This is a genomic window from Streptomyces sp. NPDC048424, assembly GCF_040651555.1.
Lineage (GTDB): Bacteria > Actinomycetota > Actinomycetes > Streptomycetales > Streptomycetaceae > Streptomyces.
The window spans coordinates 1-105,465 of the sequence record NZ_JBEZKE010000025.1; the positions used below are offsets into that span (position 1 = coordinate 1).

Sequence of the window (105,465 nt, forward strand, 5' to 3'; positions counted from 1 at the left end):
CGCTGTACCTCGCGGCGGCGGCGGAGGCCCGTATCGGCGGGGATTTCTACGAGGTGGTCGACACGCCGTTCGGGGTGAGGCTGCTCATCGGTGACAAACGCCGGCGGGGCTGGATCGGCCGGCGTTTGAGGCGCGGGGGCTGGGGCGGAGCCCCGAGGGCGGGCGGAGGCCGGTTCAGGTCGTGCCGAGCCAGGTGCCCACCGCGTAGGTGACGGCCATGGCCAGCGCGCCCCCACCCACGTTCCGCGCAACCGCGCGAAGCGGCGGCGCCCCGCCGAGCCGTGCGCTGAGCACCCCGCACAGGGTCAGCGCCGCGACCACCGCCACCACCGTCACCGGTACCCGCGCGGACGGCCCCGGCAGGAGGATCGCCAGCAGCGGCAGCACCGCCCCCACCGTGAAGGCGATGAGGCTGGCGAAGGCCGCGTGCCACGGGTTGGCCAGCTCGTCGGGGTTGATCCCGAGCTCCACCCGGGCGTGCGCCCGCAGCGCGTCCCGCCGCGTCAGCTGCTCGGCCGCCTCCCGGGCCACTCCCCGGCTCAGCCCCCGCTCGGCGAGCAGGTCGGTGAGTTCGTCGAGCTCCGCCTCCGGCTCCTCGGCCAGTTCCCGCCGCTCCAGGTCCAGCGCGGCCCGCTCGGAGTCCCGCTGCGAGCTGACGGAGACGTACTCCCCCGCCGCCATCGACAGGGAGCCCGCGAGCAGTCCGGCGACCCCCGCCGCCAGGATCGCGGAGCGGGAGGTGGTTGCTCCGGCCACGCCGACCACGAGGCCGGCGGTGGAGATGATCCCGTCGTTGGCTCCGAGCACCCCCGCGCGCAGCCAGTTGAGCCGGGTGCTGATCGCGGCGCTCTGCGTGCCGTCGCCCGTTCCGTGCGCCTCGATGTGCGCCCGGCTGGGCGCCTTCCGCGAGCCCTCGTTTCCCGTCACGCCACCACTTTCCCGGCACGGGCCGTACGAGGCCACCCGGCGGGCCGGTCCGGGGTGCGCGGGCCGGGCCCGCGTACCAGGGTGGAAGGGTGAGACGCGGACGCGAGGAGCCTGGCAGGCTGCGCGGGGAGCCGCCGCCGCGCTGGGCCCGGATCGCGCCCGCGGCGGCCCTGGTGGGGCTCGTCCTCGCGCAGGCGCTCACCCCGGGCGCCGAGCTGGGCTTCTTCCTGGCGGGCCTGCCCCCGGTGGCCGCCTTTGCGTACGGGGCGGCCGGGACCGCGGTCTTCGCCGCCGTCGTCCTCCTGCTGCTGGGGCTGCCGGCCCTCGGCGTCGGCCATGCCCGCGGCACGGACCTGGCCACGGTGGCCGTCGTCGGGCTGCTGAGCGTGGTGATCGCCTGGGTCCGCCAGCGCCGGGACGCCCAGCTGGTCAGCGTGCGGACGGTGGCCGAGGCGGCCCAGATGGCGGTGCTCCCGCCGGTGCCGGAGCGGGTGGGCGCGGTGCGCTGCTCGGGGCTCTACCGGGCGGCGCAGCGCGGCACCCTGGTCGGCGGCGACCTGTACGACGTACGGGCCGGGCCGTACGGCGTACGGGCGCTGGTCGGGGACGTGCAGGGGCACGGCCTGGCGGCGGTGGGCACGGTGGCGGCGCTGCTCGGGGCCTTCCGCGAGGGCGTGATCGACGACCGCGGACTGGCGGCGGTCGCGGGCCGGCTGGACCGGCGGCTGGTGGCGGACGCGAAGGCGGCTTCCGTCGAGCACCCGGAGCTGTTCGCGACGGCGGTGCTGCTGGAGTTCCCGCCCGGGCTGGACCTCGTACGGATCGTGTCGTGCGGGCATCCGCCGGCCCTGCGGCTGCGCGGGGCGGTGGTGGAGGAACTGGTGGTGGAGCCGGGCCCGCCGCTGGGTCTGGGGCTCGCGGGGCCGCCGCCGGCGGTGGCGGAGCTGCCGCTGCGGCCCGGGGACCAGCTGTTGCTGCACACCGACGGCGTGACCGAGGCCCGGGACGCGGCGGGGCACTTCTACCCCCTGGCCGCCCGGGTGCCCGTGCTGGCACGGGACCCGGGCGGCCTGGTCGGGGCGGTGTGGCGGGACCTCGCGGCCTTCACGGACGGCGGTCCGCGCGACGACGTGGCCCTGCTGCTGCTCTCCCTGGACGGATCGGGATGAGCGGCGGATGCCCTGGCACCCCCGGCAGGCCCGGCTTACGACTCCTTGATGAACGCGCGCACCATCTTGCAGGTGACGTTCGACGGCCGGTGGATCCCCGTCCGGACGGCCATCGTCCGGATCTTCCGGTTGGTGGCGCGCCGGGGGTCGTACGTCCCCGAGTCGAGCAGGGATATCGCCAGCCGCATCGCCTTCAGGCGGCGGTTGTGGCTCTCGTACCACTCGCGGGGCAGGCCCGCCGGCAGCGGCTTCTTCTTGACGGGCTGGACGGTGGTGGCAGTGGCCATCTACAGCCTCCCAAACGGTAGTTGGCTTCCTGTCGTTCTTCCTCGATTTTACCGGGGACCACTGACAAAAGCCCCTGGCCAGACCGGCCCTGGTTAGGGTTGGCGGCATGGAGATCTGGATCAATCCCGCCTGTTCCAAGTGCCGCAGCGCACTGACCCTGCTGGACGCCGAGGGCGCCGAGTACACCGTGCGGCGCTACCTGGAGGACGTGCCCTCCGAGGACGAGATCCGCGAGGTGCTCGGCCGGCTCGGGCTGGAGCCGTGGGACATCACGCGCACCTCGGACCCGCTGGCCAAGGAGACCGGCGTACGGGAGCTGCCGCGCGAGGCGACCGACGCGGCGCGCGGGCAGTGGATCGCCCACCTGGCCGCGCACCCGAAGCTGATCCAGCGCCCGATCATCACCGCGGAGGACGGCTCGGCCGTGGTCGCCCGCTCGGAGGAAGCGATCCGCGAGGCCCTCTCCCGCAAGCCCTAGGTCCGGAGCATCTCCGTCATGGGCGACTGCGTCGGGATCAGGCCCGGCAGCAGCCAGGGCTGGAAGAGGCTCAGTACCGCCAGTACGAGGAAGGCGGCCCCGACGACCTGCGAGAAGACGGGGCCCAGCCGCCAGAGCTTCTCCACGAAGATCACCACGGCCACCGCGGCCATCGCCAGGACGTTCATGACGCCCAGCGGGACGAGCACGACCATCAGCCCCCAGCAGCAGCCCACGCAGTACGCCCCGTGGTGCGCCCCGACCCGCAGATCGCGGGCCCGGGGCCGGAAGCCCGCGTAGCGTACGAGCTGACCCATCGGGCTCCGGCAGTGCCGCAGGCAGAGGTCCTTCCACGGGCCGAACTGGTACAGCCCGGCGAGCAGGAACGCGCCGGCGCCGATCCAGCGCCCGGCGCCGGGGTGTTCGTCCACCAGGGCCCCGGTCCCGGCGAGGAGCCCGTAGGCGATCAGGCCGAAGGCCGTCCAGGCCAGCAGGTACCCGACGGCGAACTGGGCGGTACGAGCCACCCGTACGACTCCCGTGGGTGACTGGCGCCCGATGGTCCGCGCCCAGGTGAGGGCCACCGGGGCCACCGACGGGAACATCATGGCGATCATCATGACCAGCCACAGCAGCAGGAACAGCGGGACGCCCATGCCCATGGTTCCCGGCTCGACCCCCACGTCACGGGCCTGGTCGACCACCAGCACCCAGGCGAGGAGGGCGATCGACGCCATCACCGACCAGGCGAACGCGAGCTGTCGGGCCGACAGCAGATTCGCCGGACGCAGAGGGGGTGACAGGGCCTTCCGGTCGAGGCGCACACCTCCAGCACATCACGGCGGACCTGCGTGCGCGCGGGAACGTGTGTACGCGTGTTCGTGTGTACGCGTGTACCTGGAACACATCTCCTCCGGGTGACCCCTGCGGTGGGACAATCGGGGTGCATACCCGTACGACCCGGGCGTGGGCCGGCGATGGTTCCCGGGGGCTCCGCCGTCCTCCCGAGACCGACGTCCCGGCACGGTCACGAGGAGGCAGGGAGATGTCCGAGACGACGGCGACCGTTCCCCGGTGGCACGCGGCGGGCGACTGGTTCGACACCTGCAAGTGCGACGTGCCCTGCCCCTGCTCGTTCGCACAGCTGCCCACCCACGGCGATTGCGACGGCATCCTGGCCTGGCACATCCGCGAAGGCCGTTACGGCGACGTAGGGCTGGACGGCCTGAACGTCCTGATGCTGGCCTCGTTCGTCGGCAACATCTGGGCCGAGCACACGGACACGTACGCCGCGGTCTTCGTCGACGAGCGTGCCGACGGCCCCCAGCGCGAGGCCCTGCAGATGATCTTCGGCGGGCAGGCCGGCGGTTGGCCCGCCGAGATGGTGACCATGATGGGCGGCGAAATGCGCGGCATGGAGTTCGCCCCCATCGAGATCGAGGTCGCCGACGACCTCGCGAGCTGGCGGGCCGTGGTACCGGGCCGGGTCGAGGCGAGCGCGGCCGCGCTCACGGGACCCACGACCCCGGAGGGTGCGCGCGTCCAGTCGACGAACCTGCCGGGTGCGGAGACCGGACCGGGCCAGGTCGCGACCTGGGGCCGCTCGACGGCGGACCGCGCCGACGCCCACGGCTTCTTCTGGAGCCGCGAAGGCCGCTCCAGCAAGCACATCACCTTCGACTGGACCGGGCCGGCCTAGCGGGTTGCCTCCGGCGGTTCGGCAGGGGTGTGCGCCGATTGGCTGCGCCGCTCGGGCCGGGTGCGGTGGGGGCCGGTTGTGGCGGGGTCGGGCGCCGGTTGGCTGCGCCGCTCGGGCGGGGTACGGGCGGGGCCGGTTGTGCCGAGGCCGAGCGGGCGGGGGGGCCGGTTGGGGCGGGGCCGGGCGCGCCAAATTCAGCCTCGCCGGCGTTTGAGGCGCGGGGTCCGGGGCGGAGCCCCGATCTTTGAGCGGCACCGTCCGGCTTCGCGGCACCACCTCCGGCTTCGCCGCACCACTCCAGTCTCGCCGCACCGTATTCAGCCCCTCCGGCGATTGAGGAGCGGGGTTCGGGGCGGAGCCCGGTATTGCAGCCGCACCAGATTCAGCCTCGCCGGCGATTGAGGCGCGGGGTGCGGGGCGGGGCCCCGGTTACAGGCGGCGGGCGAGCTCGGCGGCGGCCGTCAGGGGCAGCGCGTGGTGCGCGACCCCGGGCAGCACCTCGACGCACGCACCCGGCAGCGCCGTACGGGCCGCCCGAGCCGCGCCGCCGCCGTCGTGGCAGCGGGCCCGCTCCGCGAACAGGACCTCCACCCGCGTCCCCCCGAGCGCGGCCACGGCCGGGCGCGGCCCGGTGACCGGGCGTACGGAGGGGAAGCCGGCGCTCTCCTCCTGCAGCCGCAGCCAGGCCGGGTCGAGGGCGGCTCCTCGGCTCTCCCAGGCGAGGAAGGAGCGGATCCGCTCCGGGGTGGGCCGCACCAGCGCGGGCAGCGCGCGCAGCACGTACCCGGGGCGGAGCCCGGCGAAGACCTGGGTGGGGTCGATCAGCACGAGGCGGCCGAGCCGGGCCGCCCGCGCGGCGGCGTAGTGGGCGGCGATCCACGCCCCGTACGAGTGGCCGCCGAGCACCACCGGCCCGTGCGCGCCGAGCCCGTCGAGGACCGCGTCGAGCCAGCCGACCAGGTCCGGAACGGACCGGATCGCCCGCCCGGGCGCGGGGACGCTGAGCCCGGGGCCGCCCACCAGGTCCACGGCGTGCATCCGGTGCGTGCGGGCGGCCCCGGCGGCGGCGAGGGCGCCCCACACGGTGGAGGTGGACCCGCCGCCGGGCAGCAGCACCAGCGGCGGGGCGTCGGCCGGGCCGCAGCTGTTGACGCGGGTGCTCCCGTACGGGGTGGGCACGTCGACGGATTCGACGGGCCCGGGCCACTGGCCGAGCGCCTCGTCGTAGGCGGCGCGGAAGGAGGACGTCCGTGGCCGGGCGGGGGACATGGCGGGCTCCAATGTCTCGCTGGGCGATAATCTCGCTCAGCGAGAGATCCTAGACGGAGGCGATGTGACCGACAACCAGGAACCCGACAACCTTCGGCTGGTGCACCTCCTGCGGGCGGTGACCGTCGAGTTCGGTCTGCGCCAGGCGGAGTTCGCCGCCCGCAACGGCATGCACGCCACCGACGTACGGGCGCTGATCTGCCTGCTCGACGCGGCCCGCGCGGACGAGCCGGCCACGGCCGGCCTGCTGGGCGCCCGGCTCGGCCTCAACTCGGCCGGCACCACCGCCGTGATCGACCGGCTGGAGCGGCTCGGCCACGTGGCCCGGGTCCGCGACGAGCGAGACCGGCGGCGGATCCTGCTGCGGGTGGAGCCGGCGGCGATCCGTCTGGGCCGCGAGTTCTTCGGCCCCCTGATCGACGGGGTGCTCCAGGTGCTCGACGGCTTCGACCCCGCCGAACGGGACACCGTACGCCGCTTCCTGACGGCCACCCACGCCGTGTTCGCGGGGGCGGGCGCGGCGGCCTTCATCTCGCCCCCACCCGGCACCTCGTAGGGTGGCTTGCGTACCAAAGCTGGACGAAGCACACCAAAGGACCCGTCGTGAACGAGCAGCAGCAGCCCCAGCCGCAGACCGGCCCCGGCGCAGATCCTGTCGCGCCGCGGCGGCGGGGGGCCGACTGGATGTTCGGCGGGGTGTACGGGACGGTCCTGGCCAGCGGTCTGCTGGCCGCGCTGGACCAGAAGGGCGGGGACTTCACCCCCTTCTACGACGCCAGCTGGGTGCTCGTCACGGCGGCCACGGCCGCGCTCGCGCACGGCTACGCGCACCACATGGCCTCCCACCGGAAGGACTCCGCCTCACACCGGTGGCGGCTGCTGGTCCTGGCGCTGTGGCACGAGTGGCCGATGATCGCGGCCACCCTCCCCACCGTGCTGCTGCTGGTCGTCTCCGGGCTCGTCGACTGGGACTCCTACGGGGTGACCGCCGTCGGGCTCGGCCTGAACACCGCGCTGCTGTTCGCGTGGGGTTCGGTCGTGGCGCTGCGCGTGGGCTACCGGATGACCTCGGCCCTGCTGATCGGCCTGGCCGACGCCACCATCGGCCTGGCCATCATCGTGGCGAACGCGGTCATCAAGTAGGGCGGCCGTCGAGCGGCGCGGCCGTGGGGCCGCGGCCATCGGCTGCCGCGGCCCTCACCTGGCGCGGCCCTCACGTGCCGCGCGGCCCCACGTCACCCGGGGAGCTGTGCCTCCGCCTCGGCGAGGATCTCCGTCAGCCGGGCCCCGAACTCCGCGCCGCGCGGATCCGGCACGCCCGTGCGGGCGGCGGTGAGGAGCGCGTCCAGGGCGCGGCCGTAGGCCCCCGGTACGTCGCTCCAGCCGGGCAGCTCGTACACGCCCTCGGTGCCGCGCAGTTGCAGGCCCACGCCGGCGGCCGCGCGCGGCGCGCCCAGGCTGAGGACGGCGGTGCTGGCCGCGCCGGAGGTGTGCCGCAGCGCCAGCTGGACCACGTCGGAGGGGCCCCGGGTGGCGCTGACCTCGGTGACCTCGCCGAGGACCGGGATGAGTACGGAGAGCGCGTGCGGGCCGACGTCCCACAGCCCGCCCTTGGCCTTGCGCCAGGGCGAGTCGGCGTACGCGCTGGGTGTGCCGTCGGGCGGGAAGACGGCGCCGAGCCAGTGCGCGCCCGCGGTGAACCAGCCGGAGCGTGCGGCCTGTTCCTCGACCCAGCCTGCGGTGGGCTCGGCGAAGCGCAGGGTGAGGAAGACGACGGAGGCGACGGCGTGGCGGGCGGCCGCGTCGGCGACGGCCCTGGCCTCCTCGACCGTCGTCGCGACGGGTTTGTCGAGCAGCAGGTGACAGCCGGCGGCGGCCGCGCGCACGGCGAGCGGGGCCTGGACGTCGGGCGGCAGGGCGAAGGCCACGGCGTCACATTCGGCGAACAGTTGGTCGGGGTCTTCGTACACCTTCACGTCGTGCGCGCGCGCCAGCTCGGCCGCGGCCTCGGGCCGGCGGCCCCACACGCCGGCGAAGTCGGAGCCGGGGTGCGCGGCGAGGGCGGGCGCGTGGGTGCGGTGCGCCCAGGGGCCGGTGCCGAGCAGTCCGACCCGCGGTCGGGGCTCTCCGATGGGGTTCAAATCAGACGAAATGCTCACCCGCTCAGTCTGCCCCACCCGGACGGGCGTTCCACCCCCGACCCGCTCGTGGCCCGCACAGCCCACCCGACCTGCGGCGTAAACCTCGGTAACACGGGGTTCACACATGGGCAACGGAAGGGAAATCGCGGGCGGGCACGCTGCGGTCATCACCGCAGCGAAGAAGCAGCGACCAGCAGCACCCGCAGAGTCTGAGGATGGGGCCCGTGAGCTACAAGGCTGAGTACATCTGGATCGACGGCACCGAGCCGACGGCGAAGCTTCGCTCCAAGACGAAGATCCTCTCGGACGGCGACGCGCTGCCGATCTGGGGCTTCGACGGATCGAGCACCAACCAGGCCGAGGGTCACGCCTCGGACCGTGTGCTCAACCCGGTGTTCTCCTGCCCGGACCCGATCCGCGGCGGGGACGACGTCCTCGTGCTGTGCGAGGTCCTGAACATCGACATGACCCCGCACGAGTCGAACACGCGCGCGCTGCTGCGTCCGGTCGCCGAGAAGTTCGCCTCGCAGGAGCCGATCTTCGGCATCGAGCAGGAGTACACCTTCTTCGACGGTTCCCGCCCGCTCGGCTTCCCGGTCAACGGCTTCCCGGCCGCGCAGGGTGGCTACTACTGCGGCGTCGGCTCGGACGAGATCTTCGGCCGCGAGATCGTCGAGAAGCACCTGGACCACTGCCTCGCGGCGGGCCTGAGCATCTCCGGCATCAACGCCGAGGTCATGCCCGGCCAGTGGGAGTTCCAGGTCGGCCCCGTCGGCCCGCTGGAGGTCTCCGACCAGCTGTGGATCGCGCGCTGGCTGCTCTACCGCACCGCCGAGGACTTCAACGTCTCCGCGACGCTGAACCCGAAGCCGGTCAAGGGCGACTGGAACGGCGCGGGCGCGCACACCAACTTCTCCACGAAGGCGATGCGCGAGCAGTACCCCGCGATCATCTCCGCGTGCGAGGCCCTGGGCGAGGGCAGCAAGCCGCTCGACCACGTGAAGAACTACGGCGCCGGCATCGACGAGCGCCTGACCGGCCTGCACGAGACCGCCCCCTGGAACGAGTTCAGCTACGGCGTCTCGGACCGCGGCGCCTCGGTCCGCATCCCGTGGCAGGTGGAGAAGGACGGCAAGGGCTACATCGAGGACCGCCGCCCGAACGCGAACGTGGACCCGTACGTGGTGACCCGCCTCATCACGGACACCTGCTGCACCGGCCTGGAGAAGGACGGCCTGGTCTGACCGCCGCCTCCCCCGCACCACCCAACGCCCGCCGGCCCCACAGGCCCGGCGGGCGTTGTCAGTCCCCCGTGCCACGGTGAGCCCATGATGGCGATCAGGATCCAGACGGAGCGCGACGAGTCCTACGAACGTCCCACGCGCGGCACTTTGTCCCAACTCGTGGAGCGCATCGGCGCGGACAGCGACCACTTCGTGATCGTCGAGCGCCTCACCGCCGACCCGGACGTCTACATACAGGTGTGGCACGACGCGGGGGACGACTACCAGCTGGAGCACCGGGACGGTTCCGCGGACCGCCACTTCCAGGCGTACCTGCCCACGGCGGCCGAGGTCGTCGAGGTCATGGCCCGCTGGGCCCGCCAGGAGAAGGCCTGGGACCTCGGCCCCACCTGGCGGCGTCTGGACCTCCCGGTGGAGGAGGAACCGACGCTCGATGCCCGCACCGGAGGGTGAGGGGCCGGCGTGGGGCTCGGGTGGGTGTGGGGTGGGAGTGCCCACGATGCGATACGGGTCGTGGGGTTGGACTGGGTTAAGCGGCTGGGGGGTTGATGGGAATGTACCGGTTTGGCTTGGGTTTGCGGCGGAATATGAGATTCCGATCCATGATGTGAGACATGGCCTGCCCGGGGGACATGACATCTGCTTGAATGGGGCCATGGCCAGCCACCCGCACACCTCGTCAGGTCGCAGCGACCTCGAGCCGTTCTGGCCCTCCCGTCAGGATCACGATTTCGACCGGGAGTGTTGCCGCGCGAAGAACGCGCCGGCCCTCTAAAGCCTCCGGGAACTCCCCTCTGACCTTCCCTCAGGCCTTCGGTCTGCGCGGTGCGACATCGATGACGTACGTACGTCTCCCTGCCGACCCTTCCGCGTGAAAGAGCTGACCACTCATGGCGAACACCCGCACCCTCACCTCCGCCGCCTCCGCTGCGACCGCCTCCCTGCCCTATCCGCCCCATCCGCGCCACCGGCTGCGTTCCGTGGACCGGGACGAGGTGGCTCGGGTCGTGGACCTGCTCCCGCCGGGGGCCACCTGGCTGCCCGCGCCCCAGCACACCCTGCCGACGCTGCCCGGCCAGCCGCCGATGATCGGCTACCTGGTGCTCGTACCGGCCGACCAGCAGCCGCCCATCGGCTTCGCCCCACACACCGTGGCCGCCCCGGCCGCGCCCGCCGCGGTCCCGGCCCCGCCCGCGGCCGCGGCCGCACCGGCGGGTGACGCCCTGGTCCGCATCGACTCGGCGCAGCGCACCGCCGAGGTCGACGGCCGGGTGCTCGACCTGACGTACCTGGAGTTCGAGCTGCTGGCCCACCTGGTGCAGCATCCGCACCGGGTGCACAGCCGGGACCAGCTGGTCACCACGGTCTGGGGCTACGGCCACGTCGGCGACGGCCGGACCGTGGACGTCCACATCGCCCGGCTGCGCCGCAAGCTGGGCGCGTCCCACCGCGGTGCGATCCAGACGGTGCGCCGGGTGGGCTACAAGTACGCGCCCTGACCGGCCTTGGCTACCGTACGCGGCGGGCCCGTACTCCCGGGTGGAGTACGGGCCCGCATGCGTCGGACGGTCAGGCGGTCAGGCGGTCACGCAGCCGGGGCGGCCGGAGCGGCCGCCTTGGCGCGGCGGCCCGCGACGAAGCCCAGCAGGACGTCGACCACGAGGAAGACGGCCAGGCTGATCCCGAGCAGCGGGATGAACCAGCCGACCACGGCCGTCACCGCGACCAGCGGCAGGATCGTGGTCACCGGCAGCTTCCGCCAGGCGCCGCGCGGCTGCGCCCGGCCCACGGACAGCTTGCGGTCCTTCGTCGGCCGGCGCAGCCACCACATCCGGTAGCCCCAGAAGACGAGGAACATCACGGCGACGGCGAGCGCGGCCAGCGCGATCTGGTTGGCGAGGCCGAACGTCTGGCCCATGTGCAGGTCGATGCCGAAGCGGGTCATCTTGGCGAGCAGGGGGTAGTCGGCGAAGCGCAGTTCGTCCATGACCCGGCCGTCGGCGGGGTCGACCGCGACCGCGTCGAAGTGCACCGGCACCTGCTTGTCCTGCTCCTTGACCACGTACCCCTTGCCCTTCGCGGGCAGGGTCACGCGGACGGCCTCGGTGACTCCGGCCTCCCGGGCGGCGGCGACGGCCTGGTCGAGGCCGACGTCTGCGGTGGGCGCGGGCGGCGGGGCCATCGGCGTGCCGTCGGGCATGGTGTGCCCGGCGTGCTCGTCGGACCCGGAGTCCGCGCCGGCGGTCAGCTTCGCGGAGACGGCGGGCGTGGCCCCGCCCAGGCTGTCCTGGAGCTGCCCGATGTTCTCGCCGGCGTACTTGGACCAGGTCAGGCCGGTGGCGGAGAGGACGACGAGTCCGGCGACGGCCCACAGGCCGACGGCCCCGTGCCAGGACAGCGTGCGGCGGCGGCCGGTGGCCTTGCGGTCCGGGAGGACGAGCTGCGCCTTCCGCTTGCGGCGGCGGCCGATCCACAGGGCGAGACCGCCGAGCGCGACCACCCACATCCAGCTCGCGGCGAGTTCGCTGTAGTTCCGGCCGAACTCCCCGAGCTGGAGGCTGGAGTGGAACTCGCTCAGCCAGGCCCGCAGGGGCAGCGCGTCACCGGCGGTTTCGAGCTGCCCGCGCACCTCGGCCGTATACGGATCGACGAACACGGTGAGGGTCTGGCCCTCCGCGAGCCCCTCGCTCTCCATGATCACCCGGGTGGTGGCCTCGGCGTCGGGGGCCGGCCACACGGACACGACCGAGCCCTCGGGGGCGGCGCCCTTGGCGGCCGCGACCTGGGCGCTGAGCGGCAGGGCGCTCTCGCCGACGCGGGCGACGGTCAGCTCGTCGGCGTAGACGATCTTCTCGGCCTGCCAGGAGGCCGCGTAGAGCAGGCCGGTGGCGGCGGCGAGGAAGAGCAGCGGGGCGATCAGCAGGCCCGCGTAGAAGTGCATGCGCAGGAGCAGCGGCCGCAAGGCGGACCAGCCGCCGCGGCTCTTGGATATGTCGGCTGGATCGGCGTCCGGGGTGCGGACGTCCTGAACCTCGTCAAGAGACATGGGGGTTCCTCGGTGTTGGCGAAGACATGGGGACATCGGCCCCAGGTCTCGCCATCCCTCTTGCCGAGGGAGCGCCGGGTCAGGCGCGAGCAGGACGGCCGGGGGCCGTGAAGCGGGGGAACGACCCAGGCCCGGGCGGCCCGCGGCGCACGACGGCATGGGCGTGCACGGCCCCGCGCAGGCCGCGCGGCCGCTCGTAGGGGGCGGGGAAGACGGGCGGGACCGGTACGGCGGCCACCCGCGCCCGCACCAGGGCGAGTGCGCGGGCGAGCGGCCGGGCCGCGTGCAGCGCGGCGGCTCCCAGGACCCGGGCCAGCCGGAAGACGGCGGCCTCGCCGCGCGCGAGCCAGGCGGCGCAGAGCAGTCCCGCGAGCAGGTGTGCGGCGATCATCCCGGCGCCGCCGTGGGCGGCCGTCCCGGCCACGTCGGCCATGCTCGCCATGTCGGCCATGCCCGCCATGTCAGCGGTCCCGGGGACGTCGGCGATCCCTGCCGCGTCCGCGATCCCCGCCGCGTCGGCCATCCCGGCGACGTCCGCCGCCCGGGCCGCGTGGGCGATGCCCTCCGCGTCCGGCATCCCCGCCATGTCCGCCGTACTCGTCATCTGCGCCTCGGCGGCGGGCACGTGGTGGTGGTGCCCCTCCGTCGCGGCGGGCGCGGCGGCGACGTGCCCCGCGGCCTGGCTGCCCGAGAAGAGGAGGTGCAGCACCCCTTGGACGGAGAGCACGGCCGCGGTGATGCCCACGGGACCGCGCCGCCGCCCGGCGGCGAGCCAGGCGAGCGCGCCGGTCACGGCGAAAGCACTCAGAAGGCCAGCCAGGGGAACATCCGTGCCGGACATGTACGAATGCCCCGCCGCACCCAAAGCGACACACATCGCCGCGAATATCGCGGCCCGCGTGGCGCGCAGGGGCGCGGATTTCTCAGACATGGCCGAGACATGTTCGCACGGGGCCCGCCGGTGTCCGCCAGAGGGCGGTATCCGATCATGGGTGCGTGAACGCAATTCCCCTGGGAGCGGTGTACGCCGGCGGAGTCCAGCTCGGGGCGTACGCCCTGGAGCGGATCGGGCCGGCCGAGCGGGAGCGGCTGCTCCGCACCTGCTCGACGAATGTCGACAACCTCGCCGCCGGGCGCTGGGAGACGCTGCTGAGCAGCGCCGTCGTCGTCGAGGAGCCGATGCCCCTGCCCTACGCCCTGCTGCTCGTCGCCGTCCTCGGGTACGCCGAGTACGCGTACGGCGCCTGGTGGACGGCCGCGGTGTTCCTGTTCGGGCACGCCACGGCGACCCTCCTCGTGTACGGCGCCCTGCGCAGGACGACCGATCCGCAGACCCGGCGCTCCCTGGACGTGGGGACGAGCTACGGCTTCAACGCCGTGCTCGGCGCGCTGACCTCGGCCCTGCCGCGCGGGAGGGTCCGTACGGCCGCCCGGGCCGGTCTGCTCGTGCTCGCCGCGGCGCCCGTGGTGAAGCGCGGGCGCACCTTCACCGACGCCGGCCACCTGGCCGCGCTCGGGATCGGCATCGGGGTCTCGCTGGCCCTCGATTGTCTTTCCGGGACGAAACATCAGAAAATTGCCTGAATCGCCGCATGACCGTACCGCTGGAGCCGCCACGATGACCGCCACCCCCTCCACCACCGTCGCCAACCTCCGCGACCTCGGTGGCACCCCGCTCGCCGGCGGCCGCACCGTCCGCCCCGGCCTGGTGCTGCGCTCCGGCCAGCTCGACCGGCTCGACCTCGACGCCGATCCGGTGGTGGCCGCCCTGGGCGTGCGGACCGTCATCGACTTCCGCACCGACGCCGAGCGCGCCGACCACCCCGACCGGATACCCGACGGGGCCCGGCTGCTGGTCGGCGACGTCCTCGCGGACAAGCTGCGGGAGGCCGGCAAGAAGCCCGCCGCCTCGCAGCTCAAGGACCTGCTGTCCGACCCGGCGGTGGCCGAGGAGCACCTGGGCGGCGGCAAGGCCCAGGCGCTGTTCGCCGAGACCTACCGGTCCTTCGTGAACTCCGTCTCCGCGCAGGCCGCGTACCGGATGCTGCTCACCGAGGCCGCCGACCCGTCGGCGGGCCCGCTGCTCTTCCACTGCACGGCCGGCAAGGACCGCACCGGCTGGGGCGCGACGGTGATCCTGACGCTGCTCGGCGCGGACGACGAGACCCTGATGGCCGAATACCTCTCCGTCAACCCCGCGGTGAAGCAGGCCTTCGCCCCGATGATCGAGGGTTTCACCGCCGCCGGCGGGGACCCGGACATCGCGCTCGCGCTGATCGGCGTCTTCCCCTCGTACCTGGAGGCGGCGCTGGACGAGGTGGAGACGCGTTACGGCTCCATGGAGAAGTACGTGCGCGAGGGGCTCGGCGTCCCCGACGAGACCGTCGACGCGCTGCGCGCCCGCCTGGTGGCCTGACCCCGTACCCCGGGACAGTGCACTCGAAGGGGACCCCTCCGGACGGGTGACCATCCGACGATTCGCTCGTTCTGCTGAACGTGACTGCGCCGGATACCGCCACCCGCCCCCTGCCTCCCGCATCTCCCGTGCCGCCGGACGTCGAGCAGGCCGAAGCCGCGATCGTCGAGCACTACCCGCGGCTGGTGCGGCTCGCCTATCTGGTGCTGCCGCCCGCCCTCGGCCGCAACCGGCGGGTGCTCACCGCCCACTCGCTGGTCCAGCGGGCGCTGCCGCGCGGGCGGCGGGACACGGCGGCGGCCGCGGCGGCCGTGCAGGGAGGGGTCCCCGGCCAGCGGGCCGGCGCGGACGATTCCGGTTACGCCTACGTCCGGCTGCGCGTGCTGCGCGCCGCCCTGGAGGCGGGGATCCCGCTGACCTTCCGGGCGCTCCCCCGGCGCGCGCAGCTCCCACCGCTGCTCCCCCAGGTGTGGGGGCTGCGGCTGTTCCCCCGCTCGGGCGGGGCCGAGGAGCTCGCCCTCGACCAGTGGCTGGCCACCCTCGACGGGCCCGGCCGGGCCGCCTGCGTGCTGCGGGCCCTGGAACGGCTGCCCGAGCCGGAGGTGCTCCGGGTGCTCGACGAGGCCGGGGTCCCGGACCCGGCCGCCGCCGTCGCGGAGTCCGGGGATCCGGCGAACGACTCCCTGTTCGCCTCCCCCGAGTTCGACCCCTGCGTGCTCCAGGCCCGGCCCACCGACCTGCTGCGGCGGCGCCGGCTCGGCCGGGCCGCGCTGGCCGCCGCGGCCGCCCTCGCCGTGTGCGGGGCGCTGCTCGCGCTGCCCGGCGGGGGCTGGGGCTCGGACGGGGCCGCGGCCCCGCTGTACTCGCGCAACGCCGCGGCCGAGCAGGCCCTGGATCCCGGGAAGCTGGTCCGGGCCGCGCCCGCGCTCTGGCACACGTCCTCCCGTACGGACTTCTCCACCTGGCCCGCCCGCGGGGACCGCGCCGACGACGCCGCCCTGCTGCGCCGGGCGCTGGCCGTCTGGGCCCGGCCCGGCTCCTCCGTGGTCGTCTCGGCCACCCCGGGGAGCCCCGCCGGTCCGCCGATGGGACCGGCGCAGCTGCTGTTCGCGGGCACCGTCGACCAGGCCGTCGTGGTCCTGTTCCACGACGGCCTGCGGGTGGTCCGCTACGCCGAACCGCGCACCGGGACCGCCGGCGCCGCCCTCGACTTCGCCCGGACCGACGGCGCCTCGGCCGACACCGCGACCGCGCTGGTGCTCAGCCGGGTCGACGGCAACGTCCGCTACCTCACCGCGCCCTGGGTCACCGGCGTCTCCCTGCGGGACCTCCTCAAGCCCGGCACCCCGGCGGCGGTGCTGAAGCCGGCCCCGGACGGGGTGACCCCGCCGGTGGCGGGCCCGGCCCCGGCTGGCAGCTGTACGAGCTGGAACGCGCTGGCCCTGACCGGCGACGGCACCACCCGGCTGATCACCGACCTCGGCGAACTGACCCCGGCCCGGCTGACGTCGGGCGCTCCGGGCGCCGAGCGCGACGTTACGGAGGCCGCGGAACTGGGCGACTGGTCGAAGATCGCCTGCCTGCTGCCCTCGGTCCGTTCGCACGGGGTCCGTACGGTCAACGCCTGGACGTACGCGAAGCAGCCGCTGCCGGAGGGCGACGGTACGGCGACCTGGCTCTGCACGCGGGCGGAGACCTGGCAGGGCGCGGCGGACCGGGTGCAGGCGCAGTTCCTGGCCCCGGGCGGGGCGGTGGCGGCGCAGGCGGCCAAGTCCGAGGGGTCCGCGGCGTGCGGGCCGCGGGAGCCGCGGGTGCTGGCGGGCGTGCTGTGGAAGTCGCGTGCGGGCCAGTGGTACGTACTGGCGGCGGGCAGTGCGCAGTTCGCCTCGCTGTCGGTGTCGGGCGGCGGGGTGAGCGGGTCCGCGAACGGCAACCGACTCGCGGTCAAGGCGCCGGCCGGCGCGCAGGTGGACCTGTCGGGCAAGCTCACGGACGGCACGAAGGCGGGGACGCTGCGGTAGGCGTAGGCGGAACGCTGCGGTAGGCGGGGACGCCGCGCACGCAGGCGGGACGGGCCGGGACACGGCGGCGGGTGAAGATTCAACGACCAAGCGCGGTCGCGGAGTTGGCGGGATCCGGACATGACGGTCGTAGCGTGCACATGGCATGATCGGATTCCGGTTACCGCCCGGTAATCCCCCACACCCCTCACCCGCCTGAAGGTCAACCACGTGCGCATGCTCGCCCGCCGCCTCCTCCTCCCCGGCCTGACCGCCCTCGCGCTCGCCGCCACCGGCTGCTCCTCCACACCCCACACCCGTGCCGCCGAACCGGCCGCCCCCGCCACCCTCGCCCCGTCCGGCGACGGCACGTCGCAGCAGCTCGACGTGGCCGCGGCGCCGCAGGGATCGCCCACACCGGCCGCCGTGTCCCGCGGCGACGGAAAGGGCAAGACCGAGAAGTCCTCGCTGAAGGTCGCCTCCTACGACAAGGAGAGCGGACGGGCCGTCATATCCACGGCCCCCGAGGGCCCCACCCGCACGCCGTCCCCGGGCAAGTCCCCCGAGGCCGCCGCCAAGCCCGTCGCGGCGGGCGACGTCATCGCCAGCGCCCCGGCGCCGGGCGCTCCGAACGGCCTGCTCGCCAAGGTCACCGAGGTCGTCGGCAAGACCGACAAGGGCACCGAGGTCAAGACCGCCGCCACGACGCTGAACTCCGTCCTGGGCGACGACAAGGCGGACGGCAAGGTTCCCGTCGACCCGTCCTCGGTCATCGTCGAGCCCCTGATGAAGGGCGTCACCTTCTCCTGGGCCAAGAGCCAGGGTCTGAAGTTCGGCCCCCAGGGCGCGAAGCTGCCGCTCGGGAACCTGCGGCTCGACGTCGACGCCTCCGTCGACACCGCCCCGGACGGCCCCGCCTCGGCCGGCGCCTCGGTGACCGGCTTCGTCCAGCTCGCCCCGCAGGTCGAGTTCTCGTACGACGGCACCCCGGGCGGCGGCGCCGGCCCGCGCGGCGCCTTCCTCGGGATGAGCGGCGACTGGTCCTCGCAGTGGAAGCTCCAGGGCCGCGCCGCCGCGAGCACCGGGGCCCCCAAGCGGATCCCCTTCGCCAAGCTGCACAGCTCTCCGGTCATCCAGGTCGGCCCGGTTCCGGTCGTCGTCAACCTCGAACTGACCTGCTACATCCAGGTGGAGGCCGACGGCCGCGTGACCCTCGACGTCCAGCAGGACGTCAAGGGCGACTTCAAGGTCGGCGGCAGCTACGCCGTCGGCAAGGGCTGGACGCCGGTCAGCCAGTCCAACGTCAAGAGCACGCCGGTCACGGCGACCGTCACCGCCTCCGGCAAGGTCAAGGGCGCGCTCGGCGCCGAGGCGTCCGTCGGCCTCTACGGCGCCGTCGGCGTCACCGCCGACTTCGCCCCGTACCTGCGCGGCGAGGCCGACGTCAAGGCGAGCGCGTCCAGCGACGGCAAGACCTCCGTCAGCGGCGCCTGGGCGCTGTACGGCGGGTTCGACCTGAGCGGCAACCTCCACCTCCAGCTGTCCCTGTTCGGCACGCCCCTCTTCGAGCGCAAGATCCCGCTGGGCACCCTGAACCGCGAGTGGGCGCTCGTGAGCGGAAGCACAGGGCGCTAGCCCACCGCCCGCCACCGACCACCCCCGACCGCCACCGTCCAGCGGTGGCGGTCGGGCGCGGGCGCGAGAAGTCGGCGCAGGGGGCTTCTCACCCCCTGTACCCATCAGTACATTGACGCCATGTCTAATACGCCGCTCGCGCCCGCCCCCGTGGCGTCGGAACACGTGGACCTGAGGCCCCGGAACGTGTCCTTCGGCTGGGAGGACACCCCGCTCCACTGGCTGCCCGGCGAACCCTTCGCCGGGCACATGATCAATGTGCTGCACCTGCTGCTCCCCGCGGGTGAGCGCTGGTTCGTGCACGTCTACAAGCAGGTGCTCCCCCACATCACGGACGAGCGGCTGCGGGCGGACGTGGTCGGCTTCATCGGCCAGGAGGCCATGCACGCCGCCGCGCACGACGACGTACTCCCCCACCTGAAGCGACTCGGGCTGGACCCCACCCCGTACACCGCGCAGGTGGACTGGCTGTTCGAGAAGCTGCTCGGCGACCGCACCCTCCCACCGGGCCGGGCCCGGCACTGGTGGCTGATGGAGCGGGTCGCCATGATCGCGGCGATCGAGCACTACACGGCGTTCCTCGGCGACTGGGTGCTGAACGCCGAGGCCCTGGACCGGCGGGGCGCCGACCCCACCATGCTGGACCTGCTGCGCTGGCACGGGGCCGAGGAGGTCGAGCACCGCTCGGTGGCCTTCGACCTCTTCATGCACGTGGACGGCAACTACCGCCGCCGGGCCCGGACCTGGGCCACCGCCTTCACGGCGCTGGTCTTCCTGTGGCAGCGCGGGGTCCGCTTCTTCATGGAGAACGACCCGCACCTGGACGCCGCCAAGGCCTCCTTCGGGCAGTTCTTCCGGGCGGGGCGGCAGGGGGTCCTGCCGACCAGCGGCGCCATGCTGAAGTCCATACCGAAGTACCTCTCCCGCACCTACCACCCCTCCCAGGAGGGCTCGACGGCCCAGGCGGTGGCCTACCTGGCCGCCTCCCCCGGCGCGAACGGCGGGGTGCGGGCATGAGGCGCGCCCTCGCGGTCACGGCGGTCGCGGGCGCCGCCTGGGTGACCCGGCGCGCCCTGAACCGCCGCATCGGCAGATCCCCGCTCTGGCCCCTGCCGGCCCTGGAGACACCGGTCTCGGGCCACTCCCCGCGCCGTGCGCTGCGCGCCCTGATCGTCTCCCGTACGCAGCCGGCCGAGGGCGTACTGCAACTGACCCTGGAGTCACCGGACCTCCCGGCGTGGACCCCGGGCGCGCACGTGGACGTGACCCTGCCCTCGGGCCTGGTCCGCCAGTACTCCCTGTGCGGCGACCCGGCGGACGGCGGCCGGTACACGATCGCGATCCGGCTGGTCGAGGACGGCCGCGGCGGCTCCCGCGAGGCGCACGAGCAGCTGGTCGAGGGCGCCGAACTGGAGCTGCGCCCGCCGCGCAACCGCTTCGAGCTGGTCCCGGCGCCCTCGTACGTCTTCGTCGCGGGCGGCATCGGCATCACCCCGATCCTGCCGATGCTCCGGGCCGCCACGGCGGCCGGCGCCGACTGGACCCTCCTGTACGGGGGCCGCTCGCGCGCCTCGATGCCCTTCCTGGCGGAACTGGCCGCCTACGGGGACCGGGTCACGGTGGTCCCGGAGGACGAGGCGGGCCGGCCCGACCTGACACCGCTCACCACGGCGGGGCCGGGCACGCCCGTCTACTGCTGCGGCCCCGAGCCCCTGATGCTGGCCGTCACGGCGGCGGCCCCGGACCCGGCGGCGGTCCACCTGGAACGCTTCGCCCCGGCGGCGGCCCCCGGCCCGGCGCACCCCTTCACGGTCGAACTCCGCCGCTCGGGGCGGGTCGTCGAGGTCGCCGCGGACGAGACCACCCTGGCCGCGGTGCGCCGGGAACTGCCCGCCACCCCCTACTCCTGCGAGCAGGGTTTCTGCGGGACCTGCCAACACCGCGTGCTGGCGGGTGCGGTGGACCACCGCGACGAGCTCCTCACGGACCAGGAGCGGGCGGACTCGATGCTGTTGTGCGTCTCGCGCGCGAAGGGGGACCGCCTCGTCCTCGACCTGTGAACGCTCCCCAGTAGGGTGTCCGCATGACAACCGGGGTGCGACGCAGGATGGGTGTCGAGGAGCGGCGGCAGCAGCTGATCGGGGTGGCCCTGGAGCTGTTCAGCCACCGGTCGCCCGACGATGTGTCGATCGACGAGATCGCGGCGGCCGCCGGGATATCCCGGCCGCTCGTCTACCACTACTTTCCCGGCAAGCTGAGCCTGTACGAGGCCGCGCTGCGCCGGGCGGCCGACGAGCTGGCGGCGCGCTTCGTCGAGCCCCGGGAGGGGCCGCTCGGGGCGCGGCTGCTGCGGGTGATGGGGCGGTTCTTCGCGTTCGTCGACGACCACGGGCCGGGTTTCTCGGCGCTGATGCGGGGCGGTCCGGCGGCCGGCAGCAGCCGGGCCAACGCGATGATCGACGAGGTCCGGCAGGCGGCGTACGAGCAGATCCTCACGCACCTGGGCATCGGGCTGGAGGATCCCCCGGCGCGGCTGGAGCTCGTGGTGCGGTCCTGGGTGTCGCTGGCCGAGTCCACCGCGCTGATCTGGCTGGACGGGCGCCGGATCCCGCGGGCCGAGCTGGAACTGCAGCTGGTGCACGACTTCGCCGCGCTGGCCGCGGTGAGCGCCGCCTACGACGCGGAGATGGCGGGGATCCTCGTACGGATCCTGGCCGACGAGCCGGCCGACGGGCCGTTCGGAGAACTGGTCGGGCGTCTCGGCGGGCTCGTTCCGGGCCCTTGACCATCGACGGCCCGTGCCCATCGGCAGCCCTTGACCATCGGCGGCCCGCGCCCATCGGCGGCCCTTGATCACCGGTGACGCCCGATCACCGATAATGCCCGCGTGATCATTGACGACGGGATCTTGTTCCGGCGGGCCGCGGAGAAGGACGCCGGAACGCTGGTGCGGCTGTACGACCAGGCCGCCCGCTGGATGCAGAAGCACGGGATCGACCAGTGGAAGCCCGGCGACAAGGACGCCGCCCACTTCCGCGCGCGGATGGGCGACGGCGAGGTGTGGCTCGGCGGCGACTGCGACGGACGGGTGGTCGGGGCCTACGAGCTGTGGTGGTCCGACGAGGACGCCTGGGGCGTCCAGCCCCCGGTGGCCGGCTACGTCCACCGGCTGATGGTCGAACGCGAGGCCGCCCCCGCCGGCGCCGGGCGCCGCCTGCTCGAACATGCCGAGCGGCGGATCGCCAGGACCGGACGGGAGCGGGCACGGCTGGACTGCGTCTCCACCAACCCCCGGCTGCTCGCGTACTACCGGGGCGCGGGCTACCGGGTGGTCGGGGAGCTCCCCAACAAGGCGGGGAAGGACGGCAGGACCTACGGGGTGATCCTGCTGGAGAAGCGACTGGACGAGCTCAGCCTCGTGTGAAGACCGAGACGGTGCGGGCGGGGACGGTGAACTCTCCTGTCGTCGTGTCGTACGCGGACCGCTTGACCGTGGGGTCGGAGCCTGCGGCCTGGACCGGGTGCAGCCGGTAGGCGGTGCCGGCGAGGGCGGGGACGCGCTGGGGCTGGGCGGTGGGGGTGGCGTTGAAGACCACCACCAGGTCGCCCAGGGTCATGGTGATCACGCCCGGGGTCTCGTCCTTGCCCGAGAGGGGGAAGGCCAGCCGGGACTGGACCGCCTCCGCCGTGGTCAGGGCGAACTCCGGCGCGGTGGTGCGGATCTTCAGCAGGTCGCGGTGGGCCGCCGCAGTGGCCGTGATGTCCGCGCAGGTGGGGGCCGGGCCCGTCAGGAGCGGCTTCGCGTAGGGCCACTTCGGGGCGTTGTCGGCGGCCGGGGGCAGGCCCCGGCCGAAGCCGTTGCCGCTGCGGCAGTCCCACTGGATGGCATTGAACCAGTCGCCGCTGTCGTAGGAGTTGCGGTCCAGGGACTTGGAGCGCAGCAGGTCCGTGCCCGCCTGTGAGAGGGACGGGCCCTGCGACAGGGTGGCCGTCGCCATGGCCAGGACCTGCATGCGGGCCTTGTCGGCGTTGCTCGTGGCCGGCGGGAGCTTGTAGGTCAGGGCGTCGGCGAGGGTCTCGTTGTCGTGGGCGTCGGCGTAGGCGAGGGCGTCGCCGGGGGCGGCCGCGTAGCCGGCCGGCGCTCCGTTGTAGTCCACTTCGGAGCCCTTGGTGCGGCGGCCGGTGGTGTCGGTGAAGGCGTACGAGGCGAGGTTGCCCGACAGGCCCACCTTGATCAGGTCCTGGGCGTGCAGCAGGCTGGCCTTCTGCTCGGCCGGGGTGCCGTTGGCGGGCGAGGAGTTGGGGCTGGTGAACAGGCCCGAGGCGAAGCCCTGGACGCGCGGGTCCTCGTCGAAGGGGCCGCCGCCGCGGACCGCGTCGCGCGCCCGGTCGGAGAAGGTGGCGATGCCGGTCCCGGCCATGTTCTTCTGCGTGGCCTGCAGGAAGCGGGCGTCGTCGGCGATCTCGCCGAAGTTCCAGCCCTCCCCGTAGAGCACGATCTTCTTGCCGTCGACCCCGTCCTTGGCGGGCGTCAGGCCGTCGAGGGCCTTGCGGACGGCCAGGATGTTGGCCTTCGGGTGGTGGCCCATCAGGTCGAAGCGGAAGCCGTCGACCTTGTACTCCTTCGCCCAGGTGACGATCGAGTCCACGACGAGCCGGCCCATCATGGCGTTCTCGGGGGCGGTGTTCGCGCAGCAGGTGGAGGTGGCGACGGAGCCGTCGGCCAGCAGCCGCTGGTAGTAGCCGGGGACGATGCGGTCGAGGACCGACTTGTCCGACTGGCCGGCGGCGACGGTGTGGTTGTAGACCACGTCCATCACCGTGCGCAGCCCGGACCCGTTGAGGGACTGGACCATCCTGCGGAACTCGACCGTACGGGCCGTGCCGTTCGGGTCGCTCGCGTAGCTGCCCTCGGGGACGGTGTAGTGCAGCGGGTCGTAGCCCCAGTTGTACGCGTCCTTCGCGGCCGCGGCGGCCACGCAGGCCTGCTGCTCCTGCGAGTCCGGCGCGTACACGGTGAGGTCGCAGGCGGGCTGGGTGCGGTCGGCGGGCTTCTCCGGGATGGTGCCGATGTCGAAGGCCGGGAGGAGGTGGACGTACGAGGTTCCGGCGGCGGCCAGGTCGCGCAGGTGCCGCATGCCCGCCGAGGAGGTGTCGGTGAAGGCCAGGTACTGGCCGGGGTGGGTGCTGGTGCGGTCCGCGACGGAGAAGTCGCGGATGTGGAGCTCCTGGATCTGCGCGGAGGTGAAGGGGACGGCCGCGGGCTTGCGCAGTTCCTTCCAGCCGGGCGGGGCGAGCTTCGGGTCGGCCAGGTCCACGGCCAGGCTGTGGGTGGAGTCCGCGGTCAGGGCGGTGGAGTACGGGTCGGTGACCAGGTTCCGGACGATCTGCCCGGTGGTCGGGGCCCAGACGGTGACGGCGTAGCGGTACGGCTTCCCGGTCCAGGAGCGCTCGCCGCGCACCGACCAGACGCCGGTGGCGTCGTCGCGGTGCATGGCGACCGTGCGGCCGTCGAGTTCGAGGGCGACCTGCTGGGCGGTCGGCGCCCAGACGGAGAGGGTGGGGCGGCCGTCCTTGAAGGCCGGGCCGAGGGTCGCGGTCGTCGCGTACAGGTCGTCGAGGACTCCGGCGAGCTGGACGCCGGTGGCGGCGAGGACGGCCCCGTTGGCGGCGCGGGCGCTCGCGACGAGCTGGCCGCGCAGGGCCTCGCGGACCCGGTCGCGGTCGCGCGGGTCGACGGTGTACGCGCCGTACGCGGCCAGGTGCGGGAACTTCTGCTTCTGGGCGGCGGTGAGTTCGGTCCGGGCGCCCAGGCGCAGCCACTGGGCGCGGCCGGTCAGGGTGCCGTTCTCGGCCTTGACGGCGCCTTCGCGGGAGGCGAGGAGCTGTACGGAGGCGGCGGTCGCGGGGGCGTTCCAGGCGAGGGTGTCGCGGTCGATCCAGACCGCCTGGGCCTTGGTGAGGTCCAGGGCGGCGGAGGAGCCGGCGGGCTGGGGCAGGAGGTACTTCTCCTTGCCGCCCAGCATCCAGACCTCGTGGCCGGTGGCCTTCAGGTCCAGGGACTGGTCGGAGGGGAGGTCCTTCTCGTCGCCCTTGTGGAGGATGTAGCTGAGGCTGGTGGCGCCGGCCGCGAGCGGGACCTCGTAGACCGCGCCGTAGGAGTCGGTGCGGACGGGGAGCAGCGGCTTGGACCAGTCGGTGGGGGTCGCGGCGCCGGTCCAGACGTGCAGGCCCCAGCCGTCGTAGGCGCCGTCGGGGCGCTGATAGTGCAGGACGGCCTTGGCCTGGTCCTGCGGCGGGTAGGCCGGGCGGTCGGTGCGGGCGGGCTCCTTGCCCTGCTCCAGCCAGATCTCGCCGGTCTTCGTCACGTCGATGGTGCGGTCCGCGGCGACGTCCTTGTTGCCGTCCTTGTCGATGACGAGGTAGCCGACGGAGGAGGCGCCGGGCTTGAGCCTGACGTAGGCGAAGGCGCCGTAGGCGTCGCGGCCGGTGAAGCCGTGGCCCTCGGGCCAGGGAGTGGCTTCGCCCTCGGCGAGGTCGCCCCAGGCGTAGAGCCGCCAGTTCGTGTAGTCGCCGTCGGGGCGGTTGTAGTGGACGACGGCGTAGTCGCGCTGGGTGGCGCTGGGGACCTCGGTGGGCGGGGCCTGGCCGGCGACGGACTCGGCGAGGGCGCTCGCGGTGCGGCCGGCGGAGTCGACCACGACGGCCTTGTAGCGCAGGGCGGTGCCGGCCGGGGTCTTGGCGTCGACGTGCTGGGTGACCTTGTAGGGGGCGTGGTCGGCGGAACCGAGCACCTGCCACTTGTCGTTGCCGCTCTGCGCGGCGAAGACGACCCGGTTCAGGCCGCCGCCGGTGACGTCGGCGGAGAGTTCGACGGTGCCGGTGGCGCCGGGGGCCGGGGCCTTGAGGGTGAGGGCGGGCTTGGCGGTGGGCTGGGCGGCGGGCGCGAGGGCCTGGAGGACCACGGAGCCGAGGGCCGGGACGGGGACGGTGAGCTTGCCCGCCGCGGAGGCGCGGAGCAGGGCGGTGCCGCCGTAGAGGGTGCGGTACTGGGCGCCGGCTGGGGCGTCGATCTCGACGGTGCGGGAGTCGGCTCCGTTGTTGGCGGCGACCAGGTACTCGGTGCGGCTGCGGGCGTCGGTGCGCGCGAAGGCGTAGACGGAGCCGTCGGCGAGGCGCTCGCTCTGGATGCCGTCGCGCAGGGCAGGGTGGGCCTTGGTCAGCTTCGCGAGAGCACTGATCTGCTGGTAGAGCGGGTGTCCCGGATCGTAAGCGTCGCTCGCGTGCGTGCGCACCGTTCCGAGTTGGTCGTCGTCCAGGTAGTCGGCGACCTGCGAGGCGAAGAGCGGCTGGCGGGCGTCCTTGTCGCCGCCCGCGCCGGTGAAGCCCTGCTCGTCACCGGAGTAGATCACCGGATTGCCCCGGGAGAGGAACATCAGCTCGTTGGCCAGCCGGTAGCGGCCCAGCAACTCCTGCTCCCCCGCGCCCGGCCGGTCCTGCTTCAGGAAGGTGCCGAAGCGGCCCATGTCGTGGTTGCCGAGGAAGGTCACCTGCTCGTAGGCGTTGGCCTTGTCGCTGGTGTACCGGTAGTCGTCGGCCAGGACGGAGGCCAGCCGGCCGGCTCCCGCGCCCTGGGAGGCGTACGCGCGGATCGCGTCCTGGAGCGGGAAGTCGAGGGTGGCGTCGAGGCGCCCGCGGGTCACGTACGGGGAGGTGACGGCGGTGTCGGCGGAGTAGACCTCGCCGAACATGAAGAAGTCGTCCCGGCCGCGCTTCGCCGCGTACGCGTCGAGGGCGGTCGCCCACTGGGTCCAGAAACCGGTGTTGACGTGCTTGACGGTGTCGATCCGGAAGCCGTCGATCCGGAAGTCCTTGACCCACTTCTCGTAGATCTTCTCCATGCCCTCGACGACCTCGGGACGCTCGGTCCACAGGTCGTCGAGGCCGAAGAAGTCGCCCTGGTCGGAGGATTCGCCGGCGAAGGTGGAGTCGCCCCGGTTGTGGTACATCGTCGGGTCGTTCAGCCAGGCCGGGACCTTGAGGTTCTTCTTCGCGTCCGGCACGAAGGGGGTCCTCGGGAAGGACTCCCCGTCGACCTTCGGGAACTTCCCCTTCCCGTCCCCGTAGTCGGCGTCGTCGAAGGGCACGCCGTCCTTCGTCAGGTACGGGAACGCGCCCTTCGACAGGTACGAGTAGGAGGCCTCGCGGTAGTCGACGACGTCGGCGGTGTGGTTGGTGATGACGTCGAAGAAGACCTTCATCCCCTTCCCGTGCGCCGTGTCGATCAGCCGCTCCAGGTCGGCGTTGGTGCCGAAGTGCGGGTCGACCTGGGTGAAGTCGGTGATCCAGTAGCCGTGGTAGCCGGCCGAGACGTCGTCGCCCTTGCCCTGCACCGGCTGGTTCTTGAAGATCGGCGCCATCCAGATGGCGGTGGTGCCGAGCCCCTTGATGTAGTCCAGCCGGTCGGTGAGCCCCTTGAGGTCGCCGCCCTGGTAGAAGCCCTTGTCGGTCGGGTCCAGGCCGGTCTCCAGGCGGGAGCCGGTCAGGCCGCCCCGGTCGTTGCGCGGGTCGCCGTTCGCGAACCGGTCCGGGAGCACGAAGTAGAACTGCTCCCGGGTCAGGTCGTGCCGGGCCGGCTCGGCGGCCAGCTTCGCGTCCGAGGGCGGGGCGGGCGGCTTCGCGGCGGCCGCGGCCGCGGCGGGGAGGGCGGGCAGGAGCGTCACGGCCAGGGCGGCGGCGAGCACTCCTGCGGCAGGGCGTATCAAGGCGGGTCTCCTTGTGTACGTGTCGCACGGATGAGGGCCGCCCGGCGGTGGCGGGGAGATGGGTGCCGGGCGGCCCTGGTCGGTGGAGCGGCGACTCAGGCGCGCCAGGTGTCGGTCAGCGTGACCTTGCCGCTCGCGGGGACGGTGGCGGTGCGGTTCGCGCCGCTCTCCCAGGTGACGTTGCCGGCGGCGTCCTTGCGGACGTACTTGTACGCGAAGGACGTGCCGGCCGGAAGGGTGACGTCGAGCTTCCAGACGGGGTAGGCGGCCGGGTCGAGCTTGAGGGCGGCGGCGGTGTTCCAGGCGCCGAGCTCGGCCCGGTCTCCGGTGACGTAGACGTTCTGGCCGGGGACGGTGGTGGCGTTGACGGCGAAGGAGGCCCCGGCGGGTCCGGCCGGGGTGCCGGCGCAGGTCCGGGCGTTGACGTGCAGGGCGAGTGCGGTACCGGCGCCGAGGGTGGCGGTGAACTGACCGCCCGCGCCCACGGTGACCGTGCGCCCGCTCTGGACGTCGCAGTAGTCGCCGGCGGGAAGGGAGGTCTGGAAGGTGCGGGTGAGGGCGGAGCCCTCGTGGTTGAGGGCGACGTACGCCTTGGAGCCGCGTCCGAAGGCGATCTGGTCGCCGCCGTTGTCCCACCAGTTGGTGACGGCCTGGCCGCGGGCCGCGTTGCGGAAGCCGACCATGGAGGAGATCTCCCGCCAGGCGTGCTGGCACTTCCAGCCGTCGGCGTAACAGGCGCTCACCGCGCCGCCGTTCGGCGGGCCGGCGTCCTTGTCGGTCCACTCGTAGCCGGAGTGCACGTCGGGGGAGCCGTAGGGCCAGGCCAGCATGAAGACGTTGGCGAGGGTGTAGGCGGAGCCGTCCTTGTAGCTGAGGGTGTCGCCGACGCGCTCGGTGTCGTGGTTGTCGACGAAGACCCCGGCCTGGCCGCTGGGCATGTGCCCCCAGGCCTCGCCGAAGTTCTTCAGGTAGGCGAGGTTCTCGTTCTGGAAGACGCGCTTGAGGTCCCGGGCGTACCGGAACTCCTGGACGTCCCCGTTGCCGAGGTACTCGCTCGGCGAGACGGCCTCGCCCGCGCCGTGTATCGCCTCCTGCTTCCAGTAGACGCCGGGGTTCGTCAGCCGGGACTTGATGTTGGCGAGGTCGGCGGCGGGCATGTGCTTGGCGGCGTCGATCCGGAAGCCGTCGACGCCGAGGGAGAGCAGGTCGTTGAGGTACCCGGCGATCCGGCCCCGCACGTAGTCCTCGCCGGTGTCCAGGTCGGCGAGCTGCACGAGCTCGCAGTTCTGGACGTTGGCGCGGTCCTGGTAGTTCGAGATGGTGGCCCGGCAGTCGTCCATGTCGGAACCGGAGTACAGACCCGGGTAGTTGTACTTCGTGTACGAACTCCCGCCGGTCCCGGTCCCGTCCCCGGCGGCCATGTGGTTGATGACGGAGTCGGCGACGACCTTCACCCCGGCGGCGTGGCAGGTGTCGACCATGGCCTTGAAGGCGGTGCGGTCGCCGAGCCGTCCGGCGATCTTGTAGCTCACGGGCTGGTACGAGGTCCACCACTGGGACCCCTGGATGTGCTCCTGCGGGGGCGAGACCTGCACGTAGCCGTATCCGGCGGGCCCGAGCGCGTTGGTGCAGGCGGCGGCCACGGAGGCGAACTTCCACTCGAAGAGGACTGCGGTGACGTCCTTGTCTCCGGGCGCGGCGGCGGTCGCCTGCGACCCGACGGCCGTGAGGGTGGCGGCGGCAAGTGCGGTGGTGGCGAAAAGGGTTGCAGCTCTGACGGCTCTGGCAGGCATGCGGGGGGCCTCCTGGCGGGAGAGGTGGGGATGGGGGCGACCGTAGGGGCCAGGTAGGAGCGCTGCAAGAGTTTGCGCAAGAGATTGCAGAATTGTTTCCGAGGCGTGTCCTGCCGGACAGGTGGGGCGGGTAGATGCGGGCTACCCGGCCCGCACCAACACACCGCCGTGAGCGGCGTCTTGCCGGCAGCGGCACATCCCCGCCACTTCCCGACCGCGCCCGGTCCCGTACGCGGTCCGGGACCACGGATCCGGCCACTCCGGGCGCCCCGCGCCGCCCGGGGTCGGGCCGCTCCGGCCTTCGCCCGGAGGTTGATTCCCGCAGGCGGAACGGGGGTTGTCCGGAATTCACCCCATGACCATTTTCGCTCGATGATCATCTTGCGGCGGCCGCGTAGTTTCACCATGCACCGGAAAGATCATTCATTTCCGCGACTCAGGGAGACCTCAGGTACATGTCGGAGAAAAGCGCGAAGAGTGATGTGGGCAAGGCCTATATCAACGACGTGTTCATGCGCCACCCGCTCACCTCGCGGAACCAGGACGAGCTCGAAATCCCGGCCAAGGCCGAAGCCATCCTGGAGCGGAACAAGCGGCGGGGCGCGCTGAAGAGGACCCCCGAGGGAGGCGGCGAGCCGATCAGCCCCATCGGGTTCTCGTTGAACAAGAAGCGCTACGGCGAGTTTCCCGAGGACGAGAAGACGGCGCAGGAGCGCGGGTGGCGCGCGTTCATGAACATGGGCGTACCGGTCGTCGAGGAGCGGAGCGACATCACGCAGCCCCCGCCCGACATGATCTCCAAGCAGACCTACATCAACGGAACCGACCCCGTCAAAATAACCGTGACGGACACGGTCGAGTTCTCCGTATCGAACACCGTCAGCTGGTCGCTCCAGGGCGAGGTGAAGCTCACCTTCGGGGCGAAGTCCATCACCTCGCTGCAGCAGGAGATGCAGAAGAGCATGGCGATGCATCAATACCAGAAGACCACCCTGAAGAACAGCAAGGACAACCAGGGCGTCGACCAGGAGTCCCAGACGGACGCGACGAGCACGACGACGGCCACGACCACCGCCACGGGCACCGGTGAGCTGTGGGCGGACCTGCTGCTCGGCGTCACCGCCTCCGTCAGCGGTTCGCTGACCACCGAGTGGAAACACCAGTCGTCGGTCAGCCTGGAAGTGATGAGCCGGGCGGACGTCATGGCCACGACCCGCCGCCAGGTGCGGCAGTTCGACTACGAATTCCCGGTCACCTTCGGCGGTTGGGTCGCCTTGTACTACCCGAAGCCGGTGGAGGTCAGGGGAACTCCCCCGCAGGCCAAGGAGCCGAAGTACTCCCGGGTCGTCGCATGGAAACTCGGCGACTCCGTCGAGGACGGCGGCAACTTCGATCTGGCCGACGAAGGCAAGAGGTTCCTGCAGAAGGGGTCGGCCGAAATCGTGGCCGTCCGCACCGGGGAACACCGGGTCTTCCAGCCCGAAACACTCGACTACGAGAGCCAGAAACAGCCTCTCTGAAAAGGCGACCACCCACCGGGCAGGCCAGAACAGCCACATCAGGAGGAACTCTCGTGTCATTCGGAAACATCTTCGACGGCGGCGGCAGCGGAGCCGACTCCGCCAAACAGTCCGGTGAGGCACTGGGCAAGGACACCCCCGGCGCCGGCGACGTCTCGGAAGCCGTCCGCAAATTGGAGAGCGAGCGCGACCCGTGGCTCGTGCGTCAGACGGCGCACGGGGCGTTCGACGTCATGGGTTTGCTCAATCCCCTCTTCCAGAAATTCCATGACGCGGCCGCCGATCAGCGTCAGGTCGCCGAGAACCCCGGTTCGACCTCCGCCATGGCCTCGTCGACCCTGAAGGCGGCCGGACCGCCGAAGGTGAGCATCGGCGAGGACGACATGCCGAAGCTCGAAGACCTGTCGAAGCTCATGGCCACCAGGCGGAGCTTCGCCCTCATCGCGACGGGCCTGGGCATTTCCGAGGGCCTCGCGGTGGACCCGGCGCAGAACACGGCGTACGTCGCCGACCGGGGCGGCCAGAAGCTGTCCGCGGTGAAGATCGCCACGGGCGCGCAGCGCGTGGTCGCGAGCGGCCTGGGTGACATCTGCGATGTGAAGCTGGACGGGAAGGGCAAGGTCTACGCCGCCGACTACGGCGCCGGGCGCCTGCTCGCGGTGGACCTGTCCACCGGCACCTTCAGCACGGTCGCCAGTGTCCCGGGCGCGTACGGGCTCGCGCTGGACGGGGCGGGCAAGGCCTACCTCGTCAGCCACAGCGAGGGGAAGCTGACGGCGGTCGACCTGCGGAACGGGCAGAAGACCGCGGTCGCCACCGGCCTGCCGGTCGGCGCCTCCGCGGTGGCGCTGGACGGCAAGGGCAAGGCGTACGTCGGCCAGAAGGACCACGGCTACAACCTGTACGAGGTCAACCTGGCCGACGGCGCGAAGCGCCTGGTGACCACCCTCCCCACGGCGAGCACCATCCGCGTGGAACTCACCGGCGACGGCAAGGCGTTCACCCTCGACCACGTGAACGGCCGCCTGTACGAGATCACCCTGGCCGACGGCTCGCAGCGGGTGGTGGCCAGTGGCCTGGCGAGCTGCGAAGGCCTCGCACTGGACATAGCGGGCGGCCAGATCTACGTCAGCAACCGTGAGGCCCAGCTCTGGCAGATCTCCCAGCGCGACACCCAGCCCATGGGCGGCGTGGGCAAGGTCTCGGCGTAGGACGCCCTCCACGGCCGGGCGGGCACGGGCAGGGGGTCGCCCGCGCCCGCCCGCGGCGTGCTGCCGGTCCTACGGCGCCTGGGCCGTGGAGCCCCGGACCACCAGTTCCGGCTGGAAGACGTACTCCGTGCGCTGGACCGGGGTGCCCGAGACGGCCTCCAGGAGGGCGCCCACCGCGGCCGTGGCCATCGCGCGCACCGGCTGGCGGACCGTCGTCAGCGGCGGGTCCGTGAACGCGATCAGCGGGGAGTCGTCGAAGCCGACCACCGACACGTCCTGCGGCACCCGCAGCCCTCGCTCGCGCGCCGCGCGGATGACGCCCAGCGCCATCGGGTCGCTGCCGCACACGATGCCCGTGCAGCCCCGGTCCAGCAGGGCCATGCCCGCGGCGTGGCCGCCCTCCACCGTGAACAGGGTGCGCTGGATCAGGCCTTCCGCGTCCGCGTCCGGTACGGCGGCGAGGAACCCCTGCTCCTTGCGCGCCGACGGCACGTACCGCGTCGGGCCGATCGCCAGGCCGATCCTGCGGTGGCCCAGGTCCTCCAGGTGCCGCACCGCCATGTCGGCCGCAGCCCGGTCGTCCGGGGAGACGAAGGGCGCGCTGATCTGCTCGTTGAAGCCGTTGATCAGCACGAAGGGCACCCCGCGCGCGGCGAGCCGCTGGTAGCGGGACGGGTCCGCGTGGGAGTCCGCGTGCAGGCCCGACAGGAAGACCATCCCCGTGACCCCGCGCTCCTCCAGCTGTTCCACCAGCTCGTCCTCGGTGGCCCCGCCCGGGGTCTGCGTGCACAGCACCGGCGTGTACCCGTGCCCGGCCAGCGCCTGCTCTATGACCTGCGCGAAGGCCGGGAAGATCGGGTTGGTGAGCTCGGGGATCAGCAGCCCGACCAGGCCGTTGCTGCGCCGCTTGAGCCGTACGGGCCGCTCGTAGCCGAGCAGGTCGAGCGCGGCCAGCACCTTGTGCCGGGTGCCGGCCGCGACGCCCGCCTTGCCGTTGAGCACGCGGCTGACGGTCGCCTCGCTGACCTGGGCCTGCGCGGCGATGTCCGTCAGCCGGAGGGGGGAGGTCACCCCGCCGTCACCTGCCACCACACCGTGGTGTCGGCCGGCAGGACGCCGTCCTCGACCGCTTCGCCGCTGGAGAGCAGGGCCTCGCCGGCGACGGGGAACCGTACCGCCGTGCCGGTGGTGTTGGCGGTGCAGAGGAAGTCCCCGCGGCGGAAGACCAGGACGCCGGCGGGAGCCTCCTGCCAGTCCACCGACTCGCCCGCGCCCAGGTCCGGGCGCTCGCGGCGCAGCCGCAGGGCGGTCCGGTACAGCTCCAGGGTGGAGGAGGGGTCGCCGGTCTGCGCCTCCACGCTCAGCCCCGCCCAGGAGTCCGGCTGGGGGAGCCAGCTGCCGCCGGTGCCGAAGCCGTACGGGGCCGTCGTACCCGACCACGGGATGGGGACCCGGCAGCCGTCGCGGAAGCCGTCCTGTCCCGCCGCGCGGAAGAACGACGGGTCCTGGCGGACCTCGTCCGGCAGGTCGGTGACGTCGGGCAGGCCGAGCTCCTCGCCCTGGTAGACGTACGCCGAACCGGGCAGCGCCAGCATCAGCAGGCTCGCCGCGCGGGCCCGCCGCAGGCCGAGCTCGCGGTCGCCCGGCTCGCGCAGCTGGGTGCCGAGGCCGGCGGGGTTGGCGAAGCGGGTGGCGTGCCGGGTCACGTCGTGGTTCGACAGCACCCAGGTGGTGGGGGCGCCGACGGGGCGCATCGCGGCCAGCGAGCCGTCGATGACCTCGCGGAGCGCGGTCGCCTCCCAGTCGCTGGTCAGGTACTGGAAGTTGAACGCCTGCTGCATCTCGTCGGGGCGGACGTAGCGGGCCGTGCGCTCGACGGTCGGGGTCCAGGCCTCGGCGACCAGGACGCGGTCGCCCTCGTACTCGTCGAGGATCCGGCGCCAGGAGCGGTATATCTCGTGGACGCCGTCCTGGTCGAAGAAGGGCATGACGTCGTTGCCGAGCAGCTTGAGCTGGTCCTTGGCGCCGAGGTCGGGCAGGCCGGGCGCCTTGACCAGGCCGTGGGCCACGTCGACGCGGAAACCGTCGGCGCCGAGGTCGAGCCAGAAGCGCAGGATCGAGCGGAACTCGTCCTGGACGGCCGGGTGCTCCCAGTTGAAGTCGGGCTGCTCGGGTGCGAAGAGGTGCAGGTACCACTCTCCGTCCGCGACCCGGGTCCAGGCGGGACCGCCGAAGATCGACTCCCAGTCGTTGGGCGGCAGTTCGCCGTTCTCGCCCTTGCCGGGGCGGAAGTGGAAGCGCTCCCGCAGCCGGGACCCGGATCCTTCGCGCAGCGCCTGCTTGAACCATTCGTGCTGGTCGGAGCAGTGGTTCGGGACCAGGTCGACGATGATGCGCAGGCCCAGTTCGTGGGCCTCGCGGATCACGGCGTCGGCGTCGTGCAGGGTGCCGAACATCGGGTCGATGGCCCGGTAGTCGGCGACGTCGTAGCCGGCGTCGGCCTGCGGGGAGGCGTAGAAGGGGCTGAGCCAGACGGCGTCGACGCCCAGCTCCTTGAGGTAGGGCAGGCGGCTGCGGACGCCTTCGAGGTCCCCCATGCCGTCCCCGTTGGAGTCGGCGAAGCTGCGCGGATAGACCTGGTAGATCACCGCGTCTCTCCACCAGCCGGGCAGGGTGCCGGTGGAGGTGGGAAGTGCGTCGGCGAGGTGCTGGGTCATGTCGTCCTTGGAGAGGTCGGGCCGGTGATGCGGGAGCAGGCGGGTGGTCAGCCCTTGGTGGCGCCTGCGGTCATCCCGGCGACGAGGTGGCGCTGGGCGAATACGAAGAAGATCGCCGCGGGGATGGCGATGAGGACCGAGGCGGCGCTCATCGCACCCCAGTTGGAGGTGTACTGGGTGACGAAGGTCTGCAGACCGCCGGCCAGGGTGAGGTTCTCCTCGCCGACCATGAAGGCGGAGGCGTACGCGACCTCGCCCCAGGCGGTGATGAAGGCGTAGAAGCCCGTGACGGCGAGGCCGGGCTTGGCCAGCGGCAGGATCAGCCGCCAGAAGGTGCCGAAGGGGTTGAGCCCGTCGACGCGGCCGGATTCGTCGATCTCCACCGGGATGGTGTCGAAGAAGCCCTTCATCATCCAGGCGCAGAACGGCACGGCGATGGTGAGGTAGGTGATGATCAGGCCGATCGGCTGGTTGAGCAGGCCGAGGTCGCCCATCAGGTTGTAGAGCGGCACGATGAGGATGGCCATGGGGAACATCTGCGTGATGAGCAGGGTCCACATGAGCGGCTTCATGCCGGGGAACTTGAAGCGGCTGACCGCGTATCCGGTGGTGGCGGCGATGAACACACCGAGGACGGTGGTGACGCCGGCGACCAGGACGGAGTTCCCGAACCAGCTGAGGAAGTGGCTCGACTCCAGCAGGTACGTGTAGTTGCCGAGCGACGGTTCCTTGATGAAGTCCGTGGTGACCGCGTGCTCGGCGGGCTTGAGCGAGGTCAGCAGGATCCACAGCACCGGGAACACGGCGATGACGGACGCGCCGAGCAGGGTGAGGTGCAGGCCGACGGAGGCGAGCGGGGAGCGGCTGCCCCGGGTACGGGCGTTGGTCACGGTCACCACACCTCTCCCTGCTTGCGCAGCGAGCGCCGGTAGACCAGCGCGAAGATCATGAGCAGCAGGAGGATCAGGACGCCCCACGTCGCGGAGCCGGCGAAGTCGCGCGGGCTCGACACGAACGCCTCGCGGAAGGCCTGGGTCACCAGGATCTCGGTGGAGTCTCCCGGTCCGCCCCGGGTGAGCAGGAAGATCACCGGGAACATGTTGAAGGTCCAGATGGTGGAGAGCAGGATCACCGTCATGCTCACCGCGCGCAGCCCGGGCAGGGTGATGTGCCGGAACCGCTGCCAGGCGCTCGCGCCGTCCATCTCGGCGGCCTCGTAGAGCTCACCGGGGATGGACTGAAGTCCGCCGAGCAGGGCGACCATCATGAAGGGGACGCCGAGCCATACGTTGACGGCGACGACCGAGAACTTGGCCCAGGTCGGGTCGTCGAGCCACGGGACCGCGGCGATGCCGCCGCCGTCGAGGATCTTGTTGAGGATGCCGTTGTCGCGGTTGAAGAGGAACCGCCAGGCGAAGACGGAGACGAAGCCGGGGACGGCCCAGGGCAGGATCAGCGCCATCCGGTAGGCGGCGCGGCCCTTGAAGTCCCGGTTGAGCATGTTGGCCAGGACCAGGCCGAGCGTGAAGGTGATCGACACGCACGCGACGGTCCACATCACCGTCCACACCAGCCGCTGCAGGAACACCGGGTCGCTGAGCACGTCCGCGTAGTTGTCGAGTCCGACGAACTCGTACGTGGCCTCGATGTGGCGGGCGCCGATGGTGCGCGAGACGTTGCGCTCGTTGGCATCGGTCAGCGACAGGTAGATGCCGCGGACCAGGGGCCAGCCGATGATCACGCCGAGGACGAGCACCACCGGGGCGATCATCGTCCAGGCGTACCAGTGGGTGGCGAGGGCGCGCCTCAGACCACCTGTGTTCCTGCTGTCGCTGTCAGTCCAGCGGCTCCGGCCGCGGGCGGCGGTGTCGTCTCCGACTCCGTCGCCCGCGGCCTTCGCCACCGACTGGCTGGTGTGAGCAGCCATGGTTTCGTTACTTCCAGCCCTTGAGGATCTTGCGGAACTCGACGCCGGCCGACTTGGCCGCGTCCTCCGGGCTCGACGCCCCGGTGATCGCCTTGGTGTATTCGACCTTCAGCGGCTCGAAGAGGGAGCCGTTCTCCGGGATCCAGGCGCGCTCGACGGCCTTGTCCACGGCCGGCTTGAAGAACTGGACCATCTCGCTGCTCTTGACGTCCGGCTGCTCGTAGGCGGCGGTACGGGTCGGCAGCAGGCTCAGGTCCTTGGCGGACTGCACCTGGACCTCCTGCGAGGTCATGTACTCGACGAAGGCGTGCGCGGCGGCGCGGTTCTTGGAACCGGCGTAGACGCCGAGGTCGTGGCCGCCCTGCGGGGCACCGGCCTTGACGGAGCCGGCCGGGACGGCGGCGACGCCGAGGTTGGCCTTGTCCTTGAACTGGTCACCGGCGTAGGTGTCGGCGACGGCCCACGGACCGTTGATCATCATGGCGGCCTCGCCGGACTTGAAGGCCGTCTGCATGTTGGTGTAGCCGTCCGTGGCGTTGGTGATCGCCGCACCGGAGGTGACCAGGTCACGAGCGGTCTTGAAGGCCTTGACGCCCGCCGCGTTGTCGACGGTGACCGCCTTGTTCTTCGCGTCGACGAGGTCGCCGCCCTCGCCGTAGATCAGCGGGAGGAACCAGTAGGAGTCGTCGCCGCGCAGGTAGAGGCCGGCCTTGCCGGACTTCGCCTTGATCGCGGCGGCGGTGGTCTTCAGCTCCTCCAGCGTCTTGGGGGGCTGGACGCCGGCGTCGGCGAGCATCTTCTTGTTGTAGAAGAGGCCGAGGGTGTCGATGACCTGCGGCACGGCGTAGGTCTTGCCCTCGAACTTGCCGCTGGCCGCGGCCTGCGGCAGGAACTCGGCGTCGACCTTCTTCGCCGTCTCGGCCGGGACCTCGTCGAGGTAGCCCAGCGAGGCGAAGTCGGCGACCCAGCCGACGTCGGCGCGGATCACGTCAGGCGCGTCGGAGCCGCTGCTGAAGGCGTTCTTGACCTTGTTCTGCGCGTCGCCGTACGGGACGTTGACGTACTTGACGGTCACCTTCGGGTGCTTCGCGGTGAACGCCTCGGCGATCTTCTGGAAGCTGGCCTTCTCGGCGTCGTTCGAGGTGTCCCACCACGTGACCGTGCCGGAAAGCTCGCCGCCGGCGCTGCTCCCACCGTCGTCCTTGGTGTCACCGCCGCAAGCCGTCGCCGCGAGCGCCAGGGTCGCGACCAGCGCGGTGGCCGCTATGCCACGCCGCATATGAACTCCTTCGATGATCCCGGCCGCGCCCTCGCGGTCCCGAGTTGCCAGGAACGTAACAAGACTGAAAGAGGACCGAAAGACCTTGCGCAAACTTTCTGCAAGCGGAGGGGATCGTTACATCCGTGTGTCCGTACGGTTGCCGCAGCTTGCTGTTAGTTCGAGTCACCTTCGACTGCCCGGGCCCGCAACCATGGGGTGTGTACCCGCGTTGACCCCGATATGACCCACGAGTCGACGGCCGTCCAGCTTGCAAGCTCTTCCAGCAACGCGACCGCGAGCGGTGGCTGGTGGCGCGATGCAGTCATCTATCAGGTGTACGTGCGCTCCTTCGCAGACAGCGACGGCGACGGGGTCGGCGACCTGCGCGGGGTCCGCTCGCGCCTCCCCCACCTCGCCCGTCTCGGGGTCGACGCCGTGTGGCTCACCCCCTTCTACGTCTCCCCGCAGGCGGACGGCGGCTACGACGTCGCGGACTACCGAGCCGTCGACCCCCTCTTCGGGGACCTCTCCGACGCGGACGAGCTCGTCCGCGCGGCGCACGCGCTGGGGCTGCGGGTCATCGTGGACGTGGTGCCGAACCACACCTCCGCGGAGCACCCGTGGTTCCGTGCCGCGCTCGCCGGGGAGCCGGGGGCCCGTGCGCGCTACCACTTCCGCCCGGGCCGGGGGCCGGATGGCGCCGAACCCCCGAACGACTGGGAGTCGATCTTCGGCGGCCCGGCGTGGACGCGGGTCGCGGCGCCGGCAGGCGATGGGGGCACCTCCCAGCCGGAGGCCGGGGGAGACTGGTACCTGCACCTCTTCGCCCCCGAGCAGCCGGACCTGGACTGGGACCACCCGGAGGTCGCCGCCGAGTTCGCGTCCGTCCTGCGGTTCTGGCTCGACCTGGGCGTCGACGGCTTCCGCGTCGACGTGGCCCACGGCATGGTCAAGGCCCCGGGCCTGCCGGACATCGGCCGCGGCGCGCAGGCCACCCTGATCGGGACCGAGCCGCTCCCCTTCTTCGACCAGGACGGGGTCCACGAGATCCACCGCGGGTGGCGCCGGCTCCTGGACTCCTACGAGGGCGAGCGCATCGGCGTCGCCGAGGCGTGGGCCCCCACCTCGGAGCGCCTCGCGCTGTACGTACGCCCGGACGAGCTGCACCAGGCCTTCAACTTCCGGTTCCTCAATTGCCCGTGGGACACGGCGGCGATGCGCACCGTGATCGACGAGTCCCTGGCCGCCACCACCTCGGTCGGCGCCCCGACCACGTGGGTGCTGTCCAACCACGACGTCGTGCGCCACGTGACCCGGTACGGGGGCGGCGCCCGCGGCCTCGCCCGCGCCCGCGCCGCCGCCCTCCTGATGCTGGCCCTCCCCGGCTCGGCGTACCTCTACCAGGGCGAGGAGCTGGGCCTCCCGGAGGTCGAGGACCTCCCGCCCGAGGCCCGCCGCGACCCCGCCTTCCGCCGCGGGCGCCGCCGGCAGCCCCCCGAAGCCGGCGCCCAGGCCGCCCCCGCCCCGGGCACGAGCCGTACTTCTGCCGCGCAAGCGGCCACGCCCCGGACCGCGTCCGTCTCCACCCCCATCCCGAAGTCCCAGCCCCCCACCGAGCCGGGCTCCGGTCCGCAGGCCCAAGCACACGCCGGTGCCGGGCCGGAGGCCGGAGCGGGCACCGGGCCGCAGGCTCGCGCGCGGGTCGGGGCCGGGCCGCAGGACCGAGGGGGTGCCGGGCCGGAGGCCGAGACGCAGACCGGGCCAGGGGCCGAGCGGCAGACCGGGCCGGAGGCCGAGCGGCAGACCGGGCCGGAGGCCGAGGCGCGGTTCGGGTCAGGGGTGAATCCGCAAGCCGGGCCGGAGGCCGACGGGCAGGAGGGGTTGCGTGATGGGTGTCGGGTGCCGATTCCGTGGTGCGGGGCGGAGCCGCCATACGGCTTCGGGCCGACCGGGAGCTGGCTCCCGCAGCCGCCCGGCTGGGGCGCGCTGACCGTCGCCGCCCAGACGGGCGACCCGCACTCCACCCTGGAGCTCTACCGCGCCGCCCTCGAGCTGCGCCGCGCGATGCCCGGCCTCGGCGCCCCCGAGGCCGGTACCGGTCCCGCCGCCGAGGCCCCGTACCGCTCCGGTATGTGCTGGCTGCCCGCGCCCGAGGGGGTGCTCCTCTTCACCCGCCCCGGTTTCGCCTGCACCCTCAACAGCCGCCCCGACCCGGTCGAACTTCCCGCGCCCGGACGCCCCGTACTCTCCAGCGCCCCCGTGGAGACGGACGGCCGCACCGTCCGCCTCCCGCCGGATTCGTGCACGTGGTGGGCAATTTGAGCCAGCGCCCGGTACAGTCCAATCCCGTGACCGCACGGCTAGCCGACATCGCAGCCCAGGCGGGGGTCAGCGAAGCCACAGTCAGCCGCGTGCTCAACGGCAAGCCCGGTGTGGCCGCCGGCACCCGTGAATCCGTACTGGCCGCCCTCGACGTCCTCGGCTACGAACGCCCCGTACGCCTGCGCCAGCGCAGCGCGGGTCTCGTCGGTCTGATAACGCCCGAACTGGACAACCCGATCTTCCCGGCGCTCGCCCAGGTCATCGGCCAGGCCCTGACCCGGCAGGGGTACACCCCGGTGCTGGCCACGCAGACGCCCGGCGGGTCCACCGAGGACGAGCTGACCGAGATGCTGGTCGACCGCGGGGTCTCCGGGATCATCTTCGTCTCCGGTCTGCACGCCGACACCACCGCCGACATGGGCCGCTACGACCAACTCCGCGGGCAGGGCGTCCCCTATGTCCTCATCAACGGCTTCTCCGACAAGGTGCAGGCCCCCTTCGTCTCCCCCGACGACCGGGCCGCGATGCAGCTCGCCGTCACCCACCTCACCGCGCTCGGCCACACCCGCATCGGCCTCGCCGTCGGTCCGAAGCGCTTCGTGCCCGTCCTCCGCAAGATCGAGGGCTTCCGGCTCGGGATGAAGGAGCGGCTCGGACTCGACGAGGCCGAGGTCGAGGAGCTGATCCAGCACTCCCTCTACACCCTGGAGGGCGGCCAGGCCGCCGCGGCCGCGCTGATCTCGCGCGGCTGCACCGCCGTGGTGTGCGCGAGCGACATGATGGCGCTCGGCGCGATCCGGGCCGCCCGCCAGCAGGGGCTGCGGGTGCCGCAGGACGTGTCGGTGGTCGGCTTCGACGACTCCCCGCTCATAGCGTTCACGGACCCGCCGCTGACCACCATCCGCCAGCCCGTGCAGGCGATGGGGCAGGCCGCGGTGCGGACCCTGCTGGAGGAGATCGGCGGTACGCCGGCCCCGCACAGCGAGTTCGTCTTCCTGCCCGAACTGGTCGTGCGCGGCTCCACGGCCTCCGGCCCGGGGCAGCGCCGCGCGGCGTCTCGTACCTGAGACGGACCGGCTGCGCCGAAGACCGTCCCGAGGGATGATCGGAGGCGGGAACGCATCTGGCAGACTCTCTCCCCATGGGTGAATCGAGCGTGAAGACACTGGAAACCCGGACGGATGTCTCCTCACCCACCGTGGTCGAGACGGAGACCCGCCCGGGTTCCGACCGCACCCTGCTCTCCCGGCTGCGCACCCCCCGCCGGCCTCGGATCTGGTTCGAGGTCCTGCTCATCGCGGTGAGCTACTGGACGTACTCGCTCATCCGCAACGCGGTGCCCGAACAGAAGACGGTCGCCCTCGCGAACGCCGACTGGATCTGGGGCGTCGAGCGGCACCTCGGCATCGCCGTCGAGCAGTCGGTCAACCACGCCATCAACTCCGTGACGTGGCTGATCGTGGGCATGAACTACTACTACGCCACGCTCCACTTCGTCGTGACCATCGGCGTGCTGGTGTGGATCTACCGTTTCCATCCGGGGCGGTACGCCGCCACGCGCCTGGTCCTCTTCGCCACCACCGGTGTGGCCCTGGTCGGCTACTACTTCTATCCGCTCGCGCCGCCCCGGCTGATGAACGGACAGGACTTCGTCGACACCGTGCTGGTCCACCACACCTGGGGCTCCATGGCTTCCGGGAACCTCAAGCAGATGTCGAACCAGTACGCTGCGATGCCGTCCATGCACATAGGGTGGTCGCTCTGGTGCGGGCTGACGATCTTCGCGGTCGCCTCGGCGCCCTGGGCCCGCATCCTGGGCCTGCTCTACCCGACGGCCACCCTCGTCGTCATCGTGGCCACCGCCAACCACTTCTGGCTCGACGCCGTGGGCGGCATGATCTGCCTCGCCTTCGGGTACGCGGTCTCGCGTACCTGGTACGGCTCCTTCGCCCACCGCCTGCCCCGGCACCCCGAGCCCGTGGGCCCGCACCCGGCCGCCGAGCTCGTGGGGCGCTTCCGGCGCTAGTCGCCCCCGCCGCCGCTACAGCGGAAGGGAGAGCGCCACCGCGTTGTACGGGAGCTCCGGCTCCGGAGGCTGCGGGAAGCGGGAGTTGGGCAGGTAGAGCCGGTTGCCGTGGACGGCCGCCGCGCAGGGGGTCTCGAAGCGCGGATCGGTGACCATGCGGGCCAGGCGGGCGTTGTGACCGGTCGGGTCGAGGCGCAGGACCGCGAGGTCGTTCATGCGGGGCGCGTACAGGGTGCGGCCGTGCACCAGGATGCCGTTGGTGGTGGGCAGGGTGACCCCGCCCAGGTCGATCCGCCGGGCGGCGCCGGTCGCCGGGTGGACCCGGAACAGGCTGCCGCCGTGGGCGTGGATGTTGACGACGACGAGCGCGGAACCGTCCGGGGTGGCCGCGATGCCCGTGGCGGTGAGCCCGTCCGACGGGCCCTGGACCCACTCGCCGCCCAGCCGCAGGGTCACCACCTCGTCACGCGCCGGGAGCGCCCCGTGCGGGCCGAGCGGCAGGGCGAACAGCTGCCCGTTGAAGGAGTCGGTGAACCAGGCCGCGTGCGGCGTGAGGACCACGTGGTCGACGAACGTGTCGGCGTTGCCGACCTCGTACGTCTCGATGACCTTCCCGGTGATCCCGTCCACGACGGTGATCAGCCGTCCCCAGCCGCCGGCGACGAACACCCGCTGCCGCTGGTCCACCTGGAGCCCGACGGCGTAGTACCCCTCCCCCAGACCGGGATTGATCACCTTGCCCTCGCCGGTGAGCAGGCAGGCCCGGTAGACCGCCCCGCCGAGCAGCGAGCCGAAGTAGGCGTACGGCGCCGGGCCGATGCCGATGCCGGCCGGGTGGAAGCCGTTCGGCAGGTTCAGGACATCCGGATATCCGGCACGGCGACGGCTTCGTTCGGCGGCGACCGCCGTACCGCCCCCGCCCGTGGCGCCGAGCAGCACGGCGCCGCCCACTGCCGCGCCGATGCCGAGGAACCGCCGTCGTGCCATGTCCGTGCTGTGCATTGCGCCCCCTGTCGTACGGTTGTCGGCGGCAGTGTGGGGCGGGGTGCTCGGACATCGCTCGAATCCGGCCAGGGTGCCGCTCGGATCACGTTGACAAGATCCCGGAGCGCTCGCTCTAATGAGGGACGTGGCGCGTGGCGCCGGCCAAAGAGAACTGGGCCGGCCGGTGACCGGGCGACCACCTGCACATCAGGGACGATCTCATGCGTTCTCTTCTCCCAGGCTCCGCCTGATCCAGGCGCCTCCGCGCGCCCGCACCGCCGCTCCTGCCGGCCGTGCCGTTTCCCCCGCGTCCCGTACCTGTGTTTCCGGTACGTCTGCCGCCGGCACCGCTGCCCCGGCCCGGGCCGATGCGCACGCACGCGTCCTCTCTCCTCTCCCCTCCTTCCTTTCTTCGCCGCGTCCCCTCACCTAGGGAGTCCGACCCCGTATGTCCTTCAACCAGTCCGTCATCGACGAGTTCCGTGCCAACCAGGGAAAGGTCGGCGGCTACTTCGAGGGCAGTGACCTGCTGCTGCTCACCACCACCGGCGCCAGGTCCGGCGAGGAGCGGACCGTCCCGCTGGGCTACGTGCGCCACGGCGACGAGCTGCTGATCGTCGGCTCCAATCTGGGCGGGCCCAAACACCCCGACTGGTACCACAACGTGCTCGCGCACCCGCTGGTGCAGGTGGAGATCGGTGCCGACTCCTTCGAGGCGGTCGCGGTGCCGGCCGAAGGCGCGCACCGCGACCGGCTGTTCACACACGTGGTGGCCTCGGAGCCGGGCTACGGCGAGTACCAGGAGAACACCAGCCGCGTCCTGCCCGTGGTGGCGCTGCAGAAGAGCGACCCCGCTCCGGGCGAGGGGCCGGCCGAGGTGCGCAGCCTGGCCGACAAGCTGGTCGAGGTGCACGTGTGGCTGCGCGGGCAGCTGCGGCACGTGAGTGCCGAGGTGGACGCGTACTTCGAGACGGCGGCCGCGCACGAGGGCGACGGGGCCGCGCCGGCGGTGGGGCTCGGGCTCCAGATCCGCCAGCACTGCCTGGCCTTCTGCCAGACGCTGGAGTTCCACCACACCGGCGAGGACGCCCACATGTTCCCCGCGCTGGCCGCGCAGAACCCGCACTTGAAGGACGTCTTCGACCGGCTGCGGACCGAGCACGTCACGGTGGCGCGGCTCCAGCAGGAGCTGAGCTCGCTGCTCGCCGACATCAGCGGCGCCGATCCGGAGCGGTTCCGCAAGGAGCTGGCCCGGATGTCCTCGGAGCTGAACGCCCACCTCGACTACGAGGAGGAGTCGCTGCTGCCGCTGCTCTCCGCGATCCCCTTCCCGCCCGGGCCGCCGCCGGCCGCCTGAACGCGATCGCCCCGGCCGGCCCCTCCAAGGAGGGGCCGGCCGGGGCGGCGAAGGCCGGTCTACCGTCCGGCGGGTCCGGCGGGCAGTGCCCGGGCGGCGTAGGCACTCGCGTTGGGCCCGAACTGGAGCACGATGTGCCCTGCGGCCGAGTGGACGTCCCGCCACAGCCGCTGGAGCGGCGAGCTCTCGCTGTGCCCGGCCGTCCCGGACGCCCGGAACAGCCGGTCCACGGCCCCGACGAGAAGGTCGGCCACCAGCGCGCAGTCCCGCTGGGCGCGCGCCGTCTCCAGCGCGGTGATCTCCCGGCCGGAGTCGGCCACCCCCGCGATCCGCTCCAGCAGCAGGCGGGCGGCGTCGATCGCGCCCGACGCCCGGGCCAGGGTCTCCTCGTAGAAGGCGCGTCCGGGGCCCGGGCCCCCGGATTCCTGGGCCCGCAGCTGGCCGGTCGCGTACGCGGACCAGTGGGCGAGGGCGCCCTCGGCGGCGCCGAGCATCGGCAGGCAGAAGAACAGCCCGTTGACGGCGGCGAGCGGCACGGCCGCGGCGGCGGCTCCGGTGTCGGCATCGGTATCGGCGCCGGGAAGGCGTCCGGCCATCAGGTCGTCCACCGGGAAGGACAGCACCTCGGGCACGTGGACGTCGACGACCGTGAGGGTGTGGCTGCCGGTGGCCCGCATCCCGATGTCGGACCAGGTCCGCTCGATGGAGTACGCGGAGCGCGGCAGCGCGAAGATCCGCCGCTCGGCCGGGGCGTCCGGGGCCTTGGCCAGGCCCAGGACCAGCGCCCAGTCGGAGTGTTCGACGGCGCTGACGTACGGCCAGGTCCCGGTCAGCTGCCAGCCGCCGTCCTTCGGCAGGGCCCGGCCGCGGGGCGAGACCGAACCGACGACCAGGGCGTCCGGGCCGTCCTGCCAGAGCCGTTTGCGGCCCTCCTCGGGCAGGAAGGCGGCCATCCGGGACAGGCTGAGGGCGATGGACGCGCACCAGGCGGTGGCCGGGCAGGCGGCCCCGATCGTGGCGACCGCGTCGGTGACGGCGGTGAAGCCGCCGCCCCGGCCCCCGTGAGCCACCGGCACGAAGTGGCGGGCGAAGCCCGCGCCGACCAACTCCCGTACGACGTCCGGGTCCAGCGAGCGGGCGGATTCGGCGGCCGTGGCCCGGCCGGCGGCGAGCACGCTCACGGCCGCCACCGCGGGGGCCGGGGACACTGACGGGCTCTGAGGGGACATCAGGCGGCTCTCCTTGCGGTCGGTGCGAGGAGACACCGTCGGCCGGGCCGATCGGGCACCGGTACAGGCCCGCTACAGCATCGCTAGAGCCGCATCCCGGACGTGGGACATGTCACAACGGGACTTGACGGACCGTGCGCGACCGCGGTCGGCAGGGTGTGCGGACCGGTCGGTACGGGCCGCGCGGACGTCCGGTAACCATCCCGGCGCGCTTTACCACAAGGCGGCGGGCGGGGCGAATCGGACGCCTGTCGCGGTCGCCGGAGAACCCCGTCGAGCGTTCGGACTTTGCTTGATCTTGGGTTGATGGCGCCGTAGCCTTTGCCGGACATGGGACCGGTCGCCCACGGGCCGCTCCCTTTCAACGGGGGTTTTGTAGAATGTCAAATAATTCTTCTCGACCGCCGGAGTCGCTGCCGTTCGCGGAAATAGGCGTACTCGGGCCATTGAGCGTCAAAATCGACGGACAGTCCATCGTGCCCACGGCGGGAAAACCGCGACAATTGCTCGCCCTCCTGGCCCTGCGGTGCGGCCGGGTCGTCCAGGTGCCGACCCTCATGGAGGAGGTGTGGGGTGAGGACATCCCCCGCAGCGGGATGACCACCCTTCAGACCTACGTCCTCCACCTGCGCAGACTCATCGTCGAGGCCCTGCCGGAGGGTACCGGGCGCACCCCCAAGGAGCTGCTGGCCACCCGCTTCAACGGCTACCAGCTCACCGTCAAGCCCAAGTCTTTCGACTTCGTCGAATTCGAGTCACTGGCCGGATCCGGCGACAATGCCCTGGAACGCGGGGACGCTGCCGCCGCTTCGAAGTACCTGCACCAGGCGCTGGAATTGTGGCGCGGTCCGGCATTGATGGACGTACCGGTGGGCCGGGTGCTCTCCATGGAGCTGATGGGCCTCAACGAAGTGCGAATGCGAGTTCTCGAACAGCGCATTCTCTCTGATCTTTGGCTCGGAAAGAGCGCAACTCTCGTTCCGGAATTGCGCAAGCTGGTGGAACAGCATCCGCTGCACGAGAAGCTGGCCGCCTGCCTGATGATCGCCTACCAACGGTCGGGGGCGGGCTGGCGAGCCCTGGAGGTCTTCCGCGACCTGCGCAAGGCCCTGATCGGAGAGCTGGGCGTCGAACCTTCGGGGCGGCTCCAGAACCTCCACCGCGAGCTGCTGTCGAACGCCACCGACCTGTCGCTGCGCGACTACGTCCTCACGTGAGCGCGGGCATGGGCATGGGCGAGGACGGCGGCGGGAACAAGGGCGGGGTGCTGGACGAGGTCGCGGACGGGGTGTTCGCCTACGTCCAGCCGGACGGCAGCTGGTGCGTGAACAACGCCGGGCTCCTCGTCTCGCAGGGCCGGGCCGTGCTGGTCGACACCGTGGCCACCGAGGCGCGCGCCCGCCGGCTGCGCACGGCGGTGCTGGCGCAGGGGCGGCCGGTCCCGTCCGCGGTGGTCAACACGCACTCGCACGGCGACCACACCTTCGGCAACTTCGTCTTCCCCGAGGCGGTGGTGTACGCGCACCACGAGACGCGGCGCGAGATGGCCGCAACCGGCCTGCACCTGACCGAGATCTGGCCGGAGGTGGAGTGGGGAGCGGTGGAGGTGGTGCTGCCGCAGGCCACCTACCGGAGCGAACTCACCCTCCACGTGGGCGGGCTGACCGCGGAGCTGATCCACTTGGAGGTGGCCCACAGCACCAACGACACCGCCGTGTGGGTGCCCGAGCGGCGGGTGCTGTTCACCGGCGACGTGGTGATGTCCGGAGTGACCCCCTTCCTGCCCATGGGCTCGGTGGCGGGTTCGCTGCGGGCCATCGCGCGGATGCGGGCGCTCGACCCGGCCGTCGTCGTCGCCGGGCACGGCGTGGTCGGCGGCGCCGAGGTGCTCGACACCACGGAGGCGTACCTCCGGTGGCTCCAGGACCTGGCCCGGCAGGGCGTCGGCGCCGGGCTGACTCCGCTGGAGGTGGCGCAGGAGACGGACCTCGGTCCCTTCGCCGCCCTGCTGGATCCGGAGCGTATCGTGCCCAACCTGCACCGGGCGTTCGCCGAGGAGCGGGGCCGGGCCCACGGCGCCGCCCTGGACATGTCGGCCGTGATCCTCGAGATGGGGGCCGTCTTCAAGGAGATGGCCGTCTACCGCGGGTCCCGGCCGGCCTGCCACGCCTGACGCGGCGGCCCGTGGGCTGCGGCCCGCGGCTGGACGGTGCTTCGAGCGGGTCTTGAGGACCGGCTCACAGGATCGGCGCTCGCGGGCGCCCCGGCGCACATCCCGTGTGCCCGGGCGCCCGCTCCGTCGTTCCCGAGCCCGTCTGGAGTACCCGATGACGTCCGCCGGCAGCACCTTCGCCGATCTCTACACCGCGGTCGGGCAGCACTACGCCCGCCAGGTCCAGTTCCTCGACAGCGGCAGGTTCGAGGAGTACGCCGACACCTTCACGCAGGACGGCGAGTTCCAGCACACCCCCGGGGTCGCCCCGGCCCGGACGCCCGCCGGCATCGTCGCCGAACTCCACGCCTTCCACGAGCGGTTCGCCGACGACCCGGTGCAGCGCCGGCACTGGTTCAACATGATCGACCTCAGCCCGCGCGAGGACGGCGACTACGACGCCGTCTTCTACGCCCTGGTGCTCACCGTACGGCCCGGGGTCAAGGAACCGCAGGTCGGCCCCAGTTGTCTGGTCCGCGACGTGCTGGAGATCAAGGACGGGGCGGTGCGCAACCGCTCGCGCCGGGTCGCGCACGACCAGCACGCCGAGCACGCCGAGTCCGTCCGGCCCGCGTCCCGTTGAGCGGCCGCCCCGCCCGGCCCGCCCGCCCCTCGAAGGGAGAACCCTCCACCATGCCCCGCAAGCCCGTCGCCCTGGTGACCGGATCCTCGTCCGGGATCGGCGCCGCCGTCGCCCGCAGACTCTCCGCCGAGGGGATGGCGGTGGTGGTCAACGCGGCCCGGAGCGCCGACGCGGGCCGCCGGCTCGCCGAGTCGCTGCCCGACGCACGCTTCGTCCGGGCCGACATCTCCGACGAAGTGGAGGTCCGGCGGCTGCTGGACGAGGTCTCCGAGGAGTACGGCGCCCTCGACCTGCTCGTCAACAACGCCGGTGTCACCCGGGCCGTTCCGCACAAGGACCTCGACGCGGTGACCGGGGAAGTGTGGCGCGACATCCTCGACGTCAACGTCGTCGGCACCTGGCAGACCACCGTGGCCGCCATGCCGCTGCTGCGTGCCTCGGGAGCCGGCCACGTCGTCAACATCTCCTCGGTCGCCGGGGTACGGCCGGCCGGCAGCTCCATCCCGTACGCGGTCAGCAAGGCCGCCGTCAACCACATGACCCGGCTGCTGGCCGCCGCGGTCGGCCCCGAGGTGCGGGTGAACGCCATCGCCCCCGGGCTGATCGACACCCCGTGGACGGAGGGCTTCACCGAGATCCGCGCCCGGGTGCGGGAAGCCGTGCCGCTGCGCCGCACCGGTACCCCCGAGGACGTCGCGGAGCTGGTGGTGGGCCTGCACCGGGCCGCGTACACCACCGGCGAGGTGGTGCTCGCCGACGGCGGCGCCCACCTGCTGATCTGAGAGGACGAACACCGTGAAGCTTGGCGTGAACCTGAGTTACCAGGGCGCCGCGGAGCTGGCCGTCGCGGCCGAGCGGCTGGGCTACGACGTGGCGCTGGCCCCCGAGGGCTACCGCTCGGACGCGGCCAGCGTGCTCGGCCTGGTCGCCGGGCGGACCGAGCGGATCGCGCTCGGCTCCGCCGTGATGCAGATCCCCGCCCGCAGCCCGGCCTTGGCCGCGCTGACCGCCGCGACCCTCCAGTCGCTGTCCGGCGGACGGTTCCGGCTGGGGCTGGGCGTGTCCAACCCCGATGTCTCCGAAGGCTGGTACGGGGTGCCCTTCGCGGAGCCGCTGGCCCGGACCCGGGAGTACGTGGAGATCGTACGGAGGGCGCTGACGGGCGAGCCGGTCCGCTACTCGGGCCGGCACTACCGGCTGCCGTCCTCCGGATCCGGCGCGGCCCCGCTGCACGTGATCACCGAGTCCGCGGGTACGCCCGTACCCGTGTACCTGGGGGCGGTCGGCCCGGGGAACCTGGCCCTGGCGGGCGAGATCGCCGACGGGTGGATCGGGGTGTTCGCCGCCCCCGAGCAGGTCGCCGAGTCGGTGGCGCACATCGCGGCGGGCCGCGCGCGGGCCGGCCGGCCCATGGCGGGCTTCGACGTCATGCCCTGCCTGGCCACCGCGATCGGCGAGGACCCCGACGGCTGCGTGGACCTGCTGCGGGCCCACTACGCCTACCTGATGGGCATCGGGGCACCGGAGCGGAACTTCTACATCTCGCTCGCGACCCGGCTGGGCTTCGGCGCGGCGGCCGCCGAGGTGGGCAGGCTCGCGGCCGAGGGCGACCGGGCGGGGGCCGCCGAGGCGGTGCCGGCCGGGTTCGTGGAGCTGACGGCGCTGACCGGCCCGGTGGACCGGGTCGCGGAGCGGATGCGGCAGTACGCGGAGGCGGGCGTCACCACGCTCGGCATCATGATCTCCGCGATGGCCGGCGGCCTCGAGGAACGGATCACGGTCCTGGAGCGGGCGATGGCCGCGCTGGAACGGTCCGGCGTGCGGGGCTGAGGCGGCCGCCGGAACGGAAACGGAACGCGCCGCGGGCGGGGCACCTGGCAACGGTGCCCCGCCCGCGGCGCGTTCGGGTGTGCGGTGCAGCGCCCTCAGGCGGCCGCTCCGGCGGTGATGCGCTCGATCAGCTCGGCCGGGGACGGCTGCCCGGCCATCTCGCGGCGGACCTGCCCGGCCGCGTGCCGGAAGGAGTCCTCCGTGAGCAGGCGTACGGCGGCCGCGGCGATCTGGCCGGGGTCCGCCGTCGCCGGTGCCAGGGCCAGGCCCACCCCGCGCTCCACGACCCGGCGGGCGCAGAGCTCGTTGTCCGCGCCGCTGGGGACGAGCAGTTGCGGCACTCCGTAGTGGAGGGCTGCCGCGGTGGTGCCCGATCCGCCGTGGTGGACGACGAGCGCGCAGTCGCGCAGGATGCCGGAGAGCGGGACGAAACCGGCCGGGACGAGGTTGGCGGGCAGCGGTCCGAGCGCGTCGAGGTCTGTCTCGTCGTCGGCGAGGACCACCTCCGCGTCGAGGGCGGCGAGGGCCTCGATCAGCAGCCGCAGGGCGTCGGTGCCGCCCGGCAGCAGGGGGGCGACGGTGCCGAGGGTGAGGCAGATGCGGGGCCGGTCCGGCCGGCGCAGCGCCCAGTCGGGCAGGACGGCGCCGCCGTTGTAGGGCACGTAGCGCATGGGCAGCCAGGGCACGCCGTCGTGCGGGTCGGCCTCCTCGTGCTCCAGGCCGCCGAGGCTGGGGGCGCGCGGGTCGATCCGGCCGAGGAGGTCGGGTTCGCGTTCGCCGAGGCCTAGTTCGGCGCGCAGCCGCAGGACGACGGGGCTGTCGTCCGGGACGACGCCGAGACGGGCGTTGGTCCGGGCGGCTTCGCGCACGCCCGGGTCGCGCATCGACCAGGACACCCGGTTGCCGACCTCCAGGGCGGGTACCCCGAGGGCCACGGCGGCCAGTTTGCCGGCCTGGTGGTCGGAGCAGTAGACGACGAGGTCCGCGCCGAAGTCGCGGCCGGCGTCGACCGTGCCCTTGGTCATGGCGAGGGTGAACAGGTCGAACGGGCGCATGGCGCGGGCCAGTTCCCAGTACCCCTCGGGCACGTCGGCGGCGCTGTCGGCCCCGGGAGGGGGGCCGTCCGGGCCGGCGACCAGGTCCTCGCCGACGTCCCGGCCGGGGAACACGTCGACGACCTGTGCCCCGGACCAGGCGGCGGCCTTCGCCATGTGGGCGGTGGTGGCGATCAGGACTTCGTGGCCCGCCGCGCGCGCCGCCCAGACGAGCGGGACAAGGGGCAGCATCAGGCCGTACCCCGGTGCGGCCGGGAACAGGATCCGCATGGCGCAGGACTCCTTCAGATTCGCATGAGGGTGTGGTTCACAGAATTCGGTCGGCGCTTCGGAAAACCGCTTCGACGAGCCTGCGGATTCGGCTGTCCATACTGCCCATCACCGCGGATCCCATATTCGGGACATAGCCGAATGCCAACTCCCGCTCCGGGTCGGCGAAAGTGAAGACGCCGTTCGCTCCACTGAGTCCGAAAGAATTCTTCAGTCCGGCGTCGGCGGGGAATACCGCGCTGTCGGCGAGCTGCACGCCCAGCCCCCAGGTGAGCGGGGTCAGCATGACCTCGCAGGTGCCGCTGGAGTGCGGGCGGGCCATCTCGGCCGTGCGGTCGGGGCCGATGAGGCGGATGCCGTCGACCTCGCCGACCAGGGCGGCGAAGAGCCGGGCCAGCGCGTGGGCGCTGGCGAGGCCCCCGTACGAGGGGTCCTCGACGGCCGGGTCGGCCGGGTCCTGGGACATGCTGCCGATGGTCGCCCGGTAGGTGAGCGTGGTGGGTTCGCGCAGTTCGACGACCTCGCCGGGGTCGGCGCCGCCCATGAGGGCCTCCGCTTTGGACTCCAGCATGGTCGCGAGGTGGGCGTCGGATCCGGTGGCCAGCCCGATGTGGGCGTCCAGGCCCAACGGTCCGGCGAGGTGGCGGGCGAAGTAGCGGCCCGCCGTCAGGCCGGTCCGGCGCCGTACGAGTTCGCTGAGCAGGTGCCCGTAGGTGGTCGCGTGGTAGCCGTGCGCCGTGTCCGGATCCCACTCAGGTCGGGCCGCGGCGAGCGCCTCCGCCACCGGCGTGTGCGCACGCAGCGCGGCCAGCGACAGCGGGGCGTGGTCCAGGCAGACGACCCCGGAGCGGTGAGAGAGGATCATGCGGGGCGTGATGGCGGCCTTGCCGTGGGCCGCGAACTCCGGCCAGTGCGAGGCGACCGGCTCGTCCAGGTCGAGGCCCTGCTCCTCCCACAGATGCAGGAACGCAGCGGTGACCAGCGCCTTCGTCGGCGAGGCGAGGACGCCGACGGTGCCGGCGCGCCAGGGGTCGGTGCGTTCGGGGTCGGCCCAGCCGCCCCACAGGTCCACCACCGGACGGCCCCGGTGGTAGACGCAGACGGCCGCGCCCACCTCCTCACCTGACGCGAAGTTCTCCTCGAAGGCGCGTACGACGTCGGTGAACGCGTCCTCGGCCCGGCCTGCCTGGGGGTATGGGTGCACAGTCTTCCGTCCTTCGCGCGGGGAGTGCGACCGCCTCGGCAGTCGGCTTCGACCTGTGATGATGCGGCCGCCACTCGGGCCCCGCTCGAATGCCGGTCATGTTCCGCTCGTAAGGGAATACAGAGCCCCGGGCGGGGTGACCCCGATGGAAATCCTCTGGCAGGATCGGCGCCATGCGATTCCGCACAAAGGCTGTTCTCCTCGAAGACCGAGCATTCCCCCCGGGGAATGGGAGGGGATTTTCCGCACGGAAGGTGGCCACATGTTCTCCGAAATAGCCGAATTCCACGACTGGTACGCCGGGCGTCGTCGCGCGCACGGCTACCGGGTGGACCGGATCCCGCTCGATGCCCTCGACGGCTGGCGCACCGACCCCGACTCCGGCAACCTCGTCCACCGCACCGGGCGGTTCTTCAGCGTCGAGGGGCTGGACGTCGCGGACTCCGGCCGGGAGGTCGACGCATGGCAGCAGCCGATCATCGTCCAGCCCGAGCAGGGCGTCCTCGGCATCCTGGTCAAGGAGTTCGCGGGCGTCCCGCACTTCCTGCTCCAGGTCAAGATGGAGCCGGGCAACGTCAACGGCCTGCAGCTCTCCCCGACCGTGCAGGCGACCCGGTCCAACTTCACCGGGGCGCACGGCGGCCGGTCGGTGCCCTACCTGGAGTACTTCGCCGCCCCCCGCTCGGGCCGGATCCTGTCCGACGTCCTCCAGTCCGAGCAGGCGTCCTGGTTCCTGGCCAAGCGCAACCGCAACATGATCGTCCAGGTCGATGGGGACGTCCCGCTGCTGGAGGACTTCTGCTGGCTGGACTTCGAGCAGATCGCCGTGCTGCTGCGCGAGCCGAACCTGGTCAACATGGACACCCGTACGGTGCTGGCCGGCGCCGCGTCCTGGCGGGACCGCGGCGCCGACCTGGTCGCGGACACCTTCCGGGGCGCGCTGGCCCGGTCCTGGGCCCCGGGCACCGTCGCCCTGCACGACACCACGCAGTTGCTCAGCTGGTTCACCGAGGCCAAGAACCGCTGCACCCTGACACGGGAGCGGATCCCGCTCACCAAGGTCGGCGGGTGGAGCCGGCGGGACGGGGCCCTCGTCCACGACCGGGACCAGCACTTCGCCGTCATCGGGGTGTCCGTCGACACCGACAGCCGCGAGGTCGCGCACTGGCAACAGCCCATGTTCGAACCGCGCAGCCAGGGCGTGATCGCCTTCCTGGTCCGCCGCATCGGGGGCGTACTGCACGTGCTGATGCAGGCCCGGACCGAGACGGGCGCCTTCGACGGCGTGGAGATGGCCCCCACCGTGCAGTGCCAGCCGGACAGTTACCGCGGCCTGCCCGAGGAGCGCCGGCCACGGTTCCTGTCGGAGGTGCTGGACGCGCCCACGGAGGCCATCCGCTTCGACCGGGTCCACTCGGAGGAGGGCGGCCGCTTCTACCACGCGCAGAACCGCTACCTGCTGGTGGAGGTCGGGGACGGGTTCCCGCTGCGGGTCCCCGACGACTACGCCTGGATCACCCTGCGCCAGCTCACCGACTTCGTGCGGTACGGCAACCACCTGAACGTCGAGGCCAGGAGCCTGCTGACGTTCGCGGGCTTCTACAAGGAGGACGACAAGTGACCATCCATGTCTGGGACTACCTCGCCGAGTACGAGACGGAGCGGGAGGACGTCCTCGACGCCGTGCAGCAGGTCTTCGCCAGCGGCCGGCTGGTGCTGGGCGACAGCGTGCGCGGCTTCGAGGACGAGTTCGCCGGCCACCACGGCCTGCCGCACTGCGTCGGCGTGGACAACGGCACCAACGCGGTGCAGCTGGCCCTGGAGTCGCTCGGCGTGGGACGCGGGGACGAGGTGATCACCGTCTCGAACACCGCCGCCCCGACCGTCGTCGCCATCGACGCGGCCGGCGCCGTCCCGGTCTTCGTGGACGTCCGCGCCGAGGACTACCTGATGGACACCGACCAGGTGGCGGCGGCGATCACCCCGCGCACCAAGGCCCTGCTGCCGGTGCACCTGTACGGCCAGTGCGTGGACATGGAGCCGCTACGGCGCCTGGCCCGCGAGCACGGGCTGGCGATCGTGGAGGACTGCGCGCAGGCGCACGGCGCACGGCACCACGGCGCGCTCGCCGGGACCATGGGCGACGTCGCGGCGTTCTCCTTCTACCCCACCAAGGTGCTGGGGGCGTACGGCGACGGCGGTGCCGTACTGACCGGCTCCGCCGACACCGACCGGGCGCTGCGCCGGCTGCGCTACTACGGCATGGAGGAGGTGTACTACGTCGAGCGGACACCCGGGCACAACAGCCGGCTCGACGAGGTCCAGGCGGAGATCCTGCGCCGCAAGCTGACCCGCCTCGACGCCTACGTGGCCGGTCGCCGCCGGGTGGCGCGCCGCTACGCGGAGGGGCTCTCGGACCTGTGCGGGCCGGGCGGACTGACCCTGCCGGCCACGGCCGCGGGCAACGAGCACGTGTACTACGTGTACGTGGTGCGGCACCCGCGCCGCGACGAGATCATCAGCGCCCTCAAGGAGCGCTACGACATCTCGCTCAACATCAGCTACCCGTGGCCGGTCCACACGATGCGCGGGTTCGCGCACCTCGGCGTGGAGGCCGGCTCCCTGCCGGTCACCGAGCGGCTGGCCGGGGAGATCTTCTCGCTGCCCATGTACCCGTCGCTGCCCGAGGCCGTGCAGGACAAGGTCATCGACGCGCTCCGCGAGGTCCTGCGGACCCTGTAGGCCGCCTCTTCGCCGACCACGCCGACCACGCCGCCACCCCACCGCCCGATCGAAAGGCTCCACCCATGCCTGCCAGCACGGACACCCTCATCTACCACCGCGCCGACGTCTACCACGACTTCTACCGGGGCCGCGGCAAGGACTACCGGGCCGAGGCCGCCGTCGTGCGCGAGCTCGTCGAGCAGCGCGCCGCGGTGGCCCCGGCCGCCGGATCGCTGTTGGACGTAGCCTGCGGCACGGGCTCCCACCTGGCCGAGCTCAGCGGGTTCTTCGCCGAGGCCGCCGGGGTGGACCTGTCCGCCCCGATGCTCGCCGTCGCCGCCCGCACCAATCCCGGGGTGCCGCTGACCGAGGGGGACATGCGCGACTTCCGGCTCGGCCGCACCTTCACCGCCGTCACCTGCATGTTCAGCTCGATCGGCTACCTGGGGACCACCGGCGACCTGGACGCGGCGGTGGCGAACCTGGCCGGGCACCTGGCTCCGGGCGGCGTCCTCGTCGTCGAACCCTGGTGGTTCCCGGAGAACTTCCTGCCCGGCTGGGTCGGCGCCGACGTCGTCCAGGCAGGCGGGCGGAGCATCGCCCGGGTCTCCCACACGGTGCGCGCGGAGCGGGCCAGCCGGATGGAGGTGCACTACACCGTCGCGGCCTCCGACACCGGCGTCGAGCACTTCACCGACACGCACGTCATGACGCTGTTCGAGCGGACGGAGTACGAGGAGGCGTTCCGGCGGGCCGGCCTGGACGTCGAGTACCTGCGCCACGAGCTGTACGGCCCGGGCCTGTTCGTCGCCACCCGCCCCGGTGGCTCCGCGTGAAGGTCCGCGAGCTGGGCGTCGACGGCGCGTACGTCTTCGAGCCCGAGGTCTTCCACGACGAGCGCGGCTCGTTCCGCTCCCCGCACCAGGAGGCGGCGTTCGGCGCGGCCCTGGGCGGGCCGCTGTTCCCGGTCGCCCAGGTCAGCACCAGCAGGTCGCACCGCGGGGTGGTGCGCGGGGTGCACTTCACCGCCACCCCCGGCTCCATGGCCAAGTACGTGCTGTGCACGGGCGGTCGGGCCCTGGACGTCGTGGTCGACGTCCGGCTCGGCTCGCCCACCTTCGGGCACTGCGAGCGGGTGGAGCTGTCCCCGGAGGCGGGCACCGCGCTCTACCTGCCGCCGGGCGTGGGCCACCTGTTCACCGCGCTGGAGGACGACACGGTGATGGTGTACTTGCTGTCGGCGGCCTACCGGGCGGACAAGGAGCGGGCGGTGCACCCGCTCGACCCCGAGCTGGATCTGGAGCTGCCGGACGGGCCCGCGTCGGTGCTGTCCGAGCGCGACCGTTCGGCTCCGACGCTGGCCGAGGCCCGGGCGCGGGGTCTGCTGCCGCGGTACTCGGACTGCGTGGCGGGCGGGGGCGGCCGGTGAACGCGCCGCGTCAGGTCGTCGTGCTCGGCGCCTCCGGGTTCCTCGGCTCGGCCGTGGTCCGGGCGCTGGCGGCCGACCCCGGTGTCCGGGTGCGTGCGGTGTCCAGGCGGCCGGCCGTGCTCCCCCGGTCCCTCGCCGGGCGGGTGGAGGTGTGCACCGCGGACCTGACCGAACGGGGTGCGCTGGACCGGGCGGTGGCCGGCGCGGACGCCGTGCTGCCGTTCACGGCGCGGATCCGCGGTGCGTCCGGGTGGCGGCTGTCGGAGGACGACACGGAGGCGGAACGGGTCAACGTGGGCCTGGTCCGGGACCTGGTGGCGGTGCTCGCCGAGCGGGCGCCGACCGCCGGGGGCCCGCCCGCGATCGTCTTCCCGGGCAGCAACACCCAGGTGGGACGGGTGACCGCCGGGCGGATCGACGGCTCCGAGCCGGACCGGCCCGCAGGGGTGTACGACCAGCAGAAGCACGCCGCCGAGACCGTGCTGAAGGAGGCCGCCGCGGCGGGCCTGGCCCGGGCGGTGAGCCTGCGGCTGCCGCCCGTGTACGGGCCGGGCTCCCCCACCGCGGAGGACCGCGGGGTGGTGTCGACCATGGTCCGGCGGGCGCTCGCGGGGCAGCCGCTGACGATGTGGCACGACGGTACGGTCCGCCGTGACCTGCTGTACGTGGAGGACGCGGCCCGGGCGTTCACGGCGGCCCTGGCCCACGCGGACGCGCTGACCGGCCGGCACTACCTGGTCGGGACCGGGCGGGCGCGGCCGCTCGGCGAGGTGTTCGAGGCGGTGGCGCGCGCCGTCGCCCGGTACGCGGGAACCCCCGCGGTGCCGGTGGTGTCGGTGGAACCGCCCGCGCACGCGGACCCGACCGACTTCCGCAGCCTGGAGGTGGACCCCTCGGCGTTCTCGGCCGCGACGGGCTGGCGGGCACTCGCCGTACGGGACGGGGCGCTGGACGAGGCCCTGGACCGCACGGTGGCTGCCGTGGCCGCCGCTCACGCGGAGGCCGTGTCCCGGTCCTGACGAGAGGAACGGCCCCGCCCGGTCCGGGCGGGGCCGTTGCCGTGCGCGGTCCGCATCATGCCCGCAGCGACTCCAGTACGGACACCACCCGGTCCGGTGAGGGCTGCGCGGCGATCTCCGCGCCGATCTCCGCCGCCCGCTCCCGGGGCCGGGACCCGGCCAGCAGTTCGGCCGCGGCCCGCGCGATGCGCGCGCCGGACTGCTCGCCCTCGGCCAGCACGACGGCCGCCCCGCGTTCCTCGATGCGGCGGCACGGCTCCAGCATCTTCGGGATCGTCGGCACCAGCAGCTGGGGCACGCCCGCGTGCAGGGCCGTCATGGCGGTCTGCCCGCCGCCGTGGTGGACGATGAGGTCGCAGGTGGCCAGCAGGGTGTCCAGCGCGAACCACCCGGCCCGGACCCCGGGCACCGCGGCGGTCAGCGCGTCCGCCACGTCCTGCGGTGCGGCGACGACCAGCTCCCCGTCGAGGCCCTCCACGGTCCGGGCCAGTTCGACCAGTTCGGCCACCCCGTCCGCCCCGGTGACCCGGCTGCCCGCGGTGACGCACACCCGGGGCCGGCCGGCCCGGCGCAGCATCCACGGCTCCAGCGGCCGGCGCAGGTTGGCGGGGACGAACCGCATCGACTGCCGCCGGCCCGGGGCCAGGCGGGCGGCGCGCAGGCCGGGCGGGCAGATGTCCACCCAGAGCGCGGGCACGGGCAGGGCGGGCAGCCCGGCCGCGTCGAGCTCGGCCGCCAGTTCGGCGGCGGCTCCGTCGTCCATCCCGGGCGGCTCGCCGAGGTCCCAGGTGTGCCGCACCCACGGCACCCCCAGTTCGTGGGCGAGGAGCGGTGCCGCGTAGCAGAGCGATCCGCCGACGACGAGGTCCGGAGCCCAGTCGGCGGCCAGGGCCCGCAGCCGGGGCAGGGTCGCGGCGGCCAGCCGCCCGAAGCCCTCCCCGTTGAAGCGGATCCGCTCCAGCGGGTCGGCGGGGATGGACAGCGCACGGCCGGCCCGGTCCTCCAGCATGAACCGGCTCATGGTCCCGTCGGTGACGGGCAGGACGGGGAGCCCGGTGCCGGTGACGTACGGGGCCATGTCCTCGGGGGACGCGACGAGGACGTCGTGGCCGGCGAGGCGGGCCGCCGAGGCGAGCGGGGCGAGGGCGAAGACGGTCGCGGGACTCCCGCCGGTGACAAAGAGGATCTTCATCGCACGGAGGGTGCACGGCGGCGCTCAAGAACCGCTGGACCGGCCCACGGCCCCTGAGCGGACATCGAGTGCCTCTTGAGCGGAGGTTGACCGCCCCCGCCTACCAAGAGAGCCGGCCGGGGGTCCCCCCGGCCCTACCGAGTCACCTCTTCGAGAAGGAAACCGATTCGATGTCCCGTCGTGTCGTGATAACCGGTATGGGGGTGCGCGCACCGGGAGGAAGCGGCACGGAGGAGTTCTGGTCGCTGCTGGCCGCGGGTCGTACCGCGACCCGCCGGATCAGCTTCTTCGACCCCACCCCCTTCCGTTCCCAGCTCGCGGGCGAGTGCGACTTCGACGCGGGGGCCGAAGGGCTCACCCCGCGGGAGACCCGCAGGATGGACCGGGCGACGCAGTTCTCCGTGGTCTGCGCCCGCGACGCGGTGGCGGACAGCCGCCTCGACTTCGGGGCGCTCGACCCGTCCCGGACGGGCGTGAGCCTGGGCAGCGCCGTCGCCGCCGCCACCAGCCTGGAGAACGAGTACCTGGTGCTGTCCGACGCCGGGCGGCAGTGGGAGGTCGACCCCGGCTATCTGTCGCCGCACATGTACGACTACCTGACCCCCGGGGTGATGGCGGCCGAAGTGGCCTGGACGGTGGGTGCGGAGGGGCCGGTGTCCCTCGTGTCCAACGGCTGCACCTCGGGGCTGGACGCCGTCGGCAACGCCGTCCAGTTGATCGAGGACGGCACCGTCGACGTGATGCTCGCCGGGGCCGCCGACACCCCGGTCACCCCGGTCGTGGTGTCCAGCTTCGACGCCATCAAGGCCACCACCAACCGCAACGACGACCCTGCGCACGCCTCCCGGCCCTTCGACGCCTCCCGCAACGGGTTCGTCCTGGCCGAGGGCGCGGCGGTGTTCGTCCTGGAGGAGCTGGAGCGGGCACGGGCCCGCGGCGCGACGATCTACGCCGAGGTCAGCGGGTACGCCACGCGCCTCAACGCGTACCACATGACCGGGCTGAAGACCGACGGCCGGGAGATGGCCGCGGCCATCTCGGCCGCGCTGGACCAGTCCCGGCTGAACGCGGACGCGATCGACTACGTCAACGCGCACGGTTCGGGCACCGTGCAGAACGACCGGCACGAAACGGCCGCGTTCAAGCGGGCGCTGGGCGACCACGCCTACCGCGTCCCGATCAGCTCGATCAAGTCCATGGTGGGCCACTCCCTGGGGGCCATCGGTTCCGTGGAGATCGCCGCGTGCGCGCTCGCCATGAAGCACAACGTGGTGCCGCCCACGGCCAACCTGCACCGGGCCGATCCCGAGTGCGACCTCGACTACGTGCCGCTGACCGCCCGCGAGCAGCGGGTGGACACCGTGCTGACCGTGGGGAGCGGGTTCGGCGGCTTCCAGAGCGCGATGCTGCTGCGGCGGCCGGAAGGAACGTCATGACGACCACAGTGTTCACGGGGCTGGGAGTCGTCGCCCCCAACGGGCTGGGCACCGAGGAGTTCTGGTCCGCGACGCTGGAGGGCCGCAGCGGCATCGCGGCCGTCACCGGTTTCGACGCCTCCGGCTACCCGGCCCGGCAGGCGGGCGAGGTACGGGACTTCGACCCGGCCGCGCACCTGCCGAACCGGCTCCTCCCGCAGACCGACCGCTCCACGCGGTTCGCGCTGACCGCCGCCGGGCTGGCGCTGGCCGACGGCGGTGTGGAACCGGGCGCGCTCGTCGACTACGACATGGGCGTGATGACCGGCAATGCGTTCGGCGGCTTCGAGTTCACCCACCGCGAGTTCGCGAAGCTGTGGTCGAAGGGCCCGCAGTTCGTCAGCGTGTACGAGTCCTTCGCCTGGTTCTACGCCGTCAACACCGGCCAGATCTCCATCCGCCACCAGCTGCGCGGCCCGGGCAAGGCCCTCGTCGCCGAGCAGGCGGGCGGGCTGGACGCCCTCGGCCACGCCCGGCGCGCCGTGCTGCGGGGCGAGGCGAAGCTGGTCGTCACCGGTGGCGCGGACTCGGCCCTGGACCCGTGGGGCTGGGCCGCGCAGTGGTCCGGCGGCCGGGTCACCACCGGCGAATACCGGCCGTTCGACCGGACGGCGAGCGGGCACGTGCCCGGCGAGGGCGCCGCGATCCTGGTCCTGGAGGACGCGGCGGCGGCCCGCCGGCGCGGCGCACCCCGGGTGTACGGCGAACTCGCCGGGCAGGCCTCCACCTTCGACCCGCCGCCCGGCTCCCCGCGACCGCCGGCGCTGCGCCGGGCCGTCGAGCTGGCGCTGGCCCGGGCCGGGGTGGCGCCGTCCGAGGTGGACGTGGTCTTCGCGGACTCGGCGGGCCTGCCCGGCCCGGACCGTCTGGAGGCCGAGGCGCTGCGCGGGGTGTTCGGCGAGCGGGGTGTCCCGGTGACGGCCCCCAAGTCCCTGACCGGGCGGCTCCAGTCCGCGGGCGGGCCGCTGGACGTGGTGGCGGCGCTGCTGTCGCTGCGCGACGGGGTGGTCCCGCCGACCGCGAACACCGACGAGACGCCGGAGGAGTACGGCATCGACCTGGTCCGCAAGTCCCCGCGGGAGGCCCGGCTGGCGACGGCCCTGGTCCTCGCCCGGGGCGCGGCGGGCTTCAACTCGGCCGCCGTCGTGCGGGCGCACCACCACCACTGAACCGACCCACAAGAAGGAAGAGGAAGAAGGAACGATGAGCGACGACACCACCGCAACCCCCATGACCCTGGACGACCTGCGCCGGATCCTGTCGGAGTCCGCCGGCAGCGAGGGCGGCCAGCTCGACGGCGACATCCTCGACACCGCCTTCACGGAGCTGGGCTACGACTCGCTGGCGCTGCTGGAGACCTCGGCCGTCATCCAGCGCGAGTACGGGGTGGAGGTCCCGGACAAGGTCGCCACCCCGCGCGAGCTGCTGGACTCCGTCAACGGCGCTCTCCCCGCGGTGGGCTGAGCCATGCGTCGGCACACCCGGCACGCGCTGACCTCAACCGCACAGCCGCAGGCGTTGTACGACCTGGCCGCCGACGTCGGTCGCTGGCCGGCCATGTTCGCGCCCAGTGTCGCCGCGCACTACCTGGAGCGCGGCGAGCTCACCGAGCGGTTCCGACTGTGGGCCTCGGTGGGCGGGGAGGTAAAGACCTGGGTCTCGCGCCGTGCGCTGGACCCGTTGAACCTGCGGATCCGCTTCGACCAGGAGGAGAGCGCGGCGCCCATCGCCTCGATGGGCGGCGAGTGGATCTTCGAACCGCGGGAGGACGGCGGGACGGACATCGTGCTGCTGCACGACTTCACGGCGGTCGGGGACGACCCGGACACCGTGGAGTGGATCAACGCCGCCCTGGACCGCAACAGCCCGGTGGAACTGGCCGCGCTGGCGCGGATCGCCGAGCTCGCCGCGGAACACGGCGCGGCCGTCGGCGACCTGATGTTCTCCTTCAGTGACACCGTCGCCCTCGACTGCACCGCCGAGCAGGCGTACGCGTTCGTGCACCGCGCGGACCTGTGGCCCGAGCGGCTGCCGCACGTGCGGCGCGTGGAGCTGAGCGAGGACGCCGCGGGGGTGCAGGAGATGGAGATGGACACCGTCACCGCCGACGGCTCGGCGCACACCACCCGCTCGGTGCGGGTCTGCCGGCCGGGCGAGCGGATCGCGTACAAGCAACTGGTCCCGCCGCGGCTGCTGCTCGGCCACAGCGGGGTCTGGGAGTTCACCGGCTCGGGCGCGGGGGCGCAGGTCACCGCAGAGCACACCGTGGTGATCGACCCCGCCGCGGTACCGCAGGTGCTGGGCGCGGGAGCCACCCTCGCCGACGCGCGCCGGTACCTGCGCGATGCCCTCGGCGGGAACAGCCGCACCACGCTGGAGCTGGCGGCGGCCCGTACCTCCGCCTGACGGCACGACCGCACGACCGCACGACGCCATCGGCCTCCAGGACCCGGACGGGTCCTGGAGGCCGATGGCGTAGGGGCGGGCGGCTCAGGCGGAGCGGCGCCAGAAGACGCTGTACTCGTCGATGGCCTCGACCTCGTCGGTGATGCCGTGCTTCTCGCGGAACTCGTCCACGGCCTTGCGGCAGGCCGGGATGAAGTAGTCGTCGATGACGACGAAGCCGCCGGTGGAGAGCTTCGGGTAGAGGTTGTCCAGCGCGTCGAGGGTGGACTCGTACAGGTCGCCGTCGAGCCGCAGGACCGCGAGGCGCTCGACGGGGGCGGTCGGCAGCGTGTCCTTGAACCAGCCCGGCAGGAAGCGGACCTGGTCGTCGAGGAGCCCGTACCGGCCGAAGTTCTCCCGGACGGTGTCGGCGCCGACGCCGAGCACGTGGTTGGAGCGGTGCAGGGCCATCTCCCGGTCCATGGGGTGGCCCTCCTCCCCGGTGTCCGGGATGCCCTCGAAGGAGTCGGCGAGCCAGACGGTGCGATCGGTGATCCCGTGGGCCTTGAGGTAGCCGCGGGCGAAGATGCAGACGCCGCCGCGCCATACGCCGGTCTCGATGAAGTCGCCGGGCACCCCGTCGGCGACGACCCGGTCGAGGAGGGTACGGATGTTGCGGATGCGCTTGAGGCCGACCATCGTGTGCGCGACGCTGGGCCAGTCGGTGCCCGTCTCGCGGTTCTCGGGGCGGAAGTCCCGCTCGGGGAACCACTCGTTGGGGATCGGGGCGTCCTCGTAGACGAGGTTGGTGACGACCTTCTCCAGGAGGTCCAGGTACAGCTCTGTCGTGTTCTCCACGGGAGTGTGTCCTTCCGGGTGTGCGGCGGGATGCGGTGCGGTGCGGTCGGTCAGTAGTTGCCGAGGCCGCCGCAGACGTTGAGGGCCTGCGCGGTGACGGAGGCCGCCCCCGGGCCGACGAGGTAGTCGACCATCGCGCCGACCTCCTCGGGCAGCACGTAGCGGCCGATCGGCACCCGGGCGCTGACCCGGGCGTGGGCCTCGTCGACGGTGACGTCCCACAGGCCGGCGTACGTCTCGCGCACGCGTGCGGCCATCGGGGTCTCGACGAAGCCCGGGCAGACGGCATTGACGGTGACTCCGGTGCGCGCCAGCTCCAGGCCCAGGGACTTGGAGAAACCGACGACGCCGTGCTTGGAGGCCGAGTACGGGGCGCCGTGCAGGACGCCCTGCTTGCCTCCGGTGGAGGCGATGTTGATGATCCGGCCCCAGCCCTGCTCCAGCATGCCCCCGTGGTTGAGGACGTCCTTCGTCATCAGGAACACGCTGTTCAGGTTGGTGTTGATGACGTCGAACCAGAGCTCGTCGGAAACCTCGCGGGTCACCCCGCCGCCGGAGCGGCCGGCGTTGTTGACCAGGATCCCCACGGGCCCGAACCGCTCGGTCGCGGCCCGGACGAACGTGGTGATGTCCTCGCGGGAGGTCACGTCCAGGCTCCGGCCGTCCACGTCCAGCCCCTCGGCCCGCAGGGCGGCGACGGTCTCGGCGACCCGGTCGGCGGTGCGGGCACCGAGGAAGACCCGGTGGCCCGCGCGGGCCAGCCGGGTGGCGATCTCGAGGCCGATCCCGCTGGTGGCTCCGGTGACAAGTGCAGTGCGTACGTCGGCGGTGGCGCCGGCCATGTTTCCTCCCGAAGGGTCGGCTGGGAGGCGCCAAGTTCGCAAGGGCCGCTCAAAGTGCTCTCCACGTGCCCTGGAAAACCGCTAGAGCGGCAGTCCACCGGCGCCGTCCCGGACGACCGGTGTCACCGGGCCCGTGCGGGGACCTTCTCGACGCAGCGGTGCACGGCCTCCACCAGGCGGTGGGCGCGGTCGTTCATCCGGCCGATGGTGCGCGAGCCGGCGTTCTGGACGTAAGCGAAGGCCAGTTCGCGGTCGGGGTCGGCGAAGACGAACGTGCCGTTGGCTCCGTCGAAGCCGAAGGCGCGCGGGCCCAGGCCGGCGGAGGAGGGGAAGACCGGACTGTCGGGGAGCATGAAGCCGAGGCCCCAGGTGCTGGGCAGCAGCACCACCCGGCACGTGCCGCGGGAGTACGGGCGGGCGAGCTCGACGGTGCGGTCGGGGCCGATGAGGCGGATGCCGTCGACCTCGCCGACCAGGGCGGCGAAGAGCCGCCCGAGGGAGCGGGCGCTGGCCACGCCCCCGTACGAGGGGTCCTCGACGGCGGGGTCCAGGGCGTCGTACAGCCGCATGCTGCCGATCATGGCCCGGTGGGTGAGCGATCCCGGGTCGCCGAGCGCGCGGAGCATGTCCAGCTCCGTACCGGGGTCGGCGCCGTCCATGAGGGCCTCCGCTTTGGACTCCAGCATGGTCGCGAGGTGGGCGTCGGAGCCGGCGGGCAGCCCGATGTGGGCGTCCAGGCCCAGCGGTCCGGCGAGGTGGCGGGCGAAGTAGCGGCCCACCGTCAGGCCGGTCCGGCGCCGCACGAGTTCGCTGAGCAGGTGCCCGTAGGTGGTCGCGTGGTAACCGTGCGCCGTGTCCGGCTCCCACTCCGGTCGGGCCGCGGCGAGCGCCTCCGCCACCGGCGTGTGCGCACGCAGCGCGTACGGGGTGAGGGGTGCGTGGTCCAGGCAGACGATCCCGGAGCGCTGTGTGAGGATCATGCGGGGCGTGATGGCGGCCTTGCCGTGGGCCGCGAACTCCGGCCAGTGCGCGGCGACCGGCTCGTCCAGGTCGAGGCCCTGCTCCTCCCACAGATGCAGGAACGCAGCGGTGACCAGCGCCTTCGTCGGCGAGGCGAGCACCGCCAGGGTGTCGGCCCGCCAGGGGTCGGTGCGTTCGGGGTCGGCCCAGCCGCCCCACAGGTCCACCACCGGACGGCCCCGGTGGTAGACGCAGACGGCCGCGCCCACCTCCTCACCGGACGCGAAGTTCTCCTCGAAGGCGCGTACGACGTCGGTGAACGCGTCCTCGGCCCGGCCTGCCTGGGGGTATCGCTGCACAGTCTTCCGTCCTTCGCGCGGGGAGAGCGGCCTTCCTCCTGACGGCCGGCTGCCGTCTCTCTATGGACCGCTGCTCGGGCCTCGCTCGAGCGGAGGTGCAGCGGGGCCGGACGCCCCGGCCGGCAACTGCTCCCGCCGAGGACGCCCCCGTCGTGCCGGCCGGCACGGCGCAGGGTGAACATCCGGTCAGCCTGTCCGCACCGCGTCCCCGGGGCGCAGCCACCTGCGCAGCGGTCCCTGACGGACGGCGGGTGCGGGCGGCGCTACGGGGTCGGCCGCTCCGGGTGCGATCCGTTCCAGCGCCTCGGTGAGGGTGCGGACGTAGGCCTGGTCCGCCAGGATCCGCACGCCCGTGAAGGGGTGCGTGAGGCGTTCTCCGCCGGCCAGGATCCCGCGGAGCAGGGGCGCCGCCCGTACGGCGGGGGTCCCGATGTCTCCGAGGCGGCGTACGGCCTCCTGCACCGGCAGCGCCGGTTGGCCGTCCCAGTCCGGGTCCACGGCCGCCAGCAGCACCGGTACGACGGGCTCCGGATCGCCGGTGATCCGCCAGTACGCGTGCGCGGCGGCGACCCGGGTCCACCCGCCGGGCGACTCCATCAGACCGCGCACGGTCTGCGCGTGCGCTGCGGCCAGCGGGCCGAGATCGGCGAGGAAGGGCAGCCCGTGGCTGCCGCTCCCCGAATTCACGGCCGTGCCGCACGCGTCGAGGGCGAGGGCCGGGTCCCCGGTGACCTTCCAGTGCGCCCAGGCGGCGCGTCGTGGGTGGTGGCGGCGCGTGCGGGGATCACGCCCGGTCGCGTACGCGGCCAGCCGGTCCGCCGTCCCGGCCGCGGCGGGCCCGATCCCGCCGAGGACGCGGAAGGCGTCGTAGGCGTAGGGCGTCTCCAGGATCCGGACCACCTCGGGCACGGCGGGCGCGGCGGCCGGACCCCAGAGAGCGAGCAGGTCGAGCATGAACGTGCTCGCGTGGTAGTCCACCGGGACCTGCCCGAGCATCCTGCGCGCCACGGGAAGCAGCTCCGCGGCGGGCAGCGCGGCCAGGGTGTGCGCGTGCAGGCGGCCGAAGGGAAGAGCGTGCGCCTCCATCTGCCGCAGGGCGGGCAGTGCCCGGACGTCGCCCAGCCCCGCGAGGGCGAAGGCGTGCGCCTGGGCGGTGTGGCCGGTGAGGGGCCCGGCGAGGGACCCGGCGATCCGGTCCGCGTGCCCGGCGACGGCCCGGCCCGCCTGGACCAACGCGAGGTCGGCGTCGTAGCTCGACTCCCGGGAACAGACCGCGTCGACGACGACGTCCCAGCACGCCGGATCCGGCCGCCGCTGCCGGAACACGGCCTTGACGGCGGGATCCAGTGGTCTCACGAAGTGACGGCGTGGGCGACGAACCCCGTCCAGGCCGCCGGGGTGACGGCGAGGCGGGCGTACTCGGGCCGCTTGGAATCCCGGACGAGGACCATGCCTGTGCCGGTGCCGGTGGTCCGGGCAACCTCGACGCAATCGGGCCCGTCGTTGGTGCTGTAGCTGCTCTTGACCCACGTGAGTGCGGAGAAGCCCTCGCCCGACGGCTTGATGGTCATGTCTCCCCCAGTACCTTCTCGATGAAAGTCAGCGATTCGCGAGGCGTCAGAGCCTGTGCTCGGATCATGCCATAGCGCATGTCCAGGATCTGGACCTCTTTCGGTTCAGTGATCAAGCGACTGACCAGCTGAACTTCGTTGTGCCCTACCGTTGTTCCGTCCTTGAGGCGCATGACCTTGAGGGATCCCGCAAGACCGGCGTGCTCCTCGACGGCCATGGGCATCACCTGGATCTCGACGTGCCGCATGCTGCCCACATCCAGCAAATGCTCCAGCTGGCGGCGCAACACCATCCTGCCGCCAATGGGCCTGCGAAGCACGGTCTCTTCCTGGACGACCGTCAACAGCGGCGGTGGTTGCTGATGCAGGACCGCCTTGCGGGCCACCCTCGCCATGACCAGGCGCTCAACCTGGTCCTCCGAGAAGGCCGGCCGCCTCACCCCATAGAGCGCACGGGTGTACTCCTCGGTCTGGAGCAGCCCCGTGACCACGACGTTGTCGTACGAGCCGATCTCCACGGCCTGGGATTCCAGCTTGGCCAGATCCCGAACCTTCTTCGGATAGCGGGCCCTTTCGATGTCCTCCTTCATCACGGCGATTTTCCCGCCCGCCCCAAGGACCTCGTCCGCCTTGTCCAGGAACTCCGGGCGCGGAATACGGGCTCCGCGCTCGATCTTGTAGATCAGGTTCGCCCCGTACCCCATGTGCTCGCCGAACTTGGAACGGTCCAGTCCCGCGGCCTCGCGCCACATTTTCAGCTGGCGTCCCACCGCGGCGATGACCGCCCCGGATTCGTCTTCCGGGTCGAGTTCCCAGCTCGACTCGTCGGCGCCGTCCGTACTCACATCCGCCTCCCCTTGGACCGCGAGGACACCACCGGACCGCCTTGGACAGCCGTCGTACACCGCGCCCTCAACTCTGTTCAGGTTACGCACGGATGGCCACGCTGAGTCACGTGAATCAGGAAATCTCCCTCGTCGCCACGCTCCCTTCCACCCCGCGTGGCGCCCGCGCCGCCCGCGCGCTCACGGTGGCCCAACTCGTGGAACAGAAGCTTCCGTTCGAGGCCGCCGCGCAGGTCGTCGCCGAGCTCGCCGCGAACGCCGTGACCCACGGGAGGGTGCGCGGGCGGGACTTCCGGCTCGTGCTGCGCATCGCGCCCGGCGCCACGCTCCGTATCGAAGTGTCCGACACCCGGCGGGAGTTCGGGCCGCCTCTGGTCGCCGAGGTACCGGACGTCGAGGCCGAGTCGGGGCGGGGGATTGCCCTGGTGTCCGCGCTCGCCGCGCGGTGGGGGACGGATCACGGGCCGGCACCGCTGAAAACCGTGTGGGCTGAAATGGATTTGGCGAGTCCGATTTCACCGGATCGAGGTTTCCACGACCCGGTGGGGCAATGACCGGTTCAGCACGACGCATAAGGACTAACAACCGGGGGAAATGACCTCTCCCCACCTCCCCCCTCCCCCTCTCACTCGGTCGGGTGAATCACCCCAACCTGGCTGGCGCATATGACAATTCACCGGGCACTCTGACTCTCGGTCACCCCAAAAAACGCAATCGGCCCCCGCATGGGACGGCAATCCCACCGAGGGCCTGACCAGAGAAGGGCCTTAACCTTCCCATGGCTGATCAGCAGCTTAGCGCTCCCGCGCGCGTTCCGTCGGGGATCCGACACGTCAACCACGACCACCGCCGCGGCTACGTCAAGATCGGCAACCACCTCGCCCAGCACCGCCGGCTGAGCATGACGGCGATCGGTCTGGCCACGCACATCCAGTCGCTCCCGGCGGGGTCCAAGGTGACCATCAAGGCCCTCGCGGAACGCTTCCCCGAAGGCGAGGTCCGTATCGCCGCCGCCCTGCGCGAGCTGGAGCAGTACGGCTACCTGGCCCGCTTCCAGGAGCGGCTCCCGACGGGGCACGTCGTGACCTCGACGGTCTCGTACAACAACCCGCCCGCGATGGCGGAGGCGGCCCGCGGGCTCCGCCTCCCGCCCACCCGGCCCGAGCCGAAGCCGACCCCTCAGCCGGACGCGGACCCGGACCCCGAACCGGAGGCCGACCCGGGCCCGGAGCCCGAACCAGTCGCCCCTGAAGTCGAGTTGCAGGCGCGGGAGCTGCTGGCCCGGCTGCGACTGCGGGATCCGCGGCTGACGCTGTCCACGCGCGACACGGTACGGCTGGCGCCCGCCGCGGCCGTCTGGCTGGAGCGCGGGCTGTCCCCGAGCGCCGTCACGGCAGCCCTGACGCGCTCGCTCCCGACGACGGCGATCCACTCCCCCGCAGCCCTGCTCGCCCACCGCCTGCGCGAACTGCTCCCGCCCCGCCTGGCCGACCCGTGGGAGGCGCGCTCCGCGCCCCCGGACCACACCGTCCATCCCCTCCGTACGTGCGACGACTGCGACCGTGCCTTCCGCTCGCCCACGCCCGGCCTCTGCCGGGACTGCGCCCCACCGACGGCCGGGGCGGCGACCGCCGCCGCCTAGGCCGTACGGCAGGACCGAGATCAGCGCGTGGCCTAGGAGATGCCCTTGATGATCATGTCCGACAGGCCTACCTGGTACGAGTAGTCATTCCTCGTGCCGTCCTTCCAGTTGAAGGTCAGCACCACCTTCTCCTGTCCCGGGTCACCGGCGCCGGCGGTGTTCACGTCATAGGTTTCGGGCATTTCGGCCCGGCGGATGATCGGGTCGACCTGGTGCTCACCCGACCACGCGTCGAGGGCCGTGTCGAGCTCCTTCGAGAGGTACTCCTCCCGGACTTGCATCGGGGACTTGCCCTCGGCTTCCTGCTCCAGGACTGCATCCTGGTACTTGCGGATGAAGGCGTCCACCGTGCGCTCCGCCGCGGTCTGCCGGGCGGAGGAGGAAGCGGAGGCAGCGGTCGCCGCCGGGTGGCCCTCGGCCTGGACGGGAAGGGCGAGCAGGCCGGAACCGGCCACCAGCATGGCTGTGCAGGCTCCGACGACCACGCCGCGGAGGCTCGAACGGTAGGACACGGGGATCTCCCTGAGGAAGGCACGAACGGGCGAACACCGAAAACCCAAGCAAATCCCCCACTGCCCGGGCTGCCGACCATCCGGGTGACTCCCTGGCCGGTGAACGGCGTTCCCGCGCGCCTTCCCCGCACACCCCTTGAGGGGAAAGGTTTTCGCACTCTCTGCGCGCCAACCCGGCAGTACCACCCGCTCGGCCGGTGCCACCGGGCAATGCGGCCCCCGAACGCGGTTCCGCGCGAAGTGATCTCGCCGAGGCAGTCGCGGAACGCGACGGTGATCCAGCCCTGGCAATTCCTCCGAATGGGGTCACGGGAAATGGGCACGCTTTCGGCGTGCACTGCGCCGCGCCCCCGGACGCCGCGACCCGACGCACGGTTGCGTGACATGCGTCACAGCACGGACCTCAATGTCGGGCACCTCCCGAGGCGTTCCACACCCTCGACATTTCGCCATTTGTCCCTTTTGGATTCGACATTCCCCTCTCCGGCAGGAACGGAATCAGAGCTACCGCCGAACCCCTCGTCGACTTCCCTGGTCACGGGCGCTCCTGAGAACACGTCACATGGTTGTGCAAGTGACCTGATCGTGACCATGCACGATCATCGGCCCGTTTCAAGCCGGGATTCGAATGCCCCGCGTGAACGCGAAGCAGAAACTTGCCAGGCCATTGGCGGCCTTCTAAGAATGGCGCTATTCCGGCGTCCCGCAGTTCCGGCGCCGGAAGCTTCGCGATCACCGAATGAGGTCATGCATGCAGAAGCATCGGAAGAAGAAGCCGTACCGGAAGATAGTCATCGCCGTCGGCGTTCTGGGAATCGTGGGTGTCCCCACCGCCGCGATGGCCTGCTTCGACACCCAGGACGGCGGCCGCACGCAGAACGCGAGCCACCAGCAGCGGCGCCCCTGGCAGTACGCGCCCTCGGCCACCCCGAGCACCGCGGCCCCCGTGGACGTCGTCCCGACCGCGCCGAGCAGCCCCCCGGCCGCCGAGCCGAGCAGCCCCGTCGAGGCGCCCGCACAGCCCGTCGTGGACACGCCCCCGCCGGCGCAGGAGCAGCCGCAGCCCGCGAAGCCGCCGGCCGCCACCAAGAAGCCGCAGGCGCCCCAGCCCCCGCAGACCTCGGCCCCGTCCGCCCCGGCGGCCTCCGGTGCCGTCGCCGCGGTCCTCGCGCTCGTCAACCAGGAGCGCGCCGCTGCCGGGTGCCCGAACCTCACCCTCAACGCGAAGCTCACGAAGGCCGCGCAGGACCACAGCGCGGACATGGCCTCCCACGGCAACATGTCCCACACCGGTTCCGACGGCTCCGACCCGGGTGCCCGCATCACGCGCGCCGGATACACGTGGAGTTCGTACGGCGAGAACGTCGCCTACGGCTACAGCACGCCCGAGAAGGTCATGGAGGGCTGGATGAACAGCCCCGGCCACCGGGCGAACATCCTGAACTGCTCCTTCAAGGAGATCGGCATCGGTCAGGCCCAGCCGAACAACTACTGGACCCAGGACTTCGGCACGGCGCGCTGACGCCACCGCCGGGGACCCTGGAGGCTCGGCCCCGCGGCTCGGCCCCCGCGGCTCAGCCCCCGTAGAACAGTTCCTCGACCACCGCCCGGGCACGGCGGGTGATGCGACGGTAATCGTCCAGCATCTCCCCGACCGTGCCTTCGGCGTATCCGAGGTAGCGGCCGACCGCCGCGAGTTCGCGGGCCTCCGAGGGGAAGGTGTCCCCGGCGCGGCCGCGGACCAGCATCACGGCGTTGCGGACCCGGGTGGCCAGCACCCAGGCCTCGTCGAGGATCTGCGCCTCGTCGGTCGGGATCAGTCCGGCCGCGTGGGCGGCAGCGAGGGCCTGGCGGGTACGGGTGGTGCGCAGGCCCGGTTCGGCCCACGCGTGCCGCATCTGGATCAACTGGACCGTCCACTCGACGTCGCTGAGGCCACCGCGCCCGAGTTTGGTGTGCAGGGTGGAGTCGGCGCCGCGCGGCATCCGCTCCGACTCCATGCGGGCCTTGAGCCGGCGGATCTCGCGTACGGCGTCCTCGCCGAGGCCTTCCATCGGGTAGCGCAGCGGGTCGATGAGCTCGATGAAGCGGCCGCCGAGGTCGGCGTCGCCCGCGACGGGTTCGGCGCGCAGCAGGGCCTGGCTCTCCCAGGTCAGGGACCAGCGCCGGTAGTAGGCGGCGTAGGAGGAGAGCGTGCGCACCAGCGGGCCGGAGCGGCCCTCGGGGCGCAGGTCGGCGTCGATGAGCAGCGGCGGGTCGGCGGTGGGCAGCTGGAGCAGCCGGCGCATCTCGGCGATGACGGTCTGCGCGGCCTTCGCGGCCTCCTGCTCGTCGACGCCCTCGCGGGGTTCGTGGACGAAGAGGACGTCGGCGTCGGAGCCGTAGCCGAGCTCGTGACCGCCGAAGCGGCCCACGCCGATCACGGCGAAGCGGGTGGGCAGGGTGTCGCCGTAGTGGCTCTGGACGGCGGCGCGCAGGGCTCCGGCGACGGTGGCGGCGGTGAGGTCGGAGACGGCGCCGCCGACCCGGTCGACGAGGGCTCCGTGGTCCTCCTCGGCCGGGTTGTCCTCCGTACCGTAGGAGCCGATGATGTCGGCCGCGGTCGTACGGAAGAGCTCGCGGCGGCGCACGCCGCGGGCCGCGGCGACGCCGGCCTCGGCGGTTTCGGCGCGCCCGACGGCTGCCATGACCTCCTGTTCGAGGGCCTCGTGGGTACGCGGCTGCAGGCCTTCGGGGTCGCCCAGCAGGGCCACGGCCTCGGGGGCGCGCATCAGCAGGTCGGGCGCGAGGCGGCCGGCGGACAGGACGCGGGCGAGGTTCTCGGCGGCGGCGCCCTCGTCGCGGAGCAGCCGCAGGTACCAGGGGGTCTTGCCGAGGGCGTCGGAGACCTTGCGGAAGCCCAGCAGGCCGGCGTCCGGATCGGCGGAGTCGGCGAACCAGCCGAGCAGCACCGGCAGCAGGGTGCGCTGGATGGCGGCCTTGCGGGTGACGCCGGAGGCGAGCGCTTCGAGGTGGCGCAGGGCGGCGGCCGGGTCGGCGTACCCGAGGGCTTCGAGGCGCTGGCCGGCGGCGCGCGGGGAGAGCCGGGTCTCGCCGGGGGTGAGCTGGGCGACGGCGTCCAGCAGCGGCCGGTAGAAGAGCTTCTCGTGCAGGCGGCGGACGACGGAGGCGTGCCGGCGCCAGGCCTTGTTGAGTTCGGCGACGGGCTCGGTGCGCAGGCCCATGGACCGGCCCAGGCGCCGCAGGTCGCTCTCGTCCTCGGGGACGAGGTGGGTGCGGCGCAGCCGGTAGAGCTGGATGCGGTGCTCCATGGCGCGCAGGAAGCGGTACGCGTCGTGCAGCTGGGCGGCGTCGGCGCGGCCGACGTAGCCGCCGGCGGCGAGGGCGTGGAGGGCGTCGAGGGTGGTGCCGGAGTGCAGGGTGGCGTCGCTGCGGCCGTGCACGAGCTGGAGCAGCTGGACGGCGAACTCGACGTCGCGCAGGCCGCCGGGGCCGAGTTTCAGCTCGCGGTCGACCTGGGCGGCGGGGATGTTGTCGACGACGCGGCGGCGCATCTTCTGCACGTCGGGCACGAAGTTCTCGCGCTCGGCGGCCTGCCAGACGAGGGGGCTTATGGCCGCGATGTACCCGGCGCCGAGGTCGGGGTCGCCGGCGACGGCGCGGGCCTTGAGGAGGGCCTGGAACTCCCAGGTCTTGGCCCAGCGCTGGTAGTAGGCGAGGTGGGAGGCGAGGGTGCGGACCAGCGGGCCGTTGCGGCCCTCGGGGCGGAGGTTGGCGTCGACGGGCCAGATGGCGCCCTCGACGGTGGTCTCGGAGCAGATCCGCATGAGGTGGGAGGCCAGGCGGGTGGCGGCCTGGATGCCCTTGCCCTCGTCCGTGCCGTCCCCTACGGCTCCGCCGTGGGGAGACCCCACTGCCGCCTCCCCGACGAAGATCACGTCGACGTCGGAGACGTAGTTGAGCTCGTTGCCGCCGCACTTGCCCATCGCGATGACGGCGAGGCGGCACTGCGCCGCGTCCTCGGGGGCGGCGGCGGAGGCGATCCGCAGGGCCGCGCGGAGGGTGGCGGTGGCGAGGTCGGCGAGCTCGGCGGCGGTCTGGGCGACGTCGATGGTGCCGCAGACGTCGCGGGCGGCGATGGAGAGCAGGCAGCGGCGGTAGGCGACGCGCAGGGCGACGGGGTCGTGCGCGTCCGCGAGCCCCCGCTCGAACTCGGGGAGTCCGGGGTGCAGGTCGGCGGCCTCGTACGTGACGAGGGTGAGCCAGTCGCCGGGGTGGCGGGCGAGGTGGTCGCCGAGGGCCTCGGAGGCGCCGAGCACGCCGAGGAGGCGGTCGCGCAGCGGCTTGGCGCTGACGAGGGTGTCGAGGAAGCCGGGCAGCTCGCCGGGCGGCTGCGCCTCGGCGAGGCGGACGAGGCCGAGGAGGGCGAGGTCGGGGTCGGCGGTCGCGCCGAGGGCGTCGAGCAGCACGGGATCGGCGCGCACGGCCGCCAGCGCGTCGGCGTCGAGCAGCCGGGCGGCGGTGGAGGGGTCGGTGAAACCGCTGCGGAGCAGCCGGATGAAGGTGCTGCTCCTGCGTCCCGGGACTGTCATCCCGCCGCCTCCTGCGGTTGTCGCTGCCACTGCCCTGGCGTGCCTGTGGTGAGCGTAGCCGGAGCAGGCGTTCGACTCACCGGCAGTACCATGACGGGGATTATCGGATTATCCGAATACTTAGTGCGTGATGGGGCCCGCTCCCCGCCGACCGGCCACGAGGAGCCCCATGTCCGACGGACACCCCGGCGACGCCGAAGCCTGGGTCCCGCCCGACGCCCTCGACGCGGCGCACCACCAGGGTTACCACCCCGAGCCCCTCCACCCCCATCCCACTCACCAGCCTCACAAAAACCACCAGCCCCACCCGCTACAACACCCCGGCGCGACCTACGCCCCGCACGAGGCCCAGCAGCCCGGGGCGGCCTACGCTCCGTACGAGTCCCAGCAGCCCGAGGCGGCCTACGCTCCGCAGGCCGAGTGGCCCCACACGCCGCACGATGCCCAGCAGGCCCACGGCACGTACGAGGCCCAGCGGGCCGGGGCGGCCTACGCGCCGCAGCAGGCCCAGCAGACCCACAGCGCGTACGAAGCCCAGCGGGCCTACCCGTCCCGCGGGGCGGGGCCTGCCCAGCACGGCGAACAGGCCGGCGGGGCCCACGCGCCGCAGCAGGCCGGGGCGGCCTACGTCCCGCACCAGGACCCGCAGGCCGAGTGGCCCCACGCGCCGCACGATGCCCAGCAGGCCCACGGCGCGTACGAGACCCAGCAGCCCGGGGCGGCCTACGCGCCGCAAGCCGAGTGGATGACCCACGCGCCGCAGCGGACCCACAGCGCGTACGAAGCCCAGCGGGCCTACCCGTCCCGCGGGGCGGATCGTGCCCAGTACGGCGACCAGACCGGCGGGGCCTACTCACCACAGCAGGCCGAGCCGGCCCAGCAGGCCCACGGCACGTACGAAGCCCAGCAGGCCCACCCGTCCCAGGGGGCGGAGCCTGCCCAGCACGGCGAACAGACCGGCGGAGCCTACGCGCCGCAGCAGGCGGAGCCGGCCCACATGTCCCACCCGCCGCACGCACCCGTGCAGGCTCACCAGGCCGGGGAGGTGGCCTGGACCCACGGGCCTCAGCAGACCCAACACACCCAGCGGGCCTACCCGTCCCGCGGGGCGGGGCCTGCCCAGCACGGCGAACAGGCCGGCGGGGCCTACGCGCCGCAGCAGGCGGGGCCGGCCCAGCGGGCCCACCTGCCCCAGGGGGCGCACGAGGCCCAACAGGCCTACCAGACCCACTCGTCCCACTGGCCTCACGAGGCCGAGCAAGGCCACCCGCCGCACACGCCCCAGCAAGGCGGGGAAGCCTGGGCCCACGGGCCTCAGCAGGCCCAACACGCCCCGCAGGCACACCCGTCCGACCAGGTCGACCAGTTCCATCAGGCCGCGCCGGCCTACCCGTCCCACCAGGCAGAGCCGGCCCAGCACGCCCACCAGGGCCACCGGTCCCACGAGGCCGAGCAGGGCCACCCGCCGCACGCGCCCCAGCAGGGCGGGGAAGCCTGGGCCCACGGGCCTCAGCAGGCCCAACACACCGCGCAGGCGCACCCGTTCCACCCGGCTCACGGATCCGCGCCGGCCTACCCGTCGCACCCGTCGCACGGGGACCCGCAGGTCCAACACGCCTACCTCCCCCACCAGATCGGGGAAGTCCAGGCCCACCCGACGCACGAAGCCGAGCAGGCCCAACAGGCCCATCAGGCCGGGGAGGCCCGGGCCCGGCGGGTCCATCCGTCTCACGAGGCCGAGCCGGTCCAGCACGACCACCCCTCTCCCCGGACCGAGCAAGTCCCGTCCGACCAGCGCCCGCAGGCTCGGCAGGCTCGGCAGGGCGACGTACCCGAGGCGGACGGTCCGGCCGGCGGACGGAAGGCCGCGCGGCTGGCCCGTGAGGCCGAAGGTACCGGTGGCGGCCGCCGCGGCCGCGCCGACGCCCCCGCCACGCCGCAAGCCGCACGCGGGCTCCGCCCCACCGACGGCAAGGGCAACGGCGACGGGCCGCGCCCGAACCCGCGCCACCGCCGGGCCCGCCTCGTCAAGGCCGTCGCCCTCTGCGCCGCCACCGCCGCCTGCAGCATGCTCGTGCTCCGCGGCAACGAGGCCCTCGAAGGCCTCGCCGCCCCCGACGACCCCGACAGCGCGGTCACCGCCCCCGCGGCCGCCGCCGACGCGCCGGACCCCGGCCGGGTGCTCCAGATCATCGCGCACCCCGACGACGACCTGTACTTCATGAATCCGGACCTCCGTTACTCCATATCCGCCGGCCACCCCGTGACCTCGGTCTACCTCACCTCCGGCGAGGCGGACGGCATCAACGCGGTCGCCGGCAAGGAGGCCGGCACCGCCGCCAACAAGTCCGCGTACGCCGAGGCCCGCCAGAACGGCATCCGCGCCGCCTACTCCAAGATGGCCACCGGCGACCGCAGCAGCGCCTGGAAGCGCAGCGTCGTACCGACCAAGGGCGGCGGCCACGCCGAAGTCGACGTCCTCGTCGCCAAGCCCCAGGTCAACCTGGTCTGGCTACAGCTGCGCGAGGCCGGCAACGTCTACGCCGACGTCCCCGAGAGCCTGCACGGCCTGTGGGACGGCAAGGTCGCCCGGCTGGATTCGATGCTCGCCTCCGGCTCCCCGGTCAAGGAGAGGTTCGCGTACTCGAAGGACCAGGTCGTCCAGACCCTCGTCGGCGTGCTGGAGCAGTACAAGCCGACGACCGTCCGCTCCCAGGACCCGACCCCCGGCCGGTTCCCCGACACCAAGCGGTACACCGACCACCAGGACCACTTCTACGGCGCCCGCTTCGTGCAACTGGCCACCGCCGCCTACGCGAAGGACGTCAAGGACCGCCCGCACTTCGCGGCGCAGAACTACCTCGGCTACTTCAACGGCTCCCTCCCCAGCGCGCTGGACCCGGACGAGGCCAAGGAGAAGCTGGACATCCTGGACACCTACGCCTGGCTCGACCGGCAGAACCACTGCGGCAGCGACGCCGGCTGCGGCGACCTCAAGATCTCCGACCATCCGGGCGGCAACCGGTGGTCGGACTCCATCAACTACGCCCGCGGCAACAGCACCACCTGGCTGACCTCCGACAAGGAGCACGGGCTGTGGGCCTTCAAGGTGCTCGACGGCCAGGTCGCCGTCTGGCACCGGCCCGGTCTGGTCGGCCGCTGGAAGGGGCCGGACCTGCTGCCCGGCACCGGCATGGACCCGGGCGTGAGCACCGTCACCCTCAAGGACGGCCGGATAGCGGCCTTCGGCACGCGTACCTCCTTCGGCGCGAAGCCCACCGACTACAAGCGCGAGGTCGTCTACACCGTCCAGGAGCGGGCGGGGGCGGAGCGGTTCGGGGAGTGGCAGTCGCTCGGCACCCCCGAGGCCGCGGACGAGAACTGGACCTCCGACATCAGCTCCCCGGCCGTCTCGGTCGACGGCACCGGGCAGCCGGCGGCGTACGTCCGCGACGGTTCGTACACGCTGCGCGGCCGGGTGCAGCAGGCGGACGGCAGTTGGGGGCCCTGGGAGAAGTACGGCGGCGCCGATCTGCACGGCAGCCCGGCCACCGCCACCGACGGCGCCGGGCGGCGCATGGTGTTCTCCGCGACCTCCAAGACGGTGGTCGGCTGGGTGCAGCCGAAGCCGGGCGCCCCGCTGGGCCCGGTCACGCCGACGGGACTGCCGGACACCACGCTGCCGCTGACCGCGGAGGGCCGGGAGGGCGGGGTGCGGCTGTGGTTCCGCAAGCCCGGGTCGGGCAACGTCCGTACGGCCCTGATGACGGGTGACGGCGGGCTGAAGCTGAACAACATGACCGACCTCGGCGGGCTCCAGGGCTTCGGCTCGGTGACGGCGAGCGGTCACGTGCTGGCGGGCCGTTCGGCGGGCGGGCAGCTGGGCTCGGAGGTCGGCCCGGGCCGGCCGTGGGAGCGGTCCCCGCTGATGTTCGTCGGCGCGCCGTCCTCCGTGATGCTCGGGAAGAGCATGGTCAGCCTGGCGGTGGTGGGGCTCGACGCGCGGCTGTACGTGACCTCTTCGGCCGACGCGCCGGACGCGTACCTGGCGCCGTGGCAGCCGGTGGGCCCGCGCAACACGGCGCCGTAGGGCACGGCTCGTAGGGGCACGGCCCGTAGCGCACGGCCTCGTAGCGGCACGGCCTCGTAGGGCACGGCCCGCAGAAAGGGGTCCAGAGGCGGACGAAGCGCCTCCACATCGCAGCCACACCCCGGTCACATAGCGGGATCAAAATCCCACAAGGAACCATCACACCCGGACGCTTCCGAAAAGTGGCAGTCATCGGCCGAATCGGTGAACCAAGTTCCCTGATTTGGCCTCTCTCTGACTGCTCAGCGGTTTCTCCGCCCGGAACGACCCAAGGCGTGACCCGATGCCCGTGACCCGTCGCCGCTTCGCGGCTCTGCTCACCGTGCTGACAGCCGGCGCCACCGGCGTGCTCTCCGTGGCCACCGGCCAGCAGACCTCGGCCGAGGCCACCCAGGAGAAGGGCCCGACCGCCGTCCTGCCCGCGAGCGTCACCTCCGGGTCCGTCGTCCAGGTCGTCGCGCACCCCGACGACGACCTCTTCTTCATGAACCCGGACCTCAGCCGTTCGCTGCTGTCCGGCACCCAGGTCACCACCGCGTACCTCACCTCGGGCGAGTCCGACGGGCGCAACGAGGCCGGCGGCGGCGCGGCCAAGGACCCCGAGCAGCCCGCCGACCGCACCCACTACGCGGAGGCCCGGCAGAACGGCATTCGCTCCGCGTACGCCCAGATGGCCACCGGCGACCGCACCAGCGCATGGAAGCGCACGGTCATACCCACCGCCGGCGGCGGCCGGGCCGAGCTTGACGTCCTCATAGCGAAGCCGCAGGTCAACCTGGTGTGGCTGATGCTGCGCGAGGCCCGCAGCACGGGCGGGGACACCCCCGAGAGCCTGCGCGGCCTGTGGAACGGCCGGATAGCCTCGCTGGACGCGCAGCTGACCTCCGGGACCCCGGTCAAGCAGCCGTTCTCGTACACGAAGGACCAGCTCGTCCAGTCGATAGCCGGGGTCCTGGAGCTGTACCGGCCGACGACGATACGGATGCAGGACCCGACGCCGAACCGGTACGCGGACAGCGGCCGGTACACCGACCACCAGGACCACATGTACGGGGCGCGCTTCGTGCAGGCTGCGACCGCCGCCTACGCCGCCCGGGTCCAGCGCCGCCCCCGCTTCTCGGTCCAGAGCTACCTCGGCTACCACAACAGCACCCTGCCCCACTCGCTGGACCCGCAGACGGCCGAGACGAAGACCAACTACCTGCGCACCTACGCCTGGCAGGACCACCAGGACCACTGCGGCAGCCCCTCCGGGTGCGGCGACCGCAAGGTGGCGGGCAATCCGACCGGGCGCAACTGGGCCCAGTCGCTGCGCTACACCCGCGCCGACAGCACCTCCTGGCTGACGGCGGGAACGCCCGGCCGCCTCTGGGCGTTCGCCGCGCTCGACGGCCAGATGGCGTACTGGACACGGGGGCCCGGCGGCGACTGGGCGGGGCCGGTCCTCCTCCCGGGCACGGGCATCGACCCGGGGGCGAACACCGCCCGCCTCCCCGACGGCCGCATCGCCGTCCTCGCCACCCGCACGGCCTTCGGCTCCGCGCCCACCGACTACCGGCGCGACGTCGTGTACGCCGTCCAGTCCGCGCCCGACGGGCCGTTCGGCCCGTGGCAGTCGCTCGGCACCCCCGAACGGGCCGACGAGGAGGGCACCTCGGCGATCAGCGCCCCGGCGGCCGCCGTGGACGGGCAGGGCCTCCTCACGGTCTACCTGCGCGACTCCCGCCGTACCCTGCGCGCCACCACCCAGCTGCCGGACGGCGGCTTCTCCCCCTGGCAGCGCCTCGGCGGCGAGGACCTGCAGGGCGACCCGGTGACCGCGGTCGACACCGCCGGGCGGCGGCACGTGTACGCCACCACCACCAAGTCCGTCCTGGCCTGGACCCAGTCCGCCGCGGGCACCACGCTGGCCGGGCCCTCACCGACGGGTCTGCCCGCCACGACGGTCCCCCTCTCCGCCTCCCCGGAGGGCGCGGGCGTCCGCCTGTACTTCCGCCGCCCCGACTCCGGGGTCGTACGCACCGCCCTCGTCACGGCGGGCCCCACCGCCAGGCCCCAGGTCTCCAGCGTCGCGGAGGCGGGCGGCCGGGCCGGCTACGGCGCGGTCGGCGCCGCGGGCCGCCTCGTGGCGGGCCGCGCGGAGAGCGGCACCATCGGCACGACGGGCCTCGGCGGCCCCCCTGCCTGGGCGGAATCCCGCATGCTCTTCGCCGGCGCCCCCTCGGCCGTCCTCGAACCCACCGGCACCACCACGACCACGGTCCTGGGCCTGGACGCCGAACTCCACACAACCACCACCCCCACCCACCCCACCTGGCACCGCGCAGTCCACTGACGCCCGGCCGATGGCCAAAGAACCGCCGGGACGCGCCACCCGGGCCCCGGGAGCGGGAGCCACGTCGCCCGAATACCCAAAGGCTGAATTTCGCAGGATTGGCGAGAATTCGCTCTTCATGCCACCCGAGCACACAGTTGATCAAGCTCAGGGTTTCCTCAAATAGGGTTCCCGGCAACGTAGCGGATGAGTACATTCACCTTGTTCGAAGGCGCGGGTCCTGACCAGTCCCACGTCGCGCAATTAACGAATCGGGGAATTTTAAAAATGAAGAACATCACTTCGCGCATCTTGTCGGTAGCCCTTGCCGGAACCATCGTCATGGCGGGTGGGGTCGGCGTTGCACATGCCGACTCAGGTCCGCGTCCCGTGGTGCAGTCCGCTCAGGTGAACCCGCTCGAAGAAGCACGCTCCATGTGCATCATGTCCAAGAGCAAGCGGGACTGTGAGTACCTGATGACCCACACCAAGATGAACGACATGGTGAGGGAGTGCCTGGTCAAGGGCGCCATCGGCGGTGCAGGCGCCCTGATCATCGGACGCTTCGTGAGCAAGGACGTCGCGAAGGACATAGCCGCAAAGACCGTTGTCGCCGGGGCCACTGGCTGCCTCGCGGCTCTCGCCTAAGGCAGGACGGCCATGGCCAAGATTGTATTCACTCTCGTCTGGGGTGTCGTGCTCGTCATGACCAACCGGGCCCTCGAAGACGCCACCTGGGCGCAATACCTGGCAACGTTCCTCCTGGGTGGAATCTACGCCCTGGCGCTCTCCAAGGTGAAAATTCTCCGTGGAGGAATTACCCCCGAGGAGTCGAAGTGACTGTTTTTCTTGGCCGGCCCTTACGGGTATTACTCACAGCCAATTAACGGCTGATCCTCGGGCACGATCCCGCCACCGTCGACTCATAAGCCGACGAGCGGCCCAGGGGGAATGAGACGACTCCGGGCCGGCGGTCGATGACCGCCGGCCCGGAGTTTTGTCTGCGGCCCCCAGGGGACGCTGAGCTGGGGTTACAGCACCGGGAGGTTCTTGCGGAGTTCGAAGGCCGTGACCTCCGAGCGGCACTCCTCCCACTCCTGCCCCTTGTTGCGGAGGAAGCCATGCCCGCCTCGGCCCGCCAAGCGGATCCGCTACCGATCTCACCTCAACCGGCACCTGAGAGGCCGTCATGCTTCCAGCCGCTCAGCCAGCTCATCAACACAGCGCCACCAGACGGACCGTCCACACAACCGGCCGGAGCTGACCCAAGTGGCTGCCGGAAGCGCGAGCGCTGTGGCAGTGTCGTCTCCCTGAAGGGGAGAGGGTTCACCCGTGACCGATTACCGATGCGGGTCGTGCTCCTATGGGAGCGACGACCTCGATGATCTTCGACAGCACTGGATCCAGTCGGGCCACGACTCGACCGGGCCAACCGGAGGCAAGCCCGGCAAGGGCCGGGCCGTGGCTGGGCTCGGCGCCGGCCTTCTCATCGTCGCCACTGGGGTCCTCGGCTGGAAGTACAAAGCACTCCAGTCTCTGGCCGCCGGACTGGTAGTACAGGTAGCGGAGTTGGCAACGGAGAACGATTACCTGAAGTCTGCCAGCGGCGCAGGGAAGACGCTCAATGGCTATCGCGACCGCTGAGTGAGGGAGGAGCGAGGCTGCTCCCCGCGACCGGTTACCTCCAGCACGACATCCAGCTCCGCTCGGGCACCCTCAGCTACGCCATCCCTGTGCGTGCCGCACCGCTACAGAGAGGTCGGTGCAGCGACGTGACCGAGAGCCTTAACCTCTGAAACACCAGAGGTCCTGGGTCTCTCCAGGACCTCTGCTGTGTACGCACTGAGCAGGAATCAAACCGGCAACCTTCTGATTCCGTAGCTCTAGCCGGCTCTCGGCAGGTCGTTGAGACGACGCACTCATCGGCCACGACGAGACCGGTACAGACGCGGAGGGACCACACCGGCCGCCGCCACATCGCAGCAGCAGCTGCTCCCCGCCCGCCCTCCCCGATGGTGCGTCCCCCCTCACGCACGAGGCAACCGTGACGGCGGGGGTATGGCGCCCGGCCCAACTCAGGCCCGGCAGTCGGCCGACCTTGCGCAGGGGGCCGCCCATCCTCGCCGCTGGCCGTCTTTTGACACCCCGCCCCGGCCGCAGTCGGCAACCCTCCCGGCCGCGCATGCCATGTGACGGTTGCCGCGTCTGAGCGCCCTTCCATGGCCCCAGAACGGCCCGGGAGGGCGCTCGTTCGTGCGCACCGCATCGGGAGGCGTTTCCTGCGGATCGGCTGGCTGACCCGATGAAGATGGCGGCGAGGTGGAGTCGGGCGAGGTAGATGGTGGCGGTCTCGTCGTATCGGGTGGCCACGCCACTGCTTGACCTTGTTGATGCACCGCTCGCCCGTGTTCTGCTGCTTGAAGGCCTCGCGGTCGAAGGCCTGGGCCCCCTGTCAGGTGATCGCGCCTACACCTTGAGCAAGACGAAGTTGTAGACGCCGGCCTCGTCGCCGTGGCAGTCGTGCACGCCGCCGTCGTTTGCAGCACAGGACTTCTTGTCGGGGCCGTCATACACGAGAGCCAGACAAGCCCAGCAAGCGCGCCAGCCGTTCTCTACGCCACCAGTAAATACGTTTTTGGTCGGTAGGTAGAAATCAAACGTGCCTTTGGGGAAGGTGCTGTCCGGCCTTTCCCCTCCATAGTGCCCCCAGCCGGTTTCTTCGGTATAGGGGGCCGGGCATGCTCCGTTGCCACTGTGGCCTGCGAAGTACATGGCTTGGCATTTGTGGCAATTTCGCCAGTTTGTCTGATATTCCACGAATATAGCAGTGACGGGATCATCGTGGACCATGTTGTAGTTGTTGGGTATGTCTAGCGTGTGCTGTCCGTGAACCCCGTAAGGAGTTGGCGTGTCTATGCACTTACCCGGCGGTCCTGGATGGCCGTTAAAGAAGAGAACGTGGCATCTTTCACAGCGGCGCCAATTGGCTTGAGTGGCCATCGCACCTCCCACAATTCGTTGGCTCATGCAGCTCAGCGGTTTGGCGTGAAGTCGGTTCGCTATGCGTTCACCCAGCCGACACCTGGATCGCGCAACTGGACGAAGTTGCATCCGATGACGTCATGGCCTCCGACCCCAGGTCACTTTCTATAGCGTACTAGCCCTAGTCGCCCTGAGGAATGTTGGCGCCCTGACGCCTCCTCGTGGCAATTATCCCATGAGTCTCGTTGTTTCTCCCGCCGACAGAATTGGTTGACGATGCGAATATTGAAAACAGATCGAGCGTCACCGACCTAGATCCGGGCCCGGCGGCGTGCGGTCAGCGTGCGGCGGTGTATTACCGTGCCGAGCGGGGCCTGCCGGGGTGGCGGGGTGCGTCTGCGGGCGCTGCGGCGGGCGTAGGGCGGCTTTGGACTGGAGCTGCTTTAGGGCGAGTGATCATGACCCCGTAAGCTTCCGGCGCGTCGGGCAGTCTGTGGACCTGCCCGTTGAAGCACGACGTTGGGGCCATGATCTTAGAGGCTCGCCCCAAAGTGGCTGCCTAAAGCCGCGGAGCCGACCGCCCCAGCCACAGAGGGTGTCTCCCCCTTCATGCCCGCAGCCGCCGAGCACGCCGCAGAGGCGGCGCGCGCCCGCGCCGGGCGCGGGCTTTGCTGGCGCAGGGAAACTCTCACCAACACGAACCGCGACGGCTTCAAGAGGGTTCCGCTCGCCGCACCAGCTGAGGGTCTGACCTGCATGCGAGGTCCGATCGGAGACTTTCCTGGCTCCCGCTGACCCACACATGGCCCACGGGGTGCGCAGGGCGTGTTGGGCACTCCGGCGACCCCAGCAGTCGAAGGCAGGCCGGGGAGCTGACCCGGAAGGCTTCCCGCCTCACTGGCATCCAGCAACGTGCCGGGCTGACCGGCCGAGCTGACCAACCGGACCGCTGTCAGGTATGCCGGATTTCGTCTCCTAGCGTCGTTCGCCGCCGTATTCTGACGATCCACCAGGGAGGGGGCGCCATGGGCAAGCGTCAACGGCGGCGCAATCGTCAGCAGAAGCAGACCAGGACCACGCCCAAGCAACAGGCACAGTGTCGGCATCTCATCCCGAATACGGAGCATCCGCTGCTTGAGGTGGTGTTCAAGCCGGACGTGTCCGACGAGGACAAGGCCATCTGCCTGGACTACTGGTCCTTCGCCGAACCCGGAACCTGGGCGTACAAGGTCGCTGAGATCGGGCCCACCACTGCGGTCCTTCGGACGGTGAAGGAGTCCTGCCACGCGGATCTGCTCACGATGGTATGCCCCGACTGCGCCGGACCGAAGAGCATTCACAGCCGTTCGGACATGGCCGCGACTCGGAGGTGGGCACCAGACCTCTTCCCGCACGAGGAGACCGTCTCGGGCGGCTCGTGCCGCGACTGTCAGGCGGCTGCGGCAGAGGAAGACGCCCAGAAGGCTCAGCGGGTCGCAGAAGAGCATCGCCAGCAGAACCAAGCGCGCGTGGACGCGGCCTCGTCGTGGCTGCAGGAGCAGGAGGGGCGAGCCTTCCCAAGCGGCTATCCGAGTGTGGTGAACGCGCTAACACTGGTCTCCATGGTGGACATCATGCAGCGGAAGAAAACCGAGACGATCGGGCCGTTGCAGACCCTGAGTTACTCGCTAACGGCGTCCGCGGAGGTGGACGTGGAGGTCTTCCGCAGCCTGCACCAAGAGCGATGGATCTGTCCGACACTGCCGGCTACGACAGGGGACTTCGCGTTTGACGACGACGGCACCGTCCGCGGCGTGTACATCAAGCAGATCCCGTGGTCTCTGGCGCCCGCCCTGGGCAGCAAGACAGCGGCGCGCCGTGAGATCACATCCCTGCTGGGCCGCATGTTGATCAGCCGGGCAGACGAAGTGCGGCATCAGGTGCACAACCTTCAGGCCGGCATGGCTGTGACCTACCTCGACGGCTTGCTGATCCGCACCTATCAGGAGGAGCCCATCCCGGAACATCGTCTGCCCGACGCCTACGAGACGTTCCAGGGAGCACTGCGGGAGGGCTTCACACTCGGACAGCTCATCGCCATTGCGTGGAGCGCTGCGGCCGCAGCGGTCGCATGGGGTCAGCGCACGCCCGGGCTGAAGCCCGGCAACGTGTCGGCCGCTGCTGTCACCAACGTCGGTCGACGTATCGGTTTCCTGCACGACCGCCGCATTGAGGAGTACGACCTGCCGAATTGGGTTGCGCGCCCAGCGACTCTGGGCACTGCCCTGCGACTCCTGGAACAGCACGACGCGGAGATCGAGGCACTCAGCCGCTTCCTTACCCTGAAGCAGCGCACCGAAGCCTGGCCACTGGAGAACGCCGAATTCGATGGCGACATGGCCGACCTTCAGGGCAACGAGAACGACCACAGCATGGATTCCTGCCTCGATGACTTGAGGGCCGGCCGTAGACAAGAGCCGAGTGGTCCCGCGATCACCTACGCCCTGGTCACCCCGGAAGGGGAGCTGGAATTCCACACCGCCCCAGTGGATGGCATGCGCGACAAGGTGGGTTCGGCCGGCGCCGGGGTCGTCGACAGGATCTGGTTGCCCTCCCCATCCACCGTCCACGCCTACGTGGCAGAGCTGGTCACAGCTTCGTCCGAAAGTTCCAACCCCGTCGCTGACGAGATGCTGCGCCTGCTCGACTGCCACGACGGGCCGTTCTACGGGCCTATCTCCTTCTTCGCCATCAGCGCACACGCCACTCAGCCGCGGAGCCTGGGCGAGGAACAACGCGAGATGCTGCGCGCAGCCCACGCGGTGGCACGGGGACGCGCCGGACTCCAGGGATAGTCCGGTCCGCTTCACGTAGCCGCCCGAGAGCCTCGCCCTGTTCTGCGCGGAGGGGTCACCAGTGACCAGCTCAGGGACTTCTCGTCCGCATCGGTCTCCGGCACGATGAAGTCGATCCGAGGTAGAAGGATCCTCACGGCATCCCCCTGGTTGGTGGATGTGAAGTGGGGGCGCATCGTGATCGGGCCGGATGCCGAGCACCTGCCGGGCTTCGACGGTGGTGTCTCCGACGACGCCAAGCTAGAGAGTGGCAGAGGTGATCGTAGACGGTCTCCTTCTCTCACCCAGCTGGCGTGCAGAAGACACTCACCTGACGGGTCTACAAGACCTCGGGTTCCGCGCCGGAGAGCCCACAGACGGCCCAGGGCCGGTGAGACGACTTCGGGCCGGCGGTCGGTGACCGCCGGCCCGGAGTGCCGCGCATGGGCCGCAGGGGTGCTGAACTGGGGTTAGAGGACCGGGAGGTTCTTGCGGAGTTCGAAGGCCGTTACCTCGCTGCGGTATTCCTCCCACTCCTGCTTCTTGTTGCGGAGGAAGAAGTCGAAGACGTGTTCGCCGAGGGTTTCGGCGACCAGTTCGCTGCGCTCCATCAGGGAGATGGCCTCGCCGAGGTTCTGCGGGAGGGGTTCGATGCCCATCGCGCGGCGTTCGGCGTCGGAGAGGGCCCAGACGTCGTCGTCGGCGCCCGCGGGGAGTTCGTAGCCCTCCTCGATGCCCTTGAGGCCGGCCGCGAGGAGGACGGCGTAGGTGAGGTACGGGTTGGCGCCCGAGTCGATCGAGCGGACCTCGACGCGGGAGGAGCCCGTCTTGCCCGGCTTGTACATCGGGACGCGGATCAGGGCGGAGCGGTTGTTGTGGCCCCAGCAGATGTACGAGGGGGCCTCGCCGCCCGCGCCGGCGCTGCGGGAGGAGCCGCCCCAGATGCGCTTGTAGGAGTTGACCCACTGGTTGGTGACCGCCGCCGTTTCCGCCGCGTGGCGAAGAAGGCCCGCGATGAAGGAGCGGCCCACCTTCGAGAGCTGGTACTCGGCGCCCGACTCGTAGAAGGCGTTGCGGTCCCCCTCGAAGAGGGAGAGGTGGGTGTGCATGCCCGAGCCCGGATATTCGGAGAAGGGCTTGGGCATGAACGTGGCCTGGACGCCCTGCTCCAAGGCCACCTGCTTCATCACCAGGCGGAAGGTCATGATGTTGTCGGCCGTGGAGAGGGCGTCGGCGTAGCGGAGGTCGATCTCCTGCTGGCCGGGGGCGCCCTCGTGGTGGCTGAACTCGACCGAGATGCCCATGGATTCGAGCATGGTGATCGCCTGGCGGCGGAAGTCCATGCCCACGTTCTGCGGGGTGTGGTCGAAGTAGCCGGAGTTGTCGGCCGGGACCGGGCGGGTGCCGTCCAGCGGCTTGTCCTTCAGCAGGAAGAACTCGATCTCCGGGTGGGTGTAGAAGGTGAAGCCCAGGTCGGAGGTCTTGGCCAGGATGCGCTTGAGGACGTAGCGCGGGTCCGCGAAGGACGGCGAGCCGTCCGGCATGAGGATGTCGCAGAACATCCGGGCGGTCCCGGGGGCCTCGGCGCGCCACGGCAGTATCTGGAACGTGCTCGGGTCCGGCTTGGCGATCATGTCGGACTCGTAGACCCGTGCGAAGCCCTCGATGGCGGAGCCGTCGAAGCCGATGCCCTCGTCGAAGGCCTGCTCCAGCTCCGCGGGGGCGACCGCGACGGACTTGAGGAAGCCCAGTACGTCGGTGAACCACAGGCGCACGAAGCGGATGTCGCGCTCCTCAAGCGTCCGGAGGACGAATTCCTGCTGCTTGTCCATGCCTTCATCCTCGCAGTTCAGACGGCCTGTGCACCACCGCCTCACGGTTCGGGGCACAGTCGGGCCGGCCCAGTATCGCCAGTGGTGGTTTCCGCCACATTACGCACCCGGGAAAGCTCGCGGCACCCCCGCACTGACCTCGGAGCCGTCATGAGCATTACCATCTGCGCCCATGGGGGGCCTGCAGTACGTACGGCCGGGGCGTCGGGGACGTCCCGGGCTTCGGCGCGGCCTTCTGCCGACGGTCTTCGGGGCGCTGGTCGGGGCGCTGGTCGCGGTACTCGTCGGGGTACTGGCCGGCGCGCTGTTCCTGTGCGCGTCCCGGTCGGGCGCGTCGTCCGTCTCCGCACCCGCGCCCGCGCCCGCATCCGCGCCAGCGCCCGCGGGCGCGCGGGCCGAGCCGCAAGCGCAGGCGCACGGCACGGCGCACGCCGTCTGCGTGTCCCCGTACGACCTCCCCGGCTGCTCACCCCTCGCGCACGTGACCCCGGGCGTACTGCCCGTGCCGCCGCCCGCCGTGACCGTGCCGGGCGGCGAGCCGCCGCTCGCCGCCGAGGTCTCCGGGGCGGGCCGGATCCGGCCGCCCGGGCCGCTCGCGCGCGCCCCCGACCTGCATGCCCTCCAGGTGCTGCGGACCTGACAGGTCCGGTTTCGCGTTCCATCCACCCCCCTCAGCAGAAGGAACCAGGGCACATGGCCAGCAAGTCCGGCAGGACCCAGCAGCACACCGACCCGCACTCCCGCCAGGCGCGCATAGCCGAGATGCGCCGCGCCGAGAAGATCCGGGAGCGGCGCAACAAGGCCATCGCGATCACCGTCTCGACGGTCATCGTCGCAGGTCTGGTCGGTTTCGGCGCATGGGTGCTGATCGACCAGAAGCAGACCGAGCAGCGCAAGAAGGAAGCCGCGGAGCAGATCCGCAAGGAGGCCGAGGAAGTCCGCAAGAAGCCCGTCGAGGGCGAGCAGGTCTGGGACGCGAAGAAGCTCGGCCGCAACCACGTCGAGACCCCGGTCAAGTACGAGATGAACCCCCCGGTCGGCGGTGACCACCACCCCCGCTGGACGAACTGCAACGGCGACGTCTACAAGAACCCGCTGCCCGAGGTGAACGCCGTGCACTCGCTGGAGCACGGGGCCGTCTGGGTGACCTACAACGAGAAGGCCGCCAAGGCGGACGTGGACAAGCTCGCCGCGACCGTCGGCAAGACCCCGTACACGCTGATGAGCCCGGTCAAGGAGCAGACCGGCGCGATCATGCTCAGCGCGTGGGGCAAGCAGCTGACCGTGGAGACGGCGGACGACCCGCGGGTGAAGCAGTTCTTCACCAAGTACGTGCAGGGCGAGCAGACCCCCGAGCCGGGCGCGGCCTGCACGAGCGGGCTGGCCGACAAGTGAGCGACCGCACGCCCCGCACGCCCCGTACGTACTGGGCCGCGGGCACGGCCGTCCTGCTGGCGCTGCTGTTCGCGGCGGCGGCCACGGTCGCCGCCGCGAACGGCGATCCCGGGGCGCCGCCCCGGACCGCCGCCCCCGCCACCCCGGCGCTGCACTCCCCGGACGCGGGCTTCGCCCGGGACATGGCGGTGCATCACCAGCAGGCGGTGGAGATGTCCTTCATCGTGCGGGACCGCACCCGGGACGAGGACGTGCGCACCCTCGCCTTCGACATCGCCAACACCCAGGCCAACCAGCGGGGCATGCTGCTCGGCTGGCTGGACCTGTGGGGGCTGCCGAAGGTGGTGGCCGACGAGCCCCCGATGTCCTGGATGGGGGCTTCCGGAGGCCACGGGGACCATGCGGAGCACGGCGCGGCCCAGCCCGGCGCGCTGATGCCCGGCATGGCGACCAAGGAGGAGCTGGCCCGGCTGGGCTCCGCCGAGGGCCGGGACGCGGAGGTGCTCTTCCTCCAGCTGATGACCGACCACCACAAGGGCGGCGTCGCGATGGCCGAGGGCTGCGCGCGGCAGTGCGTGACCCCGGTCGAGCGGGCGCTGGCCCAGGGCATGGTCGACGCGCAGCGCTCGGAGCTCACGCTGATGGCGGACATGCTCGGCAAGCGCGGAGCCGCCCCGCGCGGCTGACCGGGCACCCGCCGCGCATGCTCCGTGGCACCCGCCGCGCATGCTCCGTGGCACCTGCCGCGCATGCGCCACGCGGGTGACCGGCCCCACCCGACGCGGAGGGCCGGACATGCGCCGCGCGGGTGACGGGACACGCCCGTACGGTGGTGGGAGGGCGCCCTCTCACCCGTACGGGCGTGCACTCCCGTGCGTGGAGTCGCGTGGAGTCGCACCGCGGTCCGTGGGCGGGGGACGCCGAGGCGGGCGCAGCCGCGCCCCGCCGCTCGTACGGCGCTCAGGAGGTTGATGCGATGACCACCGCTGGAGAGATCATGCACAGGGGGGCCCAGTGGATCCCCGCCACCGAGACCCTGGACCGGGCCGCCCAGCTGATGAGCGAGCTCAACGTGGGCGCGTTGCCCATCAGCGACAGCGAGGAACGGCTCTGCGGGATCCTGACCGACCGCGACATCGTGGTCGGCTGCGTGGCCAAGGGGCGCGACCCGTCGAAGATCACGGCCGGTGACATGGCCCGGGGCACCCCGCGCTGGATCGACGCGGGCGCGGACGTCTCCGAGGTACTGGAGGAGATGCAGAGCCACCAGATCCGCCGACTGCCGGTGATCAGCAACAAGAAGCTGGTCGGCATGATCAGCGAGGCCGACCTGGCCAAGCACCTCTCGGACGAGCAGATCGCGGGCTGGGCCGAGAAGGTCTACGCGAGGAGCTGACCGGCGGCGTTGCGGACCGCCCGGGCCACCTGGTCCGGGCGGTCGAGCATGACCAGGTGCCCGGCGGGCTCGGCGACCTCGAAGCGCGCGCCGAGCACGTCCGCGAGGTCCGCCTGGCGGGCCAGCCAGCGCAGGGCGCAGGCACCGGCCGAGCCGTCGTGGCCGGCGAGGACGGTGGCGGGGGCGGCCAGCGGGTGCGTCCCGCGCAGGGCGAGCAGCTCGGCGGCCATGTCCGGGTAGCGGGAGTTCTCCAGCAGGGCGCCGCGCCAGACGCGGCCGGTGCGGTAGCAGCGGCGTACGAGGTCCCGTGCGGCCGGGTCGGAGCCGCCGGTGCGGGAGGCCCGTACGGCGGCCCGCCGGGCCAGTGGCCCCAGGGCGGCCGGCAGCCCGGCGGCGGTCACCGCCCGGCCGAGGGCGCGGGCGGCGCCGGTGCGCAGCGCGGCGGGCAGCACCGTACGGGGGTCCTCCTCGACGCTGCCGTCGAGCAGGACCAGGGCGGCGGTGCGCCGCGGGTACAGGCGGGCGAAGGCCTCGGCGTGGAACGCGGCGATCGAGTGCCCGACGACGGTGACCGGGCCGGTGGCGCCAGGGCCCGCGGCGTCCGGGCCCGCGGCGTCCGGGCCGGTGAAGCCGAGTGCGTCGAGCAGGCCGGCGATCCGGTGGGCCTCCCCGGCGGTGGTCGGCGGCTCGCCGGCCGGGCCGCTGAGGCCGTGGCCGGGGCGGTCGAAGCGGACGACGGTGCGGCCCGAGGCGGCGAGCAGCGCGGCGACGGGGTCCCAGTCGAACCAGGCCATGGCGAGCCCGGCGCTGAGCACGCACACGGGACCCCGGCCCTCGACGACGACGTGCAGCGGCACCCCGTCCACGCGGACGAACCGGCCGGCGCCGCTCCCGTACGGAGCCGCGTACGGAGCCGCGTACGGGCCCCCGCGCGGCTCCTCGTGCGGGTCCTCCCCGTACGGGTCCGCGTACGGCGGCACGCGCGGCGTCACGTACGGCCCTCCTTGTGGACCGAGTACGCGAGCAGGCCGAGCCAGAGCGCCACGAGCAGCACCTGGAGCCGCTGCCCCGCGCCGAGGGCCCAGGTCCCGCGCCCCGCGGTGAACAGCGCGATCGCGGTCAGCGTCCACGCGGTGGCGAGCAGTTCGAGGGCGACGAGCGCGGGGCCGTAGCGGGCGAGCGGGGCGAACCAGCCGTAGCGGCGGGCGGCGACGGTCAGGGCCACCAGGCCGACGAGGGCGCCGGTCATGGCGAGGCTGCTGCTGACGGCGTGGGCCCGGTGGGTGGCGGGGACCAGGCCGGCGGTCTCCAGGGCGGCGCATTCGGGGTCCACGGTGGGCGTGCAGCTCAGCGGCAGCCAGGCGTCGGCGGCGGTCGCCGCGCCGAAGAGGGTGACCCCGGCCCAGCCGACGACCGCCCAGAGGCGGCGCGACTCGGCGTGCTTCAGCAGCCGGAACAGGGCCAGCAGTCCACCGGCGAAGGCGAGCAGCCCGGCGGTGAAGTCGGTGGCCCGGAACAGGCCGCCGAGCGGCTGGTCCTGGGCGGCGAGCTCGCTGACGTACGTCTCGATGGGGTTGAGGCCCGTGGAGAGCACCACTTCGAGCACCCACGCGGTGTAGGCGGCGCCGGCGAGACCGATCAGCACCACGACCGGCCAGGCGGTCCGCGGAGAGAGGCCATGTGGGGACATAGTGTGACTAATCCTAAGCAGACCCGGGGGTCGGTCCTATGATCGGATACCCACCCCGGGTAGGGTTCCGATCATGACGCGTAGTGCTGAGCGAGCCGCCCCGGGACCCCGGTTGCTGCTGCTCGCCGCGCTGTTGCTGGGCATCGTCACCATGCACACCCTCGGCCATCCGGCTGACTCCCATGCCATGGAGGACGTGTCCGCGGCCCACTCCGTTGCCTCGGCCGGGTCACCCGGCCCGGCCGCGGACGGTGGCGCGCACCACATTCCGGCGCCCCCGCCGACGGCGCCGGACACCGGGCAGGACCCCCTGCCGGCCCTCGAACCGGCGGCGGATCCGGCCGTGGAAGCGGCCATGGGACCGGCCGCGGGCCCGGCGCAGGCCGCCGGGGCGCAGTGGCCCGGCACCGGCATGGATCCCATGTCCGTCTGCTCCGCCGTGCTCGCGGGGCTCGTCCTGCTGTACCTCGGCGCCGGACCGGCCGGCTCCCGCGACACCGCGCCGCTCGGGGGCGCAGCTCGCATACCGGGCCGGTCCGGTGGCCCGGATCCGCCCTCGCCCCGCGAGCTCCTCACCCGGCTGGCGGTCCTGCGGGTATAGGCCCGGCCCCGGCCGTCGCCTCCGCATGCCCTTACGTCCGTACTCCCGTACGTCCGTGCGCCCGCATGCCTCCGTGCCCGTACGCACGCCGGGACATCCGCATGCCGCGGTGCCCCACTCCCCGCATGCCCGCACGCCCGCGTGCCCGGTTGCCCGTACGCATGCACACCCGTACGCCCGCGAGGCGGCGCCGAACCGCGCCCATGAATCCGTACCACCAGACCCACGAGGTGCTCCCATGCGCTCTCTTCCCACCCGTCGCGCCGTGCTCGGCGCATCCGCGGCCCTCGCCGGCTCCGGACTGCTCGCCGCCTGCTCCGGCTCCTCCTCCCGCTCCTCGGGCCCGGGCCACGGCTCCATGAACCACGGCGGCTCCGCCGCCGACGGCCCCGAGGGGTACGTGGACCCGGCCGGACCCGAGGTCCGCGCCGCCGAGGCGGCGCGCAAGGCCACCGGCCCGCTCACCGAGGCCAAGGTCACCGCCACCGCCACCCCGCTCGACCTCGGCGCCGGGCGGACCGTCCGCTCCTGGGCGTACGGGGACAAGCTGCCGGGCCAGGAGATCCGGGCCACCGCCGGCGGCACCCTCTCCCTCACCCTGGCCAACAACCTCCCCGAGGCCACCTCCCTGCACTGGCACGGCCTCGCGCTGCGCAACGACATGGACGGGGTCCCGGGGCTGACCCAGCGGGACATCGCCCCGGGCGGATCCTTCACGTACAAGTTCGCCGTCGCCCAGCCGGGGACGTACTGGTTCCACCCCCACACCGGGGTCCAGCAGGACCGCGGCCTCTACGCCCCGCTCATCATCGAGGACCCGAAGGAGCCCCTCTCCTACGACAAGGAGTGGGTGGTGGTCCTGGACGACTGGATCGACGGAGTGGACGGCGCCACCCCGGACGCCGTCCTCGCCGAGCTCCGCAAGGGCATGAACGGGGACGGGAACAGGGGTGGGGGCGGGGGCGGCGGAGGCCACGCCGGGCACGGCGCGCCGGCCACCCCGTCCGCTCCCGGGGCCGCCGGCACCGGCGGCCGCTCCCACCTCCTCATGGGCGCCGACAGCGACATCCTCGGCAAGGACGCGGGCGACGTCGCCTACCCCTGCTACCTGATCAACGGCCGGGTGGCGGAGGACCCGTCGGTCTTCACCGCCCGCCCGGGGGACCGGATCCGGCTGCGCATCATCAACGCCGGCGGGGACACCGCCTTCCGGATCGCCCTCGGCGGCCACGAGCTGACGGTCACCCATACCGACGGCTACCCGGTGGAGCACACGAAGGCGGGCTCACTGCTGCTGGGCATGGGCGAGCGGTACGACGTCCTCGTCACCGCCGAGGACGGGGTGTTCCCGCTCACCGCGCTGGCCGAGGGCAAGGGGCAGTCCGCACTGGCGGTGCTGCGCACCGGGACGGGTACGGCGCCCACGGCCGCGACCCGGCCGGCCGAACTGGACGTGCCGCCGCCGTCCGCGGACTCGTTCAGGGCCGCCGGTGCGGCCGTACTGGCCCCGCGCGAGCCGGACCGGACGGTGCAGATCCGCTTGACCGGCTCCATGACCCGGTACAACTGGGCCTTCGACGGCAAGCCGTACACACCGGACCAGCGGCACCCGGTGAAGGCGGGCGAGCGGGTCCGGCTGGAGTTCCGCAACGCGACGCCGATGTGGCACCCGCTGCACTTGCACGGCCACACCTTCGCGCTGGCCGGAGAGGGCGGCGGGGCACGCAAGGACACCGCGATCGTCCTGCCGGGCGGGAGGCTGACGGCGGACTTCGACGCGGACAACCCCGGGCTGTGGATGGTCCATTGCCACAACGTCTACCACTCGGAGTCCGGAATGATGACGGTGCTGGGCTACCAGCTGTAGGCGGCGGCCGTACGGTCCCGGGCCGGCCCCTCGGCGGGCCGGCCCGGGTCCGGGTCCGGTCCGGGACCAGGCCGGTCCGGGACCAGGCCGGAAATACGGACGGGCGCGAGCCGCGGTCGTGGCACCCTTGCGGTGATCACAGCAGCTGCGACAAAAGGACGCCCCCGCCGGTATGAGCACCACGCCGAACCCGCCCAGCACCCCTCCCGGCCCGCCCGCGGAGCCGGCGGGCACCCCGATGCCCGAGGCTGCCTCCATACCGGCGCCGTCCGCACCCGCACAGCCGCTGTCGCTCGACAAGACCCCGGCCCCGGCGGCCCCCGAGCCCCCGGAGACCGCGGAAGCCCCCGCACAGCCGCTGTCGCTCGAGAAGTCCCCGGCAGCAGCAGCACCGGAGAGTCCGGCGGCCCCCGAGACCCCCGAGGCCCCGGCCGACGCCGGAACGCCCGAGGCCCCGGCCGCTGCCGACACGCCCCCGGCCCCGACCCTCGCCGACACGGCCCCGGCCCCCGCCGACGCGCCCGTCACCCCCGCAACTGTCCCTGCGCCCGCCCCCGCAGACCCGTGGGCCACACCCGACCCCTCGGCCCCCCAGGCACCCGCGGCCCCGTCCACCCCCCAGGCACCGACAGCACCGGCCGACCCCGCGGCCTTCGGCACCCCGGGAGCCCCCGGCCCCTCGTCGTTCGCCCCGCCCACCCCGGTTCCGGGCCCGCCGACCGTCCCCGGCGGACCGGCCCCCGCCTGGGGCGGGCCCGCCCCCGCGTGGGGACAGCCCGGCTTCGGCGGAGTCCCGTACGCCGGTTACCCGCAGGGCCCCCCGACCACCAACGGCCTGGCCGTCGCCGCCGTGATCGTCGCCTCCTTCGCCGTCCTGGTCGGCCTCCTGCCCTTCTTCTTCTGGGCGGGCACCCTGCTGGCCTTCGTCGCCATCGGCCTCGGCATCGGCGGGATCGTCCGCGCCGGCAAGGGCGCCCCGAACAAGACGATGTCCGTCGTCGGCACCGTCCTCGGCGTGCTCGGCCTCGCCGCCTCCGGCGCGGGCCTCTACTTCACGGCCACCGTCCTCGACGACGGCTCCAGCCGCTACGAGCACGGGATCGACATTGACGAGGACGAGCTGGACCTGGAGGGGCTCTACCCCAGCGATGAGCCCTGGCCGTCCGCGTCCCCGTCGCCCTCCCAGGTCCCGGGCCTGAGCAGCGCGGTGCCGTTCGGCGAGACCGTCACCTACCCGAACGGCCTCAAGGTGAGCCTCTCGGCGCCGAAGAAGTACGTCACGAAGAACAAGTACTCCAAGGTGGGCAACGCGGTGGAGATGACGCTCACCATCACCAACGGCTCGTCCGCCACGCACAACGTCATCTACGCGATGCCCAACGTCCGCGACGCGAACGGGATGACCGCCAAGCTCGTCTTCGACGGCGACGTCCCGAAGATGATCAAGGGCGACATCCTGCCGGGCGAGTCCGCGAGCGGGGTCGTGGCCTTCGAAGTCCCGGAGGGCACCGAGCGCATCAGCGCCGACATCTCGCCCGGAATCCTGCTGCCCCACGCGAAGTTCAGCGGTTCGGTCGGCTGACTCCGGCACACCGGATGGCCGGGGCCCAGGACATCGCGTCAGAAAGACGATTAGACTGGGCCCCGTGCCTCAACTACGCCTCGCTCTGAATCAGATCGACTCGCACGTCGGCAACATCGCCGCCAACACCGACTCGGTCGTCCACTGGACCCGGCACTCCGCCGAGCAGGGTGCCCACCTGGTGGCGTTCCCGGAGATGATGCTGACCGGGTACCCCGTCGAGGACCTCGCCCTGCGCGGCTCCTTCGTCGAGGCCTCCCGCGCCGCGCTGCGCGAGCTCGCGCAGCGGCTGGCGGCCGAGGGCCTCGGCGAGTTGCCGGTGGTCGTCGGTTACCTCGACCGCACCGAGAAGGCCGTACCCCGGCTGGGCAAGCCGGCCGGTTCCCCCGAGAACGCGGCGGCCGTGCTGCACCGCGGGCAGGTCGTCCTGCGCTTCGCCAAGCACCACCTGCCCAACTACGGGGTGTTCGACGAGTTCCGGTACTTCGTGCCGGGCGACACCCAGCCGGTGATCCGGGTCCGCGGCGTCGACGTGGCCCTGGCCATCTGCGAGGACCTCTGGCAGGAGGGCGGCCGGGTCCCGGCCACCCGCTCCGCCGGGGCCGGACTGCTGATCTCGGTCAACGCCTCCCCGTACGAGCGCAACAAGGACGACCTGCGCCTCGAACTGGTCCGGAAGCGGGCCCAGGAGGCCGGCTGCACCCTCGCCTACCTGGCGATGATCGGCGGCCAGGACGAGCTGGTCTTCGACGGCGACTCGATCGTCGTCGACGCCGACGGCGAGGTCATCGCCCGCGCCCCGCAGTTCTCCGAGGGCTGCGTCCTGGTCGACCTCGACCTGCCCGCCGCGCGCGCCGACGCCCCCGAGGGCGTGGTGGACGACGGACTGCGCATCGACCGCGTGATCCTGTCCGAGGAACCCGTGGAGGCGTACGAGCCCGTCGTCACCGGCGGTTACGCCGACCGCCTCGACGACGACGAGGAGGTCTACGACGCGCTGGTCGTGGGACTGCGCGCGTACGTCAAGAAGAACGGATTCCGCTCCGTCCTGATCGGACTCTCCGGAGGCATCGACTCCGCGCTCGTCGCCGCCATCGCCTGCGACGCGATCGGCGCCCAGAACGTGTACGGCGTCTCGATGCCCTCGAAGTACTCCTCGGACCACTCCAAGGGGGACGCGGCCGACCTGGCCGAGCGGACCGGCCTGAACTTCCGGACCGTGCCGATCGAGCCGATGTTCGACGCGTACATGGGCTCGCTCGGCCTCACCGGCCTGGCCGAGGAGAACCTGCAGTCCCGGCTGCGCGGCACCATGCTGATGGCGGTCTCCAACCAGGAGGGCCACATCGTGCTGGCCCCGGGCAACAAGTCGGAGCTGGCCGTCGGCTACTCCACCCTCTACGGCGACTCGGTGGGCGCGTACGGCCCGATCAAGGACGTCTACAAGACGGACGTCTTCCGGCTCGCCCAGTACCGCAACCGGGCCGCCGCCGAGCGCGGCGAGACCCCGCCGATCCCGGAGAACTCCATCGTGAAGCCGCCGAGCGCCGAACTGCGCCCGGGCCAGGTGGACACGGACTCGCTCCCGGACTACCCGGTGCTCGACGCGATCCTCGCCCTGTACGTGGACCGCGACCAGGGCATGGAGGCCATCGTGGAGGCCGGCTTCGACCGCGAGCTGGTCGCCAGGACCCTGCGGATGGTGGACACGGCGGAGTACAAGCGCCGCCAGTACCCGCCGGGCACGAAGATCTCCGCGAAGGGCTTCGGCAAGGACCGCCGGCTGCCCATCACCAACGGCTGGCGCGAGCAGGCGTAACCGCCGCGGGCGGCGAGCCACCGCGCACGGCTGCCGGGCACGCAGGCCGTGCCCGGCACCCGTGCCTGGCAGCCGTGTGCGTCAGGGCTTGACCGTGACCCGGGCGGCGACCGGAAGGTGGTCGCTGCCCGTGCGCGGCAGGGTCCAGGAGGCCTCCGGCCGGATCCCGCGGACCATGATCTGGTCGATCCGGGCCATCGGGAACTGCGCCGGCCAGCTGAAGCCGAAGCCGTCGCCCGCCGCGCCCTGGGTGGAGCGCATCTGCGAGGTGACCTCGGACAGGGCGCGGTCGTTCATGGTGCCGTTGAGGTCGCCGAGCAGGATGACCTTCTTCAGCGGTTCGGCGGCGAGGGCGGCGCCCAGCGCGTCGGCGCTGTCGTCGCGCTGGTTCGCGGTGAAGCCGGCCTTCAGCTTGACCCGGACCGAGGGCAGGTGCGCGACGAAGGCCGCGACCTTGCCGTGCGGGGTGTCGACGGTGGCGCGCATGGCCCGGGTCCAGCCCATCCTGATGTCGACGGGCGCGCTCGCGCTCAGCGGGTACTTGCTCCAGAGGCCGACCGTGCCCTCGACCGAGTGGTACTTGTACGTGCCCGCGAGGGCCTTCTCGTAGACGGGGACGACGCTCCCCTTGAGCTCGGTCAGGGCCAGCACGTCGGCCCCGGACCTGGCCACGGACTCGGCGGTGCCGCCCGGGTCGGGGTTGTCGGCGTCGACGTTGTGGGTGGCGACCACGAGGTTGCCGCCGGAGCCGGACTTGTCGGTGACCAGCCCGCCGAAGAGGTTCACCCAGACCGCGCCGGTCAGCACGAGCGCGATGAGCGCCGTCGCGGACCTGCGGAAGACGGCGCCGGCCAGCAGGAGCGGGACGGCCAGGCCCAGCCAGGGCAGGAAGGTCTCGGTGAGGCTGCCGAGGTTGCCCACGTCGTTGGGCAGCTCCGCGTGGAAGATCATCACCAGCGCGATCAGCAGGGAGATCGCGGCGAGCACCCATCCCCGCCGCCAGATCCCGGGGTCCCGGCGCAGTTCGGCCAGCCGGCGCCGGAAGCGGGATCCGGAGGGCTCGGGCTCCGAGCCGCCGTTCCCCGATTCCGTCATGTACGCCTGTGCCATGCCACTGCCCTCACTGCCGTGCTCGCGCTCCGTCCCCGCCCCTTGACCCTAGGCGATGCACGGAGCCTTCCGTGTCGTACGTCACGACCGTCCGTCGCGGCCGTACGTCCGGGAGGACGAACGGCCGTGCGCACGGGGTTCCGCTTGTCACGAAACGCGCACATTGGATCCCGCGCGCCGGGCTTACCCCCACACCACTTCCGCCTTCGGCCCCACGGATGCCACCATGGTGGGTGAGTCCGGGGACGCCGTGAGGGCGCCTCGAGATGACACAAGGAGCAGTTGCAATGACGCATGCCGTTTCGCCTGCCCGCGAACCCGCATCAGCGGCCTCCCCCACCCTGTACGGAGGCACGGGCACCCGGCGCATCACCGTCCGCGACCTGACGCTCGCCAAGGAACGCGGCGAGAAGTGGCCCATGCTCACCGCCTACGACGCCATGACCGCGTCCGTCTTCGACGAGTCCGGCATCCCGGTCATCCTCGTCGGCGACTCCATGGGCAATTGCCACCTCGGCTACGACTCCACCGTCCCGGTGACGATGGACCAGATGACCATGCTCTCGGCGGCCGTCGTACGGGGCACGAGCCGCGCCCTGGTCATCGGCGACATGCCGTTCGGCTCGTACCAGGAAGGCGCCGTGCAGGCGCTGCGCAGTGCCACCCGTCTCGTGAAGGAGGCCGGGGTCGGAGCGGTGAAGCTGGAGGGCGGCGAGCGCTCGCTGGCCCAGACCGAGCTGATCGTGCAGTCCGGCATCCCCGTCATGTCCCACCTGGGCCTGACCCCGCAGTCGGTCAACGCCATGGGCTACCGGGTGCAGGGCCGCGGCGACGAGGCCGCGCACCAGCTGCTGCGCGACGCGAAGGCGGCGCAGGACGCGGGTGCCTTCGCGGTGGTGCTGGAGCTCGTCCCGGCCGAGCTGGCCGCCGAGGTCACCCGGTCCCTGCACATCCCGACGGTCGGCATCGGCGCGGGCTCGGAGTGCGACGCCCAGGTGCTGGTGTGGACCGACATGATGGGCCTGACCGGCGGGAAGCTGCCGCGGTTCGTGAAGCAGTACGCGAACCTCCGCGCGACCATGGGCGACGCGGCGAAGGCCTTCGCCGAGGACGTGGTCGGCGGAACGTTCCCGCAGGCGGAGCACGCCTTCCACTGATCCGGTGAACGGCCGCGACGGCCCGCCGGCGATCCTTCGCCGGCGGGCCGTCGCGTGTCCGCCGCCGCTCCGCCGCCGGTCCGTCGGCTGCTCGTCGGCGGGCTGTCGGTCGGCTGTCGGTGCTTTGTCAGTGGCGGGTGGTCCCATGGTGGACATGACGCGAAACAACACGAAGCCCAACGCCGTGGAGGTACGGGGGCTGGTCAAGCACTACGGCGAGACCAAAGCACTCGACGGCGTGGACCTGGACGTCCGCGAGGGCACGGTCCTCGGAGTCCTCGGACCCAACGGAGCCGGCAAGACCACCCTCGTCCGCTGCCTCTCCACCCTCGTCACCCCCGACGCCGGCACGGCCGTCGTCGCCGGGTTCGACGTGGTCCGCCAGCCGCGGCAGCTGCGCCGCACCATAGGCCTCACCGGCCAGTACGCCTCGGTCGACGAGAAGCTCTCCGGCTGGGAGAACCTCTACATGATCGGGCGGCTGCTCGACCTCTCCCGCAAGGACGCCCGGCGCCGCGCGGACGAGATGCTGGAGCGGTTCTCCCTGACCGAGGCGGCCAAGAAGGCCGCCATGAACTACTCCGGCGGCATGCGCCGCCGGCTCGACCTCGCCGCCTCCCTGATCGGCAACCCGGCCGTGCTCTACCTGGACGAGCCGACCACCGGTCTCGACCCGCGCACCCGCAACGAGGTGTGGGACGAGGTCCAGCGGCTGGTCGCCGAGGGCGCCACCGTGCTGCTCACCACCCAGTACATGGAGGAGGCCGAGCAGCTCGCCAGCGAGCTGACGGTCATCGACCGCGGCAAGGTCATCGCCAACGGCAAGGTCGACGAGCTGAAGGCCCGCGTCGGCGGCCGCACCCTGAAGATCCGCCCCGTCGCCTCCGCCGATCTGCCGGGCATGGCCCGCGCGCTGGCCGAGGCCGGACTGGACGGCGTGGCCGGCGCCCAAGCCGTGCCGGACGAGGGCGTGCTGCTGGTCCCGATCCTGAGCGACGAGCAGCTGACCGCCGTGGTCGGCCTGCTGGCCGCCCGCGGGTACGCGATCGCCGACCTCGGCACCTACCTGCCCAGCCTCGACGAGGTGTTCCTGGCCATCACCGGCCAGAAGCCCACCGTCGTCGAGGACTCCGTTCCCACCGAGAAGACCGAGGAGGTCGCGGCATGAGCACCGTAACCACGACGAAGCCCGCGCCCACCGCGCCCGGTCCGGCCTCGGTGGCCGCGTACCCCGGCGAGGGCCGGATCGGCCTGCGGGCCAATCTGCGGCACATCGGCGCCCTGGTGCGCCGCAACGCCCTCCAGATCAAGCAGGACCCCGAGTCGATGTTCGACGTCCTGTTCATGCCGGTCATCTTCACGCTGCTGTTCGTGTTCGTGTTCGGCGGCGCCGTCTCCGGCAAGGGCAACCAGGGCGAGTACGTCAGCTACCTGGTCCCGGGCCTGATGGCCATGATGGGCATGAACATCGCCATGGCGGTGGGCACCGGGGTCAACGACGACTTCAAGAAGGGCGTGATGGACCGCTTCCGGTCCATGCCGATCGCCCGGTCGTCCGTACTCCTCGCCAAGATCGTCGTCGAGATCGGCCGGATGCTCGTCGCGATCACGATCCTGCTGGGCATGGGCTTCATCCTGGGCCTGTCGATCAAGGGCTCGATCCTGGACCTGTTCCTGTCCATCGGCCTGTCGGTCGTCTTCGGCGCCTCGCTCATGTGGATCTTCATCCTGCTGGGTCTCACCCTGAGCTCCGCGCAGGCTGTCCAGGGCATGGCCATGATGGTCCTCATGCCGCTCCAGTTCGGCAGCTCCATCTTCGCCATGCCGTCCACCATGCCCGGCTGGCTGCAGACCTTCACGGACTACAACCCGCTGTCCAACCTGGCCGACGCGGCCCGGGCCCTGATCAACGGGACGCCCGTGGGCGACTCGGTGTGGATGACCCTGGCCTGGTCGGTCGCCATCACGGCGGTCACCATGCCGCTCGCGGTGCGCAAGTTCCGCCAGAAGACCTGACCCGCGGGCCGGTCCACTCCGGATCGCGTCCCGGGCGGGCACCGGCCGGGGGCCGGGTCAGATGAGGGCGGTGGCCTCCTCCATGGTGAGGCCGCCGCCTTCGGCGTACGCCTTCTCGAAGGCCGCGTCGCCGAGCGCCGCCCGCCCCATCTCCTCGACGAGGGCGCCGTCCTCCCGTTCGATGGTGATCGGGAAGTGCCCGGGCGGCAGGTGGGTGCGGTAGGCGCCGAGCAGCCGGACGGCGTCGTACGCGCGCCGCGGACCGCCGAGCGAGACCAGGGAGACGGCTCCGGTCAGCAGGTACACGGCGGGCAGCTGCGGGGCGACCATCATCACCAGCGGGTCCCGGACCCGGTTCGTGGCCTCGCGGATCCGCACCAGCGCCTGCGCGTACTGGCCGTCCCGGTTGTCCAGCCAGCCCATCGTGGCGAGCAGGAACACGTCGAAGACGGCGTACGCACCGAGCGCGAAGTCCTCGCGCAGCGCCTGGAGCTGGGCGCGGGCCTCGGTGATCCGGCCGGTGCGGCCGAGGAGGTTCGCGAGGAACATCCGGGCGGCCGGCATGGCCTCGTTGCCGTACCCCTGCCACCTCGCCGTGATCTCGGTGAGGATCGCCTCGGCCTCCTCGGCCTCCCCGTTCTCGACCAGCGTCCCGGCCATCCGTACGCGCAACACCGTCACCTGGGCCTTGGCGCCCAGGCGTTCGGCGTGCTCGATGGCCGCCCGGAAGTCCTCGGCGGCCAGCGCGTACATGCCGCGCTTCTCCCGGGACTCGGCGCGCGCCGACAGCGCCTCGGCGCAGCCCCAGTCGTCGCCGAGCTCGCGGAAGAGGTCCAGGCTCTCCTCGGCGTCGCGGGAGGCGTCGCCGGCCCAGTCCGCCCGGTTGGCGAGGACGTTGGCGCGGAGCTGGAGGGCGGAGGCGAGCTCCCAGCGGTAGCCGAAGGACCGGGCGGTCTCGACGGTGTCGTCCACGACGCTCTGGAGCAGCCGGGGGTCGCCCGCGATCATGACGGCGTAGATCCAGAGGAAGGAGGGCGACCGGCAGGTCTGCGGCAGCCCGGGCCGGTAGGCGGCGAGCACGCCCTCGATCTGGGCACGGACCTCGGGGGTGTCCCAGGTGTCGCTGTTCTGGTCGCGGGCGGCCAGCCGGATCAGCTGGATGCCGCGCCAGGCCTCGGTGAGCAGTTCGCCGGTGTACGGCGGGGGCGTGTCGACGATCCGCTGGTAGACGGGCTCGGCGGGGGCGGTGGGCGGTGCGAAGGGGTTGGGGCCGAGCGCGGCGGCCGCCGCGGACCAGTGCCGGGACTCGGTGGCCAGGTCGTGCATGTGCCAGTACCAGCCCAGGGAGTGGACGAGGCACAGCACCTCGTCGGCGTCGCGGGCGGCCACCGCGCGGCGCAGGGCGGTACGGATGTTCTCGTACTCGGTGACGAGGCGCTCGGTGGCGGCCCCCTGCCCGTGGCCGCGGAGCAGCGGCTCGTTGGTGCGGGCCAGTTCGCGGTAGTGGACGAGGTGGCGGCGCTCGGTGTGCTCGCGGTCGCCCTCGGCGGTGGCGAGGCGCTCGGCGGCGTACTCGGCGACGGTCTCCAGGAGGCGGTAGCGCATGCCGGAGCCGTCGGGTCCGGGGGCGGCGACGACGAGGGATTTGTCGACGAGGGAGCCGAGGACGTCGGCGGTGTCGTAGGACGGGTCGGCGCACACGGCCTCGGCGGCGGCGAGGTCACAGCCGCCCGCGAACACGGACAGCCGGCGCAGCACGGTGCGTTCGGGCTCGTCGAGGAGGTCCCAGGACCAGTCGACGACGGCGCGCAGGGTCTG

Annotated in this window: 89 protein-coding genes and 1 pseudogene; 57 read left to right on the forward strand and 33 right to left on the reverse strand. The window is 72.3% G+C overall.

Annotated elements, in window-relative coordinates; genetic code table 11:
• Positions 1–110: pseudogene (locus AB0D29_RS28670) on the forward strand (serine/threonine-protein phosphatase); the annotation flags it as partial.
• 64 nt (positions 111–174) lie between these two features.
• On the opposite strand, the gene AB0D29_RS28675 reads toward AB0D29_RS28670, so the two are convergent.
• Positions 175–882 carry a VIT family protein gene (locus AB0D29_RS28675; protein ID WP_362858307.1) on the reverse strand — a complete coding sequence of 236 codons (708 nt, stop codon included), beginning with the start codon at positions 880–882 and terminating at the stop codon, positions 175–177.
• Positions 883–1,016: 134 nt separating this feature from the next.
• Between AB0D29_RS28675 and AB0D29_RS28680 the strand changes: the two genes are divergently transcribed.
• Entirely contained in the window at positions 1,017–2,096 is a 1,080-nt protein-coding gene (locus AB0D29_RS28680) for a PP2C family protein-serine/threonine phosphatase (protein ID WP_362858189.1), read from the forward strand.
• Positions 2,097–2,131: 35 nt separating this feature from the next.
• On the opposite strand, the gene AB0D29_RS28685 is transcribed toward AB0D29_RS28680, so the two are convergent.
• Positions 2,132–2,383: a hypothetical protein gene (locus AB0D29_RS28685; RefSeq protein ID WP_030707561.1), complete on the reverse strand. Its 252-nt coding sequence runs from the start codon at positions 2,381–2,383 to the stop codon at positions 2,132–2,134.
• A gap of 107 nt (positions 2,384–2,490) precedes the next feature.
• Between AB0D29_RS28685 and AB0D29_RS28690 the strand changes: the two genes are divergently transcribed.
• Positions 2,491–2,862, forward strand: coding sequence for an ArsC/Spx/MgsR family protein (locus AB0D29_RS28690; protein ID WP_362858190.1), 372 nt, complete (start codon positions 2,491–2,493; stop codon positions 2,860–2,862).
• Here the strand turns inward: AB0D29_RS28690 and AB0D29_RS28695 are convergent.
• A complete protein-coding gene (locus AB0D29_RS28695) occupies positions 2,859–3,686 on the reverse strand; it encodes a DUF2182 domain-containing protein (protein ID WP_362858191.1) in 828 nt (275 codons plus the stop codon). The two genes, AB0D29_RS28690 and AB0D29_RS28695, sit on opposite strands and share 4 nt — an antisense overlap.
• A gap of 221 nt (positions 3,687–3,907) precedes the next feature.
• Between AB0D29_RS28695 and AB0D29_RS28700 the strand changes: the two genes are divergently transcribed.
• Entirely contained in the window at positions 3,908–4,561 is a 654-nt protein-coding gene (locus tag AB0D29_RS28700; RefSeq protein ID WP_362858192.1) for a DUF1326 domain-containing protein, read from the forward strand.
• Positions 4,562–4,990: 429 nt separating this feature from the next.
• Here AB0D29_RS28700 and AB0D29_RS28705 read toward each other — a convergent pair whose 3' ends face one another.
• On the reverse strand, positions 4,991–5,830 hold the full coding sequence (locus tag AB0D29_RS28705; RefSeq protein ID WP_362858194.1) for an alpha/beta hydrolase: 840 nt from the start codon (positions 5,828–5,830) through the stop codon (positions 4,991–4,993).
• A gap of 64 nt (positions 5,831–5,894) precedes the next feature.
• On the opposite strand from AB0D29_RS28705, the gene AB0D29_RS28710 reads away from it, so the two are divergent.
• Entirely contained in the window at positions 5,895–6,386 is a 492-nt protein-coding gene (locus tag AB0D29_RS28710; protein ID WP_362858195.1) for a MarR family transcriptional regulator, read from the forward strand.
• A 47-nt stretch (positions 6,387–6,433) separates the two neighbouring features.
• The gene (locus AB0D29_RS28715; protein WP_362858197.1) at positions 6,434–6,973 is read left to right on the forward strand and encodes a hypothetical protein; all 540 of its coding nucleotides are present in this window, start codon (positions 6,434–6,436) and stop codon (positions 6,971–6,973) included.
• 92 nt (positions 6,974–7,065) lie between these two features.
• On the opposite strand, the gene AB0D29_RS28720 is transcribed toward AB0D29_RS28715, so the two are convergent.
• The gene (locus AB0D29_RS28720; protein ID WP_362858308.1) at positions 7,066–7,983 is read right to left on the reverse strand and encodes a Gfo/Idh/MocA family oxidoreductase; all 918 of its coding nucleotides are present in this window, start codon (positions 7,981–7,983) and stop codon (positions 7,066–7,068) included.
• 212 nt (positions 7,984–8,195) lie between these two features.
• Between AB0D29_RS28720 and glnII the strand changes: the two genes are divergently transcribed.
• From glnII to AB0D29_RS28735, 3 genes are all read left to right on the forward strand, one after another.
• Positions 8,196–9,215, forward strand: coding sequence for a glutamine synthetase (gene glnII / locus AB0D29_RS28725; protein WP_362858198.1), 1,020 nt, complete (start codon positions 8,196–8,198; stop codon positions 9,213–9,215).
• 84 nt (positions 9,216–9,299) lie between these two features.
• Positions 9,300–9,668 (forward strand): hypothetical protein, encoded by a 369-nt coding sequence (locus AB0D29_RS28730; protein WP_362858199.1) that lies wholly within the window; start codon positions 9,300–9,302, stop codon positions 9,666–9,668.
• Between the two features lie 437 nt (positions 9,669–10,105).
• Positions 10,106–10,714 (forward strand): winged helix-turn-helix domain-containing protein, encoded by a 609-nt coding sequence (locus AB0D29_RS28735; RefSeq protein ID WP_362858200.1) that lies wholly within the window; start codon positions 10,106–10,108, stop codon positions 10,712–10,714.
• 86 nt (positions 10,715–10,800) lie between these two features.
• Here the strand turns inward: AB0D29_RS28735 and AB0D29_RS28740 are convergent, their stop codons facing one another.
• Both AB0D29_RS28740 and AB0D29_RS28745 read right to left on the reverse strand, forming a co-directional pair.
• Entirely contained in the window at positions 10,801–12,261 is a 1,461-nt protein-coding gene (locus AB0D29_RS28740; protein WP_362858202.1) for a PepSY domain-containing protein, read from the reverse strand.
• A gap of 79 nt (positions 12,262–12,340) precedes the next feature.
• Positions 12,341–13,054: a hypothetical protein gene (locus AB0D29_RS28745; protein ID WP_362858203.1), complete on the reverse strand. Its 714-nt coding sequence runs from the start codon at positions 13,052–13,054 to the stop codon at positions 12,341–12,343.
• A 203-nt stretch (positions 13,055–13,257) separates the two neighbouring features.
• Here AB0D29_RS28745 and AB0D29_RS28750 point away from each other — a divergent pair, with 203 nt between their 5' ends.
• The 8 genes from AB0D29_RS28750 to AB0D29_RS28785 all read left to right on the forward strand — a co-directional run bounded on the left by AB0D29_RS28750 (position 13,258) and on the right by AB0D29_RS28785 (position 21,736).
• Entirely contained in the window at positions 13,258–13,845 is a 588-nt protein-coding gene (locus tag AB0D29_RS28750) for a rhomboid-like protein (protein WP_362858205.1), read from the forward strand.
• 34 nt (positions 13,846–13,879) lie between these two features.
• A complete protein-coding gene (locus AB0D29_RS28755) occupies positions 13,880–14,677 on the forward strand; it encodes a tyrosine-protein phosphatase (protein ID WP_362858207.1) in 798 nt (265 codons plus the stop codon).
• 80 nt (positions 14,678–14,757) lie between these two features.
• A complete protein-coding gene (locus AB0D29_RS28760) occupies positions 14,758–16,698 on the forward strand; it encodes a hypothetical protein (protein WP_362858208.1) in 1,941 nt (646 codons plus the stop codon).
• A 210-nt stretch (positions 16,699–16,908) separates the two neighbouring features.
• Positions 16,909–18,312 carry a hypothetical protein gene (locus AB0D29_RS28765; RefSeq protein WP_362858209.1) on the forward strand — a complete coding sequence of 468 codons (1,404 nt, stop codon included), beginning with the start codon at positions 16,909–16,911 and terminating at the stop codon, positions 18,310–18,312.
• Between the two features lie 120 nt (positions 18,313–18,432).
• Positions 18,433–19,329, forward strand: coding sequence for a metal-dependent hydrolase (locus tag AB0D29_RS28770; RefSeq protein ID WP_362858210.1), 897 nt, complete (start codon positions 18,433–18,435; stop codon positions 19,327–19,329).
• Entirely contained in the window at positions 19,326–20,372 is a 1,047-nt protein-coding gene (locus AB0D29_RS28775) for a PDR/VanB family oxidoreductase (RefSeq protein WP_362858212.1), read from the forward strand. Before AB0D29_RS28770 ends, AB0D29_RS28775 begins: the two co-directional genes overlap by 4 nt.
• A gap of 23 nt (positions 20,373–20,395) precedes the next feature.
• Entirely contained in the window at positions 20,396–21,097 is a 702-nt protein-coding gene (locus AB0D29_RS28780; protein ID WP_362858213.1) for a TetR/AcrR family transcriptional regulator, read from the forward strand.
• A gap of 102 nt (positions 21,098–21,199) precedes the next feature.
• Positions 21,200–21,736 (forward strand): GNAT family N-acetyltransferase, encoded by a 537-nt coding sequence (locus tag AB0D29_RS28785; RefSeq protein ID WP_362858215.1) that lies wholly within the window; start codon positions 21,200–21,202, stop codon positions 21,734–21,736.
• Here AB0D29_RS28785 and pulA read toward each other — a convergent pair.
• Entirely contained in the window at positions 21,723–27,077 is a 5,355-nt protein-coding gene (pulA, locus tag AB0D29_RS28790; protein WP_362858216.1) for a pullulanase-type alpha-1,6-glucosidase, read from the reverse strand. The genes AB0D29_RS28785 and pulA overlap by 14 nt on opposite strands.
• A gap of 95 nt (positions 27,078–27,172) precedes the next feature.
• On the reverse strand, positions 27,173–28,870 hold the full coding sequence (locus tag AB0D29_RS28795; protein WP_362858217.1) for a carbohydrate-binding module family 20 domain-containing protein: 1,698 nt from the start codon (positions 28,868–28,870) through the stop codon (positions 27,173–27,175).
• Between the two features lie 455 nt (positions 28,871–29,325).
• On the opposite strand from AB0D29_RS28795, the gene AB0D29_RS28800 reads away from it, so the two are divergent.
• Positions 29,326–30,390: a gluconolaconase gene (locus AB0D29_RS28800; RefSeq protein ID WP_362858218.1), complete on the forward strand. Its 1,065-nt coding sequence runs from the start codon at positions 29,326–29,328 to the stop codon at positions 30,388–30,390.
• 53 nt (positions 30,391–30,443) lie between these two features.
• Positions 30,444–31,601, forward strand: a complete 1,158-nt coding sequence (locus tag AB0D29_RS28805; RefSeq protein WP_362858220.1) for a hypothetical protein — start codon at positions 30,444–30,446, stop codon at positions 31,599–31,601.
• Positions 31,602–31,670: 69 nt separating this feature from the next.
• Here AB0D29_RS28805 and AB0D29_RS28810 read toward each other — a convergent pair whose 3' ends face one another.
• Genes AB0D29_RS28810 through AB0D29_RS28830 form a run of 5 tightly spaced genes read right to left on the reverse strand, consistent with a single transcriptional unit; the run spans position 31,671 to position 37,524 of the window.
• Positions 31,671–32,672 (reverse strand): LacI family DNA-binding transcriptional regulator, encoded by a 1,002-nt coding sequence (locus tag AB0D29_RS28810; RefSeq protein WP_362858221.1) that lies wholly within the window; start codon positions 32,670–32,672, stop codon positions 31,671–31,673.
• Positions 32,669–34,318: a glycoside hydrolase family 13 protein gene (locus AB0D29_RS28815; RefSeq protein WP_362858223.1), complete on the reverse strand. Its 1,650-nt coding sequence runs from the start codon at positions 34,316–34,318 to the stop codon at positions 32,669–32,671. The genes AB0D29_RS28810 and AB0D29_RS28815 overlap by 4 nt, the downstream gene beginning before the upstream one ends.
• Positions 34,319–34,365: 47 nt before the next feature.
• A complete protein-coding gene (locus AB0D29_RS28820; protein ID WP_351291543.1) occupies positions 34,366–35,208 on the reverse strand; it encodes a carbohydrate ABC transporter permease in 843 nt (280 codons plus the stop codon).
• A gap of 2 nt (positions 35,209–35,210) precedes the next feature.
• Positions 35,211–36,245, reverse strand: a complete 1,035-nt coding sequence (locus tag AB0D29_RS28825; RefSeq protein ID WP_362858225.1) for a sugar ABC transporter permease — start codon at positions 36,243–36,245, stop codon at positions 35,211–35,213.
• Positions 36,246–36,252: 7 nt separating this feature from the next.
• Positions 36,253–37,524: an extracellular solute-binding protein gene (locus AB0D29_RS28830; protein ID WP_362858226.1), complete on the reverse strand. Its 1,272-nt coding sequence runs from the start codon at positions 37,522–37,524 to the stop codon at positions 36,253–36,255.
• A 222-nt stretch (positions 37,525–37,746) separates the two neighbouring features.
• On the opposite strand from AB0D29_RS28830, the gene AB0D29_RS28835 reads away from it, so the two are divergent.
• The 3 genes from AB0D29_RS28835 (at position 37,747) to AB0D29_RS28845 (ending at position 41,854) form a co-directional block, all read left to right on the forward strand.
• Positions 37,747–39,828 carry a glycoside hydrolase family 13 protein gene (locus AB0D29_RS28835; RefSeq protein ID WP_362858228.1) on the forward strand — a complete coding sequence of 694 codons (2,082 nt, stop codon included), beginning with the start codon at positions 37,747–37,749 and terminating at the stop codon, positions 39,826–39,828.
• Between the two features lie 26 nt (positions 39,829–39,854).
• Positions 39,855–40,895 (forward strand): LacI family DNA-binding transcriptional regulator, encoded by a 1,041-nt coding sequence (locus AB0D29_RS28840; RefSeq protein ID WP_030717335.1) that lies wholly within the window; start codon positions 39,855–39,857, stop codon positions 40,893–40,895.
• Between the two features lie 74 nt (positions 40,896–40,969).
• Positions 40,970–41,854 (forward strand): phosphatase PAP2 family protein, encoded by an 885-nt coding sequence (locus AB0D29_RS28845; RefSeq protein ID WP_362858230.1) that lies wholly within the window; start codon positions 40,970–40,972, stop codon positions 41,852–41,854.
• 15 nt (positions 41,855–41,869) lie between these two features.
• Here the strand turns inward: AB0D29_RS28845 and AB0D29_RS28850 are convergent, their stop codons facing one another.
• Entirely contained in the window at positions 41,870–42,841 is a 972-nt protein-coding gene (locus AB0D29_RS28850; RefSeq protein ID WP_362858232.1) for a superoxide dismutase, read from the reverse strand.
• 445 nt (positions 42,842–43,286) lie between these two features.
• On the opposite strand from AB0D29_RS28850, the gene AB0D29_RS28855 reads away from it, so the two are divergent.
• Positions 43,287–44,195, forward strand: a complete 909-nt coding sequence (locus AB0D29_RS28855) for a nitroreductase/quinone reductase family protein (protein WP_362858233.1) — start codon at positions 43,287–43,289, stop codon at positions 44,193–44,195.
• Positions 44,196–44,254: 59 nt separating this feature from the next.
• Here the strand turns inward: AB0D29_RS28855 and AB0D29_RS28860 are convergent, their stop codons facing one another.
• Positions 44,255–45,424 carry a hydrolase gene (locus AB0D29_RS28860; protein WP_362858234.1) on the reverse strand — a complete coding sequence of 390 codons (1,170 nt, stop codon included), beginning with the start codon at positions 45,422–45,424 and terminating at the stop codon, positions 44,255–44,257.
• Between the two features lie 446 nt (positions 45,425–45,870).
• Between AB0D29_RS28860 and AB0D29_RS28865 the strand changes: the two genes are divergently transcribed.
• The 5 genes from AB0D29_RS28865 to AB0D29_RS28885 all read left to right on the forward strand — a co-directional run bounded on the left by AB0D29_RS28865 (position 45,871) and on the right by AB0D29_RS28885 (position 50,049).
• Positions 45,871–46,641, forward strand: coding sequence for an AfsR/SARP family transcriptional regulator (locus AB0D29_RS28865; RefSeq protein WP_362858236.1), 771 nt, complete (start codon positions 45,871–45,873; stop codon positions 46,639–46,641).
• Positions 46,638–47,597 (forward strand): MBL fold metallo-hydrolase, encoded by a 960-nt coding sequence (locus AB0D29_RS28870; protein WP_362858238.1) that lies wholly within the window; start codon positions 46,638–46,640, stop codon positions 47,595–47,597. Before AB0D29_RS28865 ends, AB0D29_RS28870 begins: the two co-directional genes overlap by 4 nt.
• A 154-nt stretch (positions 47,598–47,751) precedes the next feature.
• Complete coding sequence (locus tag AB0D29_RS28875) at positions 47,752–48,219, forward strand: nuclear transport factor 2 family protein (RefSeq protein ID WP_362858240.1); 468 nt, start codon at positions 47,752–47,754, stop codon at positions 48,217–48,219.
• Positions 48,220–48,269: 50 nt separating this feature from the next.
• The gene (locus tag AB0D29_RS28880) at positions 48,270–49,001 is read left to right on the forward strand and encodes an SDR family NAD(P)-dependent oxidoreductase (RefSeq protein ID WP_362858241.1); all 732 of its coding nucleotides are present in this window, start codon (positions 48,270–48,272) and stop codon (positions 48,999–49,001) included.
• A 13-nt stretch (positions 49,002–49,014) separates the two neighbouring features.
• On the forward strand, positions 49,015–50,049 hold the full coding sequence (locus tag AB0D29_RS28885; protein WP_362858243.1) for an LLM class flavin-dependent oxidoreductase: 1,035 nt from the start codon (positions 49,015–49,017) through the stop codon (positions 50,047–50,049).
• A 95-nt stretch (positions 50,050–50,144) separates the two neighbouring features.
• Here AB0D29_RS28885 and AB0D29_RS28890 read toward each other — a convergent pair whose 3' ends face one another.
• The gene (locus tag AB0D29_RS28890) at positions 50,145–51,374 is read right to left on the reverse strand and encodes a nucleotide disphospho-sugar-binding domain-containing protein (RefSeq protein ID WP_362858245.1); all 1,230 of its coding nucleotides are present in this window, start codon (positions 51,372–51,374) and stop codon (positions 50,145–50,147) included.
• Between the two features lie 37 nt (positions 51,375–51,411).
• Positions 51,412–52,578: a serine hydrolase domain-containing protein gene (locus tag AB0D29_RS28895; RefSeq protein ID WP_362858247.1), complete on the reverse strand. Its 1,167-nt coding sequence runs from the start codon at positions 52,576–52,578 to the stop codon at positions 51,412–51,414.
• 262 nt (positions 52,579–52,840) lie between these two features.
• Here AB0D29_RS28895 and AB0D29_RS28900 point away from each other — a divergent pair, with 262 nt between their 5' ends.
• From AB0D29_RS28900 to AB0D29_RS28920, 5 genes are all read left to right on the forward strand, one after another.
• A complete protein-coding gene (locus AB0D29_RS28900; RefSeq protein ID WP_362858249.1) occupies positions 52,841–54,199 on the forward strand; it encodes an NDP-hexose 2,3-dehydratase family protein in 1,359 nt (452 codons plus the stop codon).
• Positions 54,196–55,320 (forward strand): DegT/DnrJ/EryC1/StrS family aminotransferase, encoded by a 1,125-nt coding sequence (locus tag AB0D29_RS28905; RefSeq protein ID WP_362858250.1) that lies wholly within the window; start codon positions 54,196–54,198, stop codon positions 55,318–55,320. Before AB0D29_RS28900 ends, AB0D29_RS28905 begins: the two co-directional genes overlap by 4 nt.
• A gap of 65 nt (positions 55,321–55,385) precedes the next feature.
• Positions 55,386–56,138 carry a class I SAM-dependent methyltransferase gene (locus AB0D29_RS28910; RefSeq protein ID WP_362858251.1) on the forward strand — a complete coding sequence of 251 codons (753 nt, stop codon included), beginning with the start codon at positions 55,386–55,388 and terminating at the stop codon, positions 56,136–56,138.
• Positions 56,135–56,731, forward strand: coding sequence for a dTDP-4-dehydrorhamnose 3,5-epimerase family protein (locus AB0D29_RS28915; RefSeq protein WP_362858252.1), 597 nt, complete (start codon positions 56,135–56,137; stop codon positions 56,729–56,731). Before AB0D29_RS28910 ends, AB0D29_RS28915 begins: the two co-directional genes overlap by 4 nt.
• Complete coding sequence (locus AB0D29_RS28920) at positions 56,728–57,750, forward strand: NAD-dependent epimerase/dehydratase family protein (RefSeq protein ID WP_362858253.1); 1,023 nt, start codon at positions 56,728–56,730, stop codon at positions 57,748–57,750. The genes AB0D29_RS28915 and AB0D29_RS28920 overlap by 4 nt, the downstream gene beginning before the upstream one ends.
• Positions 57,751–57,805: 55 nt before the next feature.
• Here the strand turns inward: AB0D29_RS28920 and AB0D29_RS28925 are convergent, their stop codons facing one another.
• Positions 57,806–58,942 carry a glycosyltransferase gene (locus tag AB0D29_RS28925; RefSeq protein ID WP_362858254.1) on the reverse strand — a complete coding sequence of 379 codons (1,137 nt, stop codon included), beginning with the start codon at positions 58,940–58,942 and terminating at the stop codon, positions 57,806–57,808.
• A 170-nt stretch (positions 58,943–59,112) separates the two neighbouring features.
• Here AB0D29_RS28925 and AB0D29_RS28930 point away from each other — a divergent pair, with 170 nt between their 5' ends.
• The 4 genes from AB0D29_RS28930 to AB0D29_RS28945 are packed head-to-tail and all read left to right on the forward strand — an operon-like array spanning position 59,113 to position 62,823.
• Positions 59,113–60,378, forward strand: a complete 1,266-nt coding sequence (locus tag AB0D29_RS28930; RefSeq protein ID WP_362858256.1) for a beta-ketoacyl-[acyl-carrier-protein] synthase family protein — start codon at positions 59,113–59,115, stop codon at positions 60,376–60,378.
• Entirely contained in the window at positions 60,375–61,586 is a 1,212-nt protein-coding gene (locus tag AB0D29_RS28935) for a ketosynthase chain-length factor (RefSeq protein ID WP_362858257.1), read from the forward strand. Before AB0D29_RS28930 ends, AB0D29_RS28935 begins: the two co-directional genes overlap by 4 nt.
• A gap of 34 nt (positions 61,587–61,620) precedes the next feature.
• On the forward strand, positions 61,621–61,881 hold the full coding sequence (locus AB0D29_RS28940) for an acyl carrier protein (RefSeq protein ID WP_362858258.1): 261 nt from the start codon (positions 61,621–61,623) through the stop codon (positions 61,879–61,881).
• A gap of 3 nt (positions 61,882–61,884) precedes the next feature.
• Positions 61,885–62,823 (forward strand): aromatase/cyclase, encoded by a 939-nt coding sequence (locus tag AB0D29_RS28945; RefSeq protein ID WP_362858259.1) that lies wholly within the window; start codon positions 61,885–61,887, stop codon positions 62,821–62,823.
• A gap of 84 nt (positions 62,824–62,907) precedes the next feature.
• Here AB0D29_RS28945 and AB0D29_RS28950 read toward each other — a convergent pair whose 3' ends face one another.
• The 6 genes from AB0D29_RS28950 to AB0D29_RS28975 all read right to left on the reverse strand — a co-directional run bounded on the left by AB0D29_RS28950 (position 62,908) and on the right by AB0D29_RS28975 (position 68,237).
• Positions 62,908–63,660 carry a TylF/MycF family methyltransferase gene (locus tag AB0D29_RS28950; RefSeq protein ID WP_362858261.1) on the reverse strand — a complete coding sequence of 251 codons (753 nt, stop codon included), beginning with the start codon at positions 63,658–63,660 and terminating at the stop codon, positions 62,908–62,910.
• Between the two features lie 50 nt (positions 63,661–63,710).
• The gene (locus AB0D29_RS28955) at positions 63,711–64,502 is read right to left on the reverse strand and encodes an SDR family NAD(P)-dependent oxidoreductase (RefSeq protein WP_362858262.1); all 792 of its coding nucleotides are present in this window, start codon (positions 64,500–64,502) and stop codon (positions 63,711–63,713) included.
• A gap of 122 nt (positions 64,503–64,624) precedes the next feature.
• Positions 64,625–65,821: a serine hydrolase domain-containing protein gene (locus AB0D29_RS28960; RefSeq protein WP_362858264.1), complete on the reverse strand. Its 1,197-nt coding sequence runs from the start codon at positions 65,819–65,821 to the stop codon at positions 64,625–64,627.
• Positions 65,822–66,007: 186 nt separating this feature from the next.
• The gene (locus tag AB0D29_RS28965; protein ID WP_362858265.1) at positions 66,008–67,177 is read right to left on the reverse strand and encodes a hypothetical protein; all 1,170 of its coding nucleotides are present in this window, start codon (positions 67,175–67,177) and stop codon (positions 66,008–66,010) included.
• Positions 67,174–67,392: a DUF397 domain-containing protein gene (locus tag AB0D29_RS28970; protein WP_362858266.1), complete on the reverse strand. Its 219-nt coding sequence runs from the start codon at positions 67,390–67,392 to the stop codon at positions 67,174–67,176. The genes AB0D29_RS28965 and AB0D29_RS28970 overlap by 4 nt, the downstream gene beginning before the upstream one ends.
• Positions 67,389–68,237 carry a helix-turn-helix transcriptional regulator gene (locus tag AB0D29_RS28975; RefSeq protein WP_362858268.1) on the reverse strand — a complete coding sequence of 283 codons (849 nt, stop codon included), beginning with the start codon at positions 68,235–68,237 and terminating at the stop codon, positions 67,389–67,391. The genes AB0D29_RS28970 and AB0D29_RS28975 overlap by 4 nt, the downstream gene beginning before the upstream one ends.
• 92 nt (positions 68,238–68,329) lie before the next feature.
• On the opposite strand from AB0D29_RS28975, the gene AB0D29_RS28980 reads away from it, so the two are divergent.
• Together AB0D29_RS28980 and AB0D29_RS28985 are read left to right on the forward strand one after the other, a co-directional pair.
• Entirely contained in the window at positions 68,330–68,791 is a 462-nt protein-coding gene (locus AB0D29_RS28980) for an ATP-binding protein (protein WP_362858270.1), read from the forward strand.
• Between the two features lie 224 nt (positions 68,792–69,015).
• Positions 69,016–69,879, forward strand: a complete 864-nt coding sequence (locus AB0D29_RS28985) for a helix-turn-helix domain-containing protein (RefSeq protein WP_362858271.1) — start codon at positions 69,016–69,018, stop codon at positions 69,877–69,879.
• 32 nt (positions 69,880–69,911) lie between these two features.
• On the opposite strand, the gene AB0D29_RS28990 is transcribed toward AB0D29_RS28985, so the two are convergent.
• A complete protein-coding gene (locus AB0D29_RS28990; RefSeq protein ID WP_362858272.1) occupies positions 69,912–70,391 on the reverse strand; it encodes a hypothetical protein in 480 nt (159 codons plus the stop codon).
• 751 nt (positions 70,392–71,142) lie between these two features.
• Here AB0D29_RS28990 and AB0D29_RS28995 point away from each other — a divergent pair.
• The gene (locus AB0D29_RS28995; RefSeq protein ID WP_362858273.1) at positions 71,143–71,913 is read left to right on the forward strand and encodes a CAP domain-containing protein; all 771 of its coding nucleotides are present in this window, start codon (positions 71,143–71,145) and stop codon (positions 71,911–71,913) included.
• 52 nt (positions 71,914–71,965) lie between these two features.
• Here the strand turns inward: AB0D29_RS28995 and AB0D29_RS29000 are convergent, their stop codons facing one another.
• On the reverse strand, positions 71,966–74,983 hold the full coding sequence (locus tag AB0D29_RS29000) for a bifunctional [glutamine synthetase] adenylyltransferase/[glutamine synthetase]-adenylyl-L-tyrosine phosphorylase (RefSeq protein ID WP_362858274.1): 3,018 nt from the start codon (positions 74,981–74,983) through the stop codon (positions 71,966–71,968).
• Positions 74,984–75,152: 169 nt separating this feature from the next.
• Between AB0D29_RS29000 and AB0D29_RS29005 the strand changes: the two genes are divergently transcribed.
• The 5 genes from AB0D29_RS29005 to AB0D29_RS29025 all read left to right on the forward strand — a co-directional run bounded on the left by AB0D29_RS29005 (position 75,153) and on the right by AB0D29_RS29025 (position 83,031).
• The gene (locus AB0D29_RS29005) at positions 75,153–79,073 is read left to right on the forward strand and encodes a PIG-L family deacetylase (RefSeq protein ID WP_362858276.1); all 3,921 of its coding nucleotides are present in this window, start codon (positions 75,153–75,155) and stop codon (positions 79,071–79,073) included.
• Positions 79,074–79,356: 283 nt separating this feature from the next.
• Complete coding sequence (locus AB0D29_RS29010) at positions 79,357–81,408, forward strand: PIG-L family deacetylase (protein ID WP_362858277.1); 2,052 nt, start codon at positions 79,357–79,359, stop codon at positions 81,406–81,408.
• A 267-nt stretch (positions 81,409–81,675) separates the two neighbouring features.
• On the forward strand, positions 81,676–82,035 hold the full coding sequence (locus tag AB0D29_RS29015; RefSeq protein WP_362858279.1) for a hypothetical protein: 360 nt from the start codon (positions 81,676–81,678) through the stop codon (positions 82,033–82,035).
• A gap of 12 nt (positions 82,036–82,047) precedes the next feature.
• Positions 82,048–82,227 carry a hypothetical protein gene (locus AB0D29_RS29020; RefSeq protein WP_362858280.1) on the forward strand — a complete coding sequence of 60 codons (180 nt, stop codon included), beginning with the start codon at positions 82,048–82,050 and terminating at the stop codon, positions 82,225–82,227.
• A gap of 492 nt (positions 82,228–82,719) precedes the next feature.
• A complete protein-coding gene (locus AB0D29_RS29025) occupies positions 82,720–83,031 on the forward strand; it encodes a hypothetical protein (RefSeq protein ID WP_362858281.1) in 312 nt (103 codons plus the stop codon).
• A gap of 822 nt (positions 83,032–83,853) precedes the next feature.
• Here the strand turns inward: AB0D29_RS29025 and AB0D29_RS29030 are convergent.
• A complete protein-coding gene (locus AB0D29_RS29030) occupies positions 83,854–84,237 on the reverse strand; it encodes a hypothetical protein (protein WP_362858282.1) in 384 nt (127 codons plus the stop codon).
• A 1,157-nt stretch (positions 84,238–85,394) separates the two neighbouring features.
• Here AB0D29_RS29030 and AB0D29_RS29035 point away from each other — a divergent pair.
• A complete protein-coding gene (locus AB0D29_RS29035; protein ID WP_362858283.1) occupies positions 85,395–87,203 on the forward strand; it encodes a hypothetical protein in 1,809 nt (602 codons plus the stop codon).
• A gap of 449 nt (positions 87,204–87,652) precedes the next feature.
• Here AB0D29_RS29035 and AB0D29_RS29040 read toward each other — a convergent pair whose 3' ends face one another.
• A complete protein-coding gene (locus AB0D29_RS29040; protein WP_030772013.1) occupies positions 87,653–89,014 on the reverse strand; it encodes a glutamine synthetase family protein in 1,362 nt (453 codons plus the stop codon).
• A gap of 172 nt (positions 89,015–89,186) precedes the next feature.
• On the opposite strand from AB0D29_RS29040, the gene AB0D29_RS29045 reads away from it, so the two are divergent.
• The 4 genes from AB0D29_RS29045 (at position 89,187) to AB0D29_RS29060 (ending at position 91,805) form a co-directional block, all read left to right on the forward strand.
• On the forward strand, positions 89,187–89,654 hold the full coding sequence (locus tag AB0D29_RS29045; protein WP_362858284.1) for a hypothetical protein: 468 nt from the start codon (positions 89,187–89,189) through the stop codon (positions 89,652–89,654).
• Between the two features lie 53 nt (positions 89,655–89,707).
• Positions 89,708–90,409 carry a DUF3105 domain-containing protein gene (locus AB0D29_RS29050; protein WP_362858286.1) on the forward strand — a complete coding sequence of 234 codons (702 nt, stop codon included), beginning with the start codon at positions 89,708–89,710 and terminating at the stop codon, positions 90,407–90,409.
• Positions 90,406–91,095: a DUF305 domain-containing protein gene (locus AB0D29_RS29055; RefSeq protein WP_362858287.1), complete on the forward strand. Its 690-nt coding sequence runs from the start codon at positions 90,406–90,408 to the stop codon at positions 91,093–91,095. The genes AB0D29_RS29050 and AB0D29_RS29055 overlap by 4 nt, the downstream gene beginning before the upstream one ends.
• Before the next feature lie 290 nt (positions 91,096–91,385).
• The gene (locus AB0D29_RS29060) at positions 91,386–91,805 is read left to right on the forward strand and encodes a CBS domain-containing protein (protein ID WP_362858289.1); all 420 of its coding nucleotides are present in this window, start codon (positions 91,386–91,388) and stop codon (positions 91,803–91,805) included.
• Here the strand turns inward: AB0D29_RS29060 and AB0D29_RS29065 are convergent.
• Together AB0D29_RS29065 and AB0D29_RS29070 are read right to left on the reverse strand one after the other, a co-directional pair.
• Positions 91,790–92,671, reverse strand: coding sequence for an alpha/beta hydrolase (locus AB0D29_RS29065; RefSeq protein ID WP_362858309.1), 882 nt, complete (start codon positions 92,669–92,671; stop codon positions 91,790–91,792). The two genes, AB0D29_RS29060 and AB0D29_RS29065, sit on opposite strands and share 16 nt — an antisense overlap.
• Before the next feature lie 122 nt (positions 92,672–92,793).
• On the reverse strand, positions 92,794–93,495 hold the full coding sequence (locus tag AB0D29_RS29070; RefSeq protein WP_362858290.1) for a DUF998 domain-containing protein: 702 nt from the start codon (positions 93,493–93,495) through the stop codon (positions 92,794–92,796).
• A 73-nt stretch (positions 93,496–93,568) separates the two neighbouring features.
• Here AB0D29_RS29070 and AB0D29_RS29075 point away from each other — a divergent pair, with 73 nt between their 5' ends.
• From AB0D29_RS29075 to AB0D29_RS29090, 4 genes are all read left to right on the forward strand, one after another.
• Complete coding sequence (locus tag AB0D29_RS29075) at positions 93,569–94,096, forward strand: hypothetical protein (RefSeq protein WP_362858291.1); 528 nt, start codon at positions 93,569–93,571, stop codon at positions 94,094–94,096.
• A 238-nt stretch (positions 94,097–94,334) separates the two neighbouring features.
• On the forward strand, positions 94,335–95,963 hold the full coding sequence (locus tag AB0D29_RS29080) for a multicopper oxidase family protein (RefSeq protein ID WP_362858293.1): 1,629 nt from the start codon (positions 94,335–94,337) through the stop codon (positions 95,961–95,963).
• Positions 95,964–96,135: 172 nt separating this feature from the next.
• Complete coding sequence (locus tag AB0D29_RS29085) at positions 96,136–97,545, forward strand: DUF4352 domain-containing protein (RefSeq protein ID WP_362858294.1); 1,410 nt, start codon at positions 96,136–96,138, stop codon at positions 97,543–97,545.
• Between the two features lie 64 nt (positions 97,546–97,609).
• Entirely contained in the window at positions 97,610–99,364 is a 1,755-nt protein-coding gene (locus AB0D29_RS29090; RefSeq protein ID WP_362858296.1) for an NAD+ synthase, read from the forward strand.
• An 81-nt stretch (positions 99,365–99,445) separates the two neighbouring features.
• Here AB0D29_RS29090 and AB0D29_RS29095 read toward each other — a convergent pair whose 3' ends face one another.
• Positions 99,446–100,474, reverse strand: coding sequence for an endonuclease/exonuclease/phosphatase family protein (locus AB0D29_RS29095; RefSeq protein ID WP_362858298.1), 1,029 nt, complete (start codon positions 100,472–100,474; stop codon positions 99,446–99,448).
• A gap of 287 nt (positions 100,475–100,761) precedes the next feature.
• Between AB0D29_RS29095 and panB the strand changes: the two genes are divergently transcribed.
• The 3 genes from panB (at position 100,762) to AB0D29_RS29110 (ending at position 103,647) form a co-directional block, all read left to right on the forward strand.
• Positions 100,762–101,631 (forward strand): 3-methyl-2-oxobutanoate hydroxymethyltransferase, encoded by an 870-nt coding sequence (gene panB, locus AB0D29_RS29100; RefSeq protein ID WP_362858299.1) that lies wholly within the window; start codon positions 100,762–100,764, stop codon positions 101,629–101,631.
• Between the two features lie 145 nt (positions 101,632–101,776).
• The gene (locus AB0D29_RS29105; protein WP_362858301.1) at positions 101,777–102,799 is read left to right on the forward strand and encodes an ATP-binding cassette domain-containing protein; all 1,023 of its coding nucleotides are present in this window, start codon (positions 101,777–101,779) and stop codon (positions 102,797–102,799) included.
• The gene (locus AB0D29_RS29110; protein WP_362858303.1) at positions 102,796–103,647 is read left to right on the forward strand and encodes an ABC transporter permease; all 852 of its coding nucleotides are present in this window, start codon (positions 102,796–102,798) and stop codon (positions 103,645–103,647) included. Before AB0D29_RS29105 ends, AB0D29_RS29110 begins: the two co-directional genes overlap by 4 nt.
• Before the next feature lie 57 nt (positions 103,648–103,704).
• Here the strand turns inward: AB0D29_RS29110 and AB0D29_RS29115 are convergent.
• Positions 103,705–105,465, reverse strand: a 1,761-nt coding sequence (locus AB0D29_RS29115) for a hypothetical protein (RefSeq protein WP_362858305.1), incomplete at its 5' end; no start/stop codon positions are given.

What these genes read in the sequence shown, in the direction of transcription:
- AB0D29_RS29060 (WP_362858289.1), top strand. Translation starts at nt 91,386, where the DNA reads ATGACCACCGCTGGAGAGATCATGCACAGGGGGGCCCAGTGGATCCCC.
- AB0D29_RS29015 (WP_362858279.1), top strand. Translation starts at nt 81,676, where the DNA reads ATGAAGAACATCACTTCGCGCATCTTGTCGGTAGCCCTTGCCGGAACC.
- AB0D29_RS29035 (WP_362858283.1), top strand. Translation starts at nt 85,395, where the DNA reads ATGGGCAAGCGTCAACGGCGGCGCAATCGTCAGCAGAAGCAGACCAGG.
- AB0D29_RS29105 (WP_362858301.1), top strand. Translation starts at nt 101,777, where the DNA reads ATGGTGGACATGACGCGAAACAACACGAAGCCCAACGCCGTGGAGGTA.
- AB0D29_RS29010 (WP_362858277.1), top strand. Translation starts at nt 79,357, where the DNA reads ATGCCCGTGACCCGTCGCCGCTTCGCGGCTCTGCTCACCGTGCTGACA.
- AB0D29_RS29095 (WP_362858298.1), bottom strand. Translation starts at nt 100,474, where the DNA reads ATGGCACAGGCGTACATGACGGAATCGGGGAACGGCGGCTCGGAGCCC.
- AB0D29_RS28775 (WP_362858212.1), top strand. Translation starts at nt 19,326, where the DNA reads ATGAGGCGCGCCCTCGCGGTCACGGCGGTCGCGGGCGCCGCCTGGGTG.
- AB0D29_RS28855 (WP_362858233.1), top strand. Translation starts at nt 43,287, where the DNA reads ATGTCCTTCAACCAGTCCGTCATCGACGAGTTCCGTGCCAACCAGGGA.
- AB0D29_RS29080 (WP_362858293.1), top strand. Translation starts at nt 94,335, where the DNA reads ATGCGCTCTCTTCCCACCCGTCGCGCCGTGCTCGGCGCATCCGCGGCC.
- AB0D29_RS29030 (WP_362858282.1), bottom strand. Translation starts at nt 84,237, where the DNA reads ATGGTCCACGATGATCCCGTCACTGCTATATTCGTGGAATATCAGACA.
- AB0D29_RS28940 (WP_362858258.1), top strand. Translation starts at nt 61,621, where the DNA reads ATGAGCGACGACACCACCGCAACCCCCATGACCCTGGACGACCTGCGC.
- AB0D29_RS28685 (WP_030707561.1), bottom strand. Translation starts at nt 2,383, where the DNA reads ATGGCCACTGCCACCACCGTCCAGCCCGTCAAGAAGAAGCCGCTGCCG.
- AB0D29_RS29085 (WP_362858294.1), top strand. Translation starts at nt 96,136, where the DNA reads ATGAGCACCACGCCGAACCCGCCCAGCACCCCTCCCGGCCCGCCCGCG.
- AB0D29_RS28980 (WP_362858270.1), top strand. Translation starts at nt 68,330, where the DNA reads ATGGCCACGCTGAGTCACGTGAATCAGGAAATCTCCCTCGTCGCCACG.
- AB0D29_RS29075 (WP_362858291.1), top strand. Translation starts at nt 93,569, where the DNA reads ATGACGCGTAGTGCTGAGCGAGCCGCCCCGGGACCCCGGTTGCTGCTG.
- AB0D29_RS28690 (WP_362858190.1), top strand. Translation starts at nt 2,491, where the DNA reads ATGGAGATCTGGATCAATCCCGCCTGTTCCAAGTGCCGCAGCGCACTG.
- AB0D29_RS29050 (WP_362858286.1), top strand. Translation starts at nt 89,708, where the DNA reads ATGGCCAGCAAGTCCGGCAGGACCCAGCAGCACACCGACCCGCACTCC.
- AB0D29_RS28875 (WP_362858240.1), top strand. Translation starts at nt 47,752, where the DNA reads ATGACGTCCGCCGGCAGCACCTTCGCCGATCTCTACACCGCGGTCGGG.
- AB0D29_RS28935 (WP_362858257.1), top strand. Translation starts at nt 60,375, where the DNA reads ATGACGACCACAGTGTTCACGGGGCTGGGAGTCGTCGCCCCCAACGGG.
- AB0D29_RS28735 (WP_362858200.1), top strand. Translation starts at nt 10,106, where the DNA reads ATGGCGAACACCCGCACCCTCACCTCCGCCGCCTCCGCTGCGACCGCC.
- AB0D29_RS28795 (WP_362858217.1), bottom strand. Translation starts at nt 28,870, where the DNA reads ATGCCTGCCAGAGCCGTCAGAGCTGCAACCCTTTTCGCCACCACCGCA.
- AB0D29_RS28900 (WP_362858249.1), top strand. Translation starts at nt 52,841, where the DNA reads ATGTTCTCCGAAATAGCCGAATTCCACGACTGGTACGCCGGGCGTCGT.
- AB0D29_RS28730 (WP_362858199.1), top strand. Translation starts at nt 9,300, where the DNA reads ATGATGGCGATCAGGATCCAGACGGAGCGCGACGAGTCCTACGAACGT.
- AB0D29_RS28825 (WP_362858225.1), bottom strand. Translation starts at nt 36,245, where the DNA reads ATGGCTGCTCACACCAGCCAGTCGGTGGCGAAGGCCGCGGGCGACGGA.
- AB0D29_RS28755 (WP_362858207.1), top strand. Translation starts at nt 13,880, where the DNA reads ATGACCGCCACCCCCTCCACCACCGTCGCCAACCTCCGCGACCTCGGT.
- AB0D29_RS28830 (WP_362858226.1), bottom strand. Translation starts at nt 37,524, where the DNA reads ATGCGGCGTGGCATAGCGGCCACCGCGCTGGTCGCGACCCTGGCGCTC.
- AB0D29_RS29070 (WP_362858290.1), bottom strand. Translation starts at nt 93,495, where the DNA reads ATGTCCCCACATGGCCTCTCTCCGCGGACCGCCTGGCCGGTCGTGGTG.
- AB0D29_RS29110 (WP_362858303.1), top strand. Translation starts at nt 102,796, where the DNA reads ATGAGCACCGTAACCACGACGAAGCCCGCGCCCACCGCGCCCGGTCCG.
- AB0D29_RS28945 (WP_362858259.1), top strand. Translation starts at nt 61,885, where the DNA reads ATGCGTCGGCACACCCGGCACGCGCTGACCTCAACCGCACAGCCGCAG.
- AB0D29_RS28955 (WP_362858262.1), bottom strand. Translation starts at nt 64,502, where the DNA reads ATGGCCGGCGCCACCGCCGACGTACGCACTGCACTTGTCACCGGAGCC.
- AB0D29_RS28815 (WP_362858223.1), bottom strand. Translation starts at nt 34,318, where the DNA reads ATGACCCAGCACCTCGCCGACGCACTTCCCACCTCCACCGGCACCCTG.
- AB0D29_RS28995 (WP_362858273.1), top strand. Translation starts at nt 71,143, where the DNA reads ATGCAGAAGCATCGGAAGAAGAAGCCGTACCGGAAGATAGTCATCGCC.
- AB0D29_RS28740 (WP_362858202.1), bottom strand. Translation starts at nt 12,261, where the DNA reads ATGTCTCTTGACGAGGTTCAGGACGTCCGCACCCCGGACGCCGATCCA.
- AB0D29_RS28770 (WP_362858210.1), top strand. Translation starts at nt 18,433, where the DNA reads ATGTCTAATACGCCGCTCGCGCCCGCCCCCGTGGCGTCGGAACACGTG.
- AB0D29_RS28930 (WP_362858256.1), top strand. Translation starts at nt 59,113, where the DNA reads ATGTCCCGTCGTGTCGTGATAACCGGTATGGGGGTGCGCGCACCGGGA.
- AB0D29_RS29040 (WP_030772013.1), bottom strand. Translation starts at nt 89,014, where the DNA reads ATGGACAAGCAGCAGGAATTCGTCCTCCGGACGCTTGAGGAGCGCGAC.
- panB (WP_362858299.1), top strand. Translation starts at nt 100,762, where the DNA reads ATGACGCATGCCGTTTCGCCTGCCCGCGAACCCGCATCAGCGGCCTCC.
- AB0D29_RS28835 (WP_362858228.1), top strand. Translation starts at nt 37,747, where the DNA reads ATGACCCACGAGTCGACGGCCGTCCAGCTTGCAAGCTCTTCCAGCAAC.
- AB0D29_RS28860 (WP_362858234.1), bottom strand. Translation starts at nt 45,424, where the DNA reads ATGTCCCCTCAGAGCCCGTCAGTGTCCCCGGCCCCCGCGGTGGCGGCC.
- AB0D29_RS29020 (WP_362858280.1), top strand. Translation starts at nt 82,048, where the DNA reads ATGGCCAAGATTGTATTCACTCTCGTCTGGGGTGTCGTGCTCGTCATG.
- AB0D29_RS29000 (WP_362858274.1), bottom strand. Translation starts at nt 74,983, where the DNA reads ATGACAGTCCCGGGACGCAGGAGCAGCACCTTCATCCGGCTGCTCCGC.
- AB0D29_RS28910 (WP_362858251.1), top strand. Translation starts at nt 55,386, where the DNA reads ATGCCTGCCAGCACGGACACCCTCATCTACCACCGCGCCGACGTCTAC.
- AB0D29_RS28970 (WP_362858266.1), bottom strand. Translation starts at nt 67,392, where the DNA reads ATGACCATCAAGCCGTCGGGCGAGGGCTTCTCCGCACTCACGTGGGTC.
- AB0D29_RS28800 (WP_362858218.1), top strand. Translation starts at nt 29,326, where the DNA reads ATGTCGGAGAAAAGCGCGAAGAGTGATGTGGGCAAGGCCTATATCAAC.
- AB0D29_RS28880 (WP_362858241.1), top strand. Translation starts at nt 48,270, where the DNA reads ATGCCCCGCAAGCCCGTCGCCCTGGTGACCGGATCCTCGTCCGGGATC.
- AB0D29_RS28925 (WP_362858254.1), bottom strand. Translation starts at nt 58,942, where the DNA reads ATGAAGATCCTCTTTGTCACCGGCGGGAGTCCCGCGACCGTCTTCGCC.
- AB0D29_RS29005 (WP_362858276.1), top strand. Translation starts at nt 75,153, where the DNA reads ATGTCCGACGGACACCCCGGCGACGCCGAAGCCTGGGTCCCGCCCGAC.
- AB0D29_RS28890 (WP_362858245.1), bottom strand. Translation starts at nt 51,374, where the DNA reads ATGCGGATCCTGTTCCCGGCCGCACCGGGGTACGGCCTGATGCTGCCC.
- AB0D29_RS28850 (WP_362858232.1), bottom strand. Translation starts at nt 42,841, where the DNA reads ATGGCACGACGGCGGTTCCTCGGCATCGGCGCGGCAGTGGGCGGCGCC.
- AB0D29_RS28700 (WP_362858192.1), top strand. Translation starts at nt 3,908, where the DNA reads ATGTCCGAGACGACGGCGACCGTTCCCCGGTGGCACGCGGCGGGCGAC.
- AB0D29_RS28780 (WP_362858213.1), top strand. Translation starts at nt 20,396, where the DNA reads ATGACAACCGGGGTGCGACGCAGGATGGGTGTCGAGGAGCGGCGGCAG.
- AB0D29_RS28705 (WP_362858194.1), bottom strand. Translation starts at nt 5,830, where the DNA reads ATGTCCCCCGCCCGGCCACGGACGTCCTCCTTCCGCGCCGCCTACGAC.
- AB0D29_RS28845 (WP_362858230.1), top strand. Translation starts at nt 40,970, where the DNA reads ATGGGTGAATCGAGCGTGAAGACACTGGAAACCCGGACGGATGTCTCC.
- AB0D29_RS28985 (WP_362858271.1), top strand. Translation starts at nt 69,016, where the DNA reads ATGGCTGATCAGCAGCTTAGCGCTCCCGCGCGCGTTCCGTCGGGGATC.
- AB0D29_RS29045 (WP_362858284.1), top strand. Translation starts at nt 89,187, where the DNA reads ATGGGGGGCCTGCAGTACGTACGGCCGGGGCGTCGGGGACGTCCCGGG.